The organism is Cohaesibacter marisflavi (assembly GCF_900115225.1).
GTDB classification, from domain to species: domain Bacteria; phylum Pseudomonadota; class Alphaproteobacteria; order Rhizobiales; family Cohaesibacteraceae; genus Cohaesibacter; species Cohaesibacter marisflavi.
Map to the genome: position 1 here is coordinate 346,030 of NZ_FOVR01000002.1, position 115,343 is coordinate 461,372.

A 115,343-nucleotide genomic window follows, 5' to 3' on the forward strand; every position below is an offset into this window, starting at 1 on the left:
AGGTCTACTCTTCCCCAATTCTCTGTGAAAGTGTGAACCATGAACTTTGAACAGTTTGTCGGGCAATGCCCTCTTGTTGCCATTTTGCGCGGTCTGGCTCCCGAAGAAGCCCTTGGTATGGGTCAGACACTGGTCGATGCCGGCTTTAGCATCATTGAGGTTCCACTCAATTCGCCGCGCCCCTTTGAAAGCATTTCGATCCTGCAGGAAAGCCTTGGCCGCCGCGCATTGATTGGCGCCGGTACGGTTTTGAGCACCGATGCGGTCGATAGTGTAGCTGCTGCGGGGGGCAAGCTGATTGTCATGCCTCACTGCAACACCAAAGTAATTTCCTACGCCAAGTCTCTTGGCCTTTATTGCGTCCCCGGCATTGCAACACCAACTGAAGCTTTTGCTGCGCTTGATGCTGGTGCGGACGCCCTCAAGCTCTTCCCCGCAGAAAGTGCGGCTCCTGCAGTGGTCAAGGCCATGCTGGCCGTTCTGCCCAAATCCACGCGCATCCTGCCGGTGGGCGGTATCGCGCCTGACACGATGGTGGACTATTGGGCCGCAGGAGCCGCAGGGTTCGGCCTGGGCAGCGCACTCTACAAGGCGGGCATGTCCGTCGATCAGGTTGGCACCAATGCTGCCGCCTTCATCGAGGCGATCAATGTTTTGAAACAGAGCTGACAGCCTGCCGCTTCATTTCCCTCCAGACCCCACACAGGAGAAATTATCAATGGTAAAGATTACTGATGTCGTCGTAAAAGACATCCGCTTTCCAACGTCCAGAAATCTGGACGGTTCTGATGCGATGAATGAAGCGCCGGACTATTCGGCAACCTATGTGATCCTCAAGACGGACAAGGGCGAGGCTCTTTCCGGTCATGGCCTGACCTTCACCAACGGTCGAGGCAACAATCTGGTTGTGGCTGCAGCCGAAACCCTTGCCAAATCTTTTGTCATCGGCAAGGAACTGGGCGATATCACAAAGGATTTCGGCACTTTCTGGCATGAGCTGGTCGCCGGGGATTCCCAATTGCGCTGGCTTGGCCCTGAAAAGGGACTTGTTCATCTGGCAACGGCTGCTCTGGTCAATGCCCTATGGGACATGTGGGCCAAATCCGAAGGAAAACCGGTCTGGAAGCTGTTGGCTGACATGACGCCTGAAGAGCTGGTGCGTTGCGTGGACTTCACTTACATCGAAGATGCCATCACTCCGCATGAAGCCCTTGCCATGCTCAAACGCAAGGAAGCAGGTAAAGCTGCCCGCGAAGCCGAAATGCACGAGAAGGGCTTCCCGGCCTATTCAACTGCGGCTGGCTGGCTTGGCTATTCTGAAGAAAAGATGCGCCGTCTGGCTCGTGAAGCTGTTGAAGGGGGCTGGACCCACCTCAAACAGAAGGTTGGTGCGGACATCGAACAGGATGTCGAGCGCGCCCGCATTCTGCGCGAAGAACTGGGCTGGGATCGTCATCTGATGATGGATGCCAACCAGATCTGGGGCGTTGAAGAAGCGATTGCCAATATGCGTCGTCTTGCCGAGTTCGATCCGCTCTGGATCGAAGAGCCGACAAGCCCGGATGATATCCTCGGCCACAAGGCAATCAGGGACAGCATCGGCAATATTGGCGTGGCAACCGGTGAACATGCGCATAACCGTGTCATGTTCAAGCAGTTCTTCCAGGCCGAAGCCTTCGACTTCTGCCAGCTCGATCCGGCGCGTCTTGGTGGCGTCAACGAAGTGCTGGCCGTGTTGCTGATGGCGGCCAAATATGACGTGCCGGTCTGCCCGCATGGTGGCGGCGTTGGCCTGTGCCAATATTCGCTGAATATCGTGCTGTTCGACTATATCGCAGTGAGCGGAAGCCTCGAAAACCGCGTTCTGGAATATGTCGATCATTTGCACGAGAATTTCGAAGAGCCGCTGACCGTCAAGAATGGTCGCTACTTCCCGGGCAGCATGCCCGGCTATGGCGCAACACTCAAGGCAGATTCCCAAGAGCGGTTTGCCTTCCCCGATGGCGTGGAATGGGCCGAGACGGTTTGATCTCCCCCACTGAACCGATTGAATAAATCCATTCCTGCCTAAAGCAGAACCGCAAAGCGCCTGTCACTTTGCGGTTCTGTAATTTTGGGCCTCAGAGCACTGATTAGGCACTCCGGCGACGTCCTTGCGTGGGGCAGAGAGAGCCTAGAAAGACCAGCCCAGCTTCATGCTGACGGCATGGCCGCGCCCCTCATCGCTAAAACGTCCTTCATACTCAACCTTGGCTTCAAGGGTGTCCCCGATAAAGGCCTGAAAACCGGCGCCCAACGTTGCCTGCATGTCATCGCGATCAACCGTCAATTTCTGCGCTGCATTGCTGATCGCCGATGAAGTGAAACTCTGGGTGAGCGTATCATCATTGAGCCCGAAGCGCACACCGGCATCCATATAGGGCCGGATGGTGGCGTTTGCCCCTTCGCTCTTGAACGCGGTGCCAAAACGAATATGGGGATGGAGGTCGAACAGGAAGTGGTTGTCCTCCTCCACCTTGATATTGAAGGCACCGCCGTCCTTTTCCTCATAGCCGAAATCGTGAATCCACGACATGTCCAGATCCACCAGCGGCATGAAGAAGAGTGGCCCCAGCTCCAGCTCACGTCCTGCACGCAGACGCGCCGACAGACCAAAGCTCTTCTGGTCTGACAGGGCACGCGCCCCGGTTGGTACGATGCGGCTGCTCGAAGCGGTGCTGTAGGAGGCGGAAAGCCCTGCTGTTGCCAGCCATGGCCCCTCGGTGTATTTCACCACGCCGCCTGCATGATAGGAGGTGCCGCTGCTGCTCAGGGTCGTACTGCTCATGTCATTGAAATTGACATTTGCCCCAATGCCAAGCCGCCACACATCGCCAAAGGCAACCTGACGCCCCAATGACAGACCCGTCATATTGGCCTTGCGACCGTCTGAAAAGCTGAGGCTGGTGTTGTGATTGATCTTGAACCAGTTGCATTCGGCTTCGCTGATGGCTGCATAAGAGCCTTCGCTTGTGCCGCAACTGTGCAAGTTGCTCAGATGGGCGACGCCATTGTCATGCTGGCCGATGGTCTGACCGAAATGCTTGGTGGCATCCAGTGAATTGGCCAACATGTCGCTTACCGCTTCGGTGGAGGTCTGTTTTGCCGTGAAGAGCAAGAAGTCATAAAGGCTCTGATCATCGATGGTCCCGCCTTGCATCCAGTCCTGCACCTTGGCATCCATGGTCTGTGCAATTGTCAGACTGTTGCCGCTCAATCCCGCATCAAGGAAGCTGGCCTTGACCCCGGTCAGAACGACCTCGCGTCCGCTATCGGACAACTGCTTGGAGAAGGTGAGCACCGGTGTATCCACCACATGATCAAGCAGAGATCCCGAGGGGGCCTTTGCCAGATCAACAATGGTTACATCGCCGGAAAACGAACTGAAGCTGCTCAAATAAGGATTGAAGGTGCCCTCAAGCACATTGATGTGGTCGGCCTCGATCATCGCACCAGTCGCGGCGCCCGGATCGATTTCAAGGAAATGGCGTGAGCCAGAATAGCTGTCATAGACGGCAAGCTTGCTGGCCGCGCCATCAATATCACCCTTGTTGTGAAGGACCAGCCGTCCTGCTTCTTCAGCTGCGATCATGCCGCGCACCAACCCGCCATACTCAACAGTAATGGTGCCATAGCCAGAGGTCTTGATGGCATGCTGCTTGGCATCATAGGTCTGGGCCGAACTTCCATCCGCCTCGACAGCTCCCACTGTGCCTGCAATATCAATGGTGAAACGACCATGATCATCAATTGCCTCGATGGCGCTCGTGGCGGTGCTGCTGTCCAGAGCAAGAATGGTCGCGTCGGATTGAATATCAAGACTGGTTGTCGTGTGGGCACCGTTACCGCCGCTCCCGGAGGTGTTGTCCCTTGGAACGTTGCGCAAGCGGATCGCGGCCCCTCCTTCACCGCTGGCTGATATGGCCCCATTGCTGGTGACCTTGATGCTGTCATCCGTGTTCCAGTTGTTGGCAAGGGCATATAGGCCCACAGACCCTTCGCCACTCACCACAATGGAGCCGGATTGTTCAATCGAGACCGCGCCTGAATTGGCCAGGCCGTGGTTGCCATAAATCGCCAGTCCATCGCTGCTCTGCGACAGAATCGTCGAGCCTGCTGTACTGGCGGCAAAAATGCCGTGGGCATAGGCGCCGGTGGTTGCGATGGTGCCGTCTGCATAAATCTCCACTGTGCCGCCGTGGCCGCTATCATCATTTTTGTCATAGCCTGAAGACGTCTGTGCGGTGTAATCTGTGATGGTCGTATCGCCAAGCAAATTGAGCAAACCGCCACTTGTCGATGATTGGGCGAAGATGCCATGCGAGCCATCGCCGTGGGTCGTGATGCTTGCGCCATCGACCAAATTCACATAAGCGGTTCCGGCAGATTGATCAGACACATAGCTGTGCAAATGCACGCTGTCGCCAGCGTCCAGACTGACAAGGCCCCCACCCCCACCGATGGATTGAGCCAGAATGCCGTAAGATTGTTGCCCGGTAGTGGTGATGTCGCCCCAGTTGGTAATGCTGGCCGTTTCTCCATTGGCACTTGAAGGGCTCTTGGAGCTGCCATAGAAAATATAAGGTGTTGCAACCGCCGCACTGGCCAGATTGGTCACTGAAACCATGCCGCCCCCGCCGCCAATTGACTGGGCCACCAGGGCGTGAGAGCCATCGCCCGAGCTGGAGATGGTTGCATGATTGGCAATGCGCGCTTCGCTGCTGAACCCGCCAACCGCATTATTCTTGCCAAGACGGGCGGTCAGACTGGTTGTTGCGCTGTCCACTTGCCCCAGCTGAGCCAGGGCCTGACCGCCGCCACCGCCGATGGATTGGGCAACAACGCCAGAGGAGAAGGTGCCCGCCGTCGTGATCGTGCCATCATTGAGGGTGGCCTCGGCCTTTGCGCCATAATTTTCGTCTTTGTCCAGCTTCACCTCAGAGCCAAGAATGAATTCCAGACTCTGGGAAGAGAAGGAGACCGTATCTCCGATGACAGAGGACACGAGTCCACCACCCCCGCCAATGGACTGGACAAGGGCCCCGTGACTGAGATCACCGTTGGTTGTAATGTGCGAGGTGGCATCGCTGACAACCAAATCGGAAATTGCGCCATGGCCCGCGCTATCCGTGGCTGCCGTGCCTAGGGAATAGGTTGCTGTATATTCGGAACCCGCGCCCGCCAGATAGCTGCTGAAAATGCCCGAGGAATAGGTACCGCCACCATTGCCGATGGCCTGCGTGACAACGCCGGGGGAGGCGGTGCCATGGGTGATCACGATCGCACCATCCTCGACATAGGCTTTGGCATCGCCGCGCACCCGCCCGCCGGGAATGATATCGACAAAGAACAAGAAGGATTCGCTTGTGCCCAGCCGGGAGGTCAGATCATAGTGGCTTGTCAGGGCTGCCCAGGTATCCGGGAGGTCGTCCTCGTTGAGCGTTGCGTCCGCAGCCTCAATGAAACCGCCATCGCCACCGCCGCCGCCGATGGTCTGGGCGAGCATGCCGATGGAGAGATCTCCGGTTGTTTGCGTGATGCTGCCTGCTTTGGCTGCAATGGTGGCAAAGCCGCCTGATCCGTTTGCGCCCGCATGGGCCCCATGCGTTTGGCTGAGTTTAATCGTGCGGAAAGCGCCAGCAACGCGATCATCCGCATAAGAGCTTGGATCTTGGGTAAGATCAGCAGAAAAGGAAGTGACCGTGCCTGCGGTGCCGCCACCGCCGCCGATGGATTGAGCGACCATGCCGTGGGCATTGTAGCCCGAGGTTGAAATCCCGTTTTCGTTGGAGATGACGACAGTCATGCCATCGCCTCCAGCTCCGCCGCTTCCGCCCAAAAGCGTGGTGCCCGTAAGACCGGCAGCTTCCAGAACCTGCCCCTTGAGGCTGTCCATGACGGGATCTGATTCAGAGCCCTCTTCTTCTCCACCTTCGCCCTCTTCTGAGCCTTCTTCATCGTCTCCGCTGGGGACGGTCAGATCAAAAGAGGTTACGTGGCCGCCATTGCCGCCACCACCACCGATGGATTGGGCTACGATGCCAGATGAACGGTTACCGGTTGTGATGATGGTGCCATAATTGGTGACGCTGTTGGTCTTGCCGTCGACCCCGCCGTCACCGCCAATGGCTCCGCTGCCGCCTATGGTTTGATCGGCATTGATGTCGCCCTTTTCTGTTGAAATGGCCATGGAGGTGGAATTGCCACCATTTCCGCCGCCACCGCCGACGGACTGGACCAACATGCCAAAGGCTGCATCGCCCGTGGTTAGAATGGAGCCTGCATTCTCGATGGATATGGTTCCGGCGCGTCCGCCCGCTCCCCCTTTGCCACCCACTGTGCTGGAAAGCTGATAGGAGTCACCGCCATCCGTAAAGGCACCAGCAACGGACAGGCTGTCCCCGCCATTTCCGCCACCCCCGCCGATGGATTGCGCCAGAATGCCGTGGGCATTGCCGCCCGCTGTCTGGATATCGATCTGTTCGGGGCCAAAATTGTTGCTGGTCATGACGATATCATCCCCATGCCCCCCGTCGCCCCCTGTGCCACCCACTGTCTGGTGGCGCGAGATTGTCGCGTCTGCCGCTGCTGAAATCGCCAGATTGGTCGCATCACCCCCATTGCCGCCGCCGCCGCCGATGGATTGGAGAATGAGGCCGGATGCATTTTCGCCTGAGGTCGTGATGGTGGCATTGCTGCCGCCGCTTTCGTAAGCCTTGACGGTGATCTGTCCGCCATCCCCGCCACTGCCGCCCGAACCGCCAACAATGTGGGTATCCGAGAGGCTGGTGCCTGCCGAGCCGGTCAGGGTGATGGCGCCTGCCGACCCTCCGTTGCCACCGCCACCGCCAATGGATTGCAGAATTGCACCCGCCGCATTGTCGCCTGCCGTTGCGATGCTGCCAGACATGGCGAGCTCAACGGTGTCGCTGTGTCCGCCATCACCACCAGAGCCGCCAACCGTTTTGGTGCGAGTGATGGAAGCATCTTCAGAAATGGAGGCATTGAGCGACTTCGCATCGCCTCCATTGCCGCCGCCGCCGCCGATGGACTGCGCCAGAATACCTGAGGCGTTGGCCCCGTAAGTCTGGATGGCGCCGTCATTGGCCACGGTGACCGAGCCCCCGCGCCCACCGGAGCCACCCGCGCCACCAACGGCTACCGAGTTTGAAAAACTGGGTGTGCCGACGCCAACAGACAGGCTCACCGAAGCTGCCGACCCGCCATTGCCTCCGCCTCCGCCGATGGATTGGGCGATGATGCCGACCGAATTGGTGCCAGCAAGCGCATCATCCGCGAGGCCCGTAACAATGCTGTTGCCGCTGCCGTTGACAATATAGATGTGGTCACCGTCACCGCCCGAGCCACCCTTACCACCAATCGCTGTGGCAGAGGAAAGACCAAAGCCTGTCGCGCTGGCAAAAGCCTGACCGCCAGCGCCGCCACCTCCGCCAATGGATTGAGCCAGAACCGCTGTCGAATTGTTGCCTTGGGTCAGGATGGTGCTGTCATGCATTTCCACCTGAATGGTGCCACCATCACCTCCGTTGCCGCCTTGCCCACCCACTGCGGTGGAGTCGAGCAGAGAACTGGCGCTGGCGCTGCCTGCCATGCCGCCCCCGCCGCCGATGGATTGCAAGATGAGGCCGTCCGACCAGTTGCCGGTGGTCTTGATGATGGCGCTGTCACTCAACTCTGCACCCAGATGCCCCGCATTGCCTCCCGGTCCGCCATCACCGCCCACAGCAACTGCTGAGAAAAAACCGCTCGCCTCGGCATCGCCGCCGCGTCCACCATTGCCCCCGATGGACTGCATATGAACCCCGGCGGAGAGATCGCCAGTGGTCAGGATATTGAAGGTCTGGCTGTCAAGCACGGTGCCTGATGCTGGGCCTGATGCGTTGAATGTGACGTCGCCGCCATGGCCGGCCGAGCCACCATCACCGCCATGAGCGCTGCTGCTGCCGACCTTGTCGCTACCACCGTCTTCGCCATTGCCGCCGATACTGGTGGCAAAAACGCCACTTGAGAAAATTCCGGATGTTTCAATGGTATTGTTGACAGTGATATCGATGCTCCCGGCATCACCACCGTCGCCGCCTTCTCCGCTGCGTACGCCGCCATTCCCGCCAATGCCCGGATTGGAAAAGGCAACGATGCCATCCGCAGCGGTGCCGTTGGTCTGGATGGTGCCGGAGTTTGTGACCGAAATTTCTCCCTTGGAGCCGCCGGTGCTGCCTCCATCGCCCCCATCACCACCATGATGACCGGAGCCGCCATCGCCAGCTGTTCCCCCTTCGCTGATCGCCTTGATGCCAAAGCCGCCAGTGCCGGAGGTGTTGATGCTGCCGGAGTTGGTGACCGAGACATTGCCCGCATGGCCGCCATTTCCGCCATCGCCCGCATAGCTTTTGCCTTCACCATGGCCACCGTCGCCCCCATTGCCTCCCAGACTTTGCGCGAAAATACCGTAGGCGTCGTCTCCCGAGACGATCAACGCCCCCTGGTTTTCGACAGAAACTTCGCCGCCATCACCGCCATTTCGGCCATCTGACGCGGGGTGGCCTTCGCCGCCATCATTGCCGCTATAGCCCATGCTGCGGGCAAAAATCGCAGCACCGTCATCACCTGTAATCGATATTGTTGCGCTGTTGGTGACAGATACTGTCCCTGCCGATCCGCCAGTACCGCCATAGCCACCCACATGACCGGTTCCGCCTGTGCCAGCCTCGCCCCCTGTTGAAAGAGCATCAATGCCACGCGGCTTGTCTCCGCTCGAAGATATATCACCGCTGTTAACGACGGTGACGGAGCCACCGTTTCCTCCATCTCCGCCATAGCCGCCATAGTGATATTCCCCGGCTTCATTATGGCCGTCATTGCCATCGCCCCCAAAGGAAAAGGCGCGAATACCCGCGCCACTATGGCCGGTAATGGTCATTGTGCCAGAATTGGTAACGGATACGTTGCCGCCGTCGCCTCCATTGCCACCGCTTCCGCCATTGTGATCGCCCGAAATATATCCCGGTTGGCCCCCATCGCCGCCCTGGCTTAAGGCGCGGATGCCTGTCGCAAGGTGACCGTCAGCCGTCATGGAGGCCGTCGAGGTGATGGTGATCGTTCCACCAACACCACCATCGCCACCGGACCCCCAATGCTTGTAAAACATCTTCTTTTCTGTGCCACCAAAGCCGGTGCCGCCATCGCCCCCTTGCGAAAGGGCATAAACGACATTCACATCGTCTCCGCTGGCCAATAATGTTCCAGCGACGCTGCTGGTGATGTCTCCGCCGCGCCCGCCCGCGCCGCCGTTGCGCCCATAGGAATAGGTGCGCCCCGTGCCGCCTGTGCCCCCTTTACCCGCCGTGGAAACAAGGCTGAAGAGCGAGTCTCCAGAGGGCAGGTCAAGACCATTGGCATAGATGGTATCAGTGGCAGAAAAGGGTAGGGAAATATCGCCCCCGTTGCCGCCTGTCTGGCCATAAGTGCCAAAATGGTTGGCGTCAGAGTGGTCCTCGCCCTTATATCCCGTGCCGCCCGTGCTTTGCAGGATATAGGGGGTGTTCACAATCGTCCAAAGAATAAATACGTCGCAGGAAATGTCTGATGCGCTGTGGCCATAAGAGCCTGTGGTGGTCACAGACTGATAGCTGGAGGTCAACGTACATGCCCCAGCAACGAGCGTTGATGCCCCCATCATCAAGCTTGCAAGAGCCGTCTTGATGATGAACCTTTTAGCAGAAACGCAGCGTCGATTGCTGGAATACATACGTAAACCTTTTGTTAATATATTGAAATAATTACGCAAAAATACTTTTATAGTAAAAACGATTCCAGACTAGATGTCTACTTGGAATAATTCAGAAAAATACATACCAATTTTAGCAAAAAGGAGGCTCTACACATTCTGGACTGGTCAATTTTGCTGCTTATTACGCCAAAGGACAGTCAAAAAAATTCTGAGTGCGCTAAAGGGCGTGCTGATTGTAAAGGAAAGGTCGGGAGGAGAAGAGGGGGACATAACACCGCAAAAAGAAAAAGGGCGACCGAGCGGTAAAGCGGTCACCCCTTTTATTCAATCATGTCGGCACGAGGCCCGACACGCGCTCGATTTCAATCATGCAGAAACGGTGTGTGATTTAACCGGTGTGTGACGTTTGGAAGAGCGCTGTGCTGGAGATGTCTCGTGTGTTCTAAACAAACGGGACAGCAGGGAGTGGAATTGTTTTGAGCGCTCAAAATGGCCGCGTACAAGGGCGTGGTTGATTTCGTTGTGGCTCAAATATCTCATTTTCTGTTCCTATCTTGGCAGGAGTTAAGAAATGTACATTCCTTTATTGAGTGTTATATTAGCATATATATTCCTGCTCATGAAGCATTTCCAGAGCCAGTCCCCCTCCTCGAACGCAGGAAAGAAGAAATGATGCACCAAAGCTTCGTATTTTCCCTCTGTTGGAGAGAAAAATCCATTTTTTGAAAAATGAAGGAACATGTTGTTCGATAATTTTAAGAACGGTTGTGGATTGTTCTCAATTGCGCGGAATTTTCGGAAAATATATGAAAAGCAAATGCCTGCACCTTTGTAAAATAATTACAAAGGTGCATTGACACAAACGACGCAGGATATGCCCAATTTGTCTGGCTTAGCTACCCTGAGCTTTGGCACCCACCGTTATGGTTTGATCGGGCTCCGCTTTAGACAGCGTCTGCTCTTTGTTCAGTTGTTTGGAGATCTCGGACATGACGAGTTTGGCCCCGGTAAGGCTCACATGGTCATCATCAACATAAAGCGAATGGCCATTCTGTTCCTGAATACAAACGCCAGCGTCATTTCGACAAAAGACGTTCCGCACATCGACAATCGAGATATTCGGGCTCTCCTTGCGTGCCATGCGCAGCAATTCAAGCGCATTTTTTTCCCTGTCATCATACCAGGAGACGGGATAATTCAGCACGGATCGGTCGAGTAATAGCGCTCTTGGCACATCAACCCCGACTTCCGGCACAGGGCCAAACAGGGTCACGGGCCGGTAGTTGGCCACTTTGGCGAGGAATTTCGCTGAATAGGTCAGCAGGTCAGGTTGTGATGTGAGATCTGTTTTGGATGCTCCGGCAATGCGGGTATGGGAGAAGGGATGATCATCCATCAGACCGTCGGGCCGCTTGAACGCGCCCCCCTCAATGTGAGAAGCCCATCGCGCGGCCACATAGACCCCCTCAACATGCGGATCATGCGTGGCGAAGTCATAGGCGCTATCAAGAAAGGCCATACGGCTTTCACTATCCGGCATGCCTTCCCGATAGGTGCCCGCAATCGGGTAGAGAGTGTTTTTTGTAAAGGCAATCAGGCCATATCCCTCTTGCGCGAGGGTCTTTTTGAGTTCCACAAAGAAGGCCATGGCGTGGCTGTCGCCAACCAGCACATAGTATTTGTTGAAGTCCAAAGACGCCCGGCAATAGTCCATGCTCAGATTGGTCGCCTGATGGTGAAAGTGGCAGGCGTCATAAATACTGGCTGATGCGATCGTTGTGTCATTGTTCGCGTTGACTCCGTCATTGCGAATGTTCCAGACGCCCGAGACGATGAGCATGGCGGTCGTGGCCGCGCCCAGCGGAAAGACGGCTCTGCGAACAACAACCTTGCGGTTTCGAAATGGCTGCTCGATATAGCGCCAGCTAAGATAGGCCCAGATAAAGGTCGAGACGCACAGAAAAACAGACACCGTGCTGCTCAGCTCATGCAGACTGCGATAGCGGGCAAAAGCCAGTAGAGGCTGGTGAAACAGATAGGCGCTGTAGCTGATCAGGCCAATGCCGACCAGTATCCGGATGCGCAAAAGGCGATTGACCAGTGTTCCTCTGGTTGCAAAGAGAATGAGAAGAGCGGTACCAACCGTCGGCACCAGAGCTGGGAAACTCGGAATGGCTGTTTGTGGATCAAAAAACAGGATGGAGCCGACAACAGCCGCGAGCCCGATACCGCTCAACAGATTGCGCATCAGAAGGGGCTGAGTAATCTGCCTTTTCTCCATATGCAGCGCCATAAAGGCGGCAAAGACGCCAACCAACAGTTCCCAGGCGCGCGTCGGCATCAGGTAGAAGGCGGCGACAGGCTTGTTTATGACGCCCCAGTGAGCGATGCAGAGGCTGGCGACAAAGGCCAGAGCCAGCAATAACAAAGTGGCCTTTTTGCCAAAGCGCCATGCGATCATCAGGAAGAGCGGGAAGAAAATGTAGAATTGCTCTTCAACCGCGAGGCTCCATGTATGCAGCAGGGGGCGAAGCTCGGCTGCCGTATCGAAGTAGCCGGATTCCTGCCAAAACAGGATGTTGGAACAAAATGTTGCCACTGCAACGAGGCTGCGGGAAAAGCCTTCCATATGGATCGGGCTCATCAAATACCACGCAGCCATAAAGCTGAGTGCAAGCGTGACAAACAGGGCAGGCAGAATGCGCCGGATGCGCCTCTCATAAAAGGTGATGATGCTGAAATTGCCGCTCTCCAGATCACTGATCAGGATTCGCGTGATGAGGAAGCCACTGATGACAAAAAAGAGATCGACGCCCAGAAAGCCCCCTTTCAGAAACCCTAGGCCTGAATGGAAGACGACAACGGACAGAACAGCTATGGCCCGGATGCCGTCGATTTCTGGTCGATATTGCATCTTGCTCATGGGACGGCCTTTAAAAAATACAGACTGAAATATGACTGGGACTTTCAAATTATAAGTATATTTACCCTTTTTCCGAGGCTCCTACAAACTGAATTGAATTTTATGATTAATTTACCAAGCTTCTGCTGAGCCTGCTTTTGCACAATTTAAGGCGAAGAGGCAGCCATTTTTCGTTCTTGCCGCGCAATCGAGTCCTCACCTTTTCCGATCACAGCAGGATAGGGAGTCTGCTTGACGCCTTCATCTCTCGCAAAGACAGGTTGGAGCGTATGCTCGCTACACCGGGTAGCTTGCGCAAGACGCTGTCGACAAAGGCGCTATAGTCGTCCAGATCCCTGGCAACAATAACCAGCAGAAAATCGTCATCGCCCGTCGTGTTGTGGCAGGAGAGGATATTCGGGCTATCCTCGATGATGCGCTGGAACTCGCGTGTTGCGTCCTGACTGTGGTCCGAACAGCGCAGTTGGACAAAGGCCATGACACCAAGCCCAATTTTCCGGCGATTGAGATTGGCCTGATAACTCTCTATCACACCGCTCTCTTCCAGCTTTTTAAGGCGCCGCCAACATGGTGTTTCGCTCATGTGCAGATGCTCTGCGAGTTTGGCGTTGGATAGACGCCCGTCGCTCTGAAGCTGTTCGAGAATTTCTACATTCACCTTGTCCATATCGATCATGAGCAGACTCTTTTACTAATGTCGGTCTTTGTGGGGGATTCTGCTCTGATATTCGCGGGAGAAAACAAGAATGGCAAGGCTCTTGCGCAAAAAATGCGTAAAGTGACAGAAAGATACTTTACTGCAGAGGATGTTCGGCGATGAAAGCTGTGCTGTATGAGCAATTTTGTGAAACCCCGAAAATCGTGACCCTGACCGACCCGACCCCGGAGCCTCATGGCATTGTCATCAAGGTGGAAGCAACCGGCGTCTGCCGCAGCGATTGGCATGGCTGGATGGGGCATGATCCGGATATCGAGCTGCCCCATGTGCCCGGACATGAATTGGCTGGCGTTGTCGCCGCCGTTGGCAAGGATGTGCGCAACTGGAAGATTGGTGATCGGGTGACGGTGCCCTTCATTTGCGGCTGTGGTGCCTGTCCGGACTGTCACTCCGGCAACCAGCAGGTCTGCAGCCATCAGGAGCAGCCCGGCTTTACCCATTGGGGCTCCTTTGCCGAATATGTCGCCATTCATCAGGCCGACCTCAATGTCATCGCTCTGCCCGAAGACATGAGTTTTGCCACTGCAGCCAGCCTTGGCTGCCGCTTTGCCACATCCTTCCGCGCAGTCGTGGATCAGGGCAAAACATCGGCAGGCCAGTGGCTCGCCGTGCATGGTTGCGGCGGGGTGGGTCTGTCTGCGGTAATGATCGCCAACGCCGTAGGCGCCAATGTCATTGCGGTCGATATCGATGACAAGAAGCTGGCTTTGGCAAAAGAAATGGGGGCGGTTGCTGCCATCAACAGCACTTCAGTGGCTGATGTTACCGAGGCGGTCATGGATATTTCAAAGGGGGGTGTTCATGTCTCCCTTGATGCGCTGGGAAATCCGGTGACATGCTTCAACTCGATCCAGAATTTGCGGCGGCGCGGCAAGCATGTGCAAGTTGGCCTGATGCTGGCAGATCATGCCACCCCGTCGGTTCCTATGGCCAAGATCATTGGTCAGGAGCTTGAGATTCTGGGCTCTCACGGCATGCAGGCCCATCGCTATGATGCGATGCTGGCCATGGTTCAATCAGGCAAGCTCGATCCGGCTCGTCTGGTCGGAAAGGAGATCAGCCTTGCCGAAGCACCCGAGGCGCTCACAACCATGGACAGCTTCCAATCAATCGGAGCCACGGTGGTTACCCGCTTCTGAGTGGGATAGGGAGGGTGGCCTTTTAAAAGGGGCCGCCCTGTAAACCATCTGTGCCTGATGACCGGCCAAGGGGCCACAAGAGCCTAATGGGAATGGGCATCCTCAAGCTCTGCAAACCATGTGTGCAGATAGATGCGCTCAAGCCCCATCAAGAGGACGGCACTGCCAATGCCTGTGGCCACAATGATCGGATCTGACTGAAGTTTCATCGCGATAAATGCAATCAGAACCACCGCGTCCGCCACCAGAGCAGATATCAGGATCGCTGGCTTGGCGCCTGTCTTCTCACGGCGATAGCGGAACACGCCCCAGTGGATGATCATGTCCATGATGAGATAGAAATACACGCCCAGCGAAGCGATCCGGCTCAGATCGAAAAAGACAGCCAATATGGCAGCGATGACCACAGTATAGACGAGGGTATGCTTCTGGATCGGGCCGGGCATTCCGAAATGGCCATGCGGGATCAGTTTCATTTCGGTGAGCATCGCAAGCATGCGGGACACTGCAAAGACACTGGCAAGAACGGCTGACGCGGTGGCAACGACGGCGAGGACGACTGTCAGCATGAAGCCGATCTGACCAAGCGCCGGTTGGGCCGCCTTGGCGAGAGAATAGTCTCGGGCTCTGATGATTTCGTCAATTGAAAGGCTTGATCCGACACCGAAGGCAACAAGCAGATAAATCGCTACACAAAGCATGATGGCAATGGCCCGGCCGACATTGCGATGCGGCTTTGTGATTTCTGCGCCGCTATTGGTGATGGTTGTAAAGCCCTTGAAGGACAAAATCGCGAGCGCCACAGAGGCAATCGAGCCCGTATAGCCGAAATCCTTGTTTCCCTGCAGCGCTTCTGAAAAGGAAAATCCGCTCGACCAAAGAGCTAAGATACCAAACAGGGCGATGCCGCCAATTTTCAAAACCGCCATGGCAATGGAGAACATGCCGATCGAGCGGTTGCCAGCTATATTGACGAGAAATGCAAACAGGATGCCCCCAACCGCCAGAACAGGCACGAGTGGGCCGCTCGTAATATCAGATGGTTGAAGCAGATAAGTCGCGACGGTTCGGGTAACGAGGCTCTCGGCAATAACCATACTGAGCGCCATCAGCAGGGCAGCCCCACCCGTGATGGCTCCCGGTCCATAGCATTTGCTCAGGATCATCGCGATGCCGCCCGAGGAGGGCCAAGTGTTGGACATCTTTACATAGGAGTGCGCACTTAATCCCGTAATGATGGCCCCTGCAATGAAAGCCAAGGGGAAGAGGGGCCCGGCCAGTTCTGCGATCTGACCGGTGAGGGCGAAAATACCTGCCCCGATCATGACGCCGGTTCCCATGGCAACTGCCCCGCTGAGCGATATGGATGCCTCTTCGTAGGTGCTGTCCCGCTCGTTTCCCCTTATCGATCATTCCCTTTTTTGAACATGGCTTTAATATTTCTATGGCGGGGCGGATGAAAGGTTCCAACTATGCTGTCAAGGAATGGTTTGAGCGTGTGGGATCAATGCCCCGATTTGCTCTGGTCGGATGTTTGTGTCTTGGCGTGGTCGCAGTGATCGCCCATGAAGCGGTGCATGACAAAATGCATCACGAGGCACCCGATAATGGGCAACAAGGTAAGCAGGCGATTGCTTGAGGATGGATCATGACCGGATTCCATGAATATCGATGCCGCCGAGGCGACCATCAGCGTGCAGCAGATGGCCATCATCCATCCATGGCCCGTTTTGGGCATCAGGCGTGTCAGAAGAGATCGGGATACTGTGTTACGGGCATTCGCAGTCATTACATTCACCTGTCGCGGGCGGCTCTAGGGTCGGCCAGCCTGCAAAATCGTGGATTCAAAGAAAGGGAGATCACAAAGGCAGCACTCACGCCAGCCATTGCAAACAAGAGGCCGCATAGTCACAGCGACCTCTCTTTTTCCTATGGAAGCTAAGGCTTAATTCGATGCCTGCGCTTCTTCTGTCAGAATGAGAGCCCAGCCATCGCTGAACTTGGAAACGGTCACTCTGTCATCCGGGCTGAGGCATGGATTGACACTCATGCGGTGATTATCGATTCCGGTCAGGATACTGCCGTTAGACAGCTGGATTTCGTTGCGGCAATGGTTGATGCCCTCTTCATCAGGAGCACAATCGCTGTCGCTTAGCACAGTGCCGACGACTGATTTCCCGGCTTGAGGCATGGCACCTTTCTGCACTTGCAGCAGATACCGTCCACCAGCGCCATTTTCCACCCAGGAAGAAATGCCCGCACCGGCAGGGATCTCGGGTTGTGCACTCATGGCAACCGGAGCGCTTACAAGAAAGGCAGCAACGCCAAGCCCGGCAATCGTTGAGAGCGATGCTTTACCGTTCAGTTTCAACATGATGTTCGTTCCTTCTCTCTTGCCTTTCAGTTGGCATCGCTAGACATGGGCATTCCATCACCATGATGGTTTGCCAATTCCGAGGCTTCGAGTTTGCCGTCCTTGTTCTTGTCCATATAGGTAAACATGCGTTCATGCATGCTCTGGAACTCTTCCAGAGACAGAGATCCGTCTCCGTCTGTGTCAAGCATGACGATCATCATGTCGGGATGCATCATCATGCCTCTTCCCATCATTCCGCCAGACGTCATGGCACCAGACATCATGCCCTCTGACATCATGGAGCCTTGGGCTGGTGCTGGATCACCCGTGTGATGGGCAGGGTTGGCAAAGGCCATGCTCGTGCTGACGGTAAGAGCGGCAGCAGCCGCAGAAGCGAACAGAAAATTACGCATGGATCATCTCCGTTAAATGCGTTGTCTTGAACTAGCCGGCTGGAATGCGTCTGTTTTGGGCAGAAGACAGCAACCGGTTTCTATCGGTCGCCATAAGGAGCAACCGCTATTTGAGAAGAAGTGCCTGCACGGAGCCTTTCGGTGAACGCACCTGTAGCGTCAGCCAAAGCTCGGCAAGGCGGTATCAAGACAAGACAATCGGAGGAGGAGTATCTGGCGGTGTGCGCGAACCGTAAAGCCCAGAGAACGCAACCGGATAGGGGATTGTGGGCGCAACGGGGTCCAGAACGCTGATTGCATTTTTTAAAAGCAGGAAGGAACAGACACCATCTGAAGCGCATGATTGATGCAGCATACCCTTTCCACATCCGGGAATCTGGGCCACCACGGCGCCAAGCTCAACGGCGGCTTCACTGCAGGAAACCGGCTGCAAATGCTCAAACGCAGCTGTTTGTCCTGCTCCGGCAAAAAGCCCGACCAGCAAGAGCACAGCAGCAAGGATGCTTTGCATTTGGCGATACATATCAAGAGGTTCGCTTCAGTGTTAAATTCGCGGTCCGGGCAAATCCCGGTCTGTTCACTTTCCTTATAAAGTTTCCCCTAGGGGGAAGGTCAAGGCAAAAATCACCATGTGATTTCAAGACAGGTGATATCCCAGACTTCAGGCGCGTGCAGCCATGACGAGGGCGCGCGCAGCCCGGCCAGCTTCCTCGATATAGGCCGGATCTTTGTGGATCAGCATGATGGAAAAGGCCCCTTCGAGCAAAAGGACAATCTGACGTGCGATCGCTGCTGGCGCAGGCGTCTGTGCGTCAGCAAGTTGGCCGGCCAGCCAGACTTCGAACTTTTTCTTGTGGGCCGCTCCCACCTTCATAGCCGGATGACCGGGAAGATTTGCCAACTCGGCTGCCGTGCGCAGGAAACCGCATCCCCTCCATTTCGGATGTCGGGCTGATTGGGCAAGCTGGAGGAAAATCGCCTCCACCTTGTCGCCGGCTTCTCCGCTCGCAGCCTTGTACCACGCCTCGTAAAGCGCAAGATTGGGCTGATCACGCGACGTGAGATAGGCCGTGATCAGGTCATCCTTGCTCTTGAAATGGTAGTAGAGTGTTTTCTTGGTGGTGCCAGCCTTTTCCGCGACAGCATCAACGCTGACGGCACGAATACCTTCCTGATAGAAAAGACGGTTTGCAGCATCGATTATGCGTTCACGGGCAGGTTTTGCAGGGGAAGGCATCCGGTCGACCTCTCTCTGGAAATACGCATGTATACTGACTAGTGAGTTTGCCTGAAGAATGTCCTCCGTTAGCCTGTCTGTCAACATCGAGAGGAGAGACATCATGCAAGCCGAACCCACCATACTCTTTGAGCAAAGAGACGCCGTTGCCCTGCTTACGCTCAATCGCCCTGAAAAACTGAATGCGCTTAATTATGCGACAAATGACCGTCTGATGGTTCTTCTGGATCAAATAGAAGCGGATAGCTCTATCGGTGCGGTTATCCTGACCGGAGCTGGTGAGCGGGCCTTTTCCGCTGGAGGGGATATCCATGAATTCACCCAAAGCATCCGGTCCGGTGTCGAGGAAGCGGTACGCGAATTTTGCCGCCGAGGTCAGGCCATGACGGCCCGTCTGGAGGCCTTTCCAAAACCTGTGATCGTGGCGGTCAATGGCATTGCCTTTGGTGGGGGCTGCGAAATCACGGAAGCGGCTCATCTTGCAGTCGCATCCGCACAGGCGCTTTTTGCCAAGCCTGAAATCAACATCGGCATCCCTCCCACGTTCGGGGGCACGCAGCGTTTGCCCCGTCTCGCCGGACGCAAACGGGCGCTTGAACTGTTGCTGACTGGCGACGCTTTCACCCCTGATCAGGCCTTGGCGTTAGGGCTCGTGAACAAGGTTGTTTCGCATGAAGCGCTTCTCCCTACCGCGTTTGATCTTGCAAACCGGATCTTGCGTCATTCTCCGCTCGCCGCATCACGCATCATTGCAGCGGTTACCAGAGGGCTAAACGCAGCGATTGATGAAGGGCTGCAGATAGAACGGGAGCAATTTGCGCGAATGTGCACCACAAAGGATGTGCTGGAAGGACTGGATGCGTGGATTGAGCGGCGCACTCCACACTATGCAGGAGAATAGGGAGCGATTTGATTGAAGCCCACTGGCGCTGTGAGCTCATGCCCGTAGTGCAACCACAGGAAAAAGGAGAGCAAGGGAGGACTAGAGCTGAAGCGCATCCTTTAGAGACAGGGAAGATTGCGGGCGCAGGTCGAGATCTGCCTCGATATGGTTGATATGGTGCAACATCATCTTGGTTGCCTGATCGAGATTGCCAGCTTCCAGCGCTTCCAGAATGCCGAAATGATCATCGCTGCCACAGCTGGATGTACCGGTCTTGCCATAAAGCGCGATGACGAGGGAGGAGCGTCCGATTAGCTCTTCCATGAATTTCTTGAGAATGGCATTGCCCGCTACTTCGGCAAGCATCAGGTGGAAATCGCCCGACACCTTGATTTCCTCGCGTCGGGCTTTGGCTCCGTGATCTTCCTTCAGGAGCGCCTCTTTCTTCAACTGTTCGCGAAAGGCGGCAAAATCCTCCGCAGACATATTCTCGGCGGCCGATTGCAGAATGCCGGTCTCGATCAGACGGCGCGATGTGAAGATCTGGCGCGCTTCCTCCGGGGAAGGGTTGGACACAAAGGCCCCCTTGTTGCGTTCGCTGGTTACAAGCCCCTCGAATGCGAGCATCTGAAGGGCTGAGCGGGCAATCGTTCGGCTCACACTATAAAGGGAGCCCACTTCTGCTTCGGAAAGCTTGGCCCCGGGAGAAAGCCGTCTGTCGACGATGGCATCGCGCAACGTGTCCCGAATGGCTTTGGCGCGGTCCTCATGGCTGGCATCGCTGTCTGTCTGTCTGGGCGTCTTCATGATCTCGTTCAATTCTGAAAAGTCTGCTGGTGCCTTTAAAGGCATGGCCGTGGCGGGTTAAAAGGCCTGACATGGCGATACCATCTCTTTGCCAAATAGCCAACCAATAACATTGTATACAATAACACATTTGATTGAATACAATAGCCTGTTATTTGTGCATTCAAATGAGTAATATTTATGCATGCGTTATATGCATAGGCAGTCAAAAATGCAGGCAGAAAATCGGCCATGAGGAAAAAGCCTTATGATTCCGACTTGTTAGCCAGAAAAGGCAGTTTGGCACGGCATTTGCTCTTCCTTGTTGTGTGCTTAACGAGGAGTGACCATGACAAGTGCTGCTGAAATCGAACTGGCGTCTGTGACAAAGTATTATGGCACGACCGCTGCAGTGGACCGGATCAGTCTCAAGATTGCGGCGGGATCCTATTCTTGTCTGCTGGGCCCCTCCGGCTGTGGCAAGTCGACCACCTTGCGCATGATCGCAGGGCATGAAGCCATCAGCGACGGTGACGTGGTGTTCGCCAACAAGGTCGTAAACGACCTGCCTCCGGCAAAGCGCGGCACGGCGATGATGTTCCAGTCCTACGCGCTGTTTCCCCATCTCGATCTGGTTGACAACGTCGCCTTTAGCCTCAAGATGAAGGGCGTCGAGAAGGAAAAACGCCGGGCCGAAGCCCGCGAGATGCTCGAACGCATGCAGCTGGAAGCCTATGCAGATCGCAGACCGGCGCAGCTATCCGGTGGCCAGCAACAGCGCGTCGCGCTTGCCCGTGCCCTGATAACGAAGCCTCAGGCCCTGTTGCTTGATGAGCCTCTTTCTGCGCTTGACCCCTTCCTCAAGATCCAGATGCGCGCCGAGTTGAAAAGCCTGCAGGCCTCCCTTGGCATGACCTTCGTTCATGTGACCCATTCCCAGGAAGAAGCAATGGCGCTGGCGGACCTGATTGTTGTGATGAATGACGGGCGGATCGAACAGGCGGCTTCGCCTCGTGAGATTTTTGAGAAACCGGCCACGCCCTTCGTGGCGCGCTTCATGGGCAATCACAATGTGATCACCGGTCGTCTCATCAACCATGACGGCGATCGCATCACCATCGAGACCGCAGGCGGAAGTCATTTCATCGGTCTCGGCGCGCACGGCGCATCCCAGGAAACAGCATCCATCGCCATCCGGACCGACCATGTGCGATTGGCGGATGAAGAAACACCCGGCTTCGGATTTTCCGGCTTTGTGACCAATGTCGAAGACCTTGGCGCAATGGTCAAACTTTCGGTGCAAGGCGCCGGAATCGAGACCTTCACCATCGTCCTCAGGGACGCAGACTATTTCGCAAAACCGGTCAAGACCGGCGATGCGGTTCATCTTTCGTGGGCGGAAACAGAGACAGTCGTCCTCGGCGAAGTCAAAGCATCTAAATAATCACCATAGCAATCACGAAAACAATCACCTCACAGGGATCTATACGGGAGAACATCATGTCTGAGAAAAGCAAAAAACCATCCGGCATCAGCCGTCGAAGCCTTCTTAAAACCGGAGCCGCGGCTGCTGGTGCTGCCATCGGTTCGGGTGCCATCACCGGCTTCCCAACCATCTGGGCGCAAAATCCGATCACCCTGCGCCAGATCGGCACCGGCGTGTCCAACATCAACGCCATCGCCCAGAAATGTAAGGAAGATCTCGGTATTACGCTGGAAATGACGGCTCTGGATTCCGATTCTGCCGCCCAACGCGCAGTGACCCAGCCCAATTCCTATGATATCGCCGATATCGAATACTGGATTTTGAAGAAAGTCTTCCCGGCGGGTGTGATCCAGCCGATGGATACCAACAAGCTTACCTACTATGATCAGATCGTACCGCTTTTCAAAACCGGTAAATTGACCCCGGACAGCGAAATCGCACAGGGCACCGCGCCTCACACGGTCGGCTTCGTGGAAGGCCCCGATTCCAAGACTTTCGCAAGCGGCGAGACCGAATGGTTCACGATGGTTCCCACCATCTATAACGCCGACACGCTGGGCATTCGCCCGGATCTGGTCGGTCGCGACATCACCACCTGGGCTGACATTCTCGATCCGGCCTTCAAGGGTAAGACCTCTATTCTGAATATTCCATCCATCGGCATCATGGATGCTGCCATGATCATGGAAGCAGCCGGCGAAATCACCTATGCCGACAAGGGCAACATGACCAAGGAAGAAATCGACAAGACTATCGATTTCATGATCAAGGTGAAGCAGGATGGTCAGTTCCGCGCCTTCTGGAAGTCCTTCGATGAATCCGTCAACCTGATGGCGTCCGGCGAAGTGGTCATCCAGTCCATGTGGTCACCAGCGGTTGCCGCTGTTCGGTCCAAGGGCATTCCGTGCGTCTATCAACCACTCAAGGAAGGGTACCGCTCATGGGGTGGTGGTCTGGGGCTTGCCGCACACCTCTCCGGTGCCGAGCTTGATGCTGCCTATGAATATATCAACTGGTACACATCCGGCTGGGTCGGCGGCTATCTCAACCGTCAGGGCTATTATTCCGCTTGTATGGAAACGGCCAAGAAATTCATGTCTGATGACGAATGGGGCTACTGGATTGAAGGCAAGCCAGCCCAGAAAGACATCCTCTCGCCAGAGGGCAAGATCATGGAAAAAGCCGGTGCTGTGCGCGATGGCGGTTCATTCGAAGAACGCATGGGCAGTGTTGCCTGCTGGAACTCCGTGATGGATGAAGATCGCTACATGGTGCGTCGCTGGAATGAGTTTATCGCATCCTGATAAGCGGAATTGCCGGCCGAAAATCCCTCAACGGCCCAATAGGCCTCTTCCCGGTTTCGCACCGGGGGGAGGTTGAATAGATATCTTGAAGCAGCAACAGGAAGCAGGCAAAGATGAGTGACGCTGAAGCCAACGCACCAAAAGCCATTTCTCCGGTTCGATCGTTTTCGATCGCATCACTGTCTGCCTATCTGCAGGCGCTTCCCCTGGCGCTCATTCTGGGCGCCTTTCTCCTGTTACCGATCATCATGATCGCGGTGGTGAGCTTCTGGGATTATGACTTTGCTCGCATGTATCCCGATTTTGTCACCTTCAACTATGGCGAAACGCTTGGCTCCTGGGTGACCTGGAAGACATATCTCAACACCCTCAGATATGCCGCGATGGTCTGGGCAGTCACTCTGGTCATTGGTTTCTGGGTGGCCTATTTTCTGGCTTTCCATGTAAAGACAGCTACGATACAGACCGTGTTGTTTCTGATCTGCACGGTGCCATTTCTCACGTCCAACATCATACGCATGATTTCATGGATACCGGTTCTGGGACGCAATGGGCTGATTAACACGGCACTCGTTGATCTCGGCCTGATACCGGCCCCCATCGAGTGGCTGCTTTATTCCGATTTCGCGGTTGTTCTGGCCATGGTTCACCTCTACAGCCTGTTCATGGTGGTTCCGATCTTCAATACCATGATGCGCATTGATCGCTCCTTGGTAGAAGCGGCCCGAGACGCTGGCGCGTCGGGCTGGCAAATTCTGACCAATGTCATCATTCCGTTGGCAAAACCCGGCATGGCCATCGGTACGATTTTTGTCGTTACCCTTGTCATGGCCGATTTCATCACGGTGCAGGTGATGTCCGGTGGCCAGAGCGCCTCGGTAGCCTTGATGATGAAAAACGAGATGTCCCTGCTGCAATATCCCGCCGCCGCCGCCAATGCCGTCATTCTCTTGACGCTGGTGCTGATCATGGTCGCAGGTATCCTGCGCGTCGTCGACATTCGCAAGGAGCTCTGAGATGGTTAGCGAAAAACGCGGTCGTGAATTCTATATCCTTCTGGCATTCTTCTGTCTGTTCGTCTTGTTCCTCTATGGTCCCCTGTCGGCAGTGTTCATCCTGTCTTTTCAGGGGCCGAATGGCGGCCTGACCTTTCCGCTTAACGGTGTGTCGCTGCACTGGTTCTTCAATCTGTTCGAAACACAGGCTGTGGGGGATTTCGGTGGCTCCTTTGCGCGTTCCTTCACGCTCGGGCTGATGGTGATGGTGGTTACCGTTGTCGTCTCCCTGTTGGCGGGGCTTGCCTTCCGGCGCAAGTTCCGCGGTGCGACGGCGCTATTCTATCTGGCCATTGCCAGTCTGGTGGTTCCTTCCATCATCATCTCGCTCGGTATCGGGGTGTTGTTCCAGCAGTTCGGTTTCCAGCCTGCCTGGTATAGCTCGGGGTTTGGTGCGCATCTTACATGGACGTTGCCCTTCGGTGTGTTGATCATGTTTGCCGTTTTCAACCGCTTCTCTCCCGAATATGAAGAAGCCGCGCGGGATCTTGGTGCCACACCATGGCAAAGTTTCGTCCATGTGCTGCTGCCGATGATCGCGCCCAGCCTGATCGGCGTCGGCCTGTTCGGCTTCACGCTCTCCTATGACGAATTCGCTCGCACCTTGATGACGTCGGGCACCTACAACACGCTTCCCCTGGAAATTTTTGGCATGACCACAAACGTGACCACGCCGGTGCTTTATGCCCTTGGAACTGTGACAACCCTATTCTCGCTGCTGATCATCGCCTCGACGCTCGGCTTCATTTTCTACATGAACCGTCGCTCCAGACGGAAATGACGGAGGCCATATGAAACTGAGCGTTATCAACCCCAACACAACCCGCTCCATGACCGAAACAATAGCGTCAGCCGCCCGCGGTGTGGCAGCGGTTGGCACTGAAATTACGCCACAGACATCTGAAATGGGGCCGGTTTCGATCGAGGGTTATTATGATGAAGCGCTTGCCGTGCCGGGGCTGTTGCAGCAACTGTCCAGAGCCGAAGGGCAGGGGGCCGAGGCGGCCATTATCGCCTGTTTTGACGATACCGGTCTAGATGCCGCGCGGGCCATGGCGGGCATACCTGTTCTGGGTATCTGTCAGTCAGCTCTTGCGCTCGCCTCCTTCATTGCCCAACGCTATTCCATCATCACGACCATGGAACGCTCCCGCATTCCCATTGAGGATCTTGTGCGCCGTTACGGTCATGCAGAGCGCTGCAAGGCGCGCGCCGCAGACATTCCCGTACTCTCGCTGGAAGACCCCAATTCAAATGCCCGAGACAGATTGCGCAGCGAGATTGCCACCTCGATCCTTGAGGATCGGGCCGAAGCGATCATTCTGGGATGCGCAGGCATGGCCGAACTGGCCGCAAGCCTTCAGGCCGAGTTTGGATTGCCAGTCATCGATGGGGTTGCTGCCGCCGTCAAGCAGGCCGAAGCTCTGACGACCCTTGGGCTTGCAACGTCAAAAGGCGGTGTCTATGCCCCGCCTGTAGCAAAACCCTATCACGGCTTGCTGGAGCCTTTTGCCCCCGAACAGATCCAAAATGCCTGATTGGTGAACCCAATTGGGCAGGATCGTCAGGCCATATTGCTTCTGGCTGACAAGGATCTTGCCAGCACCGGCGCCGCAAAGGCAACCACCAGATAACGGCTGGTTTGCATTGCCAATACAAATGGCACATTGACATCGGTGGACGTGGCAATGATCGCGATGGCGTCAAGCCCTCCCGGACTTGTAGCCAACAGGGCGGTGAGCAGGTCTATCCCGGTTGCGACCGTAAGAATGGCGCCAACACCCGCACAAATGAAGATCAGCAGGATCACCGAGCCAAGCACTCTGGGAAAAGCCCGCGCGGCATGCTGGAGGGTTTCCGTTGAAAAGCGAAAACCGATACCCCATCCGATGATTGAGTAGCTAAGGGCAAGCACGGGCAAAGGGAGCGTAAGAGAGATCGGCAGGAAGAATTTGATGATGATCCCCACGACCATGGGCAGCAGAATGCCGCCTCCGGGCAAGTTGAACCTGACCCCGAGAGCCGAAGCGACATAGGCAAAGATGATTGCAGGGACGGCGGTCATCCAGCTTGCCAGCTCGGGAAACTCGAAGGCGGAGTGCATCGACGATGGCACACCCAGATACATCGCAACAAGGGAGGCCGAGGCGACACAGCCCAGCACGCGCATATATTGCATGAAGGCGACCAGCCGCATGTCGGCGCCATAGGATTCGCACATCAATGTCATCAGCGTGGCCCCACCCGGTGAAGAGCCCCAAATCGCAGTGGTTCCCGGCAGAAGACCCGAGCGAGCCAGAGACCAGCCCAGCAGGGAGGAGGCAATGAAGGTCGCCATGGTGCCGAACAGAAAAGCCGACCAGTCCATATAGATTTCGCTAAAGACGGTGAGCGGCAGATTGCTGGCGATCATGACACCAACGATCCCCTGAGCAAAAATAAAGAGTGGACGTGAGCTTTTGAGCGCATGCCCGTTCACCGCGAAAAGTATGGCAATGATCATTGGCCCCAAAAGAAGCCCGGCGGGCAGCCCGAGCCACTCTAGGCTGGCAGCGAGCCCGAAGGAAAGGATGACCAAAAGGGTCCATTTTGCAATCAGTTTCAATGAAATAGGCCTTTAACTTGTCCGCTTTGATCAAAAGGAATGCGATGCGGCAGCATTCACGCAATTGGAGGCTGGGGAGGGCGTGTACGCCGATTGAGAGGGCAAAACAACAGCCAGTAGCCTCTTTTAGCCCTTTTCGCATGCCTTTTAAAAAGGCTCGGCCAAACGGGCGACTGGTTCCTGCAATCTGCTTGAATATAATGAGACTTATTTCAAAAAGGCAAGAGCGGAACAGCTTTGAGGTGCGGACAAACAGATACAGCCCCAGCACAGTCAAGCACTGGGGCCGTATGATCGACGCGCCTTGAGGGGAACGCGAAAGGGACGGTCAAAGACCGGTTCAGGCGGTCAGAGCCAATGCTCCGCTTCCCAGAAGAACCTGAACAAACAGCGCGATGGTCCAGAAGGCAGGATATTCCCAACCGCCATTTTCATTCGTAAACCAAAAGCCGTTTTTGGCATGCGCCAGAATGGTGGCCCCCAAGAGTGTCGGGATGAGCAGAAGTGCGACAAGGCTCGTCTGGAAGCCCACGATCAGGGCAATGCCGCCAAGGGTTTCGGCTGCGATGGTCAAATAGGCAAACCAACCCGGCACACCAAGGGAAGCAAAGAACCCGGCGGCACCTTTGGGCGTGAAGATGAAGTATTTCAGATAGGCGTGAGCCAGGAAGAGGCCACCCAGGGAGACACGCAGCAGCAGGGCTGCAAGGGCGATCGCGGTTACAGAGCCAGCGCCAGCAAAGCTCAGGATATTGGAAGAAAGGTCGATCATAATTTTGTCCTCATCAATCAGGGCCGCAAGGTGCGGCGTTTCGTTAAGGCAAAGATAGATCAATTTGATTGAGTTATAAATGTTGAAAATAATGAATTACTATCAACAAAACATTCCTAATAATATGTCGTCAAAAAAGCCCGTCGAACACATCTACCGCAGCTTTAAAATGAGAAGTGCGCTGATATCGATCTGGTCGTAACGGACAGGGAAGGGACCTTTGATCGAAAGTTGAAAGGATTTCCACCGGCGAATAGCAAAATTCCGGTCAAAAATAGGCAAAAATACATAAAGTGATGCGGCTTTTTGTCAATGCGGTGCGACAAAATAGCACATGTTGTTTAAGCTGAGTTTTCAGCTCAACAATATCACGTTACCGTGAAGTTAAGAATGATACTCATTTGCGTTACCAATTTTGTCTTGTCCGGCTTCTCCCTTTGAGCCCTTCAGATTGCCCCCATCTGATTTCGCAAACGAGTACCCAATCCAGGTAATCGGAACTGATAAAAATGCGAAATGCCCTCAAAGCCGCCGCTATTCTTTTTGTTGCATGGGCCATGCTGCTGCCTGCATGGGCTGATGAAGGCCCTGACTATCAAAGCCTTATGCAGCGCATTGAAACCGTACTGAGGCAGGCCGAAAACGAATATCAGCAGGGACAGGCGGATCTTGCCAAAACAACGGTGCAAAAGGCCTATTTCGAGTTGTTTGAAAATCTTGAAGGTCCCATCCGTATCAACATTTCCGCAGCGAGAAGCAACGAACTGGAAGCGGAATTCGGCGATATCCGCAAGCTGATCATGAATGGAGAGGCGGTCGCAACAGTGAGCAGCCGGATTGATCAGCAGATCGCGGCCATCTGGAAGACGTTACCTGCGCTGGAAGATGGCGTTGTCATCAGGGCCGAAGTATCCGATGCGGTCAAGGCCGCAGAGGCCTCCGCGCAAGGGAAACCAGAAGAAGTGTCTGACCCGTTCTGGGTAGATGTCAATGACACCATCCTTTCTATCCTGCAACAGGCCTCTGACACCTATCAGAGCGGGGATGAACAGGCCGCAGAAGAGCTGATCCGCAAGGCGCATTGGGAAGGCTACAAGAACAGTCTGCTGGAAACGGTGGTGCGGCGCTATGTCAGTCAATCACAGGATATCGCCTTCAACGCCGAGTTCACCCGCATCATGGAACTGGTCAAGGATGGCAAACCTGCGCGCATGGTGCGCGCCTCGGCTGCGGTGCTGCATGATGATATCGTTGATGTCCTACCCGGCCTGCCTGTCGTCAATGGCAGCAAGATGGTTGAAGATCCGGCCGCCGCACCTGAGCAGATAGAAGGTGACTGGGCATCTGTTGCCGATCAGGTGATCGCCGCAGTGAACAAGGCCGCCTCGCTTTATGAGGCCGGAGATCAAGCCACTGCGACTGCGACTATACAGAACAGCTATTTCGATATTTTTGAAGACACCGGCATGGAGACGATTGTCGGCGCTCGCGATGCTGGCCTCAAGACCACTTTGGAAGGCCATTTCAGCAAACTGACAGCCCTGATCAAAGCGGGGGCTTCCAAATCAGAGCTGACAGCCGAAATCGAAGCAATGAGAACCGATCTGGACACGGCAGTCGGGCTCTTCTCGACCGACAGCGATAGCCCGTGGGCGCTGTTCGTCTACTCGTTGATCATCATTCTGCGTGAAGGCTTCGAGGCCATGCTGGTGGTCACGGCCATTGCGACCTACCTCATCAAGACAGGCAATCGCGACAAACTTGGCGTCATCGTCAACAGCGTTGCCGTGGCCTTGGGGCTCAGCGTTGTGACTGCTATCCTGTTCAAACTGGTTTTCCATGTCACTGCCGACAAGCAGGAACTGCTTGAAGGGGCAACCATGCTGCTGGCCGCCCTTGTGCTCTTCTTCATGAGCTACTGGCTCCTTTCCAAAGCAGAGGCCGAACGCTGGATGCAGTATATCAAGGGCACTGTTGATCGCTCCATCGAGAGTGGCTCGATGAAAGCTCTCTGGTTTGCCAGCTTCCTTGCGGTCTATCGCGAGGGCGCAGAAACCGTGCTCTTCTATCAGGCGCTGGCGCTTGATGCGAGTGACGCGGTTGGCATTCCTGCCATCATCGCCGGCTTTGTGCTTGGCTGCCTGCTGCTTGGCGTTCTGTATTTCGCCTTCCGCTTTGGTGCTCAGCGTCTGGCGATCAAACCCTTCTTTGTCTTCACCGGAGCCTTGCTCTACTACATGGCCTTCGTCTTCACGGGCAAGGGCATCATGGAGCTGGTCGAAGGCAAGATCATCGAGCCGACCCTCGTGTCCTGGCTTCCCGAATTTTCTCTCATGGGCATCTACCCCTATTGGCAGACAGCCTTGCCGCAAGCCGTCCTGTTGGTGGCTGCTATCATCGGCCTATGGGTCGTGATGACGCGCAAACCGCCAAAGGATCTAACCGCTTAGGGAGAAAACCAAGAAACCCGATCCAGCTTTGCGGCCTGACCAGCCGCACAGATGGCCAAACTGCAACCAATCAACCCGCGCTGCTCGTTGGAACTTTCCTTCGGCACGGACCAGAGCGCAAAGACAGTCCCCTCGGGGCGTCTGTCTGTTCTGACTTTGAACCAACCGAACCCAACGAAGAACCCAAAGGAAAGATTATGAAAAAGACATCTCTTCTCGCTTCTGCAGCCGTGATTACCATGCTTGCAGCCCTTCCGGCCAAGGCCGAATTCAAGGAATTCCCGATTGGCGAAGCAGTTGAAGTCAACACGCTTGAAGTCGCCGCTGTTTATCTCAATCCGATCGACATGGAACCGCGCGGCATCGACCTGCCAGCCTCTCAGGCTGACGTTCATCTTGAAGCCGACATCCACGCGGCCAAAGGCAATGAGAACGGCTTCGGTGCCGGCGAATGGGTGCCTTACCTCACGGTTTCCTACCGTCTTGAGAATGAAGACACCGGCAAGGTGCTGACCGGAAACCTGATGCCGATGGTCGCCATTGATGGTCCGCACTATGGTTCCAACGTCAAGATGGCCGGCGCAGGCAACTACAAGCTGACCTTCCATATCGACGCGCCATCCCGTCAGGGCTTTGGTCGTCACACCGATGAAGACAGCGGCGTTGGCAAATGGTTCCAGCCATTTGATGCGGATTACGAGTTCAATTTCGTTCCTCTCAAATAGGCGTCTGATCCCTCAAGATCGTTGACCCTTCAATGAAGCGGTCATCACCCAACAATCAAGAAGAGGAACACCCGGTGTTTCTCTTCTCAATTGCCAACGGATTGGCAAACGGATCAATCCAAAAGGTCCAAAGGCACGACGCATTATGTCCCTCTATTTCGTCAGCATCATTCAGGCCTTCCTGCCGCTTGCGGTATTCGCAGCGCTGATTTTCTCGCTGCTGGAGCCAACTTCGCGTAAGCGGGAGCAATTGGGCAGCCTTTGGGTTGCTGCCCTGCTTATTGTGGCCGGTTATCTGATTTATGGCCTCGCCGCTTCCATGGGGATCGAGCCACGCGTGCGCACCCTTTTAAGGCTTTTGAGCGTAAGCGCCTTGCTGGTGAGCGGCCTGCTATTGCTTATGCCCTCGGCCAAGGGGGCAAACAAGCGGCCAGATAAGAGCACAGATACTGGCCCGACCTTGCTCGTCCGGCTCGGTATCCGCTATGTGATCGCAATGCTTGCCCTGCAAGGCGCATTTGACGTGCGCGTTCTGCTTGCAGATCAGAGCTTTACGGCAACGTCTGTGCTCAACACGGAACTCTTTCTTAACAGCGCTGCGGTTGTTGTTGCCTCAGCCCTGATGATTTTCTTGCCCATCGTCATCGCGCATATCGGCAGCCGTTTAAGACGGCTTGTCTTTATGGTTCTTTGTGTTTCCATCCTTGCGTTTGCTATCATCTGGCTGTGCGAGGCGTTGCTTGGGGCCATGCAGATGGGTCTTCTGGGCGTCACATCGGCGCGCGTCTCCGTTGTCGCCAAGGTGACCAATTACGCGCAGTTCAAATCCTATCTGCTGCTTGCCCTGCTTTTCATTCTGTCTGTCGGCTTTTTGCTATCCGGCACCAAAAGGCCCCAGACCTCGACCGCTACAACAAAAGCCGATCTGACAAGGGCAGATTGTCGCAAATACAGGGCTGCGCGGTTGAATGCGCTGCGGTGGCTGGCAGGTAGCCTTGCCCTTATCGTGTTTAGCTTCGTCAGTCTGATCTATCAGGATCTCTACGCCTCGCGCCCGCCCACTCTATCCGCCGCAGCGGATGCCGTGCCCGATGAACAGGGCGAAATCCACATAGCCATTGACGCGGTCAAAGACGGCAACCTTCATCGCTATGCCTATATTGCCGAGGATGGCCACCGGGTGCGCTTCTTCCTGATCAACCGTTATGACGAGCAGCATGTAAAGATCGGTGTGGTCTATGACGCCTGCATGATCTGCGGTGATGCGGGTTATATCCAGAAGGGCAATGACGTCATTTGCGTCGCCTGCAATGTGCGCATCTTCATCCCATCCATCGGCAAGGCCGGAGGCTGCAATCCGATCCCGCTTCAACATCGCGAAGACCAGGGCGACATCGTCATCGCCGCATCCGAGCTGGAACACGGGGCGCGCTATTTCTCCGAAGTGGTCGCCATCGAGGTCATCGACCCCGTCACCAAGGAAAAGCTCATCAATCTTGAAGCGCCTTACCAGTATGATTTCAAGGGCAAGACATTCTTCTTCGGCTCCAAGGAGTCCTACGAGACATTTCGCAAAGCCCCCGAAAGCTATGCCGCATCCCTTAAAGCCCAAGTTCGACCCGCTCAGGGTCGCGTGACGCTGTGAGGACACCACCATGTTTTTCAGAATGATCCGTCGATCTTTTCTCGAAGCGCGCAGACGCAAGGTCATAGCGATCATGACCGTTGCGCTTGCGGCCAGCCTGATTACCACCCTTTTGGATCTGTCCGTCGATGTCGGCGACAAGATGGCAAAGGAATTGAAGGCTTACGGCTCCAATATTTCCATCGTGCCCAAGAGTGAATCCATTCCGCTCAAGATTGGCGGCATTGATTTCAATCCGCTCAAGGGCCGCGACTATTTGCGGGAGAAGAACCTAGCCAATATCAAGGATATTTTCTGGAGCAACAATATCGTCGGCTTCACGCCCTTTTTGCAAGTGCCGGTAGAACTTAAAGGCCAAGACACACGCCTGCCATTGATCGGCACCTATTTCGACAAGTCTTTTCCGCTACCCAGTGACGAGCTCTATCGCACCGGAGCGACCCTGACCCACCCTTATTGGGACGTGAGCGGTGCATGGCCTGACGACGAGTCGGCAAACGAGGTTCTGGTCGGCAAATCTCTGGCGAGAAGACTGGATCTTGCGGTCGGTAATGAACTGCCTCTGGTCGCAGCTGAGAGGGATGAAGAATCCGCAGGTCCACTGACCGTGACGGTGACAGGCATCCTGTCAACCGGCGAGACAGAGGATGACGCCATCCTTGCTCCACTATCGGTGGTTCAAGGCTTTGCCGGTCTTGAGGGCAAGGTGCAGAGGGTGAGTGTCAGCGCTTTGACCATTCCGGAGAATAATCTCTCGCGCAAAGCGCAACGTGATCCGGATTCCCTGTCTAGCTCTGAATATGACGTGTGGTACTGCAGCGCCTTTGTCAGTTCCATTGCCCACCAGCTCAACGAGGCGTTGCCTGATGCATCGGCCAATCCGGTCTGGCAGGTGGCCAATGCCGAAGGGGCAATCATTGGCAAACTGCAGGTGCTGATGCTTGTGGTCACGCTGGCAGCCTTCGTCTCCTCGGCGATTGGCGTCTCCTCGCTCATCAACACCTCTGTCATGGAACGCGCCGCAGAGATTGGGCTGTTGAAGGCACTGGGAGCCGCGAAATGGCAAATCCTCCTCCTGTTCCAATCCGAGGCGATGCTTATCGGGCTCATCGGGGGGCTGCTCGGTCTCATGGTCGGGTCTGGCTTGTCGCAGATCGTCGGCTGGACGGTCTTCGGCTCGGCCCTCGCGTTCCATCCGATCATCATTCCCGTGGTGCTGCTGGTGTCAATTTCCATTGCCTTTGTCGGCTCTATCGTGCCGTCTCGTTCCATTGCCCGGCTGATGCCGGTGGAGGTGCTTTATGGCCGCAAATAAAAAGACGAAGCTGGGATTTGGCCTGCTGATGCTGCTCAAATCGCTGGCTGTGAGCAAGGGCAGGGTGCTGGTTGCCATTGCCTCTATCATGGTTGGCGCTACGGTAGTGACCGCCCTCACGAGCCTCTATTTCGATGTCTCCGAAAAGATGAGCCATGAATTGCGCGCCTATGGGGCCAATTTCTTTCTCGGTCCCAGCGATCAAGCCAACCCGCCTCACATCGCGGAAGCTGACTATCAGGCCGTCTTGTCTTCCATCGATGCGGATAGACTGACCGGCGCCAGCCCGTTTCTTTATGGCATTGTCAAACTGAAGCTTGGTGATGCGGTGCTGGCGGGTGTCAATTTCAAGGGATTGCAAAAGATCTATCCCAACTGGCAACTCGAAGGCAGCTGGATCAATGTGGACTTTGACGATCGCAACGCCATGATAGGACGCACGTTGGCCGACACCATGGAACTTGACGTAGGCAGCAGTTTCGATCTGATCGGTCGGGACAGCGGCAAGCAGATTACACTGCGCGTCAAGGGTATTATAGAAACAGGGGAAGCGCAGGACAATCAGATACTGGTCAATTTGCCAGTGGCACGCGCCCTTCTGGATCGCCCTGACACCATTGATCTGGCGATGCTCAGCATCGTGACAACAGGGAAGGGCGCCGAAGATCTGGCAACAAAGATCAATCAGGCACATCCACAACTGGAAGCCAAGCCGATCCGCAAGATCGCTCAGTCCGATGGTAAAATTCTGGACAAGATTCAAGGCTTCATGGCACTGGTCGCCGGGATCATTCTGATCATCACCAGCCTGTGCGTCAATGCCATCTTGTCGGCGATGGTGGTCGAACGCAATCGCGAGATCGGCCTGCAGAAGGCTCTTGGCGCTGATGATGGCGCCATTATCAAACAGTTCGTTACCGAAACTCTGCTCATCGCGCTAATCGGTGTGATGCTGGGGCTGGTGCTCGGCTTTGGCGTTGCCCAGATTCTCGGGCAGACCGTTTTCAACGCTTGGGTTTCCGTCCGCTTTATCGTGATTCCACTGACTTTAGGGGTCTCACTAATAGCCGCCATGATCGCGGCGATTATTCCGATCAGGCGCGCGGTGCGCATTCTACCGGCGCTGGTTCTCAAAGGAGAGTAATATGGATCAGATGTCAGACACGACCCCTGCCACGGCCTCCGCGGGGCACTTTGCTGTCCAGGAGGATCACGTCATCAAGACCGAGGGGCTCAGCAAGCATTTCAACACCGTGAAGGCGCTCGATCAGATCGATATCTCCATCTCCAAGGGCGAGTTCGTTTCCATCATGGGGCCGTCCGGTTCGGGCAAAACGACGCTGCTCAATATTCTTTCCTGCCTCGATGTTCCCACCGCAGGGCGTTATCTGCTGGATGGTACCAATGTCTCGGACATGTCCGAGGCAGACCGCGCCGTGGTACGACGCGAGAAAATCGGCCTTGTCTTCCAGCAATTCCATCTGATCCCCTATCTCAGCGCACTAGAGAATGTCATGCTGGCACAGCATTATCACAGCATCGCCGATGCGGGGGAGGCACAGGCAATTTTGGAATCCGTGGGCTTGGGCGGCCGCGCCAGTCATCTGCCCTCGCAACTTTCCGGCGGCGAGCAGCAAAGGGTCTGTGTGGCGCGCGCTCTGGTCAACGAGCCCGCCATCATTTTTGCTGATGAGCCGACGGGGAACCTTGATGAAGAAAACGAAGCGTTGATTATCGATCTTTTCAAACGTCTCAACAAGGATGGCCGAACCATTGCGCTGGTCACCCATAACCCTGAAATAGGAGCCATGGCCGACAGGACTATCCGTCTGCGCCATGGGCATCTGGAGAGCTGAGATCACCATGACACGCATCATTTCCGCATTATTGTTGAGTTTGCTGGTTTTGGCGGGATGTCAGGATAACGAGCCTGTGCGCGTGGGCGCGCCCGCACCCGCTATTTCAGCCATGACACCAGATGGAGAGCCGGTGGCTCTGGCCTCTCTGGAAGGCAAGGTGGTTTTCGTGAATTTCTGGTGGGCAGGCTGTGGCCCCTGTCTGGCCGAGATGCCCGCTATTGATGAAGCCTACCACGCAATCGGGGATCAGGATTTCTCTGTCTTTGCTGTCAATTTCGGGCAGAGCCCTGAGGTGATCAGAAATATCAACCGAAGACTGAAGGTCAGCTATCCGCTGCTGTCCGATCAGCTAAAGATTGCCTCTACCCGATATGGTGTGCAGGCCGCACCGACATCCTTTTTGATTGATCGAAAGGGTGTTCTGCAAGAAGTCATTTATGGTCCGCTGACCAGAGAACAGCTGGAGCAGAAAGTCCAAAGGCTCTTATGAGCATTAAAACGAGGGAGCCTTAGGGCTCCCTTTGAGTCGCATATGCAGCCAGCGCTTCGATCTGCTCACCTGTCAGTCCAGACTTCATCCGCTCCTTCATAGTCTTGGCAGGTAAGCCCAACTGATAGGGCTGCAAAGTCTCTTCTATCTGGGCGGCTGTCATATCGGTTAACTTGCGGCTCCGGCCCAGAGCCTTTTTCTCTCCTCGTTCTCCATGACAATTGGCGCACCGGTCTGCATAGAGCTGTGCACCCTGATCAAGTGCGCCGGACTGCGCACCCGTTACGAAGGATGCCAAAAGAACAAGCACAAGGCTACCGGATTTGACCAGAGGTAAGCAGTACATAAAAGTCCATTTTCCATTGATTTTACATAAGATTAGCAGATCAATGGTGCCATGTTGTCAGCTCCTTTTCAAAGGCTTCATTGCGTTTTGCACTCGTTCTTTCAAAAAAACGGGAGACGTGCCGACCACGTCTCCCGCTTTGTTTGATTATGCAATATCTGACCGATCAGAGCATGTCTTTGGCAGTGCCTGCGATCTTCACCTTGATGCCTTGCGTCAGGGCTTGGGCGACAAAGGCCTTCAGAACATAGGCCAGTTTGTCTTCCGGCACATAGGCAATCGTGATGTGGTTGGACTGGTGCCCAGCCATCAGATCATCCCGGCCCAAGCCGTCAAGAGTGGCGTTCATCAGCGGCCATTCGGCGTTGGTTGCCTGACTGCGGCGGGTCCATTCGGCTTCTGGCAGTTCATGGGCCATGCCGGTGCCGATATGCATGAAGACATCGGTGCCTTCATAATGGGCGCGCGCCCAAACGAAGGTGCCTGCCTTGCCTTGACCGGCGATGGTTGAACCGCCCTTGGGGAAGAACATGGCTGGCTGGCGATAGCCTTTGGAGCCAGCGATGCCGCCCTTGATATGCTCGAACGGAACAGCGCCGGAAATTTCGAAGTCCCAGTAGAAAGTGCCTTCATATTCGCTGCCCCAGCGGACATCATGCAGGGTCGTTTCGGATGGCAGCCCCATGGCATCGAGCAGACGGAACAGCATGGCCTGTGGAATGGCGGTGCCCATGTCCACTTCGTTGATGCACGGGATCGGTTTACCTTCGCAGATGATAGAGCCGTCTTCGTCCGGGATCGGGAAGCGTTCGGTGGAGCCGATGGCGCCTTCGGCAAAGTCAGAAGCTGCACAGCAATCCTTGAGACCCTGCTGATATTGGACACCAACCGCAGTGAGACCGAAGCGGGTGACGATGCGTGCCATGGCGATCATCATGGCGCACTGTTCGAGCACCTGTTCTCGGGTCAGCTCGGTTGCGCTGTCGCTGCCCCACTGGAACTGCATGCCGCGATCTTCATAGAATTTGAGGCAGGCTTCGCGCAGCTCGGCGGGAACCTTTTCCATTTCGACCAGAAGGGCCGACTGGGAGAGGGATTCAAGCGGCATGCCGATGTCGGAGAGGGCTTTTACAGGGAAGAAGCCGTTCATCATACCCATGCAGAAGGTGTCATGCAGGCCAAGAATGGCCTTGTGCTTGAGGATATACTCACCAACCTTGATGCCATCCTGTCCGGCTTCGCTCTTCATCAATGGATGATCGGCTGTCACGTCGCTGAGATAGCTGGTGTCTTGATCAAGCTTGCCGTCTTTCAGCCATGTGGCCAGACCCTGCTTGAAGAAGTCATCCTCGCATTTTTCCGACCACAGACGGGAATAGGAAACTCCAAGAGAGGTCAGCGTGCCAGCCATGCAGAGCATGCCAACAAGACCCGGCCAAGTGCCATCGAAGTTCGCCATCAACAGGATCGGACCGCGATGCTTGGAAAGCGACGGTGCGATGTGATGGGAATATTGCCAAGCGGTCAGCAGAACGATCAGCGGTGCGTCCGGATCGATGCGGGAGAACAGCTCGGAGCCTTCCTTCTGGGAAGAAATGAAGCCGTGCTTGCGGTCTTCATGATAAGGGTGAGCGCGCTTCATTTTGTAGCCCTGCGCATTCAGCTCCTTTTCCAGCGCTTCGGAGAAGCTCTGGTAAACAGGCCAGCAAGGCACGTTGGCGCTTTCGCGCAGGTCGGCGTTGGTGACGACGAGGATTTCCTTGTCGCCAGCTGTGATCAGCTCGGCCGGTTCAGGCAATTTCAACATGGTTCAACTCCCGAATATTGCAAATCAAAGGACCGGAGCCATCAGCGCATTGTGATGTTCGCGGTTTTCATAGAGATTGAGATAGACTTGATATTTTGCCGCATGGAAAGCGGCAGTAGATGGATCGGCCTTGACGCTGTCGCCCGGCTGGACGAGGGCTGCGCTTGCGGTCGGAATAGTTTCAAAGTCGCCTGATGCCACAGCACCTAGGATTGCGGCGCCGAGGGTGACAACATCCTCTTCACTGGCCATCTGGATTTCACGGCCGGTGATGTTGGCATATTCTCTCAGCCAGAGTGGGTTTTTGGTCGCCCCGCCACAAACATAAAGCGTTGTGATGGTATGCCCGGCCTTGCTCATTTCCTCGATGATGTGACGCGTGCCATAGGCAACAGCCTGCAAGGTGGCCAGATAGAGCCGGGCCAACTGGTCACGGCCGGTTTCCAGCGTCAGGCCGGAGACGACACCGCGTGCATGCGGGTTGGCGCGTGGAGAGCGGTTGCCATGATGGTCACCAAGAACATGAAGGGCAGCGGTCGGATTGGCTTCGCGGGCTTCAAGATCGGCGACCCACTCGTTGAGCAAAGCAATCGGATGCTTGTCAGCCGCTTTGGCTTCTTCCTGTAGCTGAGGCCATGCCTCGCACTGGTGAATGGACCATTCAACCAAAGAACCGGCAGCGCTCTGTCCCCCTTCGCCAAGCCAGAAGCCTGGCAGCATGGCGCCAAAATAGGGGCCCCAGACGCCGGGTACCATGACTGGATTCTGGTTGACGATCATGTGGCAGTTGGACGTACCGGAAATAAGGGCCAGACCGCCTTCGGGCTTGGCGCCAATGAGAGCCAGACCGCCAGCATGGGCATCGATGATGCCAGCTGCTATGGTAATGCCTTGAGGCAAGCCCAGTTGCTCTGCGGCAGCTTTGCACAAAGTACCAGCGGCATCGCCCAGCGGCAGAACATCTGTCGGGACTTTGCCTGTCAGATCGCCAAGGCCCACAGCGTCAAGCATATCGGTGGGGAAACGCCCTTCGTGCGCCAGATAATTCCATTTGCAGGTCAATGTGCATGTGCTGGCTGCATCCACTTCAGTGCAGCGCCAGACCAGATAATCTGCCAGATCATAAAAACGCCAGACGGCATCATAGCGATCCGGGAAATTGGTCTTCAGCCACAGGATCTTGGGCAGCTCCATTTCGATGGAAACCTCGCCGCCGACATATTTGAGCGCGTCGTGGCCGGTTGCATTGATTGCAGCGGTTTCCACATCAGAGCGGTGGTCCATCCACATGATGATGTCTTGCTCGGCTTCTCCACTTTCGGAGACCGAAATGGAGGAGCCGTTTTTGTCAAGCGCAACCAGTGAGCAGGTCGCATCAAAGCCGATTGAGCGTACTTTCGTGGCGTCAATTCCTGCCTTCTCAACGGCTTCCCTGGTGGCTTCACAAATCATCGACCAAATATTGTCCGATGATTGCTCGACAAAATTGGCCTTGGGGTGAAACTGTTTGATAGCACGGGTCGCAAAGGCAAGACGGGTGCCCGTTGCGTCATACACTCCGGTTCGCGCGCTCGCAGAACCGACATCAATACCGATATAATACATAGATTGTCCTCCCAGACCCTTTCTTTGCCCCCAAGGCCTAGAAAGGTATCTATAGTGCTGATTTCAATTTATAGCGGGTAAGCCCGTATGACATGATGACCTGGTTCCAGCGTGAACTCGGAACCGAGATCGGACGTCATGTCCCCGGGAAGTGTCACCTTGGCGCTAACGCTTGGTGGCAGGGCAACCTCCCAGTGAATTTCATTCTCCTCAAAATGCCAGTTGCTCGTGATACGGCCGGTATGGGCATCGTGCGTTGCTTCAACAAATCCGATGCGTTTATCGAAAATTGGCCGCATGACGACAGAGCGGTAGCCGGGCGCGCTTTTATTCCAGTCAATGCCGGCAAGGCGCGACCAGATCCATTCGCCAACCGAGCCGTAAGCATAGTGGTTGAAGCTGTTCATGGCCTTGCTCTGGAAGCCTTTTTCCTCAGTCCAGCCGTCCCAGCGTTCCCAAATGGATGTGGCGCCGTGCTTGATGGAAAAGCCCCAGCTTGGATATGTGTCTTTCAGCAGAAGCGAAACGGCCAGTTCCTCTGCGCCATTGTCGCTGAGCACAGGGCAAAGATGCCGCACGCCCAGAAAGCCGGTTTGCAGATGTCCGCCAGCCTGCTCGATCAGCTCTACCAGGCGCTGCGCTGCGCGTTCTGTGGCTTCTTCAGGTAAGATGTCGAAATCAAGGGCGAGAAGGTAGGCGGTCTGCGTGTCGCCCTTCAATCGGCCATCTTCTGCCAGAAAGGCTTTTGTAAAGGCTGCCCGCAAGCGCGTGCCAAGTGCGATCCATGGCACGGCCTCTCGCTCCAGTGCCGCCGCGATATCAACCATCAGGTCTGCGATATAGATCCAATAGGCTGTGTTGACCAACTCACGATCTGTCGCCGGCCCAACGCTGAGCCAGTCACCATAGTTGTTGTGAACCTGATTGCGCCGAATGCCATCGGGGTTGCATCGCTCGATATAGTCCATCCAGCTGACGAAAGGCTGCCAGCAGCGATTCAGCAAGTCCTTGTCGCCATAGCGCTGGTAATGCATCCAACCCATGATGATCGGAGCATCCCCCCAAGCGGGTGCGCCCGGCTGCGGCGTCAGCCGATAAGGATTGAGCGGTTTGGTTGGCGCGACGTCGGGGAAGACACCCTCATCCGACTGGCCGTCGATCAGATCTTCCATCCACTTGGTCAGAAAGGCCGAGATATCCATGAAATAGCCGGCCGTACGCCAGAAAACCTGCGCATCCGCCGCCCAGCCATAGCGCTCGTCGCGCTGGGGGCAATCTGTGGGAACAGAGAGAAAATTGTCTCTCTGGCTCCAGAAGATGTTGGACAAAAGCTGATTGACCATCGGGTGGCCGGTTTTCATTTGGCCAACAACCGGCGTGTCCGTCTGGATGGCGATTGCGGTCAGCTCGGGTTGGGCATAGGTTTCTCCTTCGACGGTGAGTTCCACATACTGGAAACCGTGGAAGGTGAATTTGGGGTGGAAAATCTCGTTGCCCTTGCCGCTGGCAATATAAATATCTTCCGACACGGCATAGCGCAGATTCTCAGTATAGAGCCTGCCTTCTGCATCGAGCATCTCGCCATGGCGCAACAGGAAGCGGGTGCCTTCGGGGGCTTCCACATGCATTTCGACATAGCCTGTCAGATTCTGGCCAAAGTCAAAGATGGTCGTCTGCGTGCCTTGAACAAACAGGGATTTGGGCTCTAACCGTGCGACTTCTCGGGCTGGTTGGCTGCGCGACGCATCGATTTTTGGTAAGCCCGGTTCGGGAATGATTTCTTCCACCGGTTGCCAATAGGTCGTGTCGATGCCGCACTGACACCAGCCCTCCAGCTCCAATCGGGCGTCAACCATTTCTCCGGCCAGAAAATCGGAATAGCAAATTGGTCCCTGTCGGGTCATCCAGTTTTCGTCGGAAATGATCGTCTCGATGCGTCCGTCCGCATATTCCAGTTGAAGCTGGCACAGGAAAGCAGGGCGACCGCCATAATGGTTGCCAGCGCGGCGTTGATTATGTCCGATTCGGCCCGAATACCAGCCTTCTCCGATGATTGCGCCAAGGCAGTTTTCGCCGGCGTTGAGCTGATCGGTCACGTCGTGGGTCTGGTATTCGACGCGAGTGTGATAGTCCGTCCAGCCGGGGGCCATGACATCTTCGCCGATGCGCACACCATTGATATAGAATTCATAAAGGCCAAGCGCGGAAAGATAGGCCGTGGCACGCACGGGACGGTCCGATAGGGCGATCTCGCGGCGCAAATAGTCTGCGGGGCGGGCCTGAAAGCGATTATCGTACAGATTGTCTTGCGGCACATCCCGTCCGGCAGGCAACACGAAATAGCGCCCGATCCAGTGAGCCTGCCACTGATCCTCCGCTAGACCTGTGAATAGCTCTGCCGGTTCGGCCAAAGCACCGGGTTTGTCGTCTTGATCCCAAACCTGAACGCTCCACCAAAGATGGGCGTCTGGCGGGAAAATCAGTGTCTCATCGGCATAAACGAAATTGTCTTCCCCGACGCATTTGCCCGAATCCCAGAAGAGGTCGCCACCTTCGCGCACGCTCTTTTCAGATTGGCCGATAACAAGTCGCCATGCTGTCTGGTGCGAAGGGCTCTGAGCCGAATGTGCACACTCAAGCGCCCAGCCGAAGAATGGCGGGCGGCTGTTCAACCCTGACACGCGCGCGAGATGCTGGCATCGCAGGTTTGTGGCAAGCAGCGATCCGTCTTGCCCGATAATTGGTAAAGTCACCTAAAGCTCCGTCGCCCTCTGTCGAGCATGAGAGATGTGAATATCCATCGCCTCAATGGCAGCCGCTGTGTCGCGCTTGGCGATGGCGTCAATAATAGCCAGGTGGTCGGTGAAGGTGTGAGGCAACAGCAGTTCGGTCAAGCTGATTCGATCGTGGCGGATCAACCTGATGCGGATTGCGTTGATATTGTAGGCCTGAATGAGAATCTCATTGTTGGTCAGGCGGATCAATATATTGTGGAAATCAGTGTCGATCTGCTGCCCACGTTTCAAAACGGCCTCGGAAAGCCCGGTCTCCACAGCTTTTACAATGTTGAGATGGGCTTGGCGCTGCTCTTCGAGAACGCTATCCGGCATCTTCTTGACCGCATGCATGACCGCTTCGCGCTCTAGAGCCGCGCGCATCTGGAATGCATCGCGTATCATCGGAAGATCAATGGCCGTGATCTGGATTCCTCGCTGGGGAACGACGGTTATAAGACCTTCCGATTCCAGACGTGGTAGCAGTTCGCGCAATGCGCCAATCGACAAATTCATTAGCTTGACCAGATCCTTCTGGCTAACAAGCTGACCGGATTTCAACTTGCCATCAAAGAGGGCAGCCTGAAAGAGTTCATAGGCTGTTTCCTTGACACTGCGAGAAGTATCGGCGTGTTCTGTCATCGCGCGACCTGCTATCACTTCAATTTCCTTTCACCACGGCGTTTCTATAGAGCCTTTTCAGCCTCCGCCAATGCAGCTTCAATGGCTGCCAACTTGTCGGAAGACAGGGGCTCCATAGGGGGCATGGTGCGAGCGAAAGCAGGGTTGCCATAAACCTTGGCCATCAAAGCTTTCAGCACATTCAGACCACCATTTCCGTCCACTGTCTCAATACGCATTGTGGCGCGTTTCACGAAGCCTTCCGAAACGCCACCAAGATACAGCTGCACGCAGTCCTTTGCAAACGGGTTTGTCATGCCGCCGATCATGCCTGCGCCACCGGCCTCCACCATGTCGCGCAGAATTGCGTCGCTGCCGGTGAAAATGGAAAGCTCAGGGAATGCCTTGATCAGTTCAAGACCACCGGGCAGATCGCCCGTGGAGTCCTTAATGCCAACCACAAGAGACCCGATGCGTTTCTGAACGGCCTTGACCTGCTCAACGCTGAACGGAATGCCGCTGAAATGCGGGAAATTGTAAAGAACGATGTCGAGGCCGGGGTTGCCCGCTTTCTTGACAAGGGCTTCATAATAATCCGCAACGCCTTCTACTCCGGCACTGCGGTAGTAGAACGGTGGAATAATGAGGGCCGCCCGACATCCCAGCTTGTGGGCTTCCACATACATGGAAACAGCGTCATCAAGTGATGATGTCATAACGCCAGGGATCTGGCGTGACATATCCGCGCCCATGTCGGCGAGTTTGCGCAGCGCTTCAAGCTTTTGGCGCACCGACAACGAGGGCCCTTCCCCTGTTGTTCCAAAAACGGACGTATAGGCACACCCAGCTTCAAGCAGGGCATCGCAATGCCGTTTCAGTTGTTCGATATCTACTTCATAATCCTCGGTGAACGGCGTAATCGCCGCGCCGACGACACCCTTAAGGTCGGAATTTTCCAACATCAGGTGCAGCCTCCCATAAAAATTTCAGTCGAATGTAGTATACTCGATTTGATAACTGATACAATAAGTGTTAATATCAGCTAGTCAAACAAATTTCTTCACGCTACAGTTTCTCGTGGAGCTATTCCTATACACCGGGGCTGGAGGGTTCTGGTGTGTGACCATTCTATGTTCGGGAGGACACAAACATGATTTCACGTGGTATCGCGGCTGCTCTCCTCTGCTGCACTTTCATTGCTGCACCTGCTGTGGCTCAAGACAAGCTCACCATCAAATACACCACGGCTTCGGTTCCTTCGGACCTGCATACCAAAGCAATGCATGTCTTCAAGGAAGAGTTGGAAAAGAAAGTGCCTGGTCGCTTTGACGTTCAGCTCTATGATTCCGGTACCCTTTTCGCTCAAGGTGCTGATCTTGACGCTCTGCAGCGTGGCAATGCAGAAATGACCTATTTGTCATTCCAGTTGATCGCTGACAATATGCCTCAATATAGCGTGCTGACGGCGGGCTATCTGTTCCAGAATGCGAAGCATTATCGCACCTTCCTGAATTCGGATCTGGGTACCGAACTGAAAGAAGCCGTATCCAACGATATGGACGTACAGCTTCTTGATACATGCTATCTTGGTACGCGCGAGCTGAACTTGCGTGCCGAAAAAGACGTTCAGACCCCTGATGATCTCAAAGGCGTCAAGCTGCGCATGCCTGGCTCTGATGCATGGTTGTTCCTTGGCCAGGCTCTTGGTGCAAGCCCCACTCCGCTGCCATTCGGCGAAGTGTATCTCGGCCTGCAGACTGGCACTATCGATGCTCAGGACAACCCGCTGCCAACGGTTGAAGCTGCTAAATTCTACGAAGTTACAAAGCAGATCACTCTGACCGACCACCTTGTTGATGGTCTCAACATTGCCGTGAACAACCAAACCTGGGAACAGCTGAGCGAAAGCGAAAAAGCTGCCATGGTCGAAGCTGCTCAGGCATCTTGTGACTGGAACAACGAACAGCGCTACAAGGAAGAAGCCCGTTTGATCGACTTCTTCAAGGAAGAAGGTCTGAAAGTCACAACGCCGGATGTTGATGCATTCCGCAAACATGTGCAGGACTTCTACTTCAGCTCGGATCGTTCCAAAAACTGGCCGGAAGGCTGGGTCGAAAAGATCAACGCAATGGCCGAATAAGGAGCATTTGCTGCTATGGCTAATATCCTTTCAAAGGATATGCTGCTCGCAACCGGTCGCCTTTTAAAAAAGGCGGCCGACGCGATCGGCGTCCTGCTCTTCCTGTTCGCCTTTGGCGGGTTCATTGTACAGATCTTCTATCGCTATGTGATGAACGCGCCTCTTCTGTGGACGGAAGAAATCACGATGATCGCATTCATTTGGACCGTGTTCTGGGCGGCTGCATTCATGACGCCGGTTCAGTCTCATGTGTCTTTCGATGTGGTTTACGACGTCGTAAATCCCAGAACGCGCAGGATGTTCAGCATCATTTCCATGTTGGCACTGTTCATCTCTTTCGTGCTGCTGGTTCCGGCCACATGGGATTATCTCCAATTCCTCACCCGCAAAAAAAGCTCTGTTCTGCGTTTGCCCATGTATTGGATCTACGGCTGCTACATGCTGTTTATCCTGGGTTTTATCGTTCAGGCCGCCTATCGGCTGTACGGTTTGCTGAGCCAGAAGTGGGAAAAATATATTTAAAAGGGTTGAGTTAGAATGACCTTCTTCGCAGATCACGCTCTAAGCCTGATGCTGATCATCATGATTGGTATCACGATTGCCGGGCTGCCTATGGGTATCTCGATGATCGTTGCCAGTATCTTCTATCTCTTTTTCTCCGGACAAGATGTCGGTCTGGCTGCCGAGAATGTTCTGAACGGTGTGTTCGGTAACTTCGTGGCGCTTGCGGTTCCTCTCTTCATTTTTGCTGCCAACATCATGAATGCCGGTAAGGTGTCAGACCGAATATTGACCTTTGCCTTGGCGTTGGTCGGGCGCGTGCCCGGCGGTTTGGCGCAGGTGAATATCATGACGTCGCTTATCTTCTCGGGCATGAGCGGCTCGGCCATCTCCGATGTGGCCGGTGTCGGTAAAGTCCTGACGGACATGATGATCAAGGAAGATCGCTATCCGCGTGGTTTTGCTGGAGCAATCACGGCGGTTTCTGCCGTTGTGGGTCCGATCTTCCCTCCGTCTATCCCTGTGATTTTCTACGCACTGATCTCCTCCACATCCGTTGGCGTATTGTTCCTTGGCGGTGTTGTTCCGGCCTTTCTGGTTTGCACCACGCTCGGCATCGCGGTGATGATCATGGCCAAGCTGCGCGGGTTCCCGGTTGAGGAAGCTATCCCCCTTAAAGCTTTCCCGATCATTCTGATCCGGGCGCTGCCAGCGCTTCTGATGCCGATCATTCTGCTTGGCGGCATCTACTCCGGCGCCTTCACCCCGACCGAAGCGGCCGCAGTTTCAGCCTTCTATGCGCTGCTTTTGGCTGCCTTCGCCTATCGTGTGCTTGGCTTCTGGTCCTTCATCTCGGTGGTGCGGGAAACGGTCAAGACGACGGCAGTGGTCACCATCGTTCTGTGTGGTGCCTATATCTTCAACTATATCGTCACCGTGGAACAGGTTCCCCAGCAGGTCTTCGCATTCTTTGATGCAATGGATCTCAACCGGGTTCAGTTCCTGCTGATCCTGAATGCTCTGTTCCTGGTTCTGGGTTGCGTGCTTGACTGCTCGACAATCATGCTGGTTGTCACGCCTTTGTTTATCCCAACCGCATTGGCATTGGGTATCGACTTGCACCATCTGGGCATCGTGCTGGTGTTCAACATGATGATCGGTCTGGTGACGCCTCCATATGGCATCCTGCTGTTCATCATCAAGGCTCTGAACGGGATTCCGCTTGGTGAAATGATCCGTGAAAGCTGGCTCTTCCTTGGTCTTTTGATCATGCTGCTGCTGCTGCTGACCTTCTTCCCGCAGCTGGTACTGTGGCTGCCTCACTATGCAGGGATGCTATAAGTTTCCTCCCAAACAGGCTTCAATACACTTTCCCAAAGCCTTCAAACTGAGAACGGGTGGCCCCAAGCGACGGAGCCACCCGTTTTTGTTTCGTGCGAGGGAAGCAGGAAGTGAACCTTTGTCGCAGGTGAGGAGTTTCGAATGCAAATCGGATAAGCGGGCAGGATAGCTTTGTTTTTAAAGGGCATTTTGTCGCAGCCTGTGGATGTAAAACGTATTTTATTTTTGTCTATCTAACATTGCATCCAGACCGCATTTCTTTTCAGACAGCCTCCTTGGAAGCGGTTTCTAAGGTCTGCTTACACAGAGATGCATCCGCGTACGATCGACGTTCTGGTTTTTTCCATCACCTATCAGAGTATTTTCAAGGTGCGAAACGTCGAAAGATGGATGATGCCAATGCAAGAAGAGTTCGTCAGTTGCCTGAGCGATTTTGGAATGGCGCCGGCAAAAGCTTATCAGCAGATTTCACTAGAGCTCGAAGGTGACGGTGATCCATATATGGATCTGGGTAGCTTTACAGCTGTGCGCATGGAGCCAGAAGCTGATCGCCTTATCTGCGATCATCTGGGCAAGAATCTTGCCAATCAAAATGAATATGGTGAAACCACGCACATTCATAAGAGGCTGGTCCAAACCATCGCCGATCTTTTGGGGGCACCGAATGTAGAACATGCAGCAGGGTGCTCCACGTCTGGGTCGTCTGAAGCCTGTGCCATTGCGATGCTGATGCATAAACTAATTTGGCAAGCCAGCGCATCACGCAGCCAGTTGCAACGCGCTCCCAATATCGTTCTTGGCAGAAACGCACATTTGGTCTGGCGGAAATTTGCGCTTTATCTGGGCGTTGAAGTGCGGGAAGCGAGCTTCAAGAGGATCAATCGCTACCCACTGCAAAATGTCGTTGATCTGGTGGATGAAAATACTATTTGTGTGGTCGCCGTCATGGGCTCGACCTTTTCTGGCTTTTGCGATCCGATAGAGAAGATAAACGATGCGCTTATGAAGCTGAACGCGCGCAACGGCTGGAATGTGGGCATTCATGTCGATGGTGCCATAGGAGGCTTCATTCTGCCGTTTCTTGAAGATCCCGCAAAACCGGTATGGGATTTCGCTTTGCCTCTTGTCCGCTCAATCAATCTTTCCGGGCATAAATTCGGACTGGTTTATCCCGGTCTTGGTTGGCTCATTTTGCGAGACCAATCCATTATTCCTGATGCAATGAACATGACGGCGAGCTATCTCACCGGTAACACCCAGTCCTACGCGATTTCTTTTTCTCGTTCCTCATCTCTTGTTGTGGCGCAATATTTCAATTTCCTTCATTTCGGCCGCGCCGGATATGGAGCGATTATCGAGCGCTGTATGAAAAATGCCCGCTATGTTGCGGCAAGCCTGGAAGCAATGGGTTGCTTCGATATTATCAGCACCCTTTCATTGCCGGTTATTACTTTCAGCCTTAAGTCGGGCAGCGCTTTGACCGAGGAAGCGCTGTGCCGAGATCTTGGAGAAAGAGGCTGGATGCTCCCTCATTTTGCAATGCCGCAAAATATAGGCTGCAACGCAATGCGGATTGTCATTCGAGAGGACATGACCCGCAACAGACTGGATGCCCTGCTTGATGACGTGGCTGACATTCTGAGTAAGCAGGTAAGATGCATTCCCCCATTGAAGCACGCAATTTGAGATAATCGACAAGGAAAACAGAAGCATGACGCAGAGGGCGATGACTTGTAGAAGGCTGATTGCCGGCACGTTGTTTATCATGTTTTCGTGGATGATTGCCGCCCCTGGCTATTCTGCTCAGCCGCCGTCTTCAAGCCGCGAGCAACTTGGAACAAAGGCAAGCGTTGCTCTCAACATCAACAAGATCTACGAACTTAATGAGTTGAACGAGACCTATGTGATCGACGGCTATCTTGTGACATCCTGGCAGGACGACGGGCTGGTGGAGCGCATAGAAAGCGGTGCAGTCGCCCCGGATGTCTATGAGAACAGCGCCATTGATAATTTGATAGCCGGTGGCCTACGTATTCCGGCAATTGAATTTATCAATGTGGTTGGGAACCGGTCCGTTGCCAACCGACAGGTGGTGATAGGTGAAGACGGCAAGGTTCTTTACAATGAGCGTTTTCAGGCCACCTTCTCAACCCCGATGGACTTTCGCAAATTTCCTTTCGACAACCAAATACTGACCGTTCAGCTGGAATCCTTTTCCTACGACAAAACCCGTTTTGAATTTGTCGACCCGAAAGTGTATCCCGAGTTGGTCAATATGGACATGTTGGCTGAATGGAATATCGTCGACAAACAGGTTTTCATCAGTGATCAGGACTATTCGCACCTGAGCGAAGACGGCAGCAAAACCGAATTCTCACGCTACAATCTGAATTTCACGCTTGAACGGAAATGCGACTATTACGTCTGGAACTTCATGCTGCCTCTGATCCTGATCATCACCTCGTCGTGGTGTGTCTTCTGGGTCGATGACTTTCTCACCAATATCTCGATTGCCTTTACACTCATGTTGACGGTTGTAGCCTTCACCTTTCAGGCAACGAGCCTTTTGCCGCGGTTACCCTACACGACCTTCATGGGGATGCTCACGATACTGGGCTATCTGAGCATCTTTGCCAGTATGGTTGTGATTGTGGCGGCCGAGCTCTTCGAGAGGAAATCGGAGGATTTTGACAAGGCTAAGCTTATGCGTAGTGCGCGCGTTTTCTATCCGATCTGCATTATCTGCATCATCCTGTTTCAAATTCGTATTTTTGATCTGTAGAACGCCAAGAGTGAGGCCCCATGGACATCATCAAGACAAGACCGAAAATGGAGGCTGCCATTCTTTCTGGTCTCGTGGTTTCCCTCATCTGCTTTCTGGCTTTTCTAATCTACAGCAAGTCTGTTGATGTGCTGGAAAAGGAGATCAAGATCGGTCTGCTTTCCAATGTGTCTGCCGCTGCGACAACCATTGACGGCGACCTGCACAAGACATTTGATAAGTCCACTGCGCGCGACGATCCGGACTATCTGGCAGCTATCAGACCGCTGGAGAAAATCCGTCAGGCATCAGCCAATATTCGGTATATCTACACCAATATTCTCAAGGGCGATGATGTCTTCTTCATCCTTAACCCCAGTCCTCAGAATGACAATGATGGTGATGGGCAACCGGATGTGCCTCCGGCCTTGATGGAACGCTATGATGACGCAGCCCCGGAGCTGATCGAAGCTCTGAAGTCTCAAAAGAAGGTCGTATCCGATCCTTACACCGATAAATGGGGCACCTTCATCAGCGCTTATGCGCCCTTCTATGATGCGCAGGGCGCCTTTGTTGGTGTGCTCGGAATGGATCTTCAGTTGAATGATTTCTACAGCCGTATCTATCCCATCCGGCTGGCTTTTGAGAAAACTGCCTTCATTGTGGTCTTTATCGGCCTGATCATCGGGCTGCTGACATGGATCTCGCGAAAATATGCTGCCTTTCTGGGCCAACAGAATGCCTTTTTGCAGTCACGACAAGCACAGAGAGGTGACCATCTTGCTTTGGTCAAACAAAACTTCATTGATCTGCTTGAGGTCTTTGCAAAAACGCCACAGAAAGACGGTCTGACGCCTTTGATCAAGGTTTGGCTAGAGTATCTAAAAAGCACAGAGGCGCTCGTTCAAGATAAGGAAAATTTCCGAATTGATGCATTGATGGATGATGTTAAGGCCCGGATGCTCCCTTCCACATCCCTGACTATCTCGACTGATGAGGCTATTCCACCTGTTCTGCTGGCGGATAAGAACGTCCTTCAAGAGCTGCTCGTTATCTGTTGCACGCATATTGGAACAATGGCTGGGGCTAATACTGTAACGCTCGATATAAAGCGGCTCGATGAAGCTGTCGACAGCCTGACGTTTGCAATGGTGTTCAAGGCCCAAGGCCATCACCCAAGCGAGGGAATGTCTGATCGGAACTTAGAACCAGAGTACTCGAAAGCCGAACTCTACAGCGTGCAGGATCTCGAATTCTTCAAGGCAGTTGCCGCCGTAAAGGCCATGGGCGGCCATGTCAGTTGGCAGGAAGACGCAGAAAACAATGAGAATGAGAATTCAAGTCTCTCATTGGAGCTTCCAATAAGCAAATATGAAGAAGACAATGCGCGAGAGGCTGCCGAATGAAACAGATTACCCCCTTCATTCTGGTGCTTGCCGCCTTTGGCATCCAACTGTCATCAGGGATCAACTATATCACTTTTCCGCTCGTGCTCCAGTCGCAGGGAGCAACCAATGCGTTGATCGGCTTTATCATGTCCTGCGATATTCTTGCACTGATTGTCTTTTCGAGCAGGATTTCACTGCTTGTCAAAAAGCTCGGTGTGATCAACACCATCATCATCTGTTCTCTGGTGCGCTGTGCGGTCGTCTATTTCCTGTCTAACAATGACATGATTGTCGGCTGGATCGCAGGCATGTTCATCTATGGCCTCACGACCAATGCTCTTCTTGTCGTGGTGCAGACCTGGCTGAACATGGTTTCAGTTGGCAAACTCAAGGGCCTGATCATGGGGCTCTTTTCCTCGGCCCTATCGTTGGGTATCGCACTGGCCCCCATTATTTTACGCTTTACCGATATGCATAGCCGCTTGCCTTTTATTATCAGCAGTATGATTTCGCTTCTGGTTCTGGCAACCATGTTGACGGTTGTCAAAAGTCGCCCGTCTTTTCATTCTGACAAAAGGGCACGCATTGGCTTCGTTTTCAAACATGCCAAACTCATTCTTCTGTCTGCTGTCGTGGGTGGTTTTTGCTTTTTCGGGCTACCGTCATTTCTCACGATTTACGGCATCAAGAATGGCCTGAAGGCAGAAGATGCCGCTTTGTTGCTAACGATGTTTATGCTGGGAAGCGTTACTCTGGGCATGATTGTGAGCACGCTCTCTGCTTTTTACAGTCACTATCGTCTCGTTTTCATCTGTGTCTGTGTCTCGGTCTTCTGTGCTTCTTTCCTGTCACTTGCAATCTACTCTCATCTGTTTGTCGCTCTGGGCCTGCTTTATCTGTGGGGTGGCTGTATGGGGGGGATCTATGCGCTGGGGCTGAACATTATCGGTGAACAATTCCGCCAGGAGGACCAGATGTCAGCCAACATGTCTTATACGCTTATGGATGCGCTTGGTGGCATGATTGGCCTTTGTATCATCGGCACCAGTATGGATATTGTCGGTGCCGAGGGCTTGTCCTATACCATCGTGGTGGCCGCGATGTGCTATCTGGTCTATTTCTTCAGATCGATAGCATCCCGCTTTTCTGTTGTCCGCAATCTAGCCGACCCCGCAACATAAATTTTTCACTTCTTGCGAGCGTTGCACCCTGTTTAAACGGCAGCAATAGAGAGATTGCTTCGCCGCATAGTCTGGACACCCAAGGTCAGCGAATGGGTTGCGCGAGCAGTGGATGCCATTTTGCTTCGAATGCCCCTCAGAACCGCTCCTGTGAAAAGCAATGAGGCTTACAACCAGTAGGCAGAATCGGGGCGGGTGGCGTCTTTTACCAAGGTGTCGATCAGCGCTCGCTGTGCCGGTTTCAGGTAGCGCGATCGGGGCCATACCGCGTGAATGGGCATCTCGGCTCCTGCAAAGGATTCAAGAACAGGCACCAGTGCTCCGGTCGCGAGAGCGCCTGTCACCAGCCATGTCGGCAATTGCGAGAGACCTGCGCCAGCCAGCGTGGCTTCCAGCATGGCATCACCGTCACTGAATTCGTGCCGCACCCTGATGAGGTGCGGCGTGGAGGTGCCATCTGGCTGGCGAAGCAACCAGGCTGCGGGGCTGTCTTCACGACGGCTGCCGATGATGCCATCGTGTTCAATGAGGTCCGCAGGCGTTTCAGGCTCACCGAACTGTGTGATATAATCCGGACTAGCGCAAATCACCAGTCGTTGGCGTCCCAGCCGCCGAGCCACAAGGTCCGCATCATCTGCCAGAGATCCGATCCGCACGACGAGATCTACTCCGTCGTTGATAAGGTTCACGCGTCGCTCCGTGAAGTTGACCGAAAGATCGAGCGACCGGTGCTCGCCCGCCAGTCGGGTCAGGACGGGCAGCACATGCCTGCGCCCGAATGCCGCTGGCAGGTGAATATTCAACCGTCCCGAAATGCGCCCGCTCTGTGCGACGACCGAGTCTTCAAGGCTGCGCACATCAGACAGAATCTCCGCCCAGCCATCGAAATAGCGCTGGCCTTCCGGGGTGAGCGACAGGCGACGGGTGGTGCGATGCAGGAGCTTTGTCCCGAGCCTTGCTTCAAGGCGACTGACGCTCTTGCCCACGGCCGAGCCGGTTAGTCCCAGCTGCATACCAGCCCCCGTGAAGGAACCGCTACGTACAGCTTCCACAAATTCACGCACGCCAGCAAAGGGATCAGTTGTGTTTATCATTCTGGAATCTCAGGACGGAATGAAGGGAATTTGAAGTATATTATAATTTTGAGAATGATCAATAGATTGAGTGGCAATGGCATGCCGATCTACGCAAACGACATGCAACCAAATTCTCTTTATCGGATCTATTGAAAGGACAGCTCTCATGTCCCTGCTCTTCTCACCTTTTGATCTTACCGGTCTTCAACTGCCCAATCGGGTGGTTATGGCCCCCATGACGCGTTCGCGCGCCGAGACCGGTGTACCGGATGATCAAACCGCTATCTACTACGCGCAACGCGCCAGTGCCGGCTTGATCATCACCGAAGGAGCGCCGGTCAGTCAGCAAGGCAACGGCTATCTCCATACGCCCGGCATTTACACCGATGAGCAGGGGGCCGGGTGGGCGAAGGTCACACAGGCCGTGCACAAGCGAGGCGGACGTATCTTCGTTCAGCTGTGGCATGTTGGTCGGGTTTCCCATACCTCGCTGCAGCCGGATGGTGCTGCCCCGGTGTCGGCGAGTGCATTGCGGGCGGAGGGAGCCCTTTCCTATGCCATCGGTCCGGATGGTCAACCCGGTCAGCAGCCGGCCAGCATTCCGCGCGCGCTGGCAACAGACGAAATAGCTGGCATTACGGCCGATTTCGTTGCCGCCGCCAAGCGCGCCATGCTTGCGGGTTTTGACGGGGTCGAGATCCACGGGGCCAACAGCTATCTCTTTGAGCAGTTTCTCAATGCCAATTCCAACCAGCGTGCGGATCGCTATGGCGGCAGCGTTGAGAACCGGCTGCGTTTCCTCATGGAAACCATCGATGCAGTGGCTGCGGAGATTGGAATGAACCGGACCGGTGTTCGCATCTCTCCCTTCGGGCGGCTTTCTGGCATGACCGGATATGACGGAGAAGCCGATACATGGCTTGCCGTGGCCGAAGCTTTGGAGGCGCGCCAGCCAGCCTATGTCCATCTCAGTGACCAACTGACCATTGGCGGCGAAGCGATGCCTGCGGGTTTCCCTTCCCAGTTTTGCAAGACGTTTACAGGCACGTTGATTGCAGCAGGCGGCTTTACGAAGGAAACAGGAGAACAGGCGCTCGAGGACGGCGCACTCGACCTCATAGCTTTTGGCAAGCCTTTCATTGGAAATCCGGATCTTGTGGAGCGGATGCGGAATGACTGGCCGATCAACGAGGCACCGCGTGAGGCCTTCTATGGCGGCACAGGTTCTGCCGGTTACACGGATTTTCCCACCTGGCGCGAACAAGTGGACACTCAACAGACAAATGCCGCGCAGAAGGACAAGTAACATGACAACACAGACCGATCGCATCAACGCCTTGCTGGATCGCGAAGAGATCCGGGCATTGCGCCTTCATTATAGCGCGCTCCTTGATGGCGGAAAGGCCGACCGGATGGGTGAGGTGTTCACCACGGACGCCGAAGTCAAAGTGACTGTTGGCTCGATGAGTGGTCTTGAGGAAATCAAGGCTAGCCTCAAGGAGGCCTATCACAGCTTTGATACCCTCAACCGCGGCCACTATCCGTTTGTCCATGCGGTTGCGAACCACGAAATCACTCTGACCGGCCCGGATGCGGCAACCGGCAGCTGCTACCTGTTGGACTTTGTCACGGATCGCCAGAGCACCCTGCATCCCTTCCTGCTGCTTGGTCGGTATGAGGACAGCTACGTTCGTGTGAACGGCGAATGGCGCATTGCGCGCTCTGTACTTGATGTTGTCTGGCCCAATGATGAAGAGTGAGACGGTCGCCATGAATGATATTACAACGCCCCCGCGGAGCTTTTCCCGGGTCTTCTCTGAAAACCGCCTGACGGTTGGGCTGATCACCCCGATTGAATCCTATCCCGATAGCCCGTTTCCAACCCTTGATGATCATCAACAGGTTGCTGAACTGGCCGAAGAGGCGGGTTTTGCCAGCATCTGGGTGCGGGACGTTCCCTTTTATGACCCCAATTTTGGCGACGCAGCACAGATGCTCGATCCATTCGTCTATCTGGGTTTCCTGTCTGCGGTGACGAAAGACATCACGCTTGGTACCACCGGCATTGTTCTGCCTCTGCGCGAGCCGATCTCGGTCACCAAACAGGCGCTTTCGATGGACCGGTTGTCAGATGGGCGCTTCATTCTGGGCTTGTCGACGGGCGACCGGCCCGTGGAATATCCCGCCTTCAATGTCGATTTCGAGGATCGCGGTGCTCGCTATCGCGAGCAGGTGGAGTTGATCTGCGCCCTGTCTGAAAACCGTTTCCCACGAATCAAGACACAGCGCTTTGGCACCTTTGCAGGCAATCTCGATATGCACCCCAAGCCATTGAATGGGCGGCTTCCGTTGATGGCCGTTGGGCGCTCTCGACAATCCATCGAGTGGCTTGCGCAGACCATCGATGCATGGATCTGGGCGGTGGATGATGACGAGGCAATCCGCGAGATTATCTCGTCTCTAAAGGCTGCGGCAGGGGACAGAACGCCACCTGGCTACGGATACTCCACGTTCTTTGATCTGGATCCGAACCCGGATGCACCTTACCAGCGGTTTTACAATGTGGTGCGGATAGGGCGGAATGCATTGATAGACCGGCTTTTGCGCCACCGTGATCTTGGTGTCCAGCATATTGCACTCAACCTCAAGCCCTCGCACCGCCCGGCGCAGTCGGTCATCGAGGAAATGGGGACATATGTCCTGCCAGCCCTTACAGATGCATGATGGAAAACGAATGCCAGATGCTTGGCCCTTGTGCTGATCATCTGGCGTTTGAAAACCATCGGAAGACGGCTTGAAGAGAAAGCGGGGTCCGGAATGACGCCCAGCTTACAAGATGCTCGATGAGGCCTTGGTGATCGCAATTATGGAAGGAGTATCTCTTTCCTCTTTTGATGAGGTTGTTTGATGCGCGTGGCAAGGGAGATTCTTTAAAGTTGAGTACCAGTATTGTATATCAACACAGCAAACCAACCGCTTGAAATCAAACGTTATGTATAGATATCAAATAGATGGGAAGAAATGGTGGAGCTAAGCGGGATCGAACCGCTGACCTCGTGAATGCCATTCACGCGCTCTCCCAACTGAGCTATAGCCCCACATCAAAGCGTCATATTCGCTTTGTGGTGAAGCGGAACATATTGAAGCGTTTAGGTGAAATCAATCCCCATTCTCATGAAAATGTGGATTCTTTCCCCAGATAGATGATGTCTTTCTCAAAGGCTGGTCCCAAAGGCCAATTGGCGGTGCCTGAAAGGCAATGAGAGGGGCATTATATGGGCTGACAAACATTTGGCTTCGGCGGTTGGCGAGGGGACAGGAGCAAAATTCCAACAAGGATCTATAAGGGCCGATGGCCTCCGCCCAAGACGGGATAAAGAAAAAGCGCAGCGGTTTCCGGCTGCGCTTTGTATTTGATATAAGAAGATTGCCGCCGCGAAGGATCGGACAATACGCATGCTCTTCACAAAGGGCCATAAGCCACCTGAAAAGAGCGCGTATTGATTACTCGTCGTCTTCGTTTGGCACTGCCACGTCGAGGCCGATCGCATCGAGGGCTTCTTCGTCTTCTTCGTCGTCAAGGAAGACATCAGCGTCATCGCTGTTATCGTCGTCGTCGAGATCCGGCACATCGATATCAGAAGCCTGTTCAGCGTCAGCATCTTCAAGGGAGATGACTTCCGCATCACCATCGTCGTCCGAAGCCGCGGTGGTTGCTACAACTTCTTCTTCTTTTTCATCGACCTCAGCCACTTCAGCAGCCAATGGTTTGGCCAATTCGTAAATCGTCCCGCATTTGGGACAAACGATCGGGTCGCGGTTAAGGTCGTAATATTTAGCGCCGCAATCTGCACAGACGCGTTTGGTTCCAAGTTCTGGTCGTGCCACAGCTTTGCCTCTTCACCTAGCAAGGTTTTCGATTCTAAGATTTGACCAACTCCATTAGCTAACCTTATGCGGCCTGTCAAAAGCTAAAAGTCGAAAACAGAGTCAATTTACTCTTTTCTTCCGAAGTTGGCGTGACGTAGTGGGCAATATGGTGTAAGTCGGGTTCCGTTTCAACGAAGAAATGGCCTTGCAGGATTGCTTTATTATGCGCAATTCTGCCAAAAGGCCCAGTATGGAAATCAAGCAAGGGGTGAGAATGGCTCACGACAGCACCAACTTGTCTCCGCTTGCCGCGCGCAAGTGTTCAGGCCTTCGCGGTCATTTGCGTGTACCGGGTGACAAATCCATATCGCACAGGGCTCTGATCTTTGGCGCTCTGGCCCGCGGAGAAACGCAAATTCACGGCTTGCTTGAATCCGAGGATGTGCTCAATACGGCCAAGGCCATGGCAGCCTTCGGCGCCACTGTGCGCAAAGATGATGAAGATGTCTGGTATGTCGAGGGGCTCGGCACGGGCTCTTTGGTAGAGCCGACCGGTGTGCTTGATTTCGGCAATTCCGGTACAGGTGCGCGCCTCGTTATGGGGATTGCCGGCGCCCATGCCTTTGCGACGACTTTTATGGGGGATGCATCCCTCTCCAGCCGCCCGATGGGGCGTGTGCTCAATCCTTTGCGCGAGATGGGTGTCGAGGTTCTGAGCCGCTCTGGTGATCGCCTGCCACTGACACTGAAAGGGGCCGATCCGGCCCAGCCCATTACCTATCGCGTGCCCATGGCATCAGCGCAGGTGAAAAGCTGCGTCTTGCTGGCCGGTCTCAATATGGCTGGCACCACAAGGGTGATCGAACCGGTCAAGACCCGTGATCATACCGAGAAGATGCTGCGCGGCTTTGGCGCAACGCTCGGCGAAGAGATGAATGACGCGGGCGAGACTGTTCTGACGATTGAAGGTCTGCAAGAGCTGACCGCACAGGACGTCACCGTACCGGGTGATCCGTCTTCGGCTGCCTTTCCGATTGTGGCTGCTCTGATAACGCCGGGCTCGGAGCTGGTCATTGAAGACATTCTGCTCAACGAGACCCGCACTGGCCTCATTACCACATTGCTGGAAATGGGCGCGGATATCACCATCGAGAATGAACGCAACAGTGGTGGCGAGCGCATTGGCGATATTCGCGTGCGCAGCTCTGCGCTGAAAGGTGTAACGGTGCCTGCAGCACGCGCGCCTTCCATGATTGATGAATATCCCGTGCTGAGTGTGGCGGCTGCCTATGCCGAAGGGGAAACCCGCATGGAAGGCCTGGAAGAATTGCGCGTCAAGGAAAGCGACCGACTGGCCGCCGTTGCCGCAGGGCTCGAAGCCAATGGCGTGCCTTTCGAAGAAGGCAAGGATTATCTTGTCGTGAGGGGTGGGGGCACCATTGCGGGTGGAGGCCGGGTGATCACTCACTTGGATCACCGCATCGCCATGAGCTTCCTTGTCCTCGGGCTGGGGGCAGAAAAACCGGTGACCGTTGATGACGCTGCCATCATCAATACATCTTTCCCCGGCTTTGCCGATCTCATGGAAGCGCTTGGCGCAGAGTTTGAATAGAGCCGATGCTTGCGACACCAAAGCGCGTGATCTCTCTTGTCCCCAGCTGGACGGAAACCCTGCTGGCAGCCGGTATCATACTGGTCGGACGCACGCGCTTCTGTATACACCCTCAGAAGACGGTCGCCGACATTCCCGTCGTCGGGGGCACCAAGGACTGGAACTGGGATAAGCTTTTGGCCACAAAGCCGGATCTGATCCTGCTGGACAGGGAAGAGAATGCCCGCTTCATGGGCGAGCAGACGGACATTCCCTGTCATGTCACCCATGTCACGTCGCTGGAAGACATGGCGGCGACCTTCGCCGATCTGGCAAGCCTGCTGGCCAATGATAAATTGCAGCAGATGGCCGAACGGTGCCACACACTATTGAGCCTTCAGAAGAAGCCATGGCAACCGGAAACCCCTTTGCCTGCATTGATGGAATGGGGGCGGCAGCCCGTGCGACCACCGGAAAAAATTCTCTATCTCATTTGGCGCAAACCATGGATGGCTGTCAGCCGGGAGTGTTTCATCGGTGATAGCCTTTCACGCCTTGGCGTCGAGATTACGCATTTTGATGAAAGATATCCCGTGATCGATCTCGATGCTTTCGATCCGGAAACGACTCTCCTATTGTGCGCCTCAGAACCCTATCCGTTTCATGCCAAGAAGCAGCTCTTGGCTGAGCTGCCCTTTGCCCACGCCTTCGTCGATGGCGAGTGGCTCAGTTGGTATGGCATCCGGAGCCTTGAGTTTCTGGAACGCGAATTGGGTCGCTAAGGAAGAATTCGGCGCGACATCCCGCACCGCCGGATCAAAGAGAAAAGACGTGAGACAAGACTGTTAAGGAGTGGACTGTCCAATGATCATCGCAATTGATGGCCCAGCAGCCTCTGGCAAAGGCACCATGGCGCGCAGATTGGCGGAGCATTTCAAGTTGCCGCATCTGGATACGGGGCTGACATTCCGGGCTGTGGCGCATGCGCTTGTTGTTGCGGATAAACCGCTTGATGACGAAGATGTGGCTGAAGCGGCCGCGCGCGGGCTGGATCTTGGGGCGTTGGATCGCTCGGTGCTCTCGGCCCATGCCATTGGCGAGGCAGCCTCCAAGGTAGCTGTGATGCCGCGCGTGCGTCAGGCGCTTCTGGAAGCCCAGCGCAGCTTTGCGAGCCGACCGGGAGGGGCCATTCTGGACGGGCGCGATATCGGCACTGTCGTTTGCCCTGATGCGGACGTGAAGCTGTTTGTCACCGCCAGCGCAGAAGAACGCGCCCAGCGCCGCACCGATGAGATTCTGGCCAAGGGCGAGCAGGCGGACTATGCGCAGATCCTTGCTGATGTGAAAAAACGGGATGAACGCGACCAGAACAGAGCTGTGGCTCCCCTTGTGCCTGCGGCAGATGCCCACTTGCTTGATACAACAAAATTGGATATAGAAGGCGCATTCCAGCAAGCTGTTAGGATTGTTGAGGAAAGCCAGATAAAATAAAAGAGTGGCAATCAATCTTTGATTGTTGCCCTTTTTGCTATGCGCTCACTTGCATAATTCCGGTTATTTCTTATGTCTTTCAGTCTGTTACGTTGGGGGATGTTACAGGCGGATTGTGCTTTTTCAGTTTTCTCTGTTTTCAGACCTTGACGGGCATCCTTGCGGAATGCCTTCAAAATTGCGCTCCCTACCGACCGCATACGCGCCGGACCACTCCTTTATCACAAAGGGTGGACTTGTCCTTAAGTTGGACATGGTCGGGAAAAGAGCATGGTGAAACACGAACCAATTGGCGCGAAGAGCCCCGAAAAATGGGGTTATTTAGGAGTTTTTATGAGCGATCTTAATCCGTCCATGGAAGATTTTGCCGCCCTTCTCGATGAGTCCTTCAGCGAAACCTCACCTCATGAAGGTGCGGTTATCAAAGGGACCGTCGTCGGCATCGAAAAAGACATGGCTATCATCGATGTTGGCTTGAAAGTTGAAGGCCGCGTAGCACTGAAGGAGTTTGGTGCTCAGGCAAAAGACGGTGGTCTTGAGATTGGCTCCGAGGTTGAAGTCTACCTCGAGCGTATCGAAAATGCGATGGGCGAAGCTGTTCTGTCTCGCGACAAAGCCCGCCGCGAAGAAAGCTGGGGCAAGCTGGAAAAAGCGTTCGAAGCAGAAGAAAAAGTTACTGGTACCATCTTCAACCAGGTCAAAGGCGGCTTCACCGTCGATCTGGATGGCGCCGTTGCCTTCCTGCCTCGCTCTCAGGTGGATATCCGTCCGGTTCGCGACGTGACCCCTCTGATGCACACGCCACAGCCTTTCCAGATCCTGAAAATGGACAAACGTCGCGGCAACATCGTTGTTTCCCGTCGTGTTATTCTGGAAGAAACCCGCGCAGAACTGCGCACCGAACTGGTTCAGAACCTCAAAGAGGGTCAGACCGTCGAGGGTGTTGTCAAAAACATCACCGATTATGGTGCATTCGTGGATCTGGGCGGCATCGACGGCCTGCTGCATGTCACCGACATTGCATGGCGTCGTATCAACCATCCGAGCGAAGTTCTGTCTATTGGCCAGACGGTCAAGGTTCAGATCGTTCGCGTCAACCAGGAAACACATCGTATTTCTCTGGGCATGAAGCAGCTTGAAGTTGACCCATGGTCTGAAATCGAGCAGCGTTACCCAGTGGGCGAGAAATTCACCGGCCGTGTGACCAACATCACCGACTATGGTGCATTCCTCGAACTGGAACCAGGCATCGAAGGCCTGATCCACGTTTCCGAAATGTCCTGGACCAAGAAAAACGTTCATCCGGGCAAAATCGTTTCTACCTCTCAGGAAGTAGAAGTGATGATCCTGGAAGTCGATCCTGTAAAACGCCGCGTGTCTCTGGGCCTGAAACAGACCCTCGACAACCCATGGGCTGTTTTTGCAGAAAACAATCCAGCTGGCACCGTCGTCGAAGGCGAAGTGAAGAACAAGACCGAATTCGGTCTCTTCATCGGTCTGGAAGGCGAAGTCGACGGCATGGTTCACCTGTCCGATCTGGACTGGAACCGTCCTGGCGAACAGGTTCTGGAAGAATTCAACAAGGGCGACGTTGTCAAAGCCGTCATCCTCGATGTGGATGTCGACAAAGAACGTATCTCCCTGGGTATCAAGCAGCTTGAATCCGATCCGTTCGAAGACGCTTCTGGTGAAATGAAACGCGGTGCAATTGTCTCCTGCGAAATCACCGAAGTGAAAGAAAACGGTCTGGAAGTCAAGGTTGTCGGTTCCGACATGACTGCCTTCATCCGTCGTGCCGATCTGGCCCGTGACCGCGCTGACCAGCGCACCGACCGCTTCCAGGTTGGTGAAACGGTTGACGCTCGCATCACCCAGTTCGACAAGAAAAACCGTAAACTCGGTGTTTCCATCAAGGCGCTTGAAGTTGCTGAAGAGAAAGAAGCCATTGCACAGTTCGGGTCTTCCGACGCTGGCGCTTCCCTCGGTGATATTCTGGGTGCAGCCCTTAAAGCACGCGGCGACGACGAATAAGTCGCTCTGCCTTAAAGGCCCTTGTCAATAAAACGGATGCCGCAGGTAATCTCGCCTGCGGCATTTTTTATTTGTTATTTCTTTTCAAACTCTTTTTCGATACGCAGGCTATATTGGCGTTGCAAAATATGTTTGCGCGGGTGATAAACCAAACAGGAACTGCTTGAGGAAATTACAACCATGGCTTTCGATATGGATCATTTGGTCGAGCGACGCAAGCTACGGCGCAAATTGTCGGTCTGGCGCATAGTGGCCGTGCTGGCGCTGATCATTCTGGTTGCTGCCGCATCGCTGAACTTTGTCGTTGATGAAGATAGCCTCTCCCACAAGAAAAGCCATATCGCCAAGATCGTTTTTTCTGGCACCATTATCGGTCAGGAACGCAAGCTCAAGCTAATCCGGCAGCTTGAAAAAAACGACAGCGTCAAGGGCGTCATCGTTTCCATCAATAGCCCCGGCGGGGCAACCTCGGGCGGTGAAGCGATCTACAACGCCCTCAAGCAGCTGGGCGAGAAAAAGCCAGTTGTTGCCAGTATGGATGCTTTGGCTGCATCCGCCGGTTACATCATCGCGTTGCCCGCTGAGCGCATTTTTGCAAGGCGCACCTCAATCACCGGCTCCATCGGTGTGCTGTTTCAATATACCGATCTTACTGGCCTGATGGATACCGTGGGCGTGAAGATGCGCAGCATCAAAAGCGCCCCGCTGAAGGCAGAGCCAAACCCGTTTTCCGGACAGAATCCCGAAGCCGAAGCGATGATCGCCAAAATGATTGATGATTCTTTCCAATGGTTTGTTGACCTTGTTGCGGAAAATCGTCCTTTTGACAGGCAAAGGGCACTGGAATTGGCCGATGGCCGAATTGTCACAGGTGGGCAAGCCGTTGATCTGCAGTTGGTGGATGAGCTAGGCGGTCCTGAAGAAGCGAAGAACTGGTTGATTCAAAACCATAATCTGGATAGTAATTTGCAATTGATCGAGTGGAAACCGGAACCGATCACCGAGAGTTTTCCATTTGGCTTTGCCAGCAAGATCGCTGCCAGCCTGCTTCCTCAACCAATTATTGACCTATTTGACCAACGAAATACCGCAGTGCAACTTGACGGACTGGTTTCAGTTTGGCAGGCTCAAAAAAACGAACAATAAGAGCATTTTACGCTTTTTATTACGTTGGGATCTGCTCGATAACGAATTCAAATCTGTAAGCGTAGCAATGAAGGGGAGCGGACGATGATCAAGTCCGAATTGGTACAACATATCGCAGAACAAAACCCGCATCTCTATCAGAGAGATGTCGAACATATTGTGAATGCCATTCTCGATGAGATTTCCGACGCTCTGGCGCGCGGTGATCGGGTCGAGCTGCGTGGCTTCGGCGCCTTCTCGGTCAAGAACCGGCCGGCGCGCATCGGCCGCAATCCGAGAACCGGTGAGAAGGTTCCGGTGGCTGAAAAATATGTTCCTTTCTTCAAAACCGGCAAGGAAATGCGCGAGCGTCTCAATGATGGGGACGGGAGCGAATAAGCCTGCCGATCAAGACTGGATATCTTTCGATTATGAAAATAATCAAACGCTTTTTGCAGCTCATTATTCTTGTGCCATTCGCCATTATCGCCATTTCTCTGGCGGTGGCAAACCGCCACACTGTGCAGCTGGCTTTAGACCCGTTTTCTCCTGAACAGCCTGTTCTGGATTTTACGGTGCCGCTCTATGTGGTGATCTTTGGTGCGTTGCTGATTGGAATTTTCATCGGCGGGTTCATGGCATGGCTCAAACAGGGTCGCCACCGTAAAGCTGCGCGCGAGAAACGCTATGAGGCGCAAAAGTGGCGCAACGAAGCAGATCGCCAGCAAAAGCGCCTTGAAAAGATTGCCGCTGATCCAAAGAGCGACGTTCCGGCTTTGCCAGCAGCAGGGTCGACCGCCGTTACCAAAGTCGCGATGTAATCCGGACAGGTGTGCTGGTCGGTTCCTTTCTGGTTTGACCGGATGACCCGAGCCAGACTGATAGACGCAAAGCGATCTGACGAGAATTGATGCCAGCCTCAAGGGCTGGCATTTCTGTTTGGCCTCGACCCAAGAAGGGCTTGATTTCCATAAGCTCCCGAACTGGTGATGACAAAGCCATTGCAACAAGAGGGTTCCCAATGTATGTAAAGATCTGTGGGCTATCGACGCCAGAGGCGATCGCAACAGGCCTGCAATGTGGTGCCAACTGGATTGGATTTGTTTTCTTTCCGAAAAGCCCGAGGCATGTGGATTATGGGAAAGCGAAGGAACTGGTGGGTTCGGTACGCGGCAAAGCGTCCATAGTAGCCCTCACTGTCAATGCGAGTGACGATGAGCTTGAGGCCATCGACCGGTCGATCGATCCTGATATCTGGCAATTGCACGGCTCCGAGACACCCGAGCGTGTCTTGGAGATCAAGGCACGGTTCAAACGCCCTGTCATGAAAGCCCTGCCCATTCGGGACGAAGCAGATCTTGCGCCCATTCCTGCCTATGAGGCTGTGTGCGATATCCTGCTGTTTGACGCCAAGCCACCCAAGGACATGAAGACAGATCTGCCCGGAGGCAACGGCATCACCTTTGACTGGCGCCTGATACAGAATCTCAAGCTCAAGAAACCATTCGTCCTGTCAGGGGGCCTTAATCCGGACAATGTCGCCGAGGCCATTCGCCTGACCCGCCCGCAAGGAGTTGATGTCTCCTCGGGCATTGAAAGCGCGCCGGGCGTTAAAGACCGGCAGAAAATCATGGATTTCGTCCATGCCGCCAAGGCCGCCGCTCAAGAGCTCTAGGGAATGCGGTCAGGCGTGGACAGCTTTTGAACAAGGAAGCACTAATGACTGACCCGACCACTCTGCCCAACAGCGTCAGCCAGGGCCCCGATGATCGCGGCTTTTTTGGCATTTACGGGGGACGTTTCGTCTCAGAAACCCTGATGCCGCTCATTCTGGATCTGGACAAGGCCTATCGCGAGGCCAAGGAAGACCCCGAATTCCACAAGGAACTGGCCAAGCTGCATAAGGATTATGTCGGCCGCCAGAGCCCGCTCTATTTCGCCGAGCGCCTGACTGAGCATCTGGGTGGCGCGAAAATCTATCTCAAGCGTGAAGAGCTGAACCACACCGGCAGCCACAAGATCAACAACTGCCTTGGCCAGATTCTGCTGGCCAAACGCATGGGCAAGACCCGCATCATCGCCGAAACAGGTGCGGGGCAGCATGGCGTGGCAACGGCTACCGTCTGTGCCCGCTTCGGCTTCCCTTGCGAAGTCTATATGGGCGCGACCGACGTGGAGCGTCAGGCACCGAACGTCTTCCGCATGAATCTGCTTGGCGGCGTGGTCCATCCCGTCACTGCAGGCGCGGGCACCCTCAAGGATGCCATGAACGAAGCCCTGCGCGACTGGGTTACCAACGTGGCCGACACCTATTACATCATCGGCACGGCGGCTGGCCCGCATCCATATCCCGCCATGGTGCGCGACTTCCAGTCGATCATCGGGCAGGAAACAAAAGAGCAGATGTTGGCTGCTGAAGGGCGCTTGCCGGATATGCTTTGTGCCTGCCTTGGTGGCGGCTCCAATGCCATCGGCCTCTTCCATCCGTTCCTCGATGACAAAGACGTGCAGATTGTCGGCGTCGAGGCGGCTGGTTACGGTCTTGATACCGATGAACATTGCGCCTCTCTTAATGCGGGCAAGCCCGGCGTTCTGCATGGCAACCGTACTTACCTACTGCAGGATGACGATGGCCAGATTCTGGAAGGGCATTCCATTTCCGCCGGTCTGGACTATCCGGGCATCGGGCCGGAGCATTCTTTCCTCAGGGATAGCGGCCGGGTCGAGTATGTCTCGGCTACCGACACTGAGGCCCTTGAGGCCTTCCAGCTGCTCTGCCAGACCGAGGGGATCATTCCTGCTCTTGAGAGCTCTCACGCCATTGCCGAAGTCATCAAACGGGCTCCGACCATGGACAAAGACCAGATTATCGTGGTGAACCTGTCCGGTCGTGGCGACAAGGATGTCAATACCGTGAGCAAGTTTCTCGGCAAGGGGTCCCTTGCGGAATAGGATGCAGGAGTAAGAGCAATGGAAAAAACACGCATTGATACCCGCTTTGCTGCCTGCAAGGCCGAAAATCGCGCAGCCCTCGTTGGCTTCATCACCGCAGGTGACCCGGATCTGGACACCTCGCTGGAAATCTTCAAGGCTCTGCCCAAGGCAGGCGTTGATGTGATCGAACTGGGCATGCCCTTTTCCGATCCGATGGCCGAAGGGGTTCCCATCCAACTGGCCACACAGCGGGCGCTGGCCGGTGGTCACACCATGGCCAAGACCTTCGACATGGTGCGCGCATTCCGTAAGGAAGACAATGAAACCCCGATCATCCTGATGGGCTATTACAACCCCATTTATGTGCGTGACCCGAAAGCCTTCGTAAAAGATGCCAAGGAAGCGGGCGTGGATGGCATGATCGTGGTCGATGTGCCGCCCGAGCATGACGATGAATTGTGCATTCCGGCTAGAGAGGCCGGGGTAAACTTCATCCGACTGGCAACCCCGACTACCGACGAAAAGCGCCTGCCCAAGGTGCTCGAAAACACCTCTGGCTTCGTTTATTACGTCTCGGTCACCGGCATTACGGGCACGGGCGCACTGGATGCCGACAAGGTGGCCATCGCCGTCAAGAGCATCAAGGATCATACCGATCTGCCGGTCGCTGTTGGCTTTGGCGTGAAAACCCCCGAGCAGGCCGAAGCCATTGGACGCAATGCCGATGGTGTGGTTGTTGGATCCGTACTGGTCAATGCCATCAAGGATAGCCTTGATGCTGACGGCAAGGCGACAGACAAGACTGTTTCTGCCGTGACCGATATCGTCAAGGGATTGGCAGACGGTTGCAAACGCGCCAAGGCTTAAGGTCTGGCACAATCAGAAGTAAGATGAAGCCCCGGCTCTGTCCGGGGCTTTTTCATGCGGCGCCATCAGTCCGTGTCATCGCCACAACCTTGTTAAGGGTGAGACAAAAAAAAGCTGTGCGTGACAAAATAGGGCGTGCCCTGACCACAATTGAGTGTTACTGCTGAGACCCCGATGCTTCCGGCCCGGACAAGATCACGAAAAGCATGGATTTTTGTTTCCGGGCGCAAGGGGCCGCGGCTCGTGTGGCAAGGCCTATACTAATATCGGGCCTTGAAACCATCAGATTGCATCCCCAGCTGCAATACGGTAAGACAGGGGAGCAAATATGGGGTTTGCCCCGTCAAGACTGTTTTAAGGCTCAAGTCAGGAATTGGTTCGTGAACTGGATTAACACTGTCGTTCGACCGAAAATTCGTTCGTTTTTGAATCGCCGGGATGTCCCGGAAAACCTTTGGATCAAAGATCCGGTCACCGGTGAAATGGTGTTCCATCGGGATCTCGAAAACAACCAGTATGTTGTTCCCAATTCCAACTTCCATATGCGGCTCAACGCTTCCCAGCGCTTCCAGTATTTGTTCGACAATGCGGACTATAGCCTTCTGGAAGCCCCTGAAGTTGTCGACGATCCGCTGAAATTCCGCGACATCAAACGCTATTCGGATCGCCTGAAGGAAGCCCGTTCCAAAACCGGCTACAAAGATGCTGTGCAAGTGGCGCAGGGCGATGTGGAAGGCCTGTTGCTGACAGCCGCCGTGCAGGACCCCAATTTCATGATTGGTACTCTGGGCATGGCCGCTGGCGAAGCGCTGATTAAGGGCATGATGAAGGCCGTGGAAGACAAAACGCCTTTCGTCCTCTTTTCCGCTTCCGGCGGTGCGCGCATGCAAGAGAGCATTCTGTCTCTGATGCAGATGCCGCGCGTAACCATTGCCGTTCAGGCGCTGCGCGAAGCTGGTCTGCCCTACATTGTCGTGTTGACCGACCCGACCACGGGCGGGGTAACCGCATCCTATGCCATGTTGGGTGATATCCATATTGCCGAGCCGGGGGCTCTTATCGGCTTTGCCGGTCAGCGTGTCATTGAGCAGACCATCCGCGAAAAGCTGCCAGAAGGGTTCCAGCGCGCCGAATATCTCAAGGATCATGGCATGGTGGACATGGTTGTCCATCGTCACGACCTCAAGAAGGTTATAGCGCGACTCTGCCGTTTCTTCACCAATACCGATGTGCCAGAAGATCTTGGCGAAGAGCTGACATCCGAACAGGTCGCCATCGAAAAGGCCATGGCTGACCTTCCGAATGCCAATCCGGAAGGACGCGCCGAAGCATCCCCTGAAGCCGCATCTGAAAAGGCACCAGAAGACGGTGCCAGCGATGGGGAGAAGAAAGAAAAGTCAAAAGACACCGACAAGAAGGCTGATTGATCCTTCTGATCCTTGCTTGGCGTGGCGGGGTGAGCGGGGCCGGAGGGCGTTCGCAAGAGACCTGCCGACATATTATACCGGAGCATCCTGTTGTTGGAAAACGCGGGATGTTCTTGATTCGGGGCCACCGCTGCGTGGCCTGCTGTTTTTGAGGAATGACAGCATGAATGAGCTGTTGGCGCCAACGCCCGGTTCTCTTGCGGCTTCCCCGATCTGGATAGCGACATAAGACAATGACCGAACAGACAGAAGCCATTCTGGAACGCCTCGTTGGCCTCCATCCCAAAAGCATTGATCTGGAGGTGGGGCGCATCGAGCGGCTGTTGGCCGAGTTGGGTAATCCGCATTTTTCCTTGCCGCCAACCATCCATATCGCCGGAACCAATGGCAAAGGCTCGACCTCGGCTTTCCTGCGCGCGATGGCAGAAGCTGCGGGTAAGAAAGTGCATGTCTATACCTCACCGCATTTGGTGCATTTTCGCGAACGCATCCGGCTGGCGGGCACGCTGGTTTCCGACGAAATTCTGATCGATGCTCTGCGCCGCTGCGAAAAAGCCAACGATGGCGAGCCGATCACCTTTTTCGAGATTACGACCACTGCCGCTTTTCTTCTATTCTCTGAGCAACCTGCCGATCTGTTGATCCTGGAAGTGGGCCTTGGTGGCCGCTTTGATGCGACCAACGTTATCAAGGATGCGCTAGCGACCGTGATTACGCCGATCGCTCATGACCATGAAGGCTTTTTCGGTACCGAGATTTCCCGCATCGCTTGGGAAAAAGCAGGGATCATGAAAAAGGGCGTTCCGTCTATCTGGGCGCAGCAGGAAGAAGAGGTGCGTGCCGTTCTGGAAACCGAGGCAGCCAAGGTTGGGGCTCAGCCGCTCTCCATTGGCGGACAGGACTGGATGAGCTTTGAAGAGCATGGCAGTCTGATTTTTCAGGGGGAGAGTGGTTTGCTGGATCTGCCTATGCCGCGCCTGGGTGGGCGCCACCAGCTCTTCAATGCCGGAACGGCGATTGCTACGGTCCGTCAGGTTCTGCCGGGCATTACCGATGAGCAGATTGCCAAGGGCTTAACCTCGGTTGACTGGCCAGCACGTATGCAGCGGTTGACTTCGGGACATCTGTTCGATCAATTGCCTAAAGGGTCCGAGCTTTGGCTTGATGGTGGCCACAATCCCCACGCCGGTCTGGCTGTGGCTTCGGCCTTTGCAGATCTGGAAGAAAAGGCCCCGCGTTCTTTGCATATGGTCGTCGGTATGCTCAACACCAAAGATCCTGCGGGCTATTTCGCTCCTTTCAAGGGCCTAGCCAAAGATATCATTACCGTGCCCATCGAGGGCAATGATGCGGCGCTAGATCCGGTTGATCTGGCCCAGATCGCTCAGCAGGCGGGGATTCCCGCTTCGGCGGCAGGATCGGTTGAAGAGGCCTTCAAGCGCCTGACTCTGATGAACATGAAGCCAGCTCCGCGAATTCTGGTCTCCGGTTCGCTCTATCTGGCTGGCAATATTCTCAAGACCAACGGCACCCTGCCACAATAACAGTGACAATTTGCTCTGCCGTTTTGCTACGGCAGGGGGCAATTTGGGGCGCCCGGGGTTTTCCGGGCCTACCTGTTGTCTTTTGGTGTGCTTTCGCCATGCCATTGGTGCCAAAATTTCTGAAACTCTCCGCAAAGTGGCTAGCGATCAGCTCGAAGAGCTGTGTATTTAAATCGATATAAATTGATTTTGGAGGGCTGGCTGGGGGCAAATAAGTGCCCTTTTGCCTATCGTAAAGGGATATTTTGCACCGACAACACCGATTTCTCCCTCCAACAAGCCTTGCATTCTATGCAATGGAATCGAGTAGTGGAAACTACATAATCCCTTAGTAGTAAAAAGAAGAGTTTATAACGCATTGAAATATATAGATATTTTTTCTACAAATATTTAGACCGGTCAAAAATGCATAGCTATATTTTTAGATGATCCTGAATTGCATGATTGTCAAGACAGCTATGCAATCTTGTGGGGTGAAAATTTCGAAGCCATGTTCTATATACATAATCAAGAAAGCGATGAGGAACTTTAAAACGAGTTACAAATCAGACGCTTTCGGAAAAAAGCAGTTGAACACCTAATGCCACATAGCAACAAAGGATGACGACAATGATGAATACTGTTGTGAAGAACTACCGTCAGTGGCGCAACTACCGTGACACTGTTGAAGAACTGAACCGTTTGAGCACCCGCGATCTTAACGACCTGGGCATCTCCCGTTCAGACATCAGCGACATTGCACGCGAAGCTGCTACTGCAAAATAAAAAAGTCTTTCGCTGACGATCAAAAGTCCAAGCGAAAGCCACGAGTTTCTTAAGAATTCAGGCTTTACCTCCTCCCAAAGCCTGATCCGATCCAAAACTTCCTCCTCCCGGTTTTGGATCCTCCAACGAAGCCCACCGGACCTCCTCCCCCGGTGGGCTTTCGTTTGTCTGGCTTCCTGTTTTCCGATCTATTTAGTGCCAACCAGCGCCAATGTGCGTGGATCGCCATTTTTGCTCTCGGGCAAAAGTTGGCAAAAGGCAAAAAGAAAACCCGGCCAGAGCTGCTGACCGGGTTTTGCTATGTCTTGATTGTGCCGAAGTGATCAGGCGCCGGTTTCGATCCACTTGACCAGATCGGTTTTCGGTGCTGCGCCCACTTTCATGGCAACGGCTTCACCGCCCTTGAAGAGCAGGAGCGTTGGAATGGAGCGCACGCCATACTGGGCGGCCGTATTCGGGTTTTCGTCAACATTGACCTTGACGATTTTGACGTTGTCGGCTTTTTCCTTGGAGATTTCCTCCAGAATAGGCGCAATCATCTTGCACGGACCACACCATTCTGCCCAGAAATCAACAACAACAGGAACATCACCCTGAACATCCTGAGCGAATGTTGCGTCGGTAGCATTTACGATAGCCATAGCTTGCCTCTTTTCAATGCGCCCCTTCCGAGCTCCACAAGCGAACGGATTCGGGCTAGTTTCTATCAATATTCATTGATAAGTGAATATTGTTCTGTTGCCCTGAAGGTAGGTATTCCCCTTTCCCTCGTCAAGGAGCAATAGGTCGATTGACGCCAATCTCGTCGAGCGCGGATTGCCGCAGAGCCTCTGGAATCGCCATTATGCTAGGCTCCGCGGTCCACAGCAATAGAGTTTCAACAGTCTTGCCCGGATAAAGCGGTGCCAATAGGTGGGCATAAAGGGCCATCTGTGTCCGGTAGGCGAGGGGGGCTTCCTCTGGAGAGTTAGGCACAAGACGATTCGTCTTGTAATCCACGATGGTGACAGTCTGTTCGCCCACCAATAGTCGGTCGATCTGGCCGGACACGGTATGGTCCTCGCCATTAACGCCGACCATGCCTGCAATAGAGACCTCGGCCAGGCCCTGCGGGCTGAACAGATCTACCAGCTCGGGGCGTGACAACAGCTGCAAAACCTCTTCCAGAATTGCCTTGCGGCTCTGCAAGGGCATATCCTTGGCGACATGAGAAAGATAAGCAAGCCCTGCCTTTTGTCTTTCTGATTCAGAGACTTGCGGCAGATGCTCGATCAGCGCATGGATGACGGTGCCCCGCCTGCGCGGCTCCCAGTCATGCACCAGACTGCAGCTTGGACCACTGGCTACAAGCTGCATGGCACCCTGATCGCCTTCGATTTTTTCTGCGGCCTTCGAGGGCTGCAAGAAGGCCATCGGACTGGGCGGTTTGCTCGCTGGCTGCGTGATCCATACGGGCAGATCAGGCGCTTCCTTGCCGCCGGAGAGAGGCTTGGGATTGTCTGCGGGCCGCTCTTGGAAGCGCCCTTCCAGATGCCAACGATGGATGGGATCGCCGGTCACCGGATGGGGCACTTCTTCGAGATGATCAGAGAGAGCCCGTCGCGCCACTTCATACCAGCAATTCTCCGCTGGCCCGCGCACGCCTGCAAAACCGCAAAGATAAAGCCGATCCTCCGCGCGGGTCATGCCCACATAAAGCAGGCGCAAATATTCTTCCTCGGATTCCGCATCGAGCTTGCCAAGGCTAGAGGCAACAGGGGAAGGCTGGTTGGCTGCTGGCGCCTTCCACGCCATCATGGCAGGGCCTCCGTCAGCCGCTTCCAGCTCCACCAGATGCGGATGATGGCTGGCGCTGGCGGGCTTGCCGGTACCATCCACCAAAAAGACGATGGGTGCTTCAAGCCCCTTGGACCCATGCACCGTCATCACGCGGATCTGGCCTTCTGCGGCGCCCATATCGCGTTTGATTTCCGCACCGCCTTGCCGCATGGAGGCAAGGAAAGCTTGAAGGTTCGGAGTCTGCTTTTTCTCAAAATCCAGAGCGCGAGACAACAGCTCGTCAATCACCTCGTCAGCCTCTGGCCCAAGGCGTTCGATAAAGGCGCAGCGCTTGCCCTCCGGTCCCAGAATCTGGGCGAAGAAATCAAACGGAGGCTGGAAATCTACCTGCCCTTGCCAGCGGCTGAGATGGGCGAAAATCTCGACGAAATCCGCGTCTTGCGATGTCGTGCTATCAGCGCGTTTTCGCAAACAATCCCAAAGGCTTGTGTGGCGTCCCTCCGGTTCGTAAGCAAGGTCGAACAAGCGCTCGTCCGATAAGCCGAAAAGAGGGCTGCGCAACACGGCGGCAAGGGAAAGATCATCTTCGGGCAACAGCATCACGTCGCCCAGCGCCAGCAGATCCTGCACCGCGATATGATCGAGCAGAGCAAGGCGGTCTGCCCCTGCCACGGGCAAGCCGGCCTCCTTGAGTGCCCTGTTGACGGCAGTGACAAAAGCCCCGCGCTTGCGCACCAGAATAAGCACGTCTCCGGCCGAAATTTTCCGTCCGTTGCCTTCCAGATGTTGCCCGCTCTCCAGCCAATGGCGAATGGTCTTGGCGATGTCCTGCGCCAGCCTCACCTGTGGGTCGGCTTCGCCCTGCGCGTCTAGCGGCTTGGCCCAGTCCTCGTCCATTTCTTGCTCTATCGGCTCATGCAGTGGCCAGATTTCAACAAGACCGGGATCACGTCCGCGGATCGGCTCATGGTCGGTTCGTTCCTTGTCAGAAGAGAGTGCCTCGTAGGTGGCTGCGCTGGAAAAGACCTGATCGACCGATTTGAGCACATGGGGGGTCGAGCGGAAGGAGAGCCGCAATTTGATATCATGGAAAGGCTTGTCCGCCGCCTTTGCTCTTGTGCGGAAGAAATCGCGCATATAGGCGAACCATTTCGGTTCGGCTCCCTGAAAGGAATAGATGGATTGCTTTTCATCGCCTACCGCAAAGACGGTCCGGTTGACCTCGCGGGCGCTGTCTCCTGAGAAGAATTCTTCCCCCAACCGCTGGATGATTTCCCACTGATAAGGGTTGGTGTCCTGTGCCTCGTCCACCAGAATATGGTCAATGCCCTGATCGAGCTTATAATGCACCCATGCAGCCGCCCGCACCGGACGGAGCATTTGCGCAGCCTTCATGATTAGATCTTCAAAATCCATCAGCCCGCGCGCCGCCTTGGCGCGCTGATAATAGCCGATCACCCCTTCGGCAAGGGTGAAAAGCGCCCGACTAACCTCCAGCGTGATGAGGGCATTGCGTTTGTCAAACAGGGCGTCCAACCGCATCTGTTCGCGCTCGATGGCGTCGACAAGGCCGAGATCGCCTTCCAGCATCTTTTTCGACGCGGTGTAGGAGAGGGACTTGGCCGCGCCATCCTTCTTGCGAAACAGCTCAAGCCAGAGCCGAGTTTGCTCACTGAGCGGTGGGTGGGCAAGAAGTCCCCGCATAAGGGACGCCTGCGCCTTGTCCCGTTTGCCACCGGTCTCGAACAGGGGAGCCAACTCTCCAAGATAAGAGGCAGGGAAAAACGGACCGAACGGGATATCCGCTTCCAGCGCATCGATGCTGTCTGTTCCGGACAGCCCCAACGTCTGGGCGAGATTGGCAACCGCTGCGTCAAGCCCGGTTGAGCCTGCACCCGCTTCGGAGCTTTCGCCCCCTTCCATGAAGCGGCCAAACCCTTCCCGGTCATAGACCAGAGAAATGAGCGCATTCTGGATGTCCATATCGCCCATATGGTCCACCAGCAGCGTCAGGGCTGCGCTCCATTGTGGGCGTGTTTGCAGTCGTGCGGCCCGCATGACATGAGCCAGCGCCGCCGCCTGAAGGTCGGCTGCCAACTGGTCATCAAGAATCTCGAAATGTGCCGGAACATTGGCTTCCAGCGGAAACTGATGCAGCAGCCGTTCGGCAAAGGCATGGATGGTCTGGATTTTCAGCCCGCCCGGCGTTTCCAATGCGCGAGCAAACAGGCGCCGTGCCCGCTGCAACTGGGCATCTGTGGGGCGCTTGCCATCCAGTTCGTCGAGTTCAGCGCGCAGTTCGTCATCGCTCAGCTCGGTCCAGCCGGCCAGCAGCTTGAACACGCGGTTCGACATTTCCGCCGCCGCCGCCTTGGTGAAGGTGAGGCACAGGATCTTGGAAGGTTCGGTGCCCGCCAGCAACAGCCGGATAACGCGGCGGGCGAGCACGAAGGTCTTGCCCGAGCCCGCATTGGCGCTTACCCAGGCGGAATTTTCCGGGTCTGAGGCGCGGGCCTGAGCGTCTTTGGTTTCCTGCGGGATTTGCATTGCCATCTCTATTCCTCCCCGCCTTGCTGCGACCATTCCTTGACGCGTGCCAGATGATCATAGGGGCTTTCGAACCGCTCGAACATGGGCCGCGCCCGTGATGGATAGCTCTTGGCTGGATCGTCATAGGCGGTGATCAGGGCCAACAGGCGCTTGCCGATCAGCTCGACAATGTCCTCGGCGGCATAATCCTTCTCCACCCCCGGCTTGCGTTCGCCTGCCTTGCGACCGCCGGAAAGGCGTATCCAGACCATATCGCCCACTTCTATGCCGCGCGGAATGGCCTCGAAGCCGCCAAGCTTGGCCATATAGCCCTCCAGTGCCAACTGCGGCGCAAAGCCGGGCAACACCTGCTTGGCAGAAGGGGGCTGTCCGGTCTTGAAGTCGATCACCTCAAGCCGGTCATCCTTGGTAATGTCCAGTCGGTCGGCACGGCCTCGCAGCACAAAATCTCCCCCGCGCACCGGCAGGGTGATGCGGCCTGATATCTCGGCATAGCGGCCAGCAACTGTGTTCTCGCGCTCGGCCTCCCATTCCAAAATGAACCAGCGGGCGATGCGCTCAAAGCGGGGCCACCAGAAGGCCAACAGATCAGGGAAATTTTCCCATTGGGCAAAGGCTTCCCGCCCCATATCCAGAAGGCACTCAACTGCCGTTTCATCAAAGGGGCCCGTCCAATCCTGCGTGAAGCGGCCAAGTATGTCGTGAATGATCGAGCCTTTTTCCGCGCCGCCCGGAGCCGAGCCGATGGGGTCGAGATCTCTCAGACCCAGCACATGCTTGGCATAAAGGGCATAAGGGTCGCGCACCCATGTCTCGATTTCTGTGACCGAAAGCGAGCGCGGCCTTGCTTCCAGCGGCGGGCAGGGGGCTGGGCGTTTAAGAGTGATTTGCGCGCGCGCGGCATCGAGTTGTTCGGCCCATCGTTTCAGCTCGGCGCCCTTTTCATGCATGGCATGGCGGGCATCGGAACCGGCAACCGCCTCAAGGCGCTGCAGCCAACGGCTGGGCACGGTGGGTTCACCACCGGTCTTGAGGGCACGGATCAGCACGACTTCGCTGCGTCCCATGGCTTGTGCAAAGTCATGGGCGGCGAGCCCGATCCGGCGTTCAGGCGGCTCGAGCTTCATTTGCGCGCGCATCGGGCGCGATAGCCACGCGTCTGTTTTGGTCTCTGCGGGCCATGACCCTTCATTGAGGCCACCAATAACCACCCGATCCACATCTAGCAGTCGCGCTTCCAACGTGCCGAGCAACTGAATGCGCGGATCGCCCTCGCCATGGGAGAGCACCGTTTCACCAGACATCATGGCCACCAGAAATGGCTCCAGATCCTGAGGTGAAAGATCGGAGGATATACTCGCTGCCAGCGAGGCGCGATCGAAGAAATCCTGAATGGAGCGCCCGGCAGCTTCGTCATAAAGACGGTCAGGCAGTCCGTTCTTGTCCATGGCAACAGCCTCAACGGCGGAGATGACACCGGCCAGCCACTCACCAAAGGAAGGCTCCTCTTCTGCATCCATCAATGAGATCAGCGGTGCGATTGCCTCTGAAAAACGCTTGAGGAGTTGTGCCGCAATCTGCCAGACCTCCGGCAGAGCAATATCGGCTCCGAGTTTTTCCTGCTCTTTGTCGTGCTTGCGGGCAAATTCATCAAGCAGCGGCTTCAACCCGTCGCCAAGACGCGGACCACGCAAAACGCGCAACTCCAGAAAACGGGCCGCACGGCGTACATCTGCCCGTGGCATGCCAAAAGAGGCCAGCGGGTGCTTCATCAACGAGAGCAGCTTGACCGGATCAAAGCCGCTGACCACACAGTCAATCATCAGGCGCATAAGCAAAGCTGGCGGCGTCTCGGCAAGGGGCATCCCGGCGGTGTCTTCCACATTGATGCCCCAGCGCTTGAGCTCAAGCAGTACACGCCGGGCCAGTGCGCGATCAGGTGTTACCAACGCGGTGCGGGCGTCAGGGCGCTCGAGAACTTCGCGCAAAGCCAACGCGGCGATGCGGGCTTCTTCCTGCTCGTTGGTTGCCTCGGCCATCGTCACGCCAGCAAGCGCGGCAGCGCGGTCTGCAAGAGATAGGGTTTCAAGGCTTGAGCGCCAATGCTCCGTGGTTTCGGCGGGGCGGAGGGCTTCGCTGACCAGCTTTTCCCTTAAGGCCAGTGGGGCGGATACGGCGCCCAAGCTGATCACATCCGTGCGCTTGAGGGCCATGCGATCGAGCATTTGCTTGAGGTTGAACTGGGGATGACCGGCGGCAGATTCGGCTTGCCCTAACTCGGGATGTAGATGGCCGATGGCCTGCCAGCTTTCCTCGTCGAGATCCTTGTCGAGACCAGGCAGGATGAGCGCGCCTTTGGGGTGGCGTGCCACTGCTTCCAGCAGGTCGGCAGTGGCGGGAATGGAGCCGGTAGAGCCTGCCGCGATGACAGGCCCGTCATATTGCTCGATGGCCATGATCTCGGCAGCAAGCACAGCGTTGCGCCGCTCCACCGGATCAACAAGCTCAAGTCCCTTGAGATGCTCAGGCCATGTGGCCGTGGCGATCTTGAGAAATTCAAGGCTCATCTGCCAGAAGGCGCCGTAATCCTCAGGCACCAGATTGTCCAGATAAGCCCAGTCGGAGCGTTCGCGATGCACAGCGTCAATGAGCGCCAGAAGGTCAATCGCCAGATAGGCGGCATCTGTGGGGCGCCCGGACACATGCAACGGCTGATCCGGCCCAAGCGCCAGAACCTGACGGGCCACCGTCTCGGCCCAGTGATGCACAAGCCGCGTCATCGTCAGGCGGCGCTCTACGCTGTCCATCGCGGTTGGCAAATGCCGAAAATCCTCGCCGCCACTGGCTGCCACCTTGAAGGGCAGAAGATCCTCTTCTACATCCCCGATCACATGGATCTTGGGAAGAATAGCGCTTTGCCATCCACGCTCTCGCAAATGGGGCAGAAAGGCTTCCTTGAGCGCATCGGCGGTACGCCGTGTGGGCACATAGATAATGGCGCGTCCCAGATCGGAAGGATTCTCGGCGCAGAAGCCCTCAACCAGATGGCCATCAATCAGCGCATCGATCAGAGTGGATAGAAAAGAGCAGGAAGGAGAGATGGTAAAAACTTTTGCTGCACCGAACATCTGACACTCCCCATGCGGTTTCTTCGCTCATTTCAGGCTCATGACCAGCCAGCTCGGCCGAAAGCGAGCCACAAAAACCAATTGGCCGACGAGTATCGGCCAACTGATTCATGTATGGGGTATTTGAAGCCAGATCGCCTCAAGACGCAAGGCGACAGATGCCGAAATCAGAGCTGGCGTCCACCGGTTGCGCTCTCGGCCAAAGCCCGCTCAGCGCTGCGGATATCGCGCGGTGTGCCCACATGCATCCATGTGCCATCCATGATCAGGCCGTAGAGGCGGCCATTTTCAATGGCTTTGTCAAATTCTGTATTGAGGGAGTGCGAGCCGGCTGGTGCATCCTTGAACAGGCGTGGATGCATGATGGCAGCGCCGCTGTAAACATAAGGGGAGACTTCGTGTGCCTTGCGGCGACGCAAACGGCCATGCGGGTCGAGCAGAAAATCACCGCGCCCCTTGTAGCCGACTGCCGTTACGGTTGGCGCCAGCAGCAGCAGGGCGTCCATGGTTTCGTCGATCCAGTAATGGGCCAGAAGATCAAGATTGGGAACAGACCCTTCCATCCAGAAGCTGTCTGAATTGAGCAGATAGAAAGGCTCTTTGCCCAGATGGGGCAGCGCCTTGGTCACGCCGCCGCCAGTTTCCAGCAGGCCATCACGCTCATCTGAAATGACAATGTCGAATTTGTCATATTGCTTGACATGCACCTCGATCAAGTCTGCCAGATAATGCACGTTGATAACAGTGCGATCCACGCCGGCCCGTTCGAGTGCAGTGAGCGGGCGGTCGATGATCGCCTTGCCACCTACGGTAATCAGGGGCTTGGGGGTAATTGCAGAAAGGGGTCGCATGCGTTTGCCCATTCCGGCTGCGAGGATCATTCCGGTTTTGGGGCGTTTGAGCGTGGTCATGGTTTCGTCCGTGCTTTAGTCTTTATTTTCCCCGGTGGTGCAACAGGAAGCACCGGGGCTTGGCTGTGGTTATCATTCTATGCGGTCTCTGTCTGCAAAATCCGGAGACAAGGTTAAATGCTTCGCAAAAAAGCGTCAGACAGAAGAAGGCGGCATCAGCTGTTCGGCCTGATACCAGCTATGTAGAGTCTCCAAAAGAGGGTGGTCCATGCTGCGCGCCAGATAGGCAAGGCTGCGCGGGATGTGGGATAGGTAAGTGGTGCGCCCGGCCTCATTGGCCGCGCGGGCGAAGGCCCCGAGATTTTTCGAAATGCGCTGGGCGGCAGCAAGATGATAGGCTTCGTCAAAAGCCGCGCTTTGGGCGTCGTCTAGCGCACGGCTGGTCTTGTAATGCGCGAGCATCTTGTCGGCAAGCGAAGCGGGAATGGTAACACGGGCATCCATGCAAAGAGCCGCAAGGTCGTAGGCGTTCGGACCGATGAGGCAATCCTGAAAGTCGATGAAGCCGATGCGCTCCTCACCTTGTTCCCCTGCCTCTCCCAGCCAGAAACAGTTGGGATCCTGCACATCGCGCAAAACGAGCACCGGCTCCGCTTCTACGAGCCGGTCAAGCAGTGGCGACCAGAGGGCCTTGAAGGCTGTCCGCTTGGCTTGAGGGCAGGGGGCGCCATGGATATGGGGCCAGTAATGATCGAGAAAAACATCCAGCTCGACTTCGAAGGCCGCCTTGTCATAGCGGGACAGGTTATGTTGTCCACCAAAGCCACCAAATGCGTCGGGTAAAGGCTTTTGATGTAGAGCAGCCAGCGCGGTGACCGTTGCCAGATAGCGCGCCTCCACCGGCGCTTCCGGTCCTTTGGCGAGGGTCATGGTGCCAAAGTCTTCCCACAACATCAAACCTTCTTCGAGCGCGACACCATAGCGTTTAGGAACCCGCAGCCCCATGGCTTCCAACCCCTCGCTGATAGAGAGCATCGGGGCGAGGCGGGTTACGCGATGGGCGACCAGATCATAAAGGCGGCCATCATCAAGCTTGGGGCCGGGCTGGCGTTCGGGCATATCCATCAGGATGGCAGCTTGAGAACTATCGTGTTCTCTCGGAGCGCCCTGAGTTGACGGCTCGGTTTCATTGCTCTCTCCCGTCAGATCTTCAGCATGCCGGACACGATCATAAGTGCGCGGGGACAGATCCGAAGCGATCGGCTTGCGCAAGGCATCGCCCCAACCGGCATCAATCAGCAGCTGACGCTTGGCACAAAGGCGCTTGAGGCGTTCACCCCAGCGGGCATCACCTGAAAGGGTGAGCCGGCGTGCATCATCGCTTTGAGAGGGAACAAAGGACAGCCAAAGGGTCGAGGCGGGCATCAGATGATCCGCCCGGTCGGGCCATTCCACAAGGGCGGCGCCCGTCTCCCAGGCTTCCTCGAAGCCGATCTCATAGAGTTCTTCACTGTCGCTGATTCGGTATAGATCGAAATGAAACAGCTCCAGCTCTTGGTCTCCGGAGGCAATGTCATATCCCTGCACCAGCGTGAAGGTCGGGCTAGGCACTTCCATGAACGGGTCATCCGCCCGTGCGCGGAGCAGGGCGCGGGCAAAAAAGCTCTTGCCCATGCCCAAATCCCCCTCCAGCGCAAGCACATCGCCACATGTGAGCAGCGGTGCAATGTCCGCAGCCAGAGCTGCGCTTGCGGCCTCAGATAACTGGTCAAAGGTAAAAGACCAATCAGAGCTGTTATGGAAAGAAGAGGATGTTTGGTCAGCCATCAGGCACCCTGCTATCAGCGCGATGAAAATGCAAAGCCATGTTCTGGGCACTGGATATAGCAGGAATGGGGAGCTTGTCGACTCTTATGGTGAAAAACTACAAGCCGCTTGCGGCATGTGAGCCATGAGCAAGACGCTCATCGTCTTGTTGCGCCTTGAGCGGTGGGTCTAACCGCCCGAGGCAAAGGGCCGCCGGAGCTTGTTATTCCGCAGCAGCAGTCGTGGATTGGGCGTCTATTTGAGGGTCAATGGGAAAGCTACAGAGTACGCTCGTACCCTTTCCCTCATTGCTGGAGATCGTCACTTTACCCCCATGCAGTTCCACAAAACTCTTCACAATCGATAGTCCGAGGCCCGCTCCGCCGCGATTCGTCTCTGTCGTGCGGCTCTCGAAGCGATCAAAGGCCGAACCGAGATATTCCTCAGGCATGCCGCAGCCGTGATCGGACACGGTGAAAATGATGTCGCTCGGTGTTCGCTCGGCCACGATGGAAATCGACGATTCTGGGTCGGAGAAGGAAATCGCATTCGAGATCAGGTTAAAGAGCACCTGCCGCACCCGCTTGGGATCGCCTTTGAACTGCCCCATGCTTTCGGCAACAGAGATATCGAGATGGATATTCTTTTCCGCCAGCCTGTCCTGAAGTCCTTCTGCAGCGGCGCGAATGGAATCCACCGGATCCACCTCTGCCAGCTCCAGCACGACGATGCCTGCATCAATGGTCGCCAGATCGAGAATATCGTTGACGATGGCCAACAGCGACGAACTGGACGTCATGATATGGTCGGTATATTCGCGCTGACGCTCATTGAGCGAACCGAAGGATTCGCTGGTGAGCAGTTCGGTGAAGCCGATAATGTTGGTCAGTGGCGAGCGCAGCTCGTAGGAAACATGCTGGATGAAGGTGTTCTTGAGTTGGTCGGCGGCCAGCAGCGCTTCGTTGCGTTCCTGCAGGCTTCTCTCGACAGTGACATTGCCCGTTACATCGACAAAGGTCATCATGGTCGCGCCATCAGGCAGCGGAATAGAGGCATAGTCAAGGAAGCGTCCGTCGATGCAGTCCATGCGCCCCATGACGCCCTCGCGTTTGTCTTCCAGCCCGACGACGCTACCGATCAATGTGGCCCACACCTTGGTGGAATCATATTTGCGGCGGCACAGCTCCAGAACGGCGGCAACATGCGGCTCGCCTTCCAGTTGGTCTTCCTGAAAGTCCCAAAGGCGGCTGAAGGCTGGGTTGGACATGCGCAGGCGACCATCCGAGCCGAACACCACAACCCCGTCATTGAGATGGTCCAGCGTTTCGCTCTGCATACGGATAAGGGCATTATAGCGCTTTTCCAGATCCAGCCGTTCGGTGACATTCTCAAAGATATAGATGACGCCCGCATCCGGATTGGGCGCAGCAATGACGCGCAGGGACTGACCATCTGGCAGATGCCACCAATGCTCATGGGCTTCCACATCGCGATAGGACGAGAGGAATTTCTTCTTCCATTCATGGAAATTGGCCTGTTCAGGTAGGCTGCGATTGATGCGCAGTTTTTCCAGAATGGCATTCTCGTCGGGATTGCTGTCAAGGAATGCCGGGTCCAGATTGAACTGGCTGCTGTAAGCGGCGTTGTAGAATTGCAATTGCTGGGATGAATCAAAAATGGCCACCGGGGTGGTCAGTTGATCCAACGTATTGGCATAGAACAGATGCATGCGATCAAGCGCCTTTTCGGCAGATTCCAGATCGGATACATCCGTTGCGATGCCAACAGAGCCCGGATGCAAGTAAATATCGGTTACATCGAAGATCTTGCGCTTGCCTTCAGCGATAATGGGCAGGCGTTTGATGGCCAGATCTTTGTCGCCACCAGTCTGACTGCGGCGTTCGTGGATCTGCAAAACAGCTTCCCGTCCGCGATGGTCGAGCAGTTCTGACTGGTCTTCCAGAACGGCTTCGAGATCACCGCCATCAACCGCCTTTACATAGGCATCATTGGCCCAGGTCAACTGACCGTCTTCATCGCGAGACCAGACAGGCATCGGCATGGAGTTGAGCAGGGTGCTCATTCGGCCCAGTTCCTTGCGATGGCGAGACACTTCATGTTCAAGCCGAACGCGGTCATGCTCATCGCCTTCCAGAACGCGCAGTTGCACCAGCGCCCGTCCACCAGAGGTGCGACCTCGGAATTCGACAAGGTTGCCATTCAGCGTCTGAGCCGACTGGACAAAGCGCTGACCCGTTGCGCGTAGCTTGGCGATGGCCGCTTCGATATCCTGCACGCTGTCGATCTGCAGCCAGTTGCCAAAGGCGAGAATAGCGTTGCCCACGGGCAGTAGATGATCATTGCTGACCAGATTGCCGATGACCACAGGCTGCTCCTGATTGCCATTCCAGATGATCATCAACTGATCTGTGGCATCCAGAAGGCTTTCCGAACGGTCCAGCTTTGTCTGCAAAGTCTGGATCGCTTCCATGGCATTGATCAGGCGCTCGCGACTGCGCCGCCGTTCGCGCATGACGGCCCATCCGGCAATCAGCACAAAGATTGTCAGGGCGCAAATAAGCGCAAGGCCGAGCATTTCCCATTGCAGTGGGTTGCCACCAAAGGATTCCGTGAGCGAAGAGGTGGGGCGTTCGACAAGGGCAGGGATGGACGGCAACAACTCTCCGGCCACCAGCTTCTGTTGGGCAGCATCAGACAGAGGGGCGGCTGCCTCCTCGGCCTGCGCCAAAGCTGCGGCAGGGAAAAGGCTGGAAATGGCCACCAGGGTCAGAAAAAAGCGGAACGAAGGGGAAGAGGATGCGTCCCGCGATGAAAGGCCCTTGGATGAATAAGGACTGGCCTTGGATCTACCGAGACGATGGGTTCTTATTATTTCTCCGAACAGGCCGTTTTTCGGCATCTTGCTCGTCCTTTCCGCCGCTTCGAAAGACCGCTCAACGGTCATTCATTTTTTTAAAATTTCCGAACAGGCCCTTCTTTTCGAGAGTCCATATCCGGGACCGGCCAAAAGCCAGTCTATCTGCCCAATTGGTCATTTGCGGTGCCCAACACACCATGACCGGTTCTTTATTCTCAGCCTAGCTTGTTCGGCTGTCTTTTTCTCGTCAGCTACGGACAGAATCCGTAAAAGACTCAGACTCCTCCATCGGCCCCTGAATGGTGCAAACAGGGGAGAAGCCTCAGGCCCAACGCATTGGATACTGCTAAGATACACGCCACTAAGAGATTTGGTTCGGGGCCTCCTCCGTTCCAAATCGAATCACTTTACATTAACCTTTCCGCGACTCGGGCAGAAGAGTCCTCGTGTAAAAATGGCCAAAAAAAAGCACCCTCTTCACATTGGGAAAAGGGTGCCTGATGGCTCGTTAACCGAGCAGATGGGTTAACCTGTTGGTTTTCCGCCATTCCTTAACAAAAGATTAAGGGAACTCTTAATAGCGGTAATGGTCCGGTTTGAACGGTCCTTCCACAGGCACGCCAATATAGTCTGCCTGCTCCTTGTTGAGCTTGGTCAGTTTGATGCCCAGTTTCTCCAAATGCAGCATGGCGACCTTCTCATCGAGGGCCTTTGGAAGCACGTAAACATCCTTGCCATAGCTGTCATGGTTCGTGAACAACTCGATCTGGGCAAGGGTCTGGTTGGTGAAGCTGGCGCTCATCACGAACGATGGATGGCCGGTGGCGCAACCAAGGTTCACGAGGCGGCCTTCCGCCAGCACGATGATGCGCTTGCCATCGGGGAACTCCACTTCATCGACCTGCGGCTTCACATTGTGCCATTTATAGTTCCGCAGCGCTCCGATCTGGATCTCGCTGTCGAAATGGCCAATGTTGGAAACGATCGCACGATCTTTCATTGCCCGCATGTGATCATGGGTGATGACATCTTTGTTGCCGGTCGTGGTCACGAAGATATCGCCCTTGGGGGCGGCTTCTTCCATGGTGACCACTTCATAGCCCTGCATGGAAGCCTGAAGGGCACAAATAGGGTCGATTTCTGTAACGAGAACGCGCGCACCCTGAGAGCGCAGAGATTCGGCAGAGCCCTTGCCAACATCGCCGAAGCCGGCAACCACGGCAACCTTGCCCGAGATCATCACGTCGGTTGCACGCTTGATACCATCAACAAGAGATTCACGGCAGCCATAGAGGTTGTCGAATTTGGATTTGGTGACCGAGTCATTGACGTTGATTGCCGGGAAGGGCAGATCACCCGCTTTTGCCAGATGATAAAGACGATGCACGCCTGTGGTGGTTTCTTCGGAAACCCCGAGGATGCCGTCGCGGATTTTGGTGAACCAGCCCGGTGTTTCTTTGGCGCGTTTCAGGATCTGGGCCTTGACCACTTCCTCTTCTTCATTTTCAGGATTTGGAATGATCTCTTCGCCTGCATCCACCTTGGCACCCAGCAGCACATACATGGTGGCGTCGCCACCATCGTCCAGAATGAGGTTCGGACCTTCGCCATCGGGCCAATCGAAAATACGGTCGACATAGGCCCAGTATTCTTCAAGGCTCTCACCCTTGATGGCGTAAACAGGAACGCCGGTCGCTGCAATGGCCGCAGCGGCATGATCCTGGGTCGAAAAGATATTGCAGGTTGCCCAGCGCACTTCGGCGCCCAGAGCCGTCAGCGTTTCAATCAGAACAGCCGTCTGAATGGTCATATGCAGGGAACCGGTGATGCGAGCGCCCTTGAGCGGCTGGGAGGGGCCATATTCGGCGCGGGTCTGCATCAGGCCGGGCATTTCGGTTTCGGCAATGGTTATTTCCTTGCGTCCCCAATCAGCCAGGGACAGATCTTTGACGACATAATCAGCCATAGTGGTTCCTCAAACTCCGGAGCCGGGTCATGATGCCTGCTCCCTATTCAATCGTGTCATTTCTTACGGCGAAAAATCAGAATTGGTTTCATGATCCGCTCGATGTTGCCACAGCTATACCCTGCATGGCGCGGCAAAGCAATAATGATATAAAGAATTCTTTATATGATCTATAATGTCTGAATCGTACAATATTTGTTGAAAATACCACCCTTTGCTGCTGCCTTCCTGCCGGAAAGGCACCGAATATGTGGTCTCTGTCATATTACCTCCTTTTTGTGTAACCATTGAAAGAGGAGCAGGGGATTACCCTTGGGACTATCCTTCTGCCGGAAAGGGTGTGCGGGCCATGTGGGCTGGCAAGCAAGTATCAGGAGACGAATGAATGAAGCATTGCATCATAACCGGAGCCAACCGCGGTGTTGGTCTTGCTTTGGTGACGGCCTATCTGGAAAAGGGCGATTGGCACGTCCATGCCTGCTGTCGCCAGCCGGAGAAGGCAGATGCCCTGCGCGAACTTGTAACAAGCCATCTGGGACGCATCACACTTCATACGCTTGACGTGGTGGATCAGGCTTCGGTTGATGCGCTGGCTGAAGATCTCAAGGATCTGCCTATCGATTTGCTGATCAACAATGCTGGCATCAAGGGGTCCAAGCACCAATCGCGCAGCGATATGGATTATGATGCATGGGCCGAAACTTTTGCTGTCAATGCCATGGCCCCCTTGAGGGTCACCGAAGCATTTTTGCCCCATCTCAAGGCCGCTGAAGGCGCCAAGATTGCCACCATCTCCAGCCAGATGGGAGCCATTTGCCATAAGGGAACCGGACAATATGCCTACCGCTCCTCCAAGGCTGCGGTCAACAAGGTCATGTCTATTCTGGCGCAGGAAGTGGCAGCCGACGGCCTCATTTGTATTCTGCTGCATCCGGGTTGGGTGCAAACCGACATGGGGGGAGCGCATGCCGACATCTCGCCCAAAGAGAGCGCCGGAGGCATTGCCGAAACCATCGATAAGGCAACGCTCAAGGATAATGGCAGCTTCTTTAAATGGAATGGTGAACCTCATGGATGGTAAGCGGTGATGGGTACGGTCTTCTTTGTCCTTTCCAAGATTGTCGGGTTGCTGTTGCTGGTCGAGAGCTGGCTTTTGCTCGGGCTGCTTTTCAGTCTGGCCATGCTGTTTGCGGGCGCGGTGGTGCCTGCCAGATGGGGGCTGACGATAACCTTGCTCATTCTCGTCCTTGTGCTGTCCCCGTTAACGGACATGGCGCTGGCCAAGTTGGAGACCACTTATCCAACAAACCCCGATCTGACCAAGGGCAAGCCGATCGATGGCATCCTCGTGCTGGGTGGCAGCATCGTGACCGGCCATTCCGAAACATGGAAGCAGCCTGAACTCAACCATGCCGGGGAACGGATCACCGAAGCTGCCCGTCTCGCCCGCTTGCTGCCCGATATTCCGATCTTCATATCAGGGGGCAACGCGTCGCCTCTTGATGTCGTGCTTGGTAACAGGGGTGCCAGTGAAGCGGAAATGACCCGCGATCTTCTGGTCGGGATGGGCGTTGAAGCCAGCCGCATTCAGATAGAGACCAAATCGCGCAATACCGCTGAAAATGCCACATTCTCCGCCCGTCTGGTTGGCGATGATATATCAAAGCATTGGCTACTGATAACCAGCGCCTTCCATATGGCCCGTTCCATGCGCAGTTTTGAACGCGCTGGTTGGACAGACCTGATGCCCTATCCGGTGGATCATCGCACCAACCTCTCCAGTAAGCCCTTCAGCTGGTATCCCGGCGGCAAGATCGAGCGAGCGGACTTGTTGATCAAGGAGCTGGTCGGGCTGGTCGTCTATGGCTGGACAGGCCGCTAGCCCTCTGTCTGCACGGTAAGCAGGGTCGTAAGCGAAAAGTGAGAGTTGTCGGATTAATTGTTCATTAATCATGTGTCGTAACCGAATATTTTTGAAGATCCTCTAGTTTTGGTTGTCTAGGACGGGTGGGGTCAACGGTATCGAGCAGGCGATGTGCATTGGTGCGTCGATCATCTTTGGCTGTCTGGGAAGCACACAGGTAAGCAATATATGACAGAAGCGACACAAGTGGCCTCGACAGGGGCCATGGCCAAGATACGGCGGTTGATCGGTAGTGGAGATGCGCGGGGTCTGTTTGGAACGATGGTGCTCAAAGCTGGCAGCGCTGTCATCTCCTTTGCGCTCTTCTCGCTGGCGGCGCACGCTGCCGGAGCCGTTGAATTCGGGCGCTTTTCCATTCTCTTTTCGGTTCTGTCCATTTTGGCCATCGTGGCGGCATCCGGACAGGAAATGCAGGTCGTCCGTTCCTGGAATGAGTATCTGGCATCCGATCGCCCCGGATTGGCCTTGGGTGCCGTGCGTTATGGCTGGATGGTCAGCTCGGCCGGCGTTCTGATCGTCTGTCTGGGCTTCTGGATCGTCTATTCCATGGATCTGCCTTTCTTCCGTGAAACCATCCAGGGCAGCAACTGGACAGCCATCTTCTCCATGGCCTTTCTGGCGGGCAACTGCCTTGCGCTTTATAGCTCCCATGTGACGCGGGCTGTCGTCAGCATCAAACTGGCCGACGGACATTATGAATTCACATGGCGGGCCTTTGCCGTCCTTTTCCTGAGCATCAGTCTCTTTGTCGGCCATTCGGTCACCAGCACGGAAATTCTGGCTGTTTTTGCTCTCGGGCTGGCCTTTGTTATCGCCACGCAGGCCTATGTGGTTGCTGTGCGTATCAAAAAGCAGATCGGCGAGGTAACCCCCGGCTATGATGTACGCCAATGGACGCCGCGATCGGTGCGTCTTTGGCTTGCTTCCATCATGGAAGCCTCGAACCAGCATCTGGACGTGTTCCTGATCGGCCTGCTGCTCGATCCGGTTTCTGCCGGTGCCTATTTCGTCGCCGCCCGTCTCGCCAATGCGTTCGGCTTGGCGACCAGTGGCCTCAATACCTTCGGCACCCGTCGCGTACCGGGTCTCTATTTTGCGCGCCAGACCGCCGAGTTGAAGCATGCGCTCAATATGATGGCGGGCATGAGTTTGATGATTGTCGTGGTTGGGCTGACCGCTGTGGTCATCGGTGGCGACTATATGCTGATGATTTTTGGACGCACTTACGCTGATTATTACTGGGTGTTCCTGCTGCTTGCCACTGGCACAGGTTTGACGGCCGCCAATGGAGCGGCCCCCGCATTTCTCATGTTGACCGGCCATGAAGGGCGCTATGTGACCATCGTCACATCATCGCTTGCCCTGCGTGTGATCGGATTTTTTGTCATTATCCCGCATTTCGGCATTCTTGGTGCCGCAGCCGTGTCCGGCGCCGTCATGATCGGCATGGCGCTGCTGACAAACTATTTCTGCCGTCGCCTCACCGGTATGGATCCTTCGATCCTGCGGTTTGTGGCTGAAAGCACCGATGAAGCACCATCGGGGGCGGCAAAAGCACAACCAACTGATTGATTATCATTGAGGTGATCTCTTGAGCAATCTGGACCAAGCTGAGCCTGACATTTCAGAAGCATCAATTGCCGATGCCGCACAAGATGTTGCGGAGGCAGAGCGCCCCTTGCGTCTGCTTTTCATTCAGACACAGGCCGAGAATGCCGGTGCGCAGGAAATATCGCGCCTGCTTGGTGAGGGGCTGGCCCCCAAGGGCTATGACATTCAGCATCTGTTTTTCTATCGCAAGACCGATGCCTTCGACCATGCGCCCCATACCAGCTTCACCGTTGAAAAGCGTCCGCGCAGCCCCTTTGCGATCCTGCTCTTCTTCATCAAGCTGATTTTCCAGATCCGGGCGCTCAAACCGGACGTGGTGTTGACCTTTCAGCATTATGGCAACCTGTTTGGCGCTCCGGCTGCGCGTCTTGCCGGTGTGCGTCATGTGATCGCCAATCAGGTCTCTGCGCAGGCAACGATGAACGACACGATCCGGCGTATCGACAAGATCTGGGGCAAAATCGGACTCTATGATGTGGTGACGGTCAACTCGGTGGATACGGCAGGTGAATATGCGGACTTTCCGCCCGCCTATACGCGTCGCATCACTCATGTGCCCCATGGTTTCAAGGACAAGAGTTCAGGGCTCGGCAAGGCAGAGGCCCGTGCCCGCTTTGGTCTGTCCGATGACGTCATCCTGTTGGGGTCCATCGCGCGCCTTAACAAGCTCAAACGGCTGGAGGTGGCCATCGAGGCGCTCACCTTCAATGAATGCTGGCATCTTGTGCTAGGTGGGCAAGGCCCTGATGAAATGCGCCTACGCTCTGTGGCCAAGGCGCTCGGAGTGGAAGACCGCACCCACTTTACCGGCGAAATGGAGTCCTCCGCAGTTGGCGACCTGTTGGCAGCCATGGATATATTCCTGTTCCCGACAGAGGCGGAGACCTTCGGCCTTGCTGCCGTGGAAGCGGCCCAGACCGGCCTGCCGGTGGTTTGCAATGATCTGCCCGTCTTGCGGGAAGTCATGAAAACCGATCTCGGCCCGTGTGCTCTGTTTGCCGATAGCGATCACCCTGAAAGCTATGCAGACCCAATCCGCAGGCTTTTGCGCGACAAGACCTTGTCTGAGCAATTGACCGAGTCTGGTCGCGCGCTCAAATCTCTTTATTCCATGTCCGCAATGGTTGGCCGCTACGAACAATTGGTTTGCAGCGTCACCGGTCGCGGCTGATCTAGAACATCATTTTAATATCGCTTTTTGAAGGGAGCTCGGGGTCTATGAGATATTGCCTCCATTTCGACCCGTCCCATTGCCGTATGTGGCATGGTCGGCTTGTCGAACTCTTGTCAGCAAATGTGCAGGCACAGGTCTTTTCCTCCCGTTCGTCTGCTTCGCCGCATCCGGCTCATGTAGAGAAGTTGCTCCGCTCTGAAGCTCATTCGCTGTTTGAGGGAAAGACCTATTTGGCATCCCCGATGACGCCTGAGGCATTAGAGGAAAAGGCGCCCGCATTGAACTCGTCTGACGAGATTGATCTGGTGATCGATCTGGTGGGCGATGGCTCGGCCCCTCAAGGCAAAAAGCGGCTAACACTGCTGTTCAACGGGTTTCCCGCTGAAGCTGCGCTCATCACCTCGATCATGGCTTCAGGCATACCGCAGATTGCCTTCATCGATGAGGAGGGCACCCTTGTCGCCACCGCAGACCCTTCGGGCGAATTGGCAAAAGGCGTCTCCGGCTCCATGGAACAAACATATGCCAGAGTGATTACGCTGCTGATGGCGTGGGTGCAAAATCCCGACCGATGGGTCCAACCGCTTTGCACAAAAAAGGCCGAATGGCCTTCTGCCGGACAGCTCTCCAAACAAACCGTGAAAAACGGCATCAAGGCGAACCTCAAGCAGATATACTATCGTCTGTTTCTGCCAAGCCATTGGCGCATTGGCTGGCGTTGGGTGTCTGAAGCCGATGTCTGGAGCCGTCAATCCCTTGATGGTGAACCATGGCGCGTGCTCGATGACGTGGACAATCACTTCTACGCCGATCCGGTGCCTTGGGAAAAGGACGGGGCGCATTATCTCTTTTTCGAAGATCTCGATCCCCGCACCCAGAAGGGGATTTTGTCGGTGGTCGAGATGGACGAGAACGGGCCGAAAGGCCCTGCGCGGCCTTGTCTGAAAGAGCCTTTTCATCTCTCCTACCCCTTCCTGATCGAGCATGAGGGAGAGCTTTATATGATCCCGGAAACCTCGGCAGACGGCAAGGTGACTTTCTACCGAACTGACAGCTTTCCCGTTGGCTGGCAGCCATTCAAGACCATCCTCACCGACATTGATGCCGCTGACGTGACCATCACTCAACATGACGGGCGTTGGTGGCTCTTTTGCGTGACAAGAGATGGGGGCGGGGGCTATTCCGATTGCCTGTCTATCTTCCATGCCGATGAGCTGTTCGGCCCATGGTTTCCGCACGCGCAAAATCCGGTGCTGATCGATAAGGCAACGGCGCGGCCGGCGGGCAATTTTGTTCATATCGATGGCAGGCTCTGCCGGCCCGTGCAGGATTGCAGCAGGTCTTATGGCGCGCGCATGCAACTGGTGGAAGTTACTCACCTGTCACCGGATCACTACGAGCAAAAGACTCTCAGTATACTGGAGCCAAATGATCGCTGGCCGGGGAGAAAGCTGCATACCCTCAATCGTGCAGGACATCTTGAGGTCATCGACGGAGCCATTCTGCGCCCGCGTTTGTCATGGCTCAAAAAGCTGGCAGACCGGGTCTATCGCCCCGCCCCGCATTATGCCCGATAGGGGCCAATGGCAAAGAGTGGGTGATGCGTCCTCTTGCCTCATCTTCTCGAAGCAAATTAGGGGGGCTCTTGCGTGAAACTGCGGATAGCTGGGCATATGGTTAACCAAAACTCAATATGATCGCCGCATACTGGCAACCGAATAGAAGCATCTTTTGGCTTCTTGACGGTTTATATTGCAAATGTTTTCAGTTGCAGGGATTGGCGTATGTTTGGACGCAAGAAAAAGAAATCTGATCTGGATTGGCAGCCGGGCGTCGACCCGGAGGCTCCTGATGCAGTTGCGGCTTCTTCTGCTGAAAACAAGGCTGACAGGAAAGCTGGAAAAAAGGCGCGTCAAAAGCAGGATGAGCCCGTTTCCTCGATTTTTCACAACAATCCACCGTCCTCCGATGTCTGGAGCGGGCTGGTGCACCCGCGTGCCATCTTGCGCTTCGTACGTCAGCAATTTTTTCTTATCTGCTCCATAGCGGTTCTGGTGGTTTTGGCCGGGCTTACCATCTTCATGATGTTGCCCGAGAAATACTCTTCCACGGCGCTTATTCTGGTTGATCCACGCCAGCCGAGGGTGACCAATTCCGACACTGGAATTTCTGGTATTGGTGGCGATGCCGCCGCTCTGACCAGCTATGTGCAAATTATGAAAAGCGATGGCTTTCTAGCCAAAGTGGTTGAGGAACTCGGGGTCAAGGATGATCCTGACTATGCCAAAGCCCAGAATGAAACCGCGCTGATCGGCATGTTCCGCAGCAACATCTCCGCCTATCGTCAAGGTGCGACCTACATCGTGGAAGTCAGCGCAGTATCTCTCGATAAAACCCGTGCTGCCAAATATGCCAACGGAGTGGCTCAAGCCTTCGTGCGGGATCAGAAAGACTATCGCAGCAACGCCAATGAAGAAGCGGCCCAATGGCTTTCAGGGCGTCTGACCCTTCTGCATAGCAACCTCAAAAAATCGGAAGAAGCCGTCGTTGCCTATCGCGCTAAGAACGGGATCGTCGATGCCGGTGCTCAAGGCACGCTGGATAATCAGCAATTGACCTCGCTGGTCTCCCAGCTTGGCACCGTCACAACTGAACTGGCCGACGTCAAGGCGCGCTATGATCAGGCCCGCAAGGATGGTGTGCCGGGTAGTGCCAGAGGCTCTCAGGCTGGCGAATTTGCCAATCTTGACCAGCTTATGCAGGAGCAGAACCGACTGCGCCGTGAAGCTGCCGAATTGAACCAGACCCTGGGCAGTCGTCATCCACGCATTCTGGCCAACCGCGAACAGCAAACCATCATCGCAGGCCAGATCAGGCAGGAACAGGCCCGTCTGGTGGAGCGCGCCAAGCAGGATTATGAAACCACATTGGCCAAGAAGCAGGCGCTGGAAGGCCAGTTGGCCGATTTGCGCCAACGCTCCATTATGCTCAACAAGGCCAAGGTCGAACTGGATAATCTGGAGCGTGAAGCAGCCGCAAACCGCAATCTCTATGAGCAGTTTCTGGCCCGCTACAAGGTGACCGATGAGCAGGCGCAATTCAATTTCAACGAAGCGCGCATCGTGTCCAAAGCTCCGGTTCCCATCAAATCCACCAAGCCTTCCATCAAGCTGGTCGGAGTGGCGCTTGTCATTCTTGGGCTTCTGTGCGGCTTCATCATTGCTTTGATCCGGATCGCCTTCGCCGCCCCGGAATATAGAGGCTTTCGCACTGAACAGCGTGATGCAGACCGTTGGGATGCGGGTGGAATGGCCATGGCGACACATGGGTCGATGGGGGGCGCTGCGCCCTTGCCGGCGTCTTCAGCAACCTCGCCCCGGTTCGGATATGGCCAGTCCGGCTATACCAGCAGCGGTGTGCCAGTAGCGGCTGCCGCCTTTGCTGCAGGATCAATGGCCAAAGCCAAGGATTCCTCAAAAGGGGCTGATGCGTCAGAGCAGCCAGCCTCGCATAAGGAAGGCGACGAGCCCTCTGATAAGGACCCCTCTGTTCCGGAGAAAGATGAGGTCCAAACGCTCAAGGCTCCTGACGTTGAAGAGGTTTCTGTGACAAGGCCTCGGTCCGAAGACGCTATTGCAGCGGCTCCGGAAGATGAAGGCAAGACCGAAAGCACTGAAAGCCAAGACGGCGGCTTGGATGAGCAGGGGGAAGCCCCCGCGAGAGATGAAGCCGACATGCAAGCCGACCAGGAAGCCGATCTGGAAGCAGGGCCTGTGGTTATTCAAATGCCGCACGGCGCTTCCTCGGGCAATTCTGATCTGCCGTCGGGCTCTGAACTCAATGATTTCTTTGAAGCGCTTAATGATTTTGTCAATGAGAAGGGCGACGGAGATAAGCCGAGCATGCTGGTGACCTCTACCCAACCGGGCAACGGTCTGGATATCACCACCGACATGATCACCAACTTTGCCGTTGATGAGGGCTTTCGTCCGGTTGTTATCTCGCTTCAGGAACAGCCAAGGCTGCGTCAACAGATGGGGGGCTCTGTAGTCTCTCAACAGCAAAATGCCAAAGTGGAGCATTTCGAGGCCTTTGATCTCATTCCATTCATCGGTACGGCGGGGTTCACCGATGTTGAAGGACTTGATCTGCAGTTGGCCCAGGAACTCTCCAGCCTTATTGATTTATGCAGGGAAACCTATGGCTTCGTGATTGTTGAAGCCCAACAAATTCTCACGCCAAACGCGTTGGAAGATTTGCTTGATCTGGTGGATTGCTGCCTGTTGGTGCTTGAAAGCGGTGAACTTAGCCCGTCCGAGATGGATGACTGGTGTGAATGGTCCGCAGATACGGGCGTTGCCCTCATCGTGGATCATACTCAAAGTTAAGTATTTTCTGATATTACGACCCCTGAATGAAAAGAGTGTGGGGCTCAGGGGTATTGAATGAAAGAGATTCAACAAATTACAGTTGGTGGCTTGCCTATCGCAGTGGAAGACTGCGATGGCGCAGCGCGCACCATGCTTGATTTTGCCTATGATTGCCGAGGCAAGGAGCAAAGGCCGCTCTATGTGACCTCCGCCAATGGGCAGGTTCTTTCCATTTGCGCCCGGGATAAAGAGATCGAGGATTTGTTCCTCAAGGCCGATCTTATCCACGCCGACGGAACCCCTTTGGTAAAAGCATCGCACCTTCTGTCCAAAACGCCCTTGCCCGAACGGGTTGCGACCACAGATCTCATCCATAACGCGGCGCGTTTGGCGGAAAAGGAAAAGGCGACCTTCTATTTTTTGGGAGCGACGGACGAGGGCATCAAGCTGGCCGTTGAGACTATGCAGCGGCTTTATCCGGATTTGCAGTTTGTCGGTTACCGCAACGGCTATGTGACCCCGCAAGAAGAGGCTGAAGTGGTCGCGCGCATCAACGAAGCCAAACCTGACATTCTATGGATCGGCATGGGAGTGCCTCTTGAGCAGCGCTTTGTGGCGCGCAATCTTGAAAAATTGACCGGGGTTGGTGCGATCAAGACCTCAGGCGGTCTGTTTGATTTTCTGTCAGGCAAGAATGCCCGTGCGCCGCAATGGATGCAGGATGTTGGCCTTGAATGGGCCTATCGCATCTATCAGGAACCGGGCCGCTTGTTCTGGCGCTATTTGACCACCAATCCGCATGCACTCTGGTTGTTGCTGACCCGAACCTGCTAGCATTTTCGATCACAAGGGGGCCATGTTCATGTCGATGCTCGCTATAAAAAAAGCCTTCCGGCCGATTGCTCACCTTGCACATCTTGCCTATCCTGCCGGTCATATGCTGGCCGTTTTGAGTGCCGCTTTCGCGCTCTTGGGACTTGTTGCAGCGAGGGATGCAAGAGCATCTGACACTATAGTGGGGCAGCCGACGGGACTTCCTGCGTGCGAGGGTGTCTCTTCGCTTGCTGTTGGCGGTGCCGATGCCAAGCTGGCGCGTGGCTTCAATCTGCCCAATTGGGATCCTGACTACACCGGCTACAAACCCGATGACAGCCTTCTCAAGCAGCTTCACATGTTGGGCTTTACCCATATTCGTTTGCCGGTGAATGGCGAGCGTTTCATGGCGCGCTTTGCGTCTGAGCAGCAATCGGCAGTCTATATGGCCGCGCTGGATGCGGAAGTCCTAAGGCTGAGCGGCATGGGCTATGCCGTAAGCATCGATATTCATCCCTCAGGGCGGTTCCAGCATATTCATGTTTCAGTGCCGCAAGACGGGCTTTCCCTGCTTACCGAAGCATGGAACCGGATCGCCGAACGATCAGCGAGCTGGTCCCGATCCGATGTCTATTTCGAACTTCTTAATGAACCGGCTGCAGACGCGTCGATATGGTGGCAGCAGGCCCAGACCTTGGTAACACATCTCAATGCCATAGCCCCGGGTCGTAAATTGATCATCGGTCCGGCGATCTTTCAGCGTGTGGAAGTGCTGGCCGGTTCCGAACCGCTTGAGGGGGAGGGGCTGGTCTATGCCGTGCATTATTACGACCCCATGGATTTTACCCATCAGGGCGCGACATGGATGCAGGGGAGTTCGCTTGCTATCATCGGTCAGATGCCTTTCCCGGGGAATGCCTCGTCTCCGGCTGTGCTTAAACAGGTTGAAAAACTTAAGGCAGCTGGCATGGATGAGGCCGCCCAGACAATGCTTGACAGCTACCGTGATGGCTGGGATGCAAAGCGGATTTCTGATGCTTTCGCGATGGTCGGAGACTGGTCGCGTCGTCACCAAACGCCGGTGATCGTCAATGAGTTTGGCACCCTGACTTTTGATGTGGACCCGCATGACCGGGCCAATTGGCTGCGCGCTGTGCGGGCAGGAGCTGAGGAAAACTGTCTGGGCTGGGCGCACTGGGATTTCTCCGACGGATTCCAGATGGTCAATCCAGAAACCACCCTGCCTGACCCGCTGGTGCTCGATTCGCTCTTGCCCAATTTTTGAACTTTGCCGAGTGGAAGTTAAGAGGCGCCTGCCGATGCTGTTGCGGAGCAGTACCATGGAAGGGCTGCCAGAGGGCGCTCGTTGATGATAGGCTGGAGGCAGATTTCTTTGCTTCCTTTTCTATTGTCCCAGCCGGAGACAGCATCGATGGTTGATAAACAAACGCATAGATTGGCCTTGGCTCTCTTTTCCTGTTTTCTGGCTATGGGCGGCCTATTGGCGACGCCCGCTCAGAGCTATGATGGGGAGCTCTTTGTTGTCTGCGGGCTTAACCCCTATGGCGACAATTTTCTCTCCCTGCGCACATGCGGTTCTACCCGTTGCACAGAAATCATGCGACTTGGTCCGGATACACCGCTCCGCACTTGGGAGCCCTACGGGGAACGGGGCTGGCGTCAGGTTGATGTTTTGCCTTACCTGGACGCACCTCATAGCGGGCGTTATCCGGCTGGCTGGGTGTTTGAGCGCTATATTTGCCCGGTGCGCTATTGATCGGTACGCAGGAATGATCGTGTGAGAAAGGCCGGGGCGAGCCTTCGATGCATGTGCTTAATGAACAGCAACTCTTGAGTCACTGGGGCGAACCTTCTATGCTGCTCCAAACATTGGCAGATATTCGTAAGAAGTCGCTTTTCATTTCCGCACAGGAGGGCAAGCATCATTGACCCTCGCAATCATCCAGGATTTTTGATCGATGGCAATCAGACTGCATCAGGGAGACCTTCCCAACCTCAACCACTATGACAACATTTCTGCAGTCGCGATTGATACCGAGACGATGGGGCTTCACCCGCATCGGGACAGATTGTGTCTGGTGCAGCTGTCTCCAGGCGATGGCAGTGCCGATCTGGTGCAGATTGCCAAGGGGCAGAAAGAAGCGCCCAATCTGTGCACTTTGCTTGGAAATGACAATATTACCAAGATTTTCCACTATGCCCGCTTTGATGTTGCCGTGCTCTATCACACATTCGGTGTGATGCCGGAACCGGTTTTCTGCACCAAAATCGCTTCCAAGCTCACCCGTACCTACACAGACCGCCATGGCCTCAAGGATGTCTGCCGCGAGTTTCTTGATGTCGATATTTCCAAGCAACAGCAAAGCTCCGATTGGGGGGCCGATACCCTGAGTGAAGCCCAGAAGAAATATGCTGCAACGGATGTTTTGCATCTGCACGGCCTGATGGGCATCTTCCGCGCACGTCTGTCGCGTGAGGGACGCAAGGAAATGGCGCAGTCCTGCTTTGATTTCCTGCCAACCCGCGCCAAGCTGGATTTGGCCGGTTGGGACGAAACCGACATCTTTGCCCATAGCTAAGGGCAAGATCTCGGCTGAGGAAAAAAGCTGATCGATTGGCCAAGGGAGCAACGGTGTCACGCCGGTCTGGCTCCCTTCGTCATTTTAAGAAGCCGAAGAGACCATACGCTTAATTTCGCCTCTTTCCTTTGTAGAAATGACTTGCCGATGCAGCGAAAAGCCTGCAAAAAACAGGAAACTCCGGAACCGAGCGGCGAAGCAGAAGCATCAAGCCTGCCTTTATTGGATGGAAGCAATGCAAGACAGGATTAAACGAGAGCAATCCGGCGATCCCGCTCAGCCACAGGGACATCCAGTGGGGAGCCCAAGGGGGCCGGATCTAGGCGGAAACCGTCGGGGCAGCGCGCTGGATAGCGCTCGCATCATTTCCTCTGAAGATCAGATGAAGGCCTTCCGCCGGGCCAAACGCCATTCAAGACGTGTCTTCATTCTCAAATGGAGCCTGCCGGTGATCGCCTTGGGCATCATTGCTGGTTTTGTCGGCTGGGTGAGCAAGCATAATCCCGAGAAAACGACCGAGGTGGTTCAGTTCGAGGATGACGAAAGCCTGAAGCAGGACGAACTGGTCATGCAGAATCCGAACCTGAACGGCTATACCGATGGGCGCGCCTATGAAGTGGCTGCCGATCGGGCTACCCAGAAGGTGGAAACACCCAATGTGATCAACCTTGAAACCGTCAAGGCACGCATTACAGATGAAAAGCAGGAATGGGTAACGATTGACTCCAAAACCGGCGTATTTGACCAGAATAATGAGACGCTTGGACTGGATGGAGACGTGCAGGTCGACTCCTCTCTGGGTTACAAACTGCATACCGAAAAGGTGGCCGTTGATATGCCAAAGGGATATATGCAAACCCTCAGCCCGGTGAATATCGCGTCCAGCGACATCCGTCTATCGGCCGACCGGCTTGAAGCCATCGACAATGGCGAGCAGTTCCGGTTTACCGGTAGTGTGCGCCTCTATGTCGACGCGGCTCTCCTCAACAAATCGCCAACCAAGGCTCAAGACCAAACCGAGCCCCGTCAACAAGGGGCTGCGCAGGAAGAGGGGGCTCCCCAATGACCCTGATTGTTTCTCTTTGTCGTTTGACCGCACTGGCAACCAGGAATCCAGCCCGTAGGCTTTCTTGCCTTACTCTGGCGCTGCTGCTGGCTGGGGGCCTCTTTTTTGCTGGCGGGCTGATAGCATCTCACCCCGTCATGGCCCAGAGCATGGCTGATGTGGCGTCCGGTCTGCGCACAGACCCGGATGCGCCAATCGAGATCGAAGCTGATCAGCTTGATATCTTCGACAACAAAAAAGTTGCAATTTTCAAGGGTAGCGTTAGAGCGCGTCAGGGTGAGACAAACCTGCTCACCTCCACCCTGACGATCCACTATTCGGGAGGCGGTGCAGGCACTGCGCAATCCATCACGCGGCTTGAGGCCCATGGCGGAGTGACCGTGAGCCAGAAAGACCAGAAGGCAACCGGCTCAACGGCCTCTGTCGACATGGCAAAAGAAGTGATTGTTCTGAGCGGTAATGTCGTTTTGACCCAGGGCAAGAATGTCTTGCGTGGCTCCAAATTGACCATCAACATGCGCTCCGGCGCGGCGCGTCTGGCTGCTGCCAAATCGTCTGGTGGTCAGAATGGCAATTCTGGCCGTGTGCAGGGCCTGTTTATCCCAAACCGCAACCCTAAAAACTAGGCGAGCGGGGCAAAGCCCCTCGACAAGCAGGGCAATTGCATTTATGAGCAATCCAACGGCATTGTCTTGCTGTTCGGAGCAAATGAGCAGCAAAACCATCGCGGCCACTATGGGTTGGCAGGGGTGAGACAATAATCAGAAGATTGCCTTCAAGCGGCAATCCAGAGTCAGGTGCGCATCTGCCAATGCAGGAAAGTGATCATCTTTCATCTCTTGATGAGACGGAAAATCAGCAAACCCCGTTCGATCCGCTCGAACAGGATGGTTTGGGCTGGATGGTCGTGCATGACATCGGCAAGAGCTACAAGCGCCGCACGGTCGTCACCTCGGCGTCTCTCGCTGTCAAACGCGGTGAAGCGGTTGGGCTTTTGGGGCCAAACGGCGCTGGTAAGACGACCATCTTCTATATGATCACGGGACTTGTGCGTCCAGATAAAGGCTACATTTCCCTAGACGGCTTTGATATCACGAAGCTGCCCATGTATCGCCGTGCCCGTTTGGGCATTGGGTATCTGCCCCAGGAAGCCTCGATTTTTCGCGGCCTGAATGTGGAAGAGAATATCATGGCCGTGCTGGAACTGGTTGAGCCAAAGCGCAAGAAGCGTAAGGAACAGCTGAACGAGCTGCTGGAAGAGTTCTCAATCACGCATCTGCGCAAGTCCATGGCCATTGCACTTTCCGGCGGGGAACGTCGCCGTCTCGAAATTGCCCGCGCCCTTGCGTCCCGCCCTTCCTTCATGCTGCTTGACGAGCCCTTCGCCGGTGTCGACCCCATTGCGGTGGGGGATATTCAGCAACTGGTGCGTCATTTGACTGCGCGCGGAATTGGTGTTCTCATCACCGACCATAATGTGCGTGAAACGCTGAGCCTGATCGACCGGGCCTATATCATTCATTCGGGCAATGTGTTGACCAATGGCACGCCCGATGAAATCATCGCTGATCCCGATGTTCGGCGCCTGTATTTGGGGGAGAGCTTCTCCATGTAAGCCACATTGGGCTGGTGAGAAGACGGGAAAACAATCCGCAAAAAGGCGGAGCCGTGAATTGAGGCTTGAAGTTTTAAAAAATTGCCCAATAATTGTTCAATGGCCACAAGCAAGGCAATAGGGACACTGGTTTTAACCTTCCCGAGCACAATAATCAGAGGATAAGCTTTTGATAAAATTAGATATTCTATCAATTAGCAGATTTGAATTGTGTAAAAGGGTGTAATCCTGCTATATTTAACAAGCAAGATTTGTACCAACTCACAATATGTGTGTTGTTAATTGGTACTATGCGCAAGGCGTTTGATGGCACCCGACCCGCGTCGATACCGCGTGGCACAGTGTTTCAGGATGAAAAGAGCGTGCCACAAACAGGCTACCAGACATCCTGACAGACTTGAGTAACAGGGATGAGACCCTGCCGTAGCAATCACGGTTAGGTGGGGTACAGGTAAGGACAGACGATTACATGGCTTTGACACCCAGACTGGACATGCGCCAGAGCCAATCGCTGGTGATGACGCCGCAATTGATGCAGGCGATCCAACTGTTGCAGATGTCCAATCTTGATCTCGTTGCTTATGTACAGCAGGAACTTGAGAGCAATCCTCTGCTGGAATCTGTCTCGGATGATTATTCTGGCGACTCTGGCTCTTCGGATAATAACGGGCAGGGGACGAACGATGCACAGGGGGCAGATCAGGCCAATAGTGCCAATTCGGACTCCTCTGACGGAACCAATAGCGAAGGAGCGGGCGATTCTGCTCCCGATCCGGACCTGTCCGATCAGTTCTCCGGGGAGAGCCCGGAGCAGATGGATGCCATATCCAATGATCTGGATGCCCGTCTTGATAATGTTTTTCCCGATGATAGTGGTCCACAGGAGCAAGCTGGGCCAAGCCTGAATGATCCCTGGATGTCCGCGCCCATGCGCGATGGGGGCGGCAACCCTGATTACGACCTTGAAACCGTGCTGGCTGGCGAGATTTCTCTTGCCGATCATCTCGAACAACAGTTGATGACAGCCATTGCCGATGAGCGCAAACGGATCATCGGCCAATTCCTCATCAATGAACTGGACGAATTCGGTTATCTGCAAACGGATCTGGCCATGGTTGCCAATCGCCTTGGTGTGGATGAAGCAGAAGTGTCCGGTGTGCTCGATATTCTGCAATCCTTCGAACCATCCGGCGTGTTTGCCCGTTCCCTGTCCGAATGTCTTGCAATCCAGCTCAAGGATCTCAACCGCTATGACCCGGCCATTGCGGTGCTTCTGGATAATCTCGAACTACTTGCCAAACGGGACTTCGTTGCCCTGCGCAAACTGTGCGCAGTGGATGAGGAAGACCTCTCCGATATGATCTCCGAGATCAAGGCGCTCAATCCGCGCCCCGGTAGCGCTTTCGGCCATTTGACGGTGCAGCCGGTCGTGCCCGATGTTTTCGTGCGGCAGGCATCAGACGGTGGTTGGCGGCTTGAGCTGAACAGCGAAACCCTGCCCCGCGTGCTGGTCAATCGCACTTATTATGCACAAATCAACGAGACGGCTGCGGGCAAGAAAGAGAAAGAGTTTCTCATCGATTGCCTGCAAAGCGCCAACTGGTTGGTCAAGAGCCTAGACCAGCGCGCACAGACCATTCTCAAGGTGGCGACGGAAATCGTGAAGCAACAGGATGCCTTCTTTGCTTATGGCGTAACGCACCTGAAGCCGCTCAATCTGCGCACCATCGCCGATGCGATCCAGATGCATGAGAGCACGGTCAGCCGTGTCACCTCGAACAAATATATCGCCACCAATCGTGGCACCTTCGAGATGAAATATTTCTTCACCTCAGCCATTTCGGCAACGTCGGGCGGTGATAGTCACTCTGCTGAAGCGGTCAAGCATCGTATCCGGCAAGCGATTGATGGGGAAGCCGCCGATAGTATTCTGTCTGATGATGCCTTGGTGAAGCTTCTGCGTGAATCCGGCATCGATATCGCTCGTCGCACAGTGGCGAAATATCGTGAAGCCATGCATATTCCGTCCTCGGTGCAGCGACGGCGTGAGAAGAAAGCCGCACGAGGCTAGGCGCGCTACAGGGCATCCAGACACGGCATCAGCATACTTGCAGCCGCGATTCCATCAAATCATTGGCTTCCTGGTGGGATGGTGCAAATGGTGCCAGCTTGGGCAATATGCCTATAAATTAGCGGGTATAACCTTCCTGATGAAAAGATGTTTGCCCCGATTTGCCCGTCAGATCATCTCTCGAAATGGTGATTGAACAAGTCTTGGGCAGAAGAGGATATACCGCGCTTCTGAAAATGTTCTAAAATAACGAAATTGTAATAATATATCAATTTAGGTTTGATTTAAGAAATTTTGCGAAATGCATGAGTTGGTAGATGTTTGTTAATTTCACTTTCTCAAGGTCAGTGGATAAATACGTAAAGATGCGTGTTTAATCGCCAAGATTGTCAAGTCTGCTGGTCAAACCCCATTTATTTTGGCAGACTAAAAGCATGCATGAGAGACTTTTCCATAACATTGACATTTGCGAACTTACCGCCTATTTGTGCGCGGCCCGTACAGATGTCAATGCGGTCCGTGGTGTGTTTCCATGCGTATGGCCGACCGGGCTTTCGATATGTTGATGACGCCCGCAAATTCCGGCCAAACCTTCAGGCCACATTTGCGAACGTCGTTAAGAGAGAAAGACTAAAAGTCGGTCATTCTATAGGCCCATAATTGATAGGGGGTTCCATGACGCTTCGAGTATCAGGCAAACAAGTTGATGTTGGCGATTCACTTCGCGCCTATGCAGAGGATCGGGTTGCTGAAGCAGTCGAGAAATATTTCGACGGTGGCTTTGGTGGTCAGATGACTTTGGAAAAGGAAGGCATCGGCTTCAAGAGTGATCTTGTGATTCATCTCGATACCGGGATGGTGATGCAGGCAAGCGGTTCGGACGTTGACGCTCAGAAGAGCTTTGACAATGCTGTCGAGCATATCGACAAGCGACTGCGCCGTTATAAAAGACGTCTGAAAAGCCATCGCAATGATCATCACGAAAGCCCTGAGGGAATCGAGGTCGCTTACGGTGTGCTACAGAATCCTGCGGCTCAGGATGAAGTGCCCGATGATTTCACGCCGGTTGTTATCGCTGAAAGCACCAGCAAGCCCATCCGTACCATGACGGTCGGTGACGCTGTTGTCGCTCTCGATTTGACCGGGGATCCCGTTGTGGTCTTTCGGAACGCCGGCGATGATGCTATCAACGTGGTGTATAAGCGCACCGATGGCCACATCGGATGGGTGAGCCCGTCCCTTGCTGAGAAGTAAGCGCAAAGGAATATCGTAACGGACGATGGTCTTTGACCATTTAAAAACATAGAGGCGCGCCCCGCCCGATTGGACAATCTGGTTGATTGGGGTGCGCTTTAGCCAACTAGGCTCAAAGCCGTTGGTGTTCGCTCAAGATCAAATGGCCTTCAGGTCCGACCACCTGAAGGCTTTGATCATTTCAAGAAACCGGGGTATCCTGTTTTCATCGGACCTGAAAGCACGATACCTGACACATGAGAGTTTCATGGAACTGAACGATCTACTCGCTCCTGAAGCGATCGTACCTCTGCTTAAGGCAAGTAGCAAAAAGCAGGTAATTCAGGAGCTGTCGGAGCGCGCGGCAAAGCTGACCGGATTACCGCAACGTCAGATTTTTGAAAAACTTCTCCAGCGCGAGAGGCTCGGCTCGACCGGCGTCGGTCAGGGCGTGGCCATTCCTCATGGCAAATTGCCTGAGCTGGAAAAGATTTATGGCATTTTTGCCCTGCTGGATAAGTCAGTGAATTTTGACGCCATGGATGATCAACCCGTTGATATCGTCTTTCTGCTTTTGGCACCTGAAGGGGCCGGGGCGGATCATCTCAAGGCCTTGGCGCGTATTGCGCGCGTTCTGCGCAATGAAGACACGCTCAATAAATTGCGTGCGGCAACCGATGGAGACGCCATCAGGGCCGTTCTGTGTCATCTGCCAGAATCGGATGCTGCCTGATGCAGGTTGGCGCATTGCGCTGACACCGATAAATCTGTCCATCTTTTGAATTTTCTGTCACCCTGTTATTCGCTTGTCAAAATTGGCAAGCAATAAAGCTGAGTTCTGGCTCTTGTTTCCCTTTACCAATGGTTGGTTGGGGAAATGGGAGCTGAAAAGGCTGGGTATGGAAAAGACTAAGCATGAGACGGCGCTGCAAACGGGCGTCGATAGCGCAGATAGGGCAGACACGCCTACGCTGGGAGAGGCCTCTGCCGTCTGGTGGCGCATTGGTATTCTCTCTTTTGGAGGGCCTGCCGCCCAGATTGCTCTCATGCATCGCATGATCGTCGATGAAAAGCGCTGGCTTTCGGAGCGACAATTCCTGAATGCCCTGTCTTTTTGCATGATGTTGCCCGGCCCGGAGGCCATGCAATTGGCGACCTATGCGGGATGGCGGCTGCATGGGACGTTGGGTGGCCTCATTGCCGGCCTTGCTTTCGTGCTTCCCGGTGCATTGGTCGTGCTGTTGTTGGCAGGTGCCTATGCGCTGTTTGGTCAGGCCCCCTTGGCAGCTTCCCTATTCATGGGTATCAAGGCAGCGGTGCTGATCATTGTGTTGGAAGCCTTGTTGCGGGTTAGCAAAAAGGCGCTGGACGGGAGGGCGCATTGGTTGATCGCAGCCTTGTCCTTTATCGGCATCTTCTTTTTCCAAGCACCATTCCCGCTGATTATTCTTGCCGCGGGCCTCTATGGTGTCTGGCATGGAGCACGGTTGGGGCTGGAAAGGGAAGTGGAGATGGCGGGGGAGCCTGCTGGCCCTTTCACTTATGCCTCTCAGGCCCAAGCGCGTGTCGACCGATCCTTCTCCCATTTAGCCACCTTGCGGACCGTTTTCATTTGGCTCTGCATTTGGCTATTGCCCCTGACGCTGCTCGCCTGGTTCGCTTCCGTGACTATTTTGGGCACAATCGGGCTGTTTTTCTCAAAGCTGGCAACGGTCACTTTTGGTGGCGCCTACGCAGTGCTCGCCTATATGGCGCAGGATGCCGTCAGTCATTATGGCTGGCTGAGCGCCACAGAAATGCTCGATGGTCTGGGGCTGGCCGAGACCACGCCGGGTCCGCTCATTCTGGTCACGGAATTTGTCGGCTTTCTCGCTGCCGCGCGGTCAACTGGCGAGCTTAGTTTATGGCTCGGTCTCGCCGGAGCCGGTGTAACCCTGTGGGCGACCTTTGCTCCGTGCTTTTTATGGGTGTTTGCGGGCGCCCCTTATATCGAATGGATCAGCGAACGCCCTCGCTTGAGAGAAGCCTTGCGTGCGATTACTGCCGCAGTTGTGGGCGTCATTCTCAATCTTTCGGTCTGGTTCGGGCTTCACGTGCTGTTTGAAAGCGTCGCGAAAGAAAAAGCCGGTTGGCTGGTGATCTTCCTGCCTGAGTGGACCAGTTTTAATCCGGTTCTATTCGTTTTGGCGCTTCTGGCTGGATATCTTCTGCATGTGCGCAAATGGTCGATTATGCTTTGCCTTGGAGTGACCGGCGGGCTGGGATGTCTCTGGGGACTGTTGTAACGGAATGAAAAAGGCCCCGAAACGGGGCCTGAATACGGTGCGGTCTGAAAATCATTCAGACCGCTGTTGATTGTTTGTGCCGGTAAAGGCTGCTCAGTGCAGGCTCACCGTTTCAATATCATGGCGCATGGCGCTCAGTTTGACTGCGGATTCAGACCCGGCCAAAGCAATGGGCTGTCCCTGAACGTCAAGCAGGGCCCAGAGTTGCTGATTTTGCGGAATTTCCGGGGCTTCCGGAAACATATCCATGACTTCTTCCATGCTCACCTGACGTACATAGGCCATACGACGTTCCAGCATGATGGATTCCAGACCATCGTCCAGCTCGTCTTCGAACATTTCTTCCTCATTCATGGCATCTACCTTCATGTTGGGCCAAAGAGTTGTCCTGCATCGGGAGGATAGGACAGCCCTTCAGGCCGGGTGGAACACATGCTTATTCTTTCACGTCAATTGCAATCTTGCGGACGACTTTCTCAGGTTCCGGCCGAGCCAGATCGATGGACAACAAGCCATCTTTCAGTTCGGCGCCAAGAATTTCTATGCCTTCAGCCAGCACGAAAGAGCGCTGGAACTGTCTGGCAGCGATACCACGGTGAAGATACTGGCGGCTCTGGTCATCCACCTGACGACCGCGAATGACAAGCTGGCTTTCTTCCAGTGTCACATCCAGCTGATCGCGAGTGAAGCCGGCCACGGCAAGGGTAATGCGCAACACATCGCCACTGCCGCCATTTCCTTCGAGCAATTTGCTCTCGGTTGGATCCAGTCTTTCAATATTATACGGAGGGTAGCCCTCATTGGCACCTTTGGCGACGCGGTCAAGCACACGCTCGACTTCATCAAAGCCAAGGAGAAAAGGGCTGGAAAAAGCAGACATTCGAGACATTAGGCGGTCCTTCTTTTTAAGCGACGCGCTGGATAACTCCCTTTCCAATCGGAAAAATCGGAGCTGCATGACAGAGTTTTCGCCAAGATCTCTCCGAGACAAAAACCCCAAGTGAATAATGAACCGCCGATCTTCTTCTTAAAAAGATAGCTCGGTCAGATCATGAAAAGGGTCGGCTTAAGCCACAGCCCTTGTGTCAGACCTCATCATCAAGCATCTGGCATAGGTTCAATATGGGGGTATTTGCAGCCCGCTTCAAGTTTAAACATGATCTTCGAAGCGGTGGATTTTTGCGCAGCAGGGCACGGTGCCTGTCTCTTTTGGCTGTCGGGAAGCGCAAGTGTTTGGTGTCTAGAGACAATTACCAGACTATCAGCCAAGGCAAGGCATTTCGGTCATACGAGAATTCATGGCCAAACATAAAAAACCGTCCGGATGGCTCCGGACGGTTTCGTATTTTCCAGCAAGAAGTCAGCTGTTAGCTTGCTTTCTTCGAGCGCCGACGATCTGCGCCTGTATTGTAGGCGATCTCGGAGTGATATTTGCAATAGGGAGAGCCGGACTCGGATTTGTGACCACAGAAGTGGAAATCCGTATCTCCCGGGTCGCCAATTGGCCACTTGCAGGTAGTTTCCGTAAGCGTAAGGATCGACGCGCGCTTGGAAATCGGCACGACGACTGGATCCGCCTGAGGGTTTTTGACCGCTTTTGGCTGAGGAGCCGATTGTGGCTGGCTTTCGACCTTGAGAGCCGTCGCTCCAACGCTTGGCGCAGCCGTTGAGCTGCTGCTTGTCCGAGCTGGACGACTGGTCTGTTGGTTGCGAGGGCGCCGCGGGCGCGGTGCTGTCGTCGTGGTTTTGGCGCGACCGGAAAGACCCAGTCTGTGCACCTTGCCGATAACAGCATTGCGAGTGACACCGCCAAGCTCAGACGCCACCTGGCTGGCACTCAGGCCTTCGGCCCAGAGTTTTTTTAGTAGTTCAACACGTTCGTCAGTCCAAGACATATAAAAAGCCTCCGTCTAGACTGTTAAAGAAGGCAAACCGAAAACCGCATCTGGTTATGATAACACAACCAATGGTTTGTCCTTCGTAAGTGGATTTGATTTTTGCCGCACGATAGTTATTCGTTAATAAATCGTAAACTACTATACGGTTGGAGTCTGCCGCAACTGGAAGCAGGCCCAATTTAACCCTTTTCCCCAACTAATCGAATCAACAATTGTCCAAAATTCGCTTGACAACGATTTTTTGAATTTATCCTCATCCATTTGTTGATTGCTTGTGGATAAGGTGTGTTTAAGTGTTGAATATCCCTGTTGGTTTTTCCTGTTCACAGCAGATGCTCAAATCTGCGGCGGTTTGGTCAGCTATGGCGCTTTTATCAGCTTATACTGCCTAAGGGTTGTACAAAATTGAGTAGGTTGCAACGTGAAACACTTTATTCTCATACGATGGTCTCAGATTGTATGGTGGTGACCAAATAGGGGGCGTGCGCTTGATGAGTCAACCGACTGTAAGGGCCTGTCCAGAGAAGGCTGCGAAAATGGTTTCACAAAAGCAAACGACCATCGCTTCTGGCGCGCCTCTATAAAATTTTGTGGATTTGTTCTTAAACGGCATAATGTTTTGCAGATAGAGGCAAGTCTCCGATTGACAAGAGGGGAACATTCTTGCAAAAGAGGGACCTTCAACAGCCGCCGTTGGAGCGGCTTTTTTGTTGCATTCCTGCCATTCTCTGTGTTGTGTTCCTGGCTTTCTTGCTGCCTGATATTCGGGCAAATCCAGAACAGCAAGGCATTTAGGGAATGGCGTTCATCAGAGGGACCCGGATCCGCTTGCAAAGGACCGGTTACTCGACTTTCTGTCGCAATGAGGCAGATTTGATATCAGGAGACCTTTGTCTTGGGACGAGGATAAGTAAAATGACGCAATCTTCGCTGTATGCCACATATGCAAGAGCCAACCTCGAATTCGAAAAGGGAGAAGGCGCCTGGCTTACGACGCGAGATGAGCGACGCTTCCTTGATTTTGCTGCAGGAATCGCGGTCAACAGTCTTGGCCATGCCCATCCGCATCTCGTGGAGGCGCTGAAGGATCAGGCTGATAAGCTCTGGCATGTTTCAAACCTGTATGACATTCCCGGGCAGCACAAATTGGCCGAGCGTCTTTGCGCCGCCACCTTTGCTGATAAGGTCTTTTTCACAAATTCCGGTGCAGAAGCCGTCGAATGTGCGGTAAAAACTGCGCGTCGCTATCAGTATGATAAGGGCGCTCCGGAACGGTTCACGATCCTCACTTTTGAAGGGGCGTTTCACGGACGGACGCTGGCCACCATCGCCGCTGGCGGTCAGGCCAAGTATCTTGAAGGCTTCGGGCCGAAGGCGCCTGGCTTTGAAAGTTTGCCAGCTCTGGATATCGAATTGGTGAAACAATCGATCAACGAGACCACCGCCGGCATTCTGCTCGAGCCAATTCAGGGCGAGGGAGGCATTCGCGAAATCGAGCCATCCTTCCTGAAAGCTCTGAGGAATTTGTGCGACGAAACCGACATCCTGTTAATTCTTGATGAAGTCCAGACTGGCGTCGGACGGACCGGCCGTCTGTTTGCTTATGAAGAAGCAGGCATCACACCTGACATAATGGCCATTGCCAAGGGCATCGGCGGCGGCTTCCCTATGGGGGCCTGTCTGGCGACCGAAGAGGTTGCGGACGGCATGGTTCCCGGAACACATGGTTCAACTTATGGTGGCAACCCTTTGGCTATGGCCGTGGGCAATGCCGTGCTTGATGTGGTGCTGGAAGAGGGTTTTCTGGACAATGTTGCAAAAACAGGCTTAGTTTTAAAGCAAAGCCTTGCAGGTTTGAAGGATGCCTATCCTGATTTTATTGAAGAGATCAGGGGGCGTGGATTGCTTCTTGGCCTCAAACTGAAAATGCCACCAGCAGATCTGGTTGCCGAACTCCGCAAGGAAGGTCTTTTGACCGTGGGGGCTGGTGATAATGTCTTGCGGTTGGCTCCGCCTCTGACCATCGGTCAGGAAGAAATAGATTTTGCACTCCAGGCCTTGGAGCGGGCGCTCGATACAATGCGCGCTGCAAAGGCAGACAGTCAATAATGAGGGGGATTGCAAACCATGTCGAATGATGCCAAGCGCCATTTCGTCGATTTGGAGACGCAGAAGACCGAAGACCTGAAGACTATTCTGGCCACCGCGCACAAGATCAAGGATGCGCGCAAGACAAAGCGCCGGACTGACATGCTCGAAGACAAGGTGATCGCCCTTGTCTTCGATAAGCCTTCCACACGGACCCGCGTCTCTTTTGACGTTGGCGTGCGCGAGCTGGGCGGAACTCCGCTGATGCTGACCGGTGCAGAAATGCAGCTGGGGCGCGGCGAGAGCATCCCCGATACGGCCCGTGTGCTATCCCGTTTTGTCGATGGCATCATGATCCGCATGCTTGATCATGATGCCGTCGCCGAGCTGGCCGAATATGCCACCGTTCCGGTCATCAATGGCCTGACCTATTATTCGCATCCATGCCAGATCATGGCGGACATCATGACCTACGAGGAGCATCGCGGCTCGCTTGAAGGCAAGACTGTCACCTGGGTGGGGGACTACAACAATGTGTTGGCGTCCTGGCTCCATGCTGCCGAGCATTTTGACTTCACCATGCGGATTGCCATCCCCGAAGAGCTGATGACCGATTTCTCGATCATCGATCGCCTGCGCGGACGCGGTGTGCGCATCGAATTGTGCGACAGCGCAGAAGATGCGGCCAGCCAATCCGATCTCATCATCACCGACACATGGGTCTCCATGGGGGATGAAGATGCAGAGCATCGCCACAATCTCTTGAAACCTTATCAGGTCAACACCAGATTGATGGGGCTTGCCAAGGATGACGCTCTGTTCATGCACTGCCTGCCTGCCCATCGCGGTGAGGAAGTGACGGATGAAGTGATCGACGGACCGCAATCAGTTGTGTTCGACGAAGCAGAAAACCGTTTGCATGCACAGAAGGGTGTGATGGCCTGGTGCTTCCACAAGGCCATCGGCGACGAATAATTCCAAGACTGTGCACCAAGGCTGCGGGGTGAGGGTGGACTATGGCGACAGAGCCAGACACCCACGGGCTACCAGCCGGACTTGACGAGCGCAACTGAAATAGAGACAAGGGTGGATACAGGCGTATCCGCCCTTTGCCTTTGAATGAACGAAAGACAATGAACAGACTGCGCGCCCAATCCCCTCGATGCTGACAGATGAGGGAAGGACAGGGCCCACCCCGGACAATGAAAAGCCATCATGCATGATGTGATTTGTCCCCTTGGGTGCCACAGGAAAGTAAGCCAGATGACCGAACAAACCAATATCGTCTCTTCGCTAGACCGCGTCTTGCCTTTTCAGGTCGATGGATTGGACGTGCGCGGACGGATGGTCCATCTCAATGAGACCGTCACCGGCATCATTCAACGCCACAATTATCCCGATGCCGTCAATCGGCTCTTGGCTGAAGCCATTGCCCTGACTTCCCTGCTGGGCTCTTCGCTGAAATTCGAGGGCAAGTTTATTCTTCAGGTACAGTCCAAGGGCGCGGTCAATATGCTCGTGGTGGACTATAATGCGCCGGACGCCGTGCGTGCCTATGTCCGCTTTGACGAAGAGGCTCTCAAGCAACGGATCGAGAAGGGCGAAACGCGCCCCGAACAGCTGTTGGGCGAAGGGCATCTGGTGATGACCATCGATCAGGGGCAATATATGAACCGTTATCAGGGCGTTGTTGTTCTGGATGGCAAAAGCCTTGAAGATGCGGCCCATGCCTATTTCATGCAGTCCGAGCAGCTGCCCACGCGGGTGCGTCTGGCTGTCACCGAAATGGTGTCCAAACAAGATGAAGGCCCGGCCAAGAGCGAATGGATCGCCGGTGGTTTGCTGGTGCAATATCTGCCCCATTCCTCAGAAGATATCCCCCATCGGGATTTGCATCCCGGCGACCATCCGGATCCGGAGATGCAGAAAACCCATCACGTCACCGAGGCTGATGCCTGGCGTGAATGTGAAGCGCTGGTCAACACCGTGGATGACCACGAACTGACCGACCCAGAAGTTTCTGCGGAAACTTTGCTCTACAGGCTTTTCCATGAAAACGGGCCTCGGGTTTTTGAATCCATGCCGATTTATGACCGCTGCACATGCAGTCGTGAGCGGATCAGCGATATGTTCAAGACATTCGATCCCGAAGAAATGAAGGACATGGTCGTTGATGGCAAAATCGAGGTGACATGCGAATTCTGCAGCACGCATTATGAGTTTGATCCCGAGGATGTTGCCAAAGTCGCCAAGGGCTGACGTCTGGCCTGAAAATCCCGCTTGTCGATAGCGACACAAAAATTTTGAAGAGAAAGGCCACCCCATTTGCGGGTGGCTTTTTTATTGCTGAAGTTTTCTACTTGATACAAAAAAGTGCAAAGATTTGATTGCGCAGAAGCATCAAGGCTGGAATAAACGCATAAGTGGCAGGATGAAGCCCAACCGGGAGGGCGCATTCGAGCAGATGGGGTATGGCCAGAGGAGGCGCCTGCAGTCTCTGGAGGAGGAGGCCCGCTTGCGGGAAATGGGGGGCTATCTTTCTGATCTATGGTGAATTTTGTTGCGAACCGCGTGCGGCACGGGGCCGCAGAAAGTGCGCCAGAAGATTTACCATTCTGTGCCAAACTCCTTGAAAATCATCGGGTTTAGCCCGAGCCTTGATATTTCAGAGCCGGAAAGACAGGGGCTAGTCCCGCCAATCCGGTTCCAACCGTTGACCAGAGATGATGAACGATCATAGCAAAGACCTGAAGCCGAGCCCGACGACAGAACAAGTCGCCCCCCCGTTGGCCCCCCCGTTGGCTCATGACGCCAACCATCCTCGGGCTGCGGCGGAAAGCAAGGCAAAGCCATCGGCTCTTGCGCGGACACTTCGCGGTGCGTTCAAACTCATTTTGCCTGTTCTTGTGATCGCCGCTGGCGGTTTTGTGGCTTGGCAAATGGTGGCCTCAAAGCCCGAGGTTAACCGTCGTCCTCCGAGCGAGAAGAGCTATGCGGTTGAAATCAAAGCCGCAGCCCCAGCAGCTCTTCAGCCCGATATCATTCTTTATGGCACGGTATCTGCGGCGCGTCCGGTAGAGCTGCGCGCGCTCGTTAGCGGTGAGGTGGTCTGGGTCAATCCGAATTTGCAGACGGGCCAGATTGTGGATTCCGGTGAAGCGTTGGTGCGCATCGATCCGTTTGATTATGAAGGGGCAGTCCGTGAAGCGGAAGCCAATCTCAGGGAAGCCGAGGCGCAATTGCGCTCCAGCGAAGTGTCCCTTGAAAGCGACAAGGTGGCTCTTGGGCGGCTCAAGGAACAGCTGACTCTGGCACAGAATGATCTGGATCGGGCCGAGACGCTGGCGGCCAGCGGCAGCCTCACGCAGCAAGCGCTGGAAACCCGCAGGCTGACCGTTTCCCAGCGGCAACAGAGCGTGGAAAGCCGTCAATTCAATCTCGAAGTACTCGCCTCCCAGATCGAACAGCAGAAAGCCAATCTGGAGCGGCTCGACTGGCGGCTTGAGCAAGCCCGTCGCAATCTTGCCAATACCACCCTCAATGCACCCTATCGAGGGCTGGTGCAGAGCAAATCGGTAGAGTTGGGCCGTTCTGTTTCGGGCAGCGACACCCTCGTGTCACTCTATGATCCTGATGAAATGGATGTCCGTTTCACCCTGTCTGACGCGCAGTATGGGCGGCTGACCACCCAAGGGGCGACACTGATCGGCCAGAGCATAACGGTCAACTGGCAACTTGGTGAACAGGTCAGACCACACCAAGCAACCATCACGCGGATCACCCCGGAGGTGAATGCTGCCAATGGGGGCATTGAGGTTTATGCCCGTCTTGAGCCCGATGCGGGGCTAAGGGCGGGTACCTTTGTTGAGCTGTTGGTGCCTGATCAGGTCTATGAAAACGCTATTTCCATCCCGCAGGCCGCGATTTATGGCGGCAACCGCGTCTATGTCAACGAAGAGGGGCGCATGGCCCCAAGGGATGTCAAGGTATTGGCCTATCTAGGCGATAATGCCCTGATCGATGGTGCAGCCTTCAAAGAGGGCGCCCAGATCGTCACCACCCGTGTGGCCGAGGCCGGTCCGGGCTTGAAGCTCGTTGTGCCCGCCATGGAAGAAAAGCGCCTTGAAGAAGGTTCTAAGAGTGGTGAGGTCGACGCCGCCGACAAGGGGAGGGCACCTCAATGAGCCGTTTTGACAAGGACGGCAAAGGGGGCATGGTCGGCTTTTTCGTGCATCACCCCAATGCTGCCAACCTGTTGATGATCATCCTGCTGGTGGCGGGCCTCTTCGCCCTGTCTCGTATGAACAGCCAGTTCTTCCCGACGATTGATTCAGATACCATCGAGATCTCCGTTAGTTGGTCTGGTGCCAGCGCTGAAGATGTCGAAGCCAACATTCTCGAGATCATCGAGCCCAAGGTGCGCTTCATCGATGGCATCGACAAGGTAACGTCCTATGCGCGGGAAGGCAGCGCCTACATCATCCTTGAATTCAAACAGGG

The 115,343-nt window shown here is 54.9% G+C and carries 91 protein-coding genes and 1 tRNA gene (1 of these 92 running past the window's edge); 61 read left to right on the forward strand and 31 right to left on the reverse strand.

Translation table 11 applies throughout. The features are described 5' to 3' along the window. The first annotated feature begins 39 nt into the window (after positions 1-39). Both BM258_RS05005 and BM258_RS05010 read left to right on the forward strand, forming a co-directional pair. Positions 40-669 carry a 2-dehydro-3-deoxy-6-phosphogalactonate aldolase gene (locus tag BM258_RS05005; protein WP_090069601.1) on the forward strand — a complete coding sequence of 210 codons (630 nt, stop codon included), beginning with the start codon at positions 40-42 and terminating at the stop codon, positions 667-669. A 49-nt stretch (positions 670-718) separates the two neighbouring features. After that, positions 719-2,029: an enolase C-terminal domain-like protein gene (locus BM258_RS05010; protein ID WP_090069604.1), complete on the forward strand. Its 1,311-nt coding sequence runs from the start codon at positions 719-721 to the stop codon at positions 2,027-2,029. Between the two features lie 144 nt (positions 2,030-2,173). On the opposite strand, the gene BM258_RS05015 is transcribed toward BM258_RS05010, so the two are convergent. The 3 genes from BM258_RS05015 to BM258_RS05025 form a co-directional block, all read right to left on the reverse strand. Then, entirely contained in the window at positions 2,174-9,808 is a 7,635-nt protein-coding gene (locus BM258_RS05015; RefSeq protein ID WP_090069605.1) for an autotransporter outer membrane beta-barrel domain-containing protein, read from the reverse strand. 874 nt (positions 9,809-10,682) lie between these two features. Then, the gene (locus tag BM258_RS05020) at positions 10,683-12,713 is read right to left on the reverse strand and encodes an acyltransferase family protein (protein WP_090069607.1); all 2,031 of its coding nucleotides are present in this window, start codon (positions 12,711-12,713) and stop codon (positions 10,683-10,685) included. 208 nt (positions 12,714-12,921) lie between these two features. Further along, positions 12,922-13,389 carry an Lrp/AsnC family transcriptional regulator gene (locus tag BM258_RS05025; RefSeq protein WP_090069609.1) on the reverse strand — a complete coding sequence of 156 codons (468 nt, stop codon included), beginning with the start codon at positions 13,387-13,389 and terminating at the stop codon, positions 12,922-12,924. 140 nt (positions 13,390-13,529) lie between these two features. On the opposite strand from BM258_RS05025, the gene BM258_RS05030 reads away from it, so the two are divergent. Then, a complete protein-coding gene (locus tag BM258_RS05030; protein ID WP_090069612.1) occupies positions 13,530-14,570 on the forward strand; it encodes a zinc-dependent alcohol dehydrogenase family protein in 1,041 nt (346 codons plus the stop codon). 83 nt (positions 14,571-14,653) lie between these two features. Here BM258_RS05030 and BM258_RS05035 read toward each other — a convergent pair whose 3' ends face one another. The 6 genes from BM258_RS05035 to BM258_RS05060 form a co-directional block, all read right to left on the reverse strand. Continuing rightward, positions 14,654-15,976 carry an APC family permease gene (locus tag BM258_RS05035; protein ID WP_090069614.1) on the reverse strand — a complete coding sequence of 441 codons (1,323 nt, stop codon included), beginning with the start codon at positions 15,974-15,976 and terminating at the stop codon, positions 14,654-14,656. Positions 15,977-16,074: 98 nt separating this feature from the next. After that, complete coding sequence (locus BM258_RS05040; protein WP_090069616.1) at positions 16,075-16,359, reverse strand: hypothetical protein; 285 nt, start codon at positions 16,357-16,359, stop codon at positions 16,075-16,077. Between the two features lie 156 nt (positions 16,360-16,515). Continuing rightward, on the reverse strand, positions 16,516-16,944 hold the full coding sequence (locus BM258_RS05045; RefSeq protein ID WP_090069618.1) for a hypothetical protein: 429 nt from the start codon (positions 16,942-16,944) through the stop codon (positions 16,516-16,518). A gap of 26 nt (positions 16,945-16,970) precedes the next feature. After that, positions 16,971-17,339: a penta-EF hand family protein gene (locus BM258_RS05050; protein WP_090069620.1), complete on the reverse strand. Its 369-nt coding sequence runs from the start codon at positions 17,337-17,339 to the stop codon at positions 16,971-16,973. Between the two features lie 184 nt (positions 17,340-17,523). Beyond that, complete coding sequence (locus BM258_RS05055; protein WP_210186661.1) at positions 17,524-17,850, reverse strand: hypothetical protein; 327 nt, start codon at positions 17,848-17,850, stop codon at positions 17,524-17,526. Between the two features lie 150 nt (positions 17,851-18,000). Beyond that, the gene (locus tag BM258_RS05060; protein ID WP_090069624.1) at positions 18,001-18,576 is read right to left on the reverse strand and encodes a TetR/AcrR family transcriptional regulator; all 576 of its coding nucleotides are present in this window, start codon (positions 18,574-18,576) and stop codon (positions 18,001-18,003) included. A gap of 103 nt (positions 18,577-18,679) precedes the next feature. On the opposite strand from BM258_RS05060, the gene BM258_RS05065 reads away from it, so the two are divergent. After that, positions 18,680-19,477 (forward strand): crotonase/enoyl-CoA hydratase family protein, encoded by a 798-nt coding sequence (locus tag BM258_RS05065; RefSeq protein WP_090070379.1) that lies wholly within the window; start codon positions 18,680-18,682, stop codon positions 19,475-19,477. 81 nt (positions 19,478-19,558) lie between these two features. On the opposite strand, the gene BM258_RS05070 is transcribed toward BM258_RS05065, so the two are convergent. Further along, positions 19,559-20,266, reverse strand: a complete 708-nt coding sequence (locus BM258_RS05070; RefSeq protein WP_090069626.1) for a GntR family transcriptional regulator — start codon at positions 20,264-20,266, stop codon at positions 19,559-19,561. 328 nt (positions 20,267-20,594) lie between these two features. On the opposite strand from BM258_RS05070, the gene BM258_RS05075 reads away from it, so the two are divergent. From BM258_RS05075 to BM258_RS05095, 5 genes are all read left to right on the forward strand, one after another. Then, complete coding sequence (locus tag BM258_RS05075) at positions 20,595-21,689, forward strand: ABC transporter ATP-binding protein (protein ID WP_090069628.1); 1,095 nt, start codon at positions 20,595-20,597, stop codon at positions 21,687-21,689. A gap of 56 nt (positions 21,690-21,745) precedes the next feature. After that, positions 21,746-23,035 (forward strand): ABC transporter substrate-binding protein, encoded by a 1,290-nt coding sequence (locus BM258_RS05080; RefSeq protein WP_090069630.1) that lies wholly within the window; start codon positions 21,746-21,748, stop codon positions 23,033-23,035. 113 nt (positions 23,036-23,148) lie between these two features. Continuing rightward, positions 23,149-24,051: an ABC transporter permease gene (locus tag BM258_RS05085; protein WP_090069632.1), complete on the forward strand. Its 903-nt coding sequence runs from the start codon at positions 23,149-23,151 to the stop codon at positions 24,049-24,051. A 1-nt stretch (position 24,052) separates the two neighbouring features. Then, positions 24,053-24,871, forward strand: coding sequence for an ABC transporter permease (locus BM258_RS05090; RefSeq protein ID WP_090069634.1), 819 nt, complete (start codon positions 24,053-24,055; stop codon positions 24,869-24,871). Positions 24,872-24,881: 10 nt separating this feature from the next. Beyond that, complete coding sequence (locus tag BM258_RS05095) at positions 24,882-25,628, forward strand: aspartate/glutamate racemase family protein (protein ID WP_090069636.1); 747 nt, start codon at positions 24,882-24,884, stop codon at positions 25,626-25,628. Between the two features lie 26 nt (positions 25,629-25,654). On the opposite strand, the gene BM258_RS05100 is transcribed toward BM258_RS05095, so the two are convergent. Together BM258_RS05100 and BM258_RS05105 are read right to left on the reverse strand one after the other, a co-directional pair. After that, positions 25,655-26,695 (reverse strand): AbrB family transcriptional regulator, encoded by a 1,041-nt coding sequence (locus BM258_RS05100; RefSeq protein ID WP_175527925.1) that lies wholly within the window; start codon positions 26,693-26,695, stop codon positions 25,655-25,657. A 340-nt stretch (positions 26,696-27,035) separates the two neighbouring features. After that, on the reverse strand, positions 27,036-27,467 hold the full coding sequence (locus BM258_RS05105) for a DoxX family protein (protein WP_090070381.1): 432 nt from the start codon (positions 27,465-27,467) through the stop codon (positions 27,036-27,038). Between the two features lie 509 nt (positions 27,468-27,976). Between BM258_RS05105 and BM258_RS05110 the strand changes: the two genes are divergently transcribed. The 7 genes from BM258_RS05110 (at position 27,977) to BM258_RS05140 (ending at position 35,951) form a co-directional block, all read left to right on the forward strand. After that, positions 27,977-29,917, forward strand: coding sequence for an FTR1 family iron permease (locus tag BM258_RS05110; RefSeq protein ID WP_090069640.1), 1,941 nt, complete (start codon positions 27,977-27,979; stop codon positions 29,915-29,917). A 197-nt stretch (positions 29,918-30,114) separates the two neighbouring features. Continuing rightward, on the forward strand, positions 30,115-30,642 hold the full coding sequence (locus tag BM258_RS05115; RefSeq protein WP_090069641.1) for an iron transporter: 528 nt from the start codon (positions 30,115-30,117) through the stop codon (positions 30,640-30,642). A 145-nt stretch (positions 30,643-30,787) separates the two neighbouring features. Further along, positions 30,788-32,287 carry a Fe-S-containing protein gene (locus BM258_RS05120; protein ID WP_090069644.1) on the forward strand — a complete coding sequence of 500 codons (1,500 nt, stop codon included), beginning with the start codon at positions 30,788-30,790 and terminating at the stop codon, positions 32,285-32,287. Between the two features lie 10 nt (positions 32,288-32,297). Next, positions 32,298-33,602 (forward strand): ABC transporter permease, encoded by a 1,305-nt coding sequence (locus BM258_RS05125; protein WP_090069647.1) that lies wholly within the window; start codon positions 32,298-32,300, stop codon positions 33,600-33,602. Further along, positions 33,589-34,746 carry an ABC transporter permease gene (locus BM258_RS05130; RefSeq protein WP_090069649.1) on the forward strand — a complete coding sequence of 386 codons (1,158 nt, stop codon included), beginning with the start codon at positions 33,589-33,591 and terminating at the stop codon, positions 34,744-34,746. The genes BM258_RS05125 and BM258_RS05130 overlap by 14 nt, the downstream gene beginning before the upstream one ends. A gap of 1 nt (position 34,747) precedes the next feature. Further along, on the forward strand, positions 34,748-35,458 hold the full coding sequence (locus BM258_RS05135; protein ID WP_244544598.1) for an ABC transporter ATP-binding protein: 711 nt from the start codon (positions 34,748-34,750) through the stop codon (positions 35,456-35,458). A gap of 7 nt (positions 35,459-35,465) precedes the next feature. Then, positions 35,466-35,951, forward strand: a complete 486-nt coding sequence (locus BM258_RS05140) for a TlpA family protein disulfide reductase (RefSeq protein WP_175527926.1) — start codon at positions 35,466-35,468, stop codon at positions 35,949-35,951. A gap of 19 nt (positions 35,952-35,970) precedes the next feature. Here the strand turns inward: BM258_RS05140 and BM258_RS05145 are convergent, their stop codons facing one another. The 6 genes from BM258_RS05145 to BM258_RS05170 form a co-directional block, all read right to left on the reverse strand. Next, positions 35,971-36,297 carry a c-type cytochrome gene (locus BM258_RS05145; protein ID WP_090069653.1) on the reverse strand — a complete coding sequence of 109 codons (327 nt, stop codon included), beginning with the start codon at positions 36,295-36,297 and terminating at the stop codon, positions 35,971-35,973. A 166-nt stretch (positions 36,298-36,463) separates the two neighbouring features. Further along, complete coding sequence (locus BM258_RS05150) at positions 36,464-38,104, reverse strand: signal transduction protein (protein ID WP_090069656.1); 1,641 nt, start codon at positions 38,102-38,104, stop codon at positions 36,464-36,466. A 24-nt stretch (positions 38,105-38,128) separates the two neighbouring features. Continuing rightward, positions 38,129-39,709 (reverse strand): FGGY-family carbohydrate kinase, encoded by a 1,581-nt coding sequence (locus tag BM258_RS05155; protein ID WP_090069658.1) that lies wholly within the window; start codon positions 39,707-39,709, stop codon positions 38,129-38,131. Positions 39,710-39,777: 68 nt separating this feature from the next. Continuing rightward, positions 39,778-42,462 (reverse strand): alpha-L-rhamnosidase, encoded by a 2,685-nt coding sequence (locus BM258_RS05160; RefSeq protein WP_090069660.1) that lies wholly within the window; start codon positions 42,460-42,462, stop codon positions 39,778-39,780. Continuing rightward, positions 42,463-43,143: a GntR family transcriptional regulator gene (locus BM258_RS05165; RefSeq protein ID WP_244544599.1), complete on the reverse strand. Its 681-nt coding sequence runs from the start codon at positions 43,141-43,143 to the stop codon at positions 42,463-42,465. Between the two features lie 26 nt (positions 43,144-43,169). After that, the gene (locus BM258_RS05170; protein ID WP_090069668.1) at positions 43,170-44,066 is read right to left on the reverse strand and encodes a dihydrodipicolinate synthase family protein; all 897 of its coding nucleotides are present in this window, start codon (positions 44,064-44,066) and stop codon (positions 43,170-43,172) included. Between the two features lie 188 nt (positions 44,067-44,254). Here BM258_RS05170 and BM258_RS05175 point away from each other — a divergent pair, with 188 nt between their 5' ends. The 7 genes from BM258_RS05175 (at position 44,255) to BM258_RS05205 (ending at position 52,416) form a co-directional block, all read left to right on the forward strand. After that, positions 44,255-45,244: a sialic acid TRAP transporter substrate-binding protein SiaP gene (locus BM258_RS05175; RefSeq protein ID WP_090069670.1), complete on the forward strand. Its 990-nt coding sequence runs from the start codon at positions 44,255-44,257 to the stop codon at positions 45,242-45,244. 15 nt (positions 45,245-45,259) lie between these two features. Continuing rightward, positions 45,260-45,766, forward strand: coding sequence for a TRAP transporter small permease (locus BM258_RS05180; protein WP_210186662.1), 507 nt, complete (start codon positions 45,260-45,262; stop codon positions 45,764-45,766). 15 nt (positions 45,767-45,781) lie between these two features. Continuing rightward, a complete protein-coding gene (locus BM258_RS05185) occupies positions 45,782-47,086 on the forward strand; it encodes a TRAP transporter large permease (protein WP_090069672.1) in 1,305 nt (434 codons plus the stop codon). Positions 47,087-47,485: 399 nt separating this feature from the next. Further along, positions 47,486-48,772 (forward strand): glutamate decarboxylase, encoded by a 1,287-nt coding sequence (locus BM258_RS05190; protein ID WP_175527927.1) that lies wholly within the window; start codon positions 47,486-47,488, stop codon positions 48,770-48,772. A gap of 25 nt (positions 48,773-48,797) precedes the next feature. Continuing rightward, positions 48,798-49,868, forward strand: coding sequence for a ligand-gated ion channel (locus tag BM258_RS05195; RefSeq protein ID WP_090069676.1), 1,071 nt, complete (start codon positions 48,798-48,800; stop codon positions 49,866-49,868). 20 nt (positions 49,869-49,888) lie between these two features. Beyond that, the gene (locus BM258_RS05200) at positions 49,889-51,253 is read left to right on the forward strand and encodes a PDC sensor domain-containing protein (protein ID WP_090069678.1); all 1,365 of its coding nucleotides are present in this window, start codon (positions 49,889-49,891) and stop codon (positions 51,251-51,253) included. Beyond that, the gene (locus BM258_RS05205) at positions 51,250-52,416 is read left to right on the forward strand and encodes an MFS transporter (RefSeq protein ID WP_090069680.1); all 1,167 of its coding nucleotides are present in this window, start codon (positions 51,250-51,252) and stop codon (positions 52,414-52,416) included. Before BM258_RS05200 ends, BM258_RS05205 begins: the two co-directional genes overlap by 4 nt. A 167-nt stretch (positions 52,417-52,583) precedes the next feature. On the opposite strand, the gene BM258_RS05210 is transcribed toward BM258_RS05205, so the two are convergent. Continuing rightward, positions 52,584-53,510 carry a LysR family transcriptional regulator gene (locus tag BM258_RS05210; protein ID WP_090069682.1) on the reverse strand — a complete coding sequence of 309 codons (927 nt, stop codon included), beginning with the start codon at positions 53,508-53,510 and terminating at the stop codon, positions 52,584-52,586. Between the two features lie 148 nt (positions 53,511-53,658). Between BM258_RS05210 and BM258_RS05215 the strand changes: the two genes are divergently transcribed. Genes BM258_RS05215 through BM258_RS05225 form a run of 3 tightly spaced genes read left to right on the forward strand, consistent with a single transcriptional unit; the run spans position 53,659 to position 56,216 of the window. Further along, a complete protein-coding gene (locus BM258_RS05215) occupies positions 53,659-54,798 on the forward strand; it encodes an alkene reductase (protein WP_090069685.1) in 1,140 nt (379 codons plus the stop codon). Position 54,799: 1 nt separating this feature from the next. Next, positions 54,800-55,252, forward strand: coding sequence for a nuclear transport factor 2 family protein (locus BM258_RS05220; protein ID WP_210186663.1), 453 nt, complete (start codon positions 54,800-54,802; stop codon positions 55,250-55,252). A gap of 10 nt (positions 55,253-55,262) precedes the next feature. Beyond that, a complete protein-coding gene (locus BM258_RS05225; protein ID WP_210186664.1) occupies positions 55,263-56,216 on the forward strand; it encodes a TIGR03571 family LLM class oxidoreductase in 954 nt (317 codons plus the stop codon). A 298-nt stretch (positions 56,217-56,514) separates the two neighbouring features. Here the strand turns inward: BM258_RS05225 and BM258_RS05230 are convergent. Then, positions 56,515-56,590 (reverse strand) — tRNA-Ala (locus tag BM258_RS05230). Between the two features lie 406 nt (positions 56,591-56,996). Beyond that, positions 56,997-57,380, reverse strand: coding sequence for a TIGR02300 family protein (locus BM258_RS05235; protein ID WP_090069690.1), 384 nt, complete (start codon positions 57,378-57,380; stop codon positions 56,997-56,999). 256 nt (positions 57,381-57,636) lie between these two features. Here BM258_RS05235 and aroA point away from each other — a divergent pair, with 256 nt between their 5' ends. The 13 genes from aroA to BM258_RS05300 all read left to right on the forward strand — a co-directional run bounded on the left by aroA (position 57,637) and on the right by BM258_RS05300 (position 71,137). Continuing rightward, positions 57,637-58,974 (forward strand): 3-phosphoshikimate 1-carboxyvinyltransferase, encoded by a 1,338-nt coding sequence (aroA, locus tag BM258_RS05240; RefSeq protein ID WP_090070389.1) that lies wholly within the window; start codon positions 57,637-57,639, stop codon positions 58,972-58,974. 5 nt (positions 58,975-58,979) lie between these two features. Further along, positions 58,980-59,735, forward strand: a complete 756-nt coding sequence (locus BM258_RS05245; RefSeq protein WP_090069692.1) for a helical backbone metal receptor — start codon at positions 58,980-58,982, stop codon at positions 59,733-59,735. 82 nt (positions 59,736-59,817) lie between these two features. After that, complete coding sequence (gene cmk / locus BM258_RS05250; protein ID WP_090069694.1) at positions 59,818-60,444, forward strand: (d)CMP kinase; 627 nt, start codon at positions 59,818-59,820, stop codon at positions 60,442-60,444. Positions 60,445-60,777: 333 nt separating this feature from the next. Continuing rightward, on the forward strand, positions 60,778-62,475 hold the full coding sequence (rpsA, locus tag BM258_RS05255) for a 30S ribosomal protein S1 (RefSeq protein WP_090070391.1): 1,698 nt from the start codon (positions 60,778-60,780) through the stop codon (positions 62,473-62,475). Between the two features lie 180 nt (positions 62,476-62,655). After that, a complete protein-coding gene (gene sppA, locus BM258_RS05260) occupies positions 62,656-63,621 on the forward strand; it encodes a signal peptide peptidase SppA (RefSeq protein ID WP_090069697.1) in 966 nt (321 codons plus the stop codon). Between the two features lie 84 nt (positions 63,622-63,705). Further along, positions 63,706-63,999 carry an integration host factor subunit beta gene (locus BM258_RS05265; RefSeq protein WP_090069699.1) on the forward strand — a complete coding sequence of 98 codons (294 nt, stop codon included), beginning with the start codon at positions 63,706-63,708 and terminating at the stop codon, positions 63,997-63,999. Positions 64,000-64,031: 32 nt separating this feature from the next. Next, on the forward strand, positions 64,032-64,421 hold the full coding sequence (locus BM258_RS05270; RefSeq protein ID WP_090069702.1) for a lipopolysaccharide assembly protein LapA domain-containing protein: 390 nt from the start codon (positions 64,032-64,034) through the stop codon (positions 64,419-64,421). 200 nt (positions 64,422-64,621) lie between these two features. Continuing rightward, on the forward strand, positions 64,622-65,275 hold the full coding sequence (locus BM258_RS05275; RefSeq protein ID WP_090069704.1) for a phosphoribosylanthranilate isomerase: 654 nt from the start codon (positions 64,622-64,624) through the stop codon (positions 65,273-65,275). Between the two features lie 44 nt (positions 65,276-65,319). Further along, positions 65,320-66,552, forward strand: coding sequence for a tryptophan synthase subunit beta (gene trpB, locus BM258_RS05280; RefSeq protein ID WP_090069706.1), 1,233 nt, complete (start codon positions 65,320-65,322; stop codon positions 66,550-66,552). Between the two features lie 18 nt (positions 66,553-66,570). After that, on the forward strand, positions 66,571-67,401 hold the full coding sequence (trpA, locus tag BM258_RS05285) for a tryptophan synthase subunit alpha (protein WP_090069708.1): 831 nt from the start codon (positions 66,571-66,573) through the stop codon (positions 67,399-67,401). A 380-nt stretch (positions 67,402-67,781) separates the two neighbouring features. Then, positions 67,782-68,828 carry an acetyl-CoA carboxylase, carboxyltransferase subunit beta gene (gene accD, locus BM258_RS05290; protein WP_090069710.1) on the forward strand — a complete coding sequence of 349 codons (1,047 nt, stop codon included), beginning with the start codon at positions 67,782-67,784 and terminating at the stop codon, positions 68,826-68,828. 233 nt (positions 68,829-69,061) lie between these two features. After that, complete coding sequence (locus tag BM258_RS05295; RefSeq protein ID WP_090069712.1) at positions 69,062-70,372, forward strand: bifunctional folylpolyglutamate synthase/dihydrofolate synthase; 1,311 nt, start codon at positions 69,062-69,064, stop codon at positions 70,370-70,372. Positions 70,373-70,981: 609 nt separating this feature from the next. Further along, the gene (locus tag BM258_RS05300; RefSeq protein WP_394704683.1) at positions 70,982-71,137 is read left to right on the forward strand and encodes a DUF1127 domain-containing protein; all 156 of its coding nucleotides are present in this window, start codon (positions 70,982-70,984) and stop codon (positions 71,135-71,137) included. A gap of 323 nt (positions 71,138-71,460) precedes the next feature. On the opposite strand, the gene trxA is transcribed toward BM258_RS05300, so the two are convergent. The 7 genes from trxA to ahcY form a co-directional block, all read right to left on the reverse strand. Further along, positions 71,461-71,778: a thioredoxin gene (gene trxA / locus BM258_RS05305; RefSeq protein WP_090069714.1), complete on the reverse strand. Its 318-nt coding sequence runs from the start codon at positions 71,776-71,778 to the stop codon at positions 71,461-71,463. A gap of 130 nt (positions 71,779-71,908) precedes the next feature. After that, the gene (addA, locus tag BM258_RS05310) at positions 71,909-75,469 is read right to left on the reverse strand and encodes a double-strand break repair helicase AddA (protein ID WP_175527928.1); all 3,561 of its coding nucleotides are present in this window, start codon (positions 75,467-75,469) and stop codon (positions 71,909-71,911) included. 2 nt (positions 75,470-75,471) lie between these two features. Beyond that, complete coding sequence (addB, locus tag BM258_RS05315) at positions 75,472-78,594, reverse strand: double-strand break repair protein AddB (protein ID WP_090069718.1); 3,123 nt, start codon at positions 78,592-78,594, stop codon at positions 75,472-75,474. Between the two features lie 167 nt (positions 78,595-78,761). Then, positions 78,762-79,505 carry a nucleotidyltransferase family protein gene (locus BM258_RS05320; protein WP_090069720.1) on the reverse strand — a complete coding sequence of 248 codons (744 nt, stop codon included), beginning with the start codon at positions 79,503-79,505 and terminating at the stop codon, positions 78,762-78,764. Positions 79,506-79,640: 135 nt separating this feature from the next. Then, complete coding sequence (tsaE, locus tag BM258_RS05325) at positions 79,641-81,272, reverse strand: tRNA (adenosine(37)-N6)-threonylcarbamoyltransferase complex ATPase subunit type 1 TsaE (protein ID WP_090069722.1); 1,632 nt, start codon at positions 81,270-81,272, stop codon at positions 79,641-79,643. Between the two features lie 202 nt (positions 81,273-81,474). After that, positions 81,475-84,171 carry a PAS domain-containing sensor histidine kinase gene (locus BM258_RS05330; RefSeq protein WP_175527929.1) on the reverse strand — a complete coding sequence of 899 codons (2,697 nt, stop codon included), beginning with the start codon at positions 84,169-84,171 and terminating at the stop codon, positions 81,475-81,477. 532 nt (positions 84,172-84,703) lie between these two features. After that, positions 84,704-86,095 (reverse strand): adenosylhomocysteinase, encoded by a 1,392-nt coding sequence (ahcY, locus tag BM258_RS05335; protein WP_090069726.1) that lies wholly within the window; start codon positions 86,093-86,095, stop codon positions 84,704-84,706. A gap of 385 nt (positions 86,096-86,480) precedes the next feature. Between ahcY and BM258_RS05340 the strand changes: the two genes are divergently transcribed. The 17 genes from BM258_RS05340 to chrA all read left to right on the forward strand — a co-directional run bounded on the left by BM258_RS05340 (position 86,481) and on the right by chrA (position 106,857). Continuing rightward, positions 86,481-87,176, forward strand: coding sequence for an SDR family oxidoreductase (locus BM258_RS05340; protein WP_090069728.1), 696 nt, complete (start codon positions 86,481-86,483; stop codon positions 87,174-87,176). A gap of 6 nt (positions 87,177-87,182) precedes the next feature. Then, entirely contained in the window at positions 87,183-87,977 is a 795-nt protein-coding gene (locus tag BM258_RS05345; protein ID WP_090069730.1) for a YdcF family protein, read from the forward strand. 210 nt (positions 87,978-88,187) lie between these two features. Further along, positions 88,188-89,591 carry a lipopolysaccharide biosynthesis protein gene (locus BM258_RS05350; protein WP_090069732.1) on the forward strand — a complete coding sequence of 468 codons (1,404 nt, stop codon included), beginning with the start codon at positions 88,188-88,190 and terminating at the stop codon, positions 89,589-89,591. 19 nt (positions 89,592-89,610) lie between these two features. After that, complete coding sequence (locus BM258_RS05355; protein WP_244544600.1) at positions 89,611-90,801, forward strand: glycosyltransferase family 4 protein; 1,191 nt, start codon at positions 89,611-89,613, stop codon at positions 90,799-90,801. A gap of 47 nt (positions 90,802-90,848) precedes the next feature. Further along, positions 90,849-92,381: a glucosamine inositolphosphorylceramide transferase family protein gene (locus tag BM258_RS05360; protein WP_139229204.1), complete on the forward strand. Its 1,533-nt coding sequence runs from the start codon at positions 90,849-90,851 to the stop codon at positions 92,379-92,381. 207 nt (positions 92,382-92,588) lie between these two features. Continuing rightward, positions 92,589-95,192: a GumC family protein gene (locus BM258_RS05365; RefSeq protein WP_090069735.1), complete on the forward strand. Its 2,604-nt coding sequence runs from the start codon at positions 92,589-92,591 to the stop codon at positions 95,190-95,192. A 57-nt stretch (positions 95,193-95,249) separates the two neighbouring features. Next, complete coding sequence (locus BM258_RS05370; protein WP_090069738.1) at positions 95,250-96,008, forward strand: WecB/TagA/CpsF family glycosyltransferase; 759 nt, start codon at positions 95,250-95,252, stop codon at positions 96,006-96,008. Between the two features lie 28 nt (positions 96,009-96,036). Continuing rightward, entirely contained in the window at positions 96,037-97,272 is a 1,236-nt protein-coding gene (locus BM258_RS05375) for a glycoside hydrolase family 5 protein (RefSeq protein WP_175527930.1), read from the forward strand. A gap of 147 nt (positions 97,273-97,419) precedes the next feature. Further along, positions 97,420-97,764, forward strand: coding sequence for a hypothetical protein (locus BM258_RS05380; protein WP_139229205.1), 345 nt, complete (start codon positions 97,420-97,422; stop codon positions 97,762-97,764). A gap of 202 nt (positions 97,765-97,966) precedes the next feature. Then, positions 97,967-98,587, forward strand: coding sequence for a ribonuclease D (locus BM258_RS05385; protein ID WP_090069743.1), 621 nt, complete (start codon positions 97,967-97,969; stop codon positions 98,585-98,587). A gap of 235 nt (positions 98,588-98,822) precedes the next feature. After that, positions 98,823-99,653 carry an LPS export ABC transporter periplasmic protein LptC gene (lptC, locus tag BM258_RS05390; protein ID WP_175527931.1) on the forward strand — a complete coding sequence of 277 codons (831 nt, stop codon included), beginning with the start codon at positions 98,823-98,825 and terminating at the stop codon, positions 99,651-99,653. Further along, positions 99,650-100,279, forward strand: coding sequence for an LptA/OstA family protein (locus BM258_RS05395; protein WP_090069751.1), 630 nt, complete (start codon positions 99,650-99,652; stop codon positions 100,277-100,279). The genes lptC and BM258_RS05395 overlap by 4 nt, the downstream gene beginning before the upstream one ends. A 185-nt stretch (positions 100,280-100,464) precedes the next feature. Then, positions 100,465-101,268 carry an LPS export ABC transporter ATP-binding protein gene (gene lptB, locus BM258_RS05400; RefSeq protein WP_090069753.1) on the forward strand — a complete coding sequence of 268 codons (804 nt, stop codon included), beginning with the start codon at positions 100,465-100,467 and terminating at the stop codon, positions 101,266-101,268. 469 nt (positions 101,269-101,737) lie between these two features. Further along, on the forward strand, positions 101,738-103,339 hold the full coding sequence (gene rpoN / locus BM258_RS05405) for an RNA polymerase factor sigma-54 (protein ID WP_090069755.1): 1,602 nt from the start codon (positions 101,738-101,740) through the stop codon (positions 103,337-103,339). A 675-nt stretch (positions 103,340-104,014) separates the two neighbouring features. Next, a complete protein-coding gene (gene hpf / locus BM258_RS05410) occupies positions 104,015-104,593 on the forward strand; it encodes a ribosome hibernation-promoting factor, HPF/YfiA family (RefSeq protein WP_090069757.1) in 579 nt (192 codons plus the stop codon). Positions 104,594-104,840: 247 nt separating this feature from the next. Then, positions 104,841-105,305, forward strand: coding sequence for a PTS IIA-like nitrogen regulatory protein PtsN (gene ptsN, locus BM258_RS05415; protein WP_090070396.1), 465 nt, complete (start codon positions 104,841-104,843; stop codon positions 105,303-105,305). 166 nt (positions 105,306-105,471) lie between these two features. Continuing rightward, positions 105,472-106,857: a chromate efflux transporter gene (gene chrA, locus BM258_RS05420; protein ID WP_090069759.1), complete on the forward strand. Its 1,386-nt coding sequence runs from the start codon at positions 105,472-105,474 to the stop codon at positions 106,855-106,857. Between the two features lie 93 nt (positions 106,858-106,950). On the opposite strand, the gene BM258_RS05425 is transcribed toward chrA, so the two are convergent. The 3 genes from BM258_RS05425 to BM258_RS05435 form a co-directional block, all read right to left on the reverse strand. After that, positions 106,951-107,211 (reverse strand): DUF1150 family protein, encoded by a 261-nt coding sequence (locus BM258_RS05425; protein WP_175527932.1) that lies wholly within the window; start codon positions 107,209-107,211, stop codon positions 106,951-106,953. An 82-nt stretch (positions 107,212-107,293) separates the two neighbouring features. Further along, complete coding sequence (locus BM258_RS05430) at positions 107,294-107,746, reverse strand: Hsp20 family protein (protein WP_090069763.1); 453 nt, start codon at positions 107,744-107,746, stop codon at positions 107,294-107,296. Positions 107,747-108,224: 478 nt separating this feature from the next. Next, positions 108,225-108,752 carry a GcrA family cell cycle regulator gene (locus BM258_RS05435; protein ID WP_090069765.1) on the reverse strand — a complete coding sequence of 176 codons (528 nt, stop codon included), beginning with the start codon at positions 108,750-108,752 and terminating at the stop codon, positions 108,225-108,227. 918 nt (positions 108,753-109,670) lie between these two features. Here BM258_RS05435 and BM258_RS05440 point away from each other — a divergent pair. From BM258_RS05440 to BM258_RS05460, 5 genes are all read left to right on the forward strand, one after another. After that, on the forward strand, positions 109,671-110,864 hold the full coding sequence (locus BM258_RS05440; RefSeq protein ID WP_090069767.1) for an aspartate aminotransferase family protein: 1,194 nt from the start codon (positions 109,671-109,673) through the stop codon (positions 110,862-110,864). A gap of 18 nt (positions 110,865-110,882) precedes the next feature. Further along, a complete protein-coding gene (gene argF / locus BM258_RS05445; RefSeq protein WP_090069769.1) occupies positions 110,883-111,818 on the forward strand; it encodes an ornithine carbamoyltransferase in 936 nt (311 codons plus the stop codon). A 288-nt stretch (positions 111,819-112,106) separates the two neighbouring features. Next, positions 112,107-113,102, forward strand: a complete 996-nt coding sequence (locus BM258_RS05450) for an Hsp33 family molecular chaperone (RefSeq protein ID WP_090069770.1) — start codon at positions 112,107-112,109, stop codon at positions 113,100-113,102. Positions 113,103-113,566: 464 nt separating this feature from the next. Next, a complete protein-coding gene (locus tag BM258_RS05455; protein WP_090069772.1) occupies positions 113,567-115,027 on the forward strand; it encodes an efflux RND transporter periplasmic adaptor subunit in 1,461 nt (486 codons plus the stop codon). Then, a protein-coding gene (locus tag BM258_RS05460) for an efflux RND transporter permease subunit (protein WP_090069774.1) crosses the window boundary here: on the forward strand, positions 115,024-115,343 show its 5' end (the start). The gene runs 3,082 nt beyond the window's last position; only the first 320 of its 3,402 coding nucleotides appear in the window; its start codon is at positions 115,024-115,026; the stop codon falls past the right edge of the window. The genes BM258_RS05455 and BM258_RS05460 overlap by 4 nt, the downstream gene beginning before the upstream one ends.

What these genes read in the sequence shown, in the direction of transcription:
- BM258_RS05005 (WP_090069601.1), top strand. Translation starts at nt 40, where the DNA reads ATGAACTTTGAACAGTTTGTCGGGCAATGCCCTCTTGTTGCCATTTTG.
- BM258_RS05010 (WP_090069604.1), top strand. Translation starts at nt 719, where the DNA reads ATGGTAAAGATTACTGATGTCGTCGTAAAAGACATCCGCTTTCCAACG.
- BM258_RS05015 (WP_090069605.1), bottom strand. Translation starts at nt 9,808, where the DNA reads ATGTATTCCAGCAATCGACGCTGCGTTTCTGCTAAAAGGTTCATCATC.
- BM258_RS05020 (WP_090069607.1), bottom strand. Translation starts at nt 12,713, where the DNA reads ATGAGCAAGATGCAATATCGACCAGAAATCGACGGCATCCGGGCCATA.
- BM258_RS05025 (WP_090069609.1), bottom strand. Translation starts at nt 13,389, where the DNA reads ATGATCGATATGGACAAGGTGAATGTAGAAATTCTCGAACAGCTTCAG.
- BM258_RS05030 (WP_090069612.1), top strand. Translation starts at nt 13,530, where the DNA reads ATGAAAGCTGTGCTGTATGAGCAATTTTGTGAAACCCCGAAAATCGTG.
- BM258_RS05040 (WP_090069616.1), bottom strand. Translation starts at nt 16,359, where the DNA reads ATGACTGCGAATGCCCGTAACACAGTATCCCGATCTCTTCTGACACGC.
- BM258_RS05045 (WP_090069618.1), bottom strand. Translation starts at nt 16,944, where the DNA reads ATGTTGAAACTGAACGGTAAAGCATCGCTCTCAACGATTGCCGGGCTT.
- BM258_RS05050 (WP_090069620.1), bottom strand. Translation starts at nt 17,339, where the DNA reads ATGCGTAATTTTCTGTTCGCTTCTGCGGCTGCTGCCGCTCTTACCGTC.
- BM258_RS05055 (WP_210186661.1), bottom strand. Translation starts at nt 17,850, where the DNA reads ATGCAAAGCATCCTTGCTGCTGTGCTCTTGCTGGTCGGGCTTTTTGCC.
- BM258_RS05060 (WP_090069624.1), bottom strand. Translation starts at nt 18,576, where the DNA reads ATGCCTTCCCCTGCAAAACCTGCCCGTGAACGCATAATCGATGCTGCA.
- BM258_RS05065 (WP_090070379.1), top strand. Translation starts at nt 18,680, where the DNA reads ATGCAAGCCGAACCCACCATACTCTTTGAGCAAAGAGACGCCGTTGCC.
- BM258_RS05070 (WP_090069626.1), bottom strand. Translation starts at nt 20,266, where the DNA reads ATGAAGACGCCCAGACAGACAGACAGCGATGCCAGCCATGAGGACCGC.
- BM258_RS05075 (WP_090069628.1), top strand. Translation starts at nt 20,595, where the DNA reads ATGACAAGTGCTGCTGAAATCGAACTGGCGTCTGTGACAAAGTATTAT.
- BM258_RS05080 (WP_090069630.1), top strand. Translation starts at nt 21,746, where the DNA reads ATGTCTGAGAAAAGCAAAAAACCATCCGGCATCAGCCGTCGAAGCCTT.
- BM258_RS05085 (WP_090069632.1), top strand. Translation starts at nt 23,149, where the DNA reads ATGAGTGACGCTGAAGCCAACGCACCAAAAGCCATTTCTCCGGTTCGA.
- BM258_RS05090 (WP_090069634.1), top strand. Translation starts at nt 24,053, where the DNA reads ATGGTTAGCGAAAAACGCGGTCGTGAATTCTATATCCTTCTGGCATTC.
- BM258_RS05095 (WP_090069636.1), top strand. Translation starts at nt 24,882, where the DNA reads ATGAAACTGAGCGTTATCAACCCCAACACAACCCGCTCCATGACCGAA.
- BM258_RS05105 (WP_090070381.1), bottom strand. Translation starts at nt 27,467, where the DNA reads ATGATCGACCTTTCTTCCAATATCCTGAGCTTTGCTGGCGCTGGCTCT.
- BM258_RS05110 (WP_090069640.1), top strand. Translation starts at nt 27,977, where the DNA reads ATGCGAAATGCCCTCAAAGCCGCCGCTATTCTTTTTGTTGCATGGGCC.
- BM258_RS05115 (WP_090069641.1), top strand. Translation starts at nt 30,115, where the DNA reads ATGAAAAAGACATCTCTTCTCGCTTCTGCAGCCGTGATTACCATGCTT.
- BM258_RS05120 (WP_090069644.1), top strand. Translation starts at nt 30,788, where the DNA reads ATGTCCCTCTATTTCGTCAGCATCATTCAGGCCTTCCTGCCGCTTGCG.
- BM258_RS05125 (WP_090069647.1), top strand. Translation starts at nt 32,298, where the DNA reads ATGTTTTTCAGAATGATCCGTCGATCTTTTCTCGAAGCGCGCAGACGC.
- BM258_RS05130 (WP_090069649.1), top strand. Translation starts at nt 33,589, where the DNA reads ATGGCCGCAAATAAAAAGACGAAGCTGGGATTTGGCCTGCTGATGCTG.
- BM258_RS05135 (WP_244544598.1), top strand. Translation starts at nt 34,748, where the DNA reads ATGGATCAGATGTCAGACACGACCCCTGCCACGGCCTCCGCGGGGCAC.
- BM258_RS05140 (WP_175527926.1), top strand. Translation starts at nt 35,466, where the DNA reads ATGACACGCATCATTTCCGCATTATTGTTGAGTTTGCTGGTTTTGGCG.
- BM258_RS05145 (WP_090069653.1), bottom strand. Translation starts at nt 36,297, where the DNA reads ATGTACTGCTTACCTCTGGTCAAATCCGGTAGCCTTGTGCTTGTTCTT.
- BM258_RS05150 (WP_090069656.1), bottom strand. Translation starts at nt 38,104, where the DNA reads ATGTTGAAATTGCCTGAACCGGCCGAGCTGATCACAGCTGGCGACAAG.
- BM258_RS05155 (WP_090069658.1), bottom strand. Translation starts at nt 39,709, where the DNA reads ATGTATTATATCGGTATTGATGTCGGTTCTGCGAGCGCGCGAACCGGA.
- BM258_RS05170 (WP_090069668.1), bottom strand. Translation starts at nt 44,066, where the DNA reads ATGTTGGAAAATTCCGACCTTAAGGGTGTCGTCGGCGCGGCGATTACG.
- BM258_RS05175 (WP_090069670.1), top strand. Translation starts at nt 44,255, where the DNA reads ATGATTTCACGTGGTATCGCGGCTGCTCTCCTCTGCTGCACTTTCATT.
- BM258_RS05180 (WP_210186662.1), top strand. Translation starts at nt 45,260, where the DNA reads ATGGCTAATATCCTTTCAAAGGATATGCTGCTCGCAACCGGTCGCCTT.
- BM258_RS05185 (WP_090069672.1), top strand. Translation starts at nt 45,782, where the DNA reads ATGACCTTCTTCGCAGATCACGCTCTAAGCCTGATGCTGATCATCATG.
- BM258_RS05190 (WP_175527927.1), top strand. Translation starts at nt 47,486, where the DNA reads ATGCAAGAAGAGTTCGTCAGTTGCCTGAGCGATTTTGGAATGGCGCCG.
- BM258_RS05195 (WP_090069676.1), top strand. Translation starts at nt 48,798, where the DNA reads ATGACGCAGAGGGCGATGACTTGTAGAAGGCTGATTGCCGGCACGTTG.
- BM258_RS05200 (WP_090069678.1), top strand. Translation starts at nt 49,889, where the DNA reads ATGGACATCATCAAGACAAGACCGAAAATGGAGGCTGCCATTCTTTCT.
- BM258_RS05205 (WP_090069680.1), top strand. Translation starts at nt 51,250, where the DNA reads ATGAAACAGATTACCCCCTTCATTCTGGTGCTTGCCGCCTTTGGCATC.
- BM258_RS05210 (WP_090069682.1), bottom strand. Translation starts at nt 53,510, where the DNA reads ATGATAAACACAACTGATCCCTTTGCTGGCGTGCGTGAATTTGTGGAA.
- BM258_RS05215 (WP_090069685.1), top strand. Translation starts at nt 53,659, where the DNA reads ATGTCCCTGCTCTTCTCACCTTTTGATCTTACCGGTCTTCAACTGCCC.
- BM258_RS05220 (WP_210186663.1), top strand. Translation starts at nt 54,800, where the DNA reads ATGACAACACAGACCGATCGCATCAACGCCTTGCTGGATCGCGAAGAG.
- BM258_RS05225 (WP_210186664.1), top strand. Translation starts at nt 55,263, where the DNA reads ATGAATGATATTACAACGCCCCCGCGGAGCTTTTCCCGGGTCTTCTCT.
- aroA (WP_090070389.1), top strand. Translation starts at nt 57,637, where the DNA reads ATGGCTCACGACAGCACCAACTTGTCTCCGCTTGCCGCGCGCAAGTGT.
- BM258_RS05245 (WP_090069692.1), top strand. Translation starts at nt 58,980, where the DNA reads ATGCTTGCGACACCAAAGCGCGTGATCTCTCTTGTCCCCAGCTGGACG.
- cmk (WP_090069694.1), top strand. Translation starts at nt 59,818, where the DNA reads ATGATCATCGCAATTGATGGCCCAGCAGCCTCTGGCAAAGGCACCATG.
- rpsA (WP_090070391.1), top strand. Translation starts at nt 60,778, where the DNA reads ATGAGCGATCTTAATCCGTCCATGGAAGATTTTGCCGCCCTTCTCGAT.
- sppA (WP_090069697.1), top strand. Translation starts at nt 62,656, where the DNA reads ATGGCTTTCGATATGGATCATTTGGTCGAGCGACGCAAGCTACGGCGC.
- BM258_RS05265 (WP_090069699.1), top strand. Translation starts at nt 63,706, where the DNA reads ATGATCAAGTCCGAATTGGTACAACATATCGCAGAACAAAACCCGCAT.
- BM258_RS05270 (WP_090069702.1), top strand. Translation starts at nt 64,032, where the DNA reads ATGAAAATAATCAAACGCTTTTTGCAGCTCATTATTCTTGTGCCATTC.
- BM258_RS05275 (WP_090069704.1), top strand. Translation starts at nt 64,622, where the DNA reads ATGTATGTAAAGATCTGTGGGCTATCGACGCCAGAGGCGATCGCAACA.
- trpB (WP_090069706.1), top strand. Translation starts at nt 65,320, where the DNA reads ATGACTGACCCGACCACTCTGCCCAACAGCGTCAGCCAGGGCCCCGAT.
- trpA (WP_090069708.1), top strand. Translation starts at nt 66,571, where the DNA reads ATGGAAAAAACACGCATTGATACCCGCTTTGCTGCCTGCAAGGCCGAA.
- BM258_RS05295 (WP_090069712.1), top strand. Translation starts at nt 69,062, where the DNA reads ATGACCGAACAGACAGAAGCCATTCTGGAACGCCTCGTTGGCCTCCAT.
- BM258_RS05300 (WP_394704683.1), top strand. Translation starts at nt 70,982, where the DNA reads ATGATGAATACTGTTGTGAAGAACTACCGTCAGTGGCGCAACTACCGT.
- trxA (WP_090069714.1), bottom strand. Translation starts at nt 71,778, where the DNA reads ATGGCTATCGTAAATGCTACCGACGCAACATTCGCTCAGGATGTTCAG.
- addA (WP_175527928.1), bottom strand. Translation starts at nt 75,469, where the DNA reads ATGGCAATGCAAATCCCGCAGGAAACCAAAGACGCTCAGGCCCGCGCC.
- addB (WP_090069718.1), bottom strand. Translation starts at nt 78,594, where the DNA reads ATGTTCGGTGCAGCAAAAGTTTTTACCATCTCTCCTTCCTGCTCTTTT.
- BM258_RS05320 (WP_090069720.1), bottom strand. Translation starts at nt 79,505, where the DNA reads ATGACCACGCTCAAACGCCCCAAAACCGGAATGATCCTCGCAGCCGGA.
- tsaE (WP_090069722.1), bottom strand. Translation starts at nt 81,272, where the DNA reads ATGGCTGACCAAACATCCTCTTCTTTCCATAACAGCTCTGATTGGTCT.
- BM258_RS05330 (WP_175527929.1), bottom strand. Translation starts at nt 84,171, where the DNA reads ATGCCGAAAAACGGCCTGTTCGGAGAAATAATAAGAACCCATCGTCTC.
- ahcY (WP_090069726.1), bottom strand. Translation starts at nt 86,095, where the DNA reads ATGGCTGATTATGTCGTCAAAGATCTGTCCCTGGCTGATTGGGGACGC.
- BM258_RS05340 (WP_090069728.1), top strand. Translation starts at nt 86,481, where the DNA reads ATGAAGCATTGCATCATAACCGGAGCCAACCGCGGTGTTGGTCTTGCT.
- BM258_RS05345 (WP_090069730.1), top strand. Translation starts at nt 87,183, where the DNA reads ATGGGTACGGTCTTCTTTGTCCTTTCCAAGATTGTCGGGTTGCTGTTG.
- BM258_RS05350 (WP_090069732.1), top strand. Translation starts at nt 88,188, where the DNA reads ATGACAGAAGCGACACAAGTGGCCTCGACAGGGGCCATGGCCAAGATA.
- BM258_RS05360 (WP_139229204.1), top strand. Translation starts at nt 90,849, where the DNA reads ATGAGATATTGCCTCCATTTCGACCCGTCCCATTGCCGTATGTGGCAT.
- BM258_RS05365 (WP_090069735.1), top strand. Translation starts at nt 92,589, where the DNA reads ATGTTTGGACGCAAGAAAAAGAAATCTGATCTGGATTGGCAGCCGGGC.
- BM258_RS05370 (WP_090069738.1), top strand. Translation starts at nt 95,250, where the DNA reads ATGAAAGAGATTCAACAAATTACAGTTGGTGGCTTGCCTATCGCAGTG.
- BM258_RS05375 (WP_175527930.1), top strand. Translation starts at nt 96,037, where the DNA reads ATGTCGATGCTCGCTATAAAAAAAGCCTTCCGGCCGATTGCTCACCTT.
- BM258_RS05380 (WP_139229205.1), top strand. Translation starts at nt 97,420, where the DNA reads ATGGTTGATAAACAAACGCATAGATTGGCCTTGGCTCTCTTTTCCTGT.
- BM258_RS05385 (WP_090069743.1), top strand. Translation starts at nt 97,967, where the DNA reads ATGGCAATCAGACTGCATCAGGGAGACCTTCCCAACCTCAACCACTAT.
- lptC (WP_175527931.1), top strand. Translation starts at nt 98,823, where the DNA reads ATGCAAGACAGGATTAAACGAGAGCAATCCGGCGATCCCGCTCAGCCA.
- BM258_RS05395 (WP_090069751.1), top strand. Translation starts at nt 99,650, where the DNA reads ATGACCCTGATTGTTTCTCTTTGTCGTTTGACCGCACTGGCAACCAGG.
- lptB (WP_090069753.1), top strand. Translation starts at nt 100,465, where the DNA reads ATGCAGGAAAGTGATCATCTTTCATCTCTTGATGAGACGGAAAATCAG.
- rpoN (WP_090069755.1), top strand. Translation starts at nt 101,738, where the DNA reads ATGGCTTTGACACCCAGACTGGACATGCGCCAGAGCCAATCGCTGGTG.
- hpf (WP_090069757.1), top strand. Translation starts at nt 104,015, where the DNA reads ATGACGCTTCGAGTATCAGGCAAACAAGTTGATGTTGGCGATTCACTT.
- ptsN (WP_090070396.1), top strand. Translation starts at nt 104,841, where the DNA reads ATGGAACTGAACGATCTACTCGCTCCTGAAGCGATCGTACCTCTGCTT.
- chrA (WP_090069759.1), top strand. Translation starts at nt 105,472, where the DNA reads ATGGAAAAGACTAAGCATGAGACGGCGCTGCAAACGGGCGTCGATAGC.
- BM258_RS05425 (WP_175527932.1), bottom strand. Translation starts at nt 107,211, where the DNA reads ATGAATGAGGAAGAAATGTTCGAAGACGAGCTGGACGATGGTCTGGAA.
- BM258_RS05430 (WP_090069763.1), bottom strand. Translation starts at nt 107,746, where the DNA reads ATGTCTCGAATGTCTGCTTTTTCCAGCCCTTTTCTCCTTGGCTTTGAT.
- BM258_RS05435 (WP_090069765.1), bottom strand. Translation starts at nt 108,752, where the DNA reads ATGTCTTGGACTGACGAACGTGTTGAACTACTAAAAAAACTCTGGGCC.
- BM258_RS05440 (WP_090069767.1), top strand. Translation starts at nt 109,671, where the DNA reads ATGACGCAATCTTCGCTGTATGCCACATATGCAAGAGCCAACCTCGAA.
- argF (WP_090069769.1), top strand. Translation starts at nt 110,883, where the DNA reads ATGTCGAATGATGCCAAGCGCCATTTCGTCGATTTGGAGACGCAGAAG.
- BM258_RS05450 (WP_090069770.1), top strand. Translation starts at nt 112,107, where the DNA reads ATGACCGAACAAACCAATATCGTCTCTTCGCTAGACCGCGTCTTGCCT.
- BM258_RS05455 (WP_090069772.1), top strand. Translation starts at nt 113,567, where the DNA reads ATGATGAACGATCATAGCAAAGACCTGAAGCCGAGCCCGACGACAGAA.